The sequence below is a fragment of the Capnocytophaga sp. oral taxon 864 genome (genome assembly GCF_002998835.1).
Lineage (GTDB): Bacteria > Bacteroidota > Bacteroidia > Flavobacteriales > Flavobacteriaceae > Capnocytophaga > Capnocytophaga ochracea.
In genome coordinates this window covers 2,170,001-2,265,000 of the sequence record NZ_CP027232.1, presented here as the reverse complement: position 1 = coordinate 2,265,000, position 95,000 = coordinate 2,170,001, and the positions used below count along the sequence as shown (strand labels likewise).

85 protein-coding genes, 3 tRNA genes, 4 rRNA genes and 1 pseudogene (2 of these 93 running past the window's edge) are annotated in these 95,000 nt (G+C 39.8%); 43 read left to right on the top strand and 50 right to left on the bottom strand.

The window, feature by feature from the left end; all coding sequences use genetic code 11:
• From C3V44_RS10245 to C3V44_RS10220, 6 genes are all read right to left on the bottom strand, one after another.
• Nucleotides 1-182 (bottom strand): 23S ribosomal RNA (locus C3V44_RS10245); it reaches 2,663 nt to the left of the window's first position.
• A 163-nt stretch (nt 183-345) separates the two neighbouring features.
• Nucleotides 346-419: transfer RNA gene (locus C3V44_RS10240), tRNA-Ala, on the bottom strand.
• An 85-nt stretch (nt 420-504) separates the two neighbouring features.
• Nucleotides 505-578, bottom strand: a tRNA-Ile gene (locus tag C3V44_RS10235).
• A gap of 122 nt (nt 579-700) precedes the next feature.
• Nucleotides 701-2,218 (bottom strand): 16S ribosomal RNA (locus C3V44_RS10230).
• Together the 16S and 23S rRNA genes with 2 tRNA genes alongside form the textbook arrangement of a ribosomal RNA operon.
• 310 nt (nt 2,219-2,528) lie before the next feature.
• Complete coding sequence (locus C3V44_RS10225; RefSeq protein ID WP_106096394.1) at nt 2,529-3,275, bottom strand: hypothetical protein; 747 nt, start codon at nt 3,273-3,275, stop codon at nt 2,529-2,531.
• A gap of 11 nt (nt 3,276-3,286) precedes the next feature.
• Nucleotides 3,287-4,009, bottom strand: a complete 723-nt coding sequence (locus tag C3V44_RS10220; protein WP_002673771.1) for a metallophosphoesterase — start codon at nt 4,007-4,009, stop codon at nt 3,287-3,289.
• A gap of 581 nt (nt 4,010-4,590) precedes the next feature.
• Here C3V44_RS10220 and C3V44_RS10210 point away from each other — a divergent pair.
• The 4 genes from C3V44_RS10210 to dusB all read left to right on the top strand — a co-directional run bounded on the left by C3V44_RS10210 (nt 4,591) and on the right by dusB (nt 8,002).
• Nucleotides 4,591-4,995: a DoxX family protein gene (locus tag C3V44_RS10210; RefSeq protein ID WP_002673772.1), complete on the top strand. Its 405-nt coding sequence runs from the start codon at nt 4,591-4,593 to the stop codon at nt 4,993-4,995.
• Between the two features lie 3 nt (nt 4,996-4,998).
• Complete coding sequence (gene hflX, locus C3V44_RS10205) at nt 4,999-6,204, top strand: GTPase HflX (protein WP_106096393.1); 1,206 nt, start codon at nt 4,999-5,001, stop codon at nt 6,202-6,204.
• On the top strand, nt 6,197-6,892 hold the full coding sequence (locus C3V44_RS10200; RefSeq protein WP_106096392.1) for a transporter: 696 nt from the start codon (nt 6,197-6,199) through the stop codon (nt 6,890-6,892). The genes hflX and C3V44_RS10200 overlap by 8 nt, the downstream gene beginning before the upstream one ends.
• 126 nt (nt 6,893-7,018) lie before the next feature.
• Nucleotides 7,019-8,002, top strand: coding sequence for a tRNA dihydrouridine synthase DusB (gene dusB, locus C3V44_RS10195; RefSeq protein WP_106096391.1), 984 nt, complete (start codon nt 7,019-7,021; stop codon nt 8,000-8,002).
• Between the two features lie 4 nt (nt 8,003-8,006).
• Here the strand turns inward: dusB and C3V44_RS10190 are convergent, their stop codons facing one another.
• From C3V44_RS10190 to C3V44_RS10150, 9 genes are all read right to left on the bottom strand, one after another.
• Nucleotides 8,007-9,149, bottom strand: coding sequence for a DUF2062 domain-containing protein (locus C3V44_RS10190; RefSeq protein ID WP_174683116.1), 1,143 nt, complete (start codon nt 9,147-9,149; stop codon nt 8,007-8,009).
• Nucleotides 9,136-9,489: a toxin gene (locus tag C3V44_RS10185; RefSeq protein WP_106096390.1), complete on the bottom strand. Its 354-nt coding sequence runs from the start codon at nt 9,487-9,489 to the stop codon at nt 9,136-9,138. The genes C3V44_RS10190 and C3V44_RS10185 overlap by 14 nt, the downstream gene beginning before the upstream one ends.
• Entirely contained in the window at nt 9,479-9,712 is a 234-nt protein-coding gene (locus C3V44_RS10180) for a hypothetical protein (protein ID WP_106096389.1), read from the bottom strand. The genes C3V44_RS10185 and C3V44_RS10180 overlap by 11 nt, the downstream gene beginning before the upstream one ends.
• Before the next feature lie 10 nt (nt 9,713-9,722).
• The gene (locus C3V44_RS10175) at nt 9,723-10,208 is read right to left on the bottom strand and encodes a hypothetical protein (RefSeq protein WP_106096388.1); all 486 of its coding nucleotides are present in this window, start codon (nt 10,206-10,208) and stop codon (nt 9,723-9,725) included.
• 75 nt (nt 10,209-10,283) lie between these two features.
• A complete protein-coding gene (rseP, locus tag C3V44_RS10170; protein WP_106096387.1) occupies nt 10,284-11,615 on the bottom strand; it encodes an RIP metalloprotease RseP in 1,332 nt (443 codons plus the stop codon).
• Between the two features lie 57 nt (nt 11,616-11,672).
• Nucleotides 11,673-12,047: a four helix bundle protein gene (locus C3V44_RS10165; protein WP_106096386.1), complete on the bottom strand. Its 375-nt coding sequence runs from the start codon at nt 12,045-12,047 to the stop codon at nt 11,673-11,675.
• A gap of 59 nt (nt 12,048-12,106) precedes the next feature.
• Nucleotides 12,107-13,162 (bottom strand): 23S rRNA (adenine(2503)-C(2))-methyltransferase RlmN, encoded by a 1,056-nt coding sequence (rlmN, locus tag C3V44_RS10160; RefSeq protein WP_106096385.1) that lies wholly within the window; start codon nt 13,160-13,162, stop codon nt 12,107-12,109.
• A 115-nt stretch (nt 13,163-13,277) separates the two neighbouring features.
• Complete coding sequence (locus tag C3V44_RS10155) at nt 13,278-13,883, bottom strand: nitroreductase family protein (RefSeq protein WP_106096658.1); 606 nt, start codon at nt 13,881-13,883, stop codon at nt 13,278-13,280.
• A 255-nt stretch (nt 13,884-14,138) separates the two neighbouring features.
• Nucleotides 14,139-15,596: an MFS transporter gene (locus C3V44_RS10150; protein ID WP_002673787.1), complete on the bottom strand. Its 1,458-nt coding sequence runs from the start codon at nt 15,594-15,596 to the stop codon at nt 14,139-14,141.
• A 991-nt stretch (nt 15,597-16,587) separates the two neighbouring features.
• Between C3V44_RS10150 and C3V44_RS10145 the strand changes: the two genes are divergently transcribed.
• The 3 genes from C3V44_RS10145 (at nt 16,588) to C3V44_RS10135 (ending at nt 18,238) form a co-directional block, all read left to right on the top strand.
• The gene (locus C3V44_RS10145) at nt 16,588-17,019 is read left to right on the top strand and encodes a 2TM domain-containing protein (RefSeq protein WP_106096384.1); all 432 of its coding nucleotides are present in this window, start codon (nt 16,588-16,590) and stop codon (nt 17,017-17,019) included.
• Between the two features lie 27 nt (nt 17,020-17,046).
• Nucleotides 17,047-17,541, top strand: a complete 495-nt coding sequence (locus C3V44_RS10140) for a dihydrofolate reductase (protein ID WP_002673802.1) — start codon at nt 17,047-17,049, stop codon at nt 17,539-17,541.
• Between the two features lie 130 nt (nt 17,542-17,671).
• Entirely contained in the window at nt 17,672-18,238 is a 567-nt protein-coding gene (locus C3V44_RS10135) for a 1-acyl-sn-glycerol-3-phosphate acyltransferase (RefSeq protein WP_002673804.1), read from the top strand.
• Between the two features lie 67 nt (nt 18,239-18,305).
• Here the strand turns inward: C3V44_RS10135 and obgE are convergent, their stop codons facing one another.
• The 6 genes from obgE to C3V44_RS10105 form a co-directional block, all read right to left on the bottom strand.
• Nucleotides 18,306-19,304, bottom strand: coding sequence for a GTPase ObgE (gene obgE, locus C3V44_RS10130; RefSeq protein WP_106096383.1), 999 nt, complete (start codon nt 19,302-19,304; stop codon nt 18,306-18,308).
• 6 nt (nt 19,305-19,310) lie between these two features.
• A complete protein-coding gene (locus C3V44_RS10125; protein ID WP_009418920.1) occupies nt 19,311-20,435 on the bottom strand; it encodes an adenylate kinase in 1,125 nt (374 codons plus the stop codon).
• A gap of 244 nt (nt 20,436-20,679) precedes the next feature.
• The gene (locus C3V44_RS10120; RefSeq protein WP_106096382.1) at nt 20,680-21,534 is read right to left on the bottom strand and encodes a ChaN family lipoprotein; all 855 of its coding nucleotides are present in this window, start codon (nt 21,532-21,534) and stop codon (nt 20,680-20,682) included.
• Nucleotides 21,535-21,537: 3 nt separating this feature from the next.
• A complete protein-coding gene (locus C3V44_RS10115) occupies nt 21,538-22,221 on the bottom strand; it encodes a metal-dependent hydrolase (protein ID WP_002673809.1) in 684 nt (227 codons plus the stop codon).
• A 76-nt stretch (nt 22,222-22,297) separates the two neighbouring features.
• Nucleotides 22,298-23,326 carry a 1,4-dihydroxy-2-naphthoate octaprenyltransferase gene (menA, locus tag C3V44_RS10110; protein WP_106096381.1) on the bottom strand — a complete coding sequence of 343 codons (1,029 nt, stop codon included), beginning with the start codon at nt 23,324-23,326 and terminating at the stop codon, nt 22,298-22,300.
• A 437-nt stretch (nt 23,327-23,763) separates the two neighbouring features.
• Nucleotides 23,764-25,560, bottom strand: coding sequence for a chloride channel protein (locus C3V44_RS10105; protein WP_106096380.1), 1,797 nt, complete (start codon nt 25,558-25,560; stop codon nt 23,764-23,766).
• Nucleotides 25,561-25,950: 390 nt separating this feature from the next.
• Between C3V44_RS10105 and accD the strand changes: the two genes are divergently transcribed.
• The 9 genes from accD to cls all read left to right on the top strand — a co-directional run bounded on the left by accD (nt 25,951) and on the right by cls (nt 33,661).
• Nucleotides 25,951-26,808 (top strand): acetyl-CoA carboxylase, carboxyltransferase subunit beta, encoded by an 858-nt coding sequence (gene accD / locus C3V44_RS10100; RefSeq protein WP_009410329.1) that lies wholly within the window; start codon nt 25,951-25,953, stop codon nt 26,806-26,808.
• Between the two features lie 190 nt (nt 26,809-26,998).
• Nucleotides 26,999-28,027: a diphosphomevalonate/mevalonate 3,5-bisphosphate decarboxylase family protein gene (locus tag C3V44_RS10095; RefSeq protein ID WP_106096379.1), complete on the top strand. Its 1,029-nt coding sequence runs from the start codon at nt 26,999-27,001 to the stop codon at nt 28,025-28,027.
• A 97-nt stretch (nt 28,028-28,124) separates the two neighbouring features.
• Entirely contained in the window at nt 28,125-28,925 is an 801-nt protein-coding gene (locus C3V44_RS10090; protein WP_106096378.1) for an SDR family oxidoreductase, read from the top strand.
• 15 nt (nt 28,926-28,940) lie between these two features.
• Nucleotides 28,941-29,594, top strand: a complete 654-nt coding sequence (gene fsa, locus C3V44_RS10085) for a fructose-6-phosphate aldolase (RefSeq protein WP_106096377.1) — start codon at nt 28,941-28,943, stop codon at nt 29,592-29,594.
• A gap of 31 nt (nt 29,595-29,625) precedes the next feature.
• Nucleotides 29,626-30,456 (top strand): 1,4-dihydroxy-2-naphthoyl-CoA synthase, encoded by an 831-nt coding sequence (locus C3V44_RS10080; protein ID WP_106096376.1) that lies wholly within the window; start codon nt 29,626-29,628, stop codon nt 30,454-30,456.
• Between the two features lie 20 nt (nt 30,457-30,476).
• Nucleotides 30,477-30,896 (top strand): phosphoheptose isomerase, encoded by a 420-nt coding sequence (locus C3V44_RS10075; protein WP_106096375.1) that lies wholly within the window; start codon nt 30,477-30,479, stop codon nt 30,894-30,896.
• A gap of 94 nt (nt 30,897-30,990) precedes the next feature.
• The gene (locus C3V44_RS10070; RefSeq protein WP_106096374.1) at nt 30,991-31,353 is read left to right on the top strand and encodes a hypothetical protein; all 363 of its coding nucleotides are present in this window, start codon (nt 30,991-30,993) and stop codon (nt 31,351-31,353) included.
• 86 nt (nt 31,354-31,439) lie between these two features.
• The gene (locus C3V44_RS10065) at nt 31,440-32,213 is read left to right on the top strand and encodes a (Fe-S)-binding protein (RefSeq protein WP_106096373.1); all 774 of its coding nucleotides are present in this window, start codon (nt 31,440-31,442) and stop codon (nt 32,211-32,213) included.
• Nucleotides 32,210-33,661 carry a cardiolipin synthase gene (gene cls / locus C3V44_RS10060; protein ID WP_106096372.1) on the top strand — a complete coding sequence of 484 codons (1,452 nt, stop codon included), beginning with the start codon at nt 32,210-32,212 and terminating at the stop codon, nt 33,659-33,661. The genes C3V44_RS10065 and cls overlap by 4 nt, the downstream gene beginning before the upstream one ends.
• Before the next feature lie 33 nt (nt 33,662-33,694).
• Here the strand turns inward: cls and C3V44_RS10055 are convergent.
• The 7 genes and pseudogenes from C3V44_RS10055 to ribD form a co-directional block, all read right to left on the bottom strand.
• Nucleotides 33,695-33,765, bottom strand: a tRNA-Gln gene (locus C3V44_RS10055).
• A 263-nt stretch (nt 33,766-34,028) separates the two neighbouring features.
• Nucleotides 34,029-34,517, bottom strand: coding sequence for a coiled-coil domain-containing protein (locus tag C3V44_RS10050; protein ID WP_106096371.1), 489 nt, complete (start codon nt 34,515-34,517; stop codon nt 34,029-34,031).
• A 57-nt stretch (nt 34,518-34,574) separates the two neighbouring features.
• Entirely contained in the window at nt 34,575-36,218 is a 1,644-nt protein-coding gene (locus C3V44_RS10045) for an Ig-like domain-containing protein (protein ID WP_106096370.1), read from the bottom strand.
• A 404-nt stretch (nt 36,219-36,622) separates the two neighbouring features.
• Complete coding sequence (locus C3V44_RS10040) at nt 36,623-36,883, bottom strand: hypothetical protein (RefSeq protein ID WP_106096369.1); 261 nt, start codon at nt 36,881-36,883, stop codon at nt 36,623-36,625.
• Between the two features lie 48 nt (nt 36,884-36,931).
• The gene (locus C3V44_RS10035) at nt 36,932-38,068 is read right to left on the bottom strand and encodes a carboxypeptidase-like regulatory domain-containing protein (protein WP_106096368.1); all 1,137 of its coding nucleotides are present in this window, start codon (nt 38,066-38,068) and stop codon (nt 36,932-36,934) included.
• A 396-nt stretch (nt 38,069-38,464) separates the two neighbouring features.
• A complete protein-coding gene (locus C3V44_RS10030) occupies nt 38,465-39,379 on the bottom strand; it encodes a hypothetical protein (RefSeq protein WP_106096367.1) in 915 nt (304 codons plus the stop codon).
• 392 nt (nt 39,380-39,771) lie between these two features.
• Nucleotides 39,772-40,766: pseudogene (ribD, locus tag C3V44_RS10025) on the bottom strand (bifunctional diaminohydroxyphosphoribosylaminopyrimidine deaminase/5-amino-6-(5-phosphoribosylamino)uracil reductase RibD).
• Nucleotides 40,767-41,181: 415 nt separating this feature from the next.
• Here ribD and purK point away from each other — a divergent pair.
• The 5 genes from purK to C3V44_RS10000 all read left to right on the top strand — a co-directional run bounded on the left by purK (nt 41,182) and on the right by C3V44_RS10000 (nt 45,368).
• Entirely contained in the window at nt 41,182-42,336 is a 1,155-nt protein-coding gene (gene purK, locus C3V44_RS10020) for a 5-(carboxyamino)imidazole ribonucleotide synthase (RefSeq protein ID WP_106096366.1), read from the top strand.
• Nucleotides 42,337-42,358: 22 nt separating this feature from the next.
• Entirely contained in the window at nt 42,359-43,042 is a 684-nt protein-coding gene (trmB, locus tag C3V44_RS10015; protein ID WP_106096365.1) for a tRNA (guanosine(46)-N7)-methyltransferase TrmB, read from the top strand.
• 103 nt (nt 43,043-43,145) lie between these two features.
• Nucleotides 43,146-44,246, top strand: coding sequence for a glycoside hydrolase family 6 protein (locus C3V44_RS10010; protein WP_106096364.1), 1,101 nt, complete (start codon nt 43,146-43,148; stop codon nt 44,244-44,246).
• Nucleotides 44,247-44,265: 19 nt separating this feature from the next.
• Nucleotides 44,266-45,036 carry an alpha/beta fold hydrolase gene (locus tag C3V44_RS10005; protein ID WP_106096363.1) on the top strand — a complete coding sequence of 257 codons (771 nt, stop codon included), beginning with the start codon at nt 44,266-44,268 and terminating at the stop codon, nt 45,034-45,036.
• On the top strand, nt 45,021-45,368 hold the full coding sequence (locus C3V44_RS10000; RefSeq protein ID WP_002673862.1) for a phage holin family protein: 348 nt from the start codon (nt 45,021-45,023) through the stop codon (nt 45,366-45,368). Before C3V44_RS10005 ends, C3V44_RS10000 begins: the two co-directional genes overlap by 16 nt.
• A gap of 55 nt (nt 45,369-45,423) precedes the next feature.
• On the opposite strand, the gene C3V44_RS09995 is transcribed toward C3V44_RS10000, so the two are convergent.
• Nucleotides 45,424-46,845: an ATP-dependent RecD-like DNA helicase gene (locus tag C3V44_RS09995; protein WP_106096362.1), complete on the bottom strand. Its 1,422-nt coding sequence runs from the start codon at nt 46,843-46,845 to the stop codon at nt 45,424-45,426.
• Nucleotides 46,846-46,971: 126 nt separating this feature from the next.
• Between C3V44_RS09995 and C3V44_RS09990 the strand changes: the two genes are divergently transcribed.
• From C3V44_RS09990 to C3V44_RS09975, 4 genes are all read left to right on the top strand, one after another.
• Nucleotides 46,972-47,634, top strand: a complete 663-nt coding sequence (locus tag C3V44_RS09990; RefSeq protein WP_002673865.1) for a hypothetical protein — start codon at nt 46,972-46,974, stop codon at nt 47,632-47,634.
• Complete coding sequence (locus tag C3V44_RS09985; protein ID WP_009410305.1) at nt 47,609-48,451, top strand: DUF3822 family protein; 843 nt, start codon at nt 47,609-47,611, stop codon at nt 48,449-48,451. Before C3V44_RS09990 ends, C3V44_RS09985 begins: the two co-directional genes overlap by 26 nt.
• A 9-nt stretch (nt 48,452-48,460) precedes the next feature.
• On the top strand, nt 48,461-49,168 hold the full coding sequence (locus tag C3V44_RS09980; RefSeq protein ID WP_106096361.1) for a beta-carotene 15,15'-monooxygenase: 708 nt from the start codon (nt 48,461-48,463) through the stop codon (nt 49,166-49,168).
• A gap of 81 nt (nt 49,169-49,249) precedes the next feature.
• Nucleotides 49,250-49,963: a DUF4197 domain-containing protein gene (locus C3V44_RS09975; RefSeq protein ID WP_002673868.1), complete on the top strand. Its 714-nt coding sequence runs from the start codon at nt 49,250-49,252 to the stop codon at nt 49,961-49,963.
• Between the two features lie 411 nt (nt 49,964-50,374).
• On the opposite strand, the gene C3V44_RS09970 is transcribed toward C3V44_RS09975, so the two are convergent.
• The gene (locus tag C3V44_RS09970) at nt 50,375-51,220 is read right to left on the bottom strand and encodes a CPBP family intramembrane glutamic endopeptidase (protein WP_106096360.1); all 846 of its coding nucleotides are present in this window, start codon (nt 51,218-51,220) and stop codon (nt 50,375-50,377) included.
• Nucleotides 51,221-51,548: 328 nt separating this feature from the next.
• On the opposite strand from C3V44_RS09970, the gene C3V44_RS09965 reads away from it, so the two are divergent.
• Nucleotides 51,549-52,865, top strand: coding sequence for a DUF389 domain-containing protein (locus tag C3V44_RS09965; RefSeq protein ID WP_106096359.1), 1,317 nt, complete (start codon nt 51,549-51,551; stop codon nt 52,863-52,865).
• A 513-nt stretch (nt 52,866-53,378) separates the two neighbouring features.
• On the opposite strand, the gene C3V44_RS09960 is transcribed toward C3V44_RS09965, so the two are convergent.
• Nucleotides 53,379-54,833: a RagB/SusD family nutrient uptake outer membrane protein gene (locus C3V44_RS09960; RefSeq protein ID WP_106096358.1), complete on the bottom strand. Its 1,455-nt coding sequence runs from the start codon at nt 54,831-54,833 to the stop codon at nt 53,379-53,381.
• Between the two features lie 13 nt (nt 54,834-54,846).
• Nucleotides 54,847-58,128, bottom strand: a complete 3,282-nt coding sequence (locus tag C3V44_RS09955; protein WP_106096357.1) for a SusC/RagA family TonB-linked outer membrane protein — start codon at nt 58,126-58,128, stop codon at nt 54,847-54,849.
• Between the two features lie 1,776 nt (nt 58,129-59,904).
• Between C3V44_RS09955 and C3V44_RS09945 the strand changes: the two genes are divergently transcribed.
• Genes C3V44_RS09945 through C3V44_RS09905 form a run of 9 tightly spaced genes read left to right on the top strand, consistent with a single transcriptional unit; the run spans nt 59,905 to nt 65,391 of the window.
• Complete coding sequence (locus tag C3V44_RS09945; RefSeq protein WP_009419675.1) at nt 59,905-60,153, top strand: phosphopantetheine-binding protein; 249 nt, start codon at nt 59,905-59,907, stop codon at nt 60,151-60,153.
• Nucleotides 60,143-61,042, top strand: a complete 900-nt coding sequence (locus C3V44_RS09940) for a lipid A biosynthesis acyltransferase (RefSeq protein ID WP_106096356.1) — start codon at nt 60,143-60,145, stop codon at nt 61,040-61,042. Before C3V44_RS09945 ends, C3V44_RS09940 begins: the two co-directional genes overlap by 11 nt.
• The gene (locus C3V44_RS09935) at nt 61,039-61,968 is read left to right on the top strand and encodes a hypothetical protein (RefSeq protein WP_106096355.1); all 930 of its coding nucleotides are present in this window, start codon (nt 61,039-61,041) and stop codon (nt 61,966-61,968) included. The genes C3V44_RS09940 and C3V44_RS09935 overlap by 4 nt, the downstream gene beginning before the upstream one ends.
• Entirely contained in the window at nt 61,949-62,668 is a 720-nt protein-coding gene (locus C3V44_RS09930; protein ID WP_106096354.1) for an HNH endonuclease, read from the top strand. The genes C3V44_RS09935 and C3V44_RS09930 overlap by 20 nt, the downstream gene beginning before the upstream one ends.
• A gap of 42 nt (nt 62,669-62,710) precedes the next feature.
• Nucleotides 62,711-62,944, top strand: a complete 234-nt coding sequence (locus C3V44_RS09925) for a hypothetical protein (protein ID WP_009414400.1) — start codon at nt 62,711-62,713, stop codon at nt 62,942-62,944.
• Between the two features lie 36 nt (nt 62,945-62,980).
• A complete protein-coding gene (locus tag C3V44_RS09920) occupies nt 62,981-64,108 on the top strand; it encodes a beta-ketoacyl-ACP synthase III (protein ID WP_106096353.1) in 1,128 nt (375 codons plus the stop codon).
• A gap of 2 nt (nt 64,109-64,110) precedes the next feature.
• Nucleotides 64,111-64,545 (top strand): hypothetical protein, encoded by a 435-nt coding sequence (locus C3V44_RS09915; protein ID WP_106096352.1) that lies wholly within the window; start codon nt 64,111-64,113, stop codon nt 64,543-64,545.
• Nucleotides 64,546-64,561: 16 nt separating this feature from the next.
• Nucleotides 64,562-64,999, top strand: coding sequence for an acyl carrier protein (locus tag C3V44_RS09910; protein ID WP_106096351.1), 438 nt, complete (start codon nt 64,562-64,564; stop codon nt 64,997-64,999).
• Nucleotides 64,996-65,391, top strand: a complete 396-nt coding sequence (locus tag C3V44_RS09905) for a hypothetical protein (protein ID WP_106096350.1) — start codon at nt 64,996-64,998, stop codon at nt 65,389-65,391. The genes C3V44_RS09910 and C3V44_RS09905 overlap by 4 nt, the downstream gene beginning before the upstream one ends.
• An 88-nt stretch (nt 65,392-65,479) precedes the next feature.
• Here C3V44_RS09905 and C3V44_RS09900 read toward each other — a convergent pair whose 3' ends face one another.
• The 4 genes from C3V44_RS09900 to C3V44_RS09885 are packed head-to-tail and all read right to left on the bottom strand — an operon-like array spanning nt 65,480 to nt 67,793.
• Nucleotides 65,480-65,869: a hypothetical protein gene (locus C3V44_RS09900; RefSeq protein WP_106096349.1), complete on the bottom strand. Its 390-nt coding sequence runs from the start codon at nt 65,867-65,869 to the stop codon at nt 65,480-65,482.
• 55 nt (nt 65,870-65,924) lie between these two features.
• On the bottom strand, nt 65,925-66,383 hold the full coding sequence (locus tag C3V44_RS09895; RefSeq protein WP_106096348.1) for a hypothetical protein: 459 nt from the start codon (nt 66,381-66,383) through the stop codon (nt 65,925-65,927).
• A 42-nt stretch (nt 66,384-66,425) separates the two neighbouring features.
• Complete coding sequence (locus tag C3V44_RS09890; protein WP_106096347.1) at nt 66,426-66,905, bottom strand: hypothetical protein; 480 nt, start codon at nt 66,903-66,905, stop codon at nt 66,426-66,428.
• Between the two features lie 18 nt (nt 66,906-66,923).
• Nucleotides 66,924-67,793, bottom strand: coding sequence for a GyrI-like domain-containing protein (locus C3V44_RS09885; protein ID WP_009410285.1), 870 nt, complete (start codon nt 67,791-67,793; stop codon nt 66,924-66,926).
• Between the two features lie 686 nt (nt 67,794-68,479).
• Between C3V44_RS09885 and C3V44_RS09875 the strand changes: the two genes are divergently transcribed.
• Both C3V44_RS09875 and C3V44_RS09870 read left to right on the top strand, forming a co-directional pair.
• The gene (locus C3V44_RS09875; protein WP_106096345.1) at nt 68,480-71,485 is read left to right on the top strand and encodes a tetratricopeptide repeat protein; all 3,006 of its coding nucleotides are present in this window, start codon (nt 68,480-68,482) and stop codon (nt 71,483-71,485) included.
• 98 nt (nt 71,486-71,583) lie between these two features.
• Nucleotides 71,584-73,338: a TonB-dependent receptor gene (locus tag C3V44_RS09870; RefSeq protein ID WP_106096344.1), complete on the top strand. Its 1,755-nt coding sequence runs from the start codon at nt 71,584-71,586 to the stop codon at nt 73,336-73,338.
• A gap of 114 nt (nt 73,339-73,452) precedes the next feature.
• Here the strand turns inward: C3V44_RS09870 and C3V44_RS09865 are convergent, their stop codons facing one another.
• From C3V44_RS09865 to pheS, 4 genes are all read right to left on the bottom strand, one after another.
• Nucleotides 73,453-74,511, bottom strand: coding sequence for an RluA family pseudouridine synthase (locus tag C3V44_RS09865; protein WP_016479913.1), 1,059 nt, complete (start codon nt 74,509-74,511; stop codon nt 73,453-73,455).
• Between the two features lie 174 nt (nt 74,512-74,685).
• On the bottom strand, nt 74,686-75,297 hold the full coding sequence (locus C3V44_RS09860) for a PASTA domain-containing protein (RefSeq protein WP_106096343.1): 612 nt from the start codon (nt 75,295-75,297) through the stop codon (nt 74,686-74,688).
• 62 nt (nt 75,298-75,359) lie between these two features.
• Nucleotides 75,360-76,271, bottom strand: coding sequence for an ABC transporter ATP-binding protein (locus tag C3V44_RS09855; protein WP_106096342.1), 912 nt, complete (start codon nt 76,269-76,271; stop codon nt 75,360-75,362).
• A 297-nt stretch (nt 76,272-76,568) separates the two neighbouring features.
• Complete coding sequence (pheS, locus tag C3V44_RS09850; protein ID WP_002673912.1) at nt 76,569-77,591, bottom strand: phenylalanine--tRNA ligase subunit alpha; 1,023 nt, start codon at nt 77,589-77,591, stop codon at nt 76,569-76,571.
• A 738-nt stretch (nt 77,592-78,329) separates the two neighbouring features.
• On the opposite strand from pheS, the gene C3V44_RS09840 reads away from it, so the two are divergent.
• A complete protein-coding gene (locus C3V44_RS09840; protein WP_106096340.1) occupies nt 78,330-80,813 on the top strand; it encodes a zinc-dependent metalloprotease in 2,484 nt (827 codons plus the stop codon).
• A gap of 47 nt (nt 80,814-80,860) precedes the next feature.
• Nucleotides 80,861-82,015: a Bcr/CflA family multidrug efflux MFS transporter gene (locus C3V44_RS09835; RefSeq protein WP_254425484.1), complete on the top strand. Its 1,155-nt coding sequence runs from the start codon at nt 80,861-80,863 to the stop codon at nt 82,013-82,015.
• A gap of 107 nt (nt 82,016-82,122) precedes the next feature.
• Here C3V44_RS09835 and C3V44_RS09830 read toward each other — a convergent pair whose 3' ends face one another.
• From C3V44_RS09830 to C3V44_RS09815, 4 genes are read right to left on the bottom strand one after another with little or no spacing between them, the layout of a single operon-like run.
• Complete coding sequence (locus C3V44_RS09830) at nt 82,123-82,635, bottom strand: zeta toxin family protein (protein ID WP_106096338.1); 513 nt, start codon at nt 82,633-82,635, stop codon at nt 82,123-82,125.
• Nucleotides 82,636-82,648: 13 nt separating this feature from the next.
• On the bottom strand, nt 82,649-83,440 hold the full coding sequence (locus C3V44_RS09825) for a glycoside hydrolase family 16 protein (protein ID WP_106096337.1): 792 nt from the start codon (nt 83,438-83,440) through the stop codon (nt 82,649-82,651).
• Between the two features lie 5 nt (nt 83,441-83,445).
• A complete protein-coding gene (aat, locus tag C3V44_RS09820) occupies nt 83,446-84,114 on the bottom strand; it encodes a leucyl/phenylalanyl-tRNA--protein transferase (protein ID WP_106096336.1) in 669 nt (222 codons plus the stop codon).
• 3 nt (nt 84,115-84,117) lie between these two features.
• Nucleotides 84,118-84,639 (bottom strand): DUF3127 domain-containing protein, encoded by a 522-nt coding sequence (locus C3V44_RS09815; protein WP_106096335.1) that lies wholly within the window; start codon nt 84,637-84,639, stop codon nt 84,118-84,120.
• A 1,063-nt stretch (nt 84,640-85,702) separates the two neighbouring features.
• On the opposite strand from C3V44_RS09815, the gene C3V44_RS12430 reads away from it, so the two are divergent.
• The 3 genes from C3V44_RS12430 (at nt 85,703) to C3V44_RS12420 (ending at nt 86,793) form a co-directional block, all read left to right on the top strand.
• The gene (locus tag C3V44_RS12430; RefSeq protein WP_254425434.1) at nt 85,703-86,035 is read left to right on the top strand and encodes a DUF3784 domain-containing protein; all 333 of its coding nucleotides are present in this window, start codon (nt 85,703-85,705) and stop codon (nt 86,033-86,035) included.
• 32 nt (nt 86,036-86,067) lie between these two features.
• Nucleotides 86,068-86,397 carry a hypothetical protein gene (locus tag C3V44_RS12425; RefSeq protein WP_002673985.1) on the top strand — a complete coding sequence of 110 codons (330 nt, stop codon included), beginning with the start codon at nt 86,068-86,070 and terminating at the stop codon, nt 86,395-86,397.
• 69 nt (nt 86,398-86,466) lie between these two features.
• Complete coding sequence (locus C3V44_RS12420) at nt 86,467-86,793, top strand: hypothetical protein (protein WP_106096333.1); 327 nt, start codon at nt 86,467-86,469, stop codon at nt 86,791-86,793.
• 83 nt (nt 86,794-86,876) lie between these two features.
• Here the strand turns inward: C3V44_RS12420 and C3V44_RS09790 are convergent, their stop codons facing one another.
• From C3V44_RS09790 to C3V44_RS09775, 4 genes are all read right to left on the bottom strand, one after another.
• Complete coding sequence (locus C3V44_RS09790) at nt 86,877-87,128, bottom strand: GlsB/YeaQ/YmgE family stress response membrane protein (RefSeq protein WP_106096332.1); 252 nt, start codon at nt 87,126-87,128, stop codon at nt 86,877-86,879.
• A gap of 333 nt (nt 87,129-87,461) precedes the next feature.
• Complete coding sequence (cas9, locus tag C3V44_RS09785; RefSeq protein ID WP_106096331.1) at nt 87,462-91,742, bottom strand: type II CRISPR RNA-guided endonuclease Cas9; 4,281 nt, start codon at nt 91,740-91,742, stop codon at nt 87,462-87,464.
• A 181-nt stretch (nt 91,743-91,923) separates the two neighbouring features.
• Nucleotides 91,924-92,376 carry a D-aminoacyl-tRNA deacylase gene (dtd, locus tag C3V44_RS09780; RefSeq protein WP_053581847.1) on the bottom strand — a complete coding sequence of 151 codons (453 nt, stop codon included), beginning with the start codon at nt 92,374-92,376 and terminating at the stop codon, nt 91,924-91,926.
• A gap of 519 nt (nt 92,377-92,895) precedes the next feature.
• A complete protein-coding gene (locus C3V44_RS09775; protein ID WP_254425433.1) occupies nt 92,896-93,792 on the bottom strand; it encodes a YafY family protein in 897 nt (298 codons plus the stop codon).
• A 272-nt stretch (nt 93,793-94,064) separates the two neighbouring features.
• Between C3V44_RS09775 and C3V44_RS09770 the strand changes: the two genes are divergently transcribed.
• Complete coding sequence (locus tag C3V44_RS09770; RefSeq protein ID WP_106095782.1) at nt 94,065-94,496, top strand: septal ring lytic transglycosylase RlpA family protein; 432 nt, start codon at nt 94,065-94,067, stop codon at nt 94,494-94,496.
• A gap of 84 nt (nt 94,497-94,580) precedes the next feature.
• On the opposite strand, the gene rrf is transcribed toward C3V44_RS09770, so the two are convergent.
• Nucleotides 94,581-94,691 (bottom strand): 5S ribosomal RNA (gene rrf / locus C3V44_RS09765).
• A gap of 226 nt (nt 94,692-94,917) precedes the next feature.
• Nucleotides 94,918-95,000 (bottom strand): 23S ribosomal RNA (locus C3V44_RS09760); it runs 2,762 nt beyond the window's last position.

Here is a 95,000-nt window from a genome sequence, read left to right as displayed (position 1 = left end):
TCAGTTCAGCGGGTTTGCTCACCTTTACGGTGTAGTACATCTTCAATGTACTGGGTTGCCCCATTCGGATATTTGCGTATCATATCGTATGTGCCAATACACGCAACTTTTCGCAGCTTATCACGTCCTTCTTCGCCTCTGAGAGCCTAGGCATCCCCCATACGCCCTTACATAACTTTTCGCGCTTGTAGTCCTAGTCAATTGACAATTAACAATTGATAATTGACAATTATCTAGGTACCTCTCGTTCTCTTTGATTCTTTTTAATATTTTTCGTTAGATTATCAATAATCTATTATTGATCTCTTATGCTCTTTATCCCAATATGTCAATGTACGTTTGTTGTGGAGAATAAGGGATTCGAACCCTTGACCCCCTGCGTGCAAGGCAGGTGCTCTAGCCAGCTGAGCTAATTCCCCGTGCTTAATGACGAGTTACGAATTACGAATTACGTTTCACGATATTCGCCTCTCTTCAGCTCCTAGAATTTCCTTCTTTAGCTTGTAGTCCCAGGCAGACTCGAACTGCCGACCTCTACATTATCAGTGTAGCGCTCTAACCAGCTGAGCTATGAGACTTTGTTCTTTTAGGTAAGAGGTTTTCTTCTCTTTGTCAATTACTCTGTACCTTATTTTTTTGTTGTCAGCAAGATTTAAAGAATCTGTTGATTCCTTATGCGTCAATTTTCGGTTTTCTCTAGAAAGGAGGTGTTCCAGCCGCACCTTCCGGTACGGCTACCTTGTTACGACTTAGCCCCAGTCACTAGTTTTACCCTAAACAGCTCCTTGCGGTAACCGTCTTCAGGTACTCCCAGCTTCCATGGCTTGACGGGCGGTGTGTACAAGGCCCGGGAACGTATTCACCGGATCATGGCTGATATCCGATTACTAGCGATTCCAGCTTCACGGAGTCGAGTTGCAGACTCCGATCCGAACTGTGACCGTCTTTATAGATTCGCGCCTGCTCACGCAGTGGCTGCTCTCTGTAACGGCCATTGTAGCACGTGTGTAGCCCAAGATGTAAGGGCCGTGATGATTTGACGTCATCCCCACCTTCCTCTCGGTTTGCACCGGCAGTCCCATTAGAGGGCTCGACCTTACTCGTTAGCAACTAATGGCAGGGGTTGCGCTCGTTATAGGACTTAACCTGACACCTCACGGCACGAGCTGACGACAACCATGCAGCACCTTGAAAACTGTCCGAAGAAAAGGGTATCTCTACCCCTGTCAGTCCCCATTTAAACCTTGGTAAGGTTCCTCGCGTATCATCGAATTAAACCACATGCTCCACCGCTTGTGCGGGCCCCCGTCAATTCCTTTGAGTTTCATTCTTGCGAACGTACTCCCCAGGTGGGATACTTATCACTTTCGCTTAGCCACTCAAACTCGCGTCCAAACAGCTAGTATCCATCGTTTACAGCGTGGACTACCAGGGTATCTAATCCTGTTCGCTCCCCACGCTTTCGTCCATCAGCGTCAATCAATTGTTAGTAATATGCCTTCGCTATCGGTGTTCTGTGTAATATCTAAGCATTTCACCGCTACACTACACATTCCAACTACTTCACAACCATTCAAGACCAACAGTTTCAAAGGCAGTTGCTCAGTTGAGCTGAGCGCTTTCACCTCTGACTTACCAGCCCGCCTACAGACCCTTTAAACCCAATGATTCCGGATAACGCTCGCATCCTCCGTATTACCGCGGCTGCTGGCACGGAGTTAGCCGATGCTTATTCGTAAGGTACCGTCATCAAACTACACGTAGCCCTTATTCTTCCCTTACAAAAGCAGTTTACAATCCATAAGACCTTCATCCTGCACGCGGCATGGCTGGATCAGTCTTCCGACCATTGTCCAATATTCCTCACTGCTGCCTCCCGTAGGAGTCTGGTCCGTATCTCAGTACCAGTGTGGGGGACATCCCTCTCAGAACCCCTATCTATCATCGCCTTGGGGAGCCGTTACCTCTCCAACTAACTAATAGAACGCATACTCATCTTTCACCACCTAAGCTTTAATAGTATCACGATGCCGTATTACTATACTATGGGGTATTAATCCAAATTTCTTCGGGCTATCCCCCAGTGAAAGGCAGATTGTATACGCGTTACGCACCCGTACGCCGGTCTCAGTTACCCGAAAGTAACCTCCCCCTCGACTTGCATGTGTTAGGCCTGCCGCTAGCGTTCATCCTGAGCCAGGATCAAACTCTTCATCGTTAAATTCTTTTATATCTTCTAACCGATCTTCAAGTTATTGACTTCAGGTTTCACTCAATCCTTTAAATCTTCTTTGTGCTGTACAACATTATGTCAAGGTACGTGTTGTTTCTTTCCACTCCAGAGGCACTACTCTCCTCTTTTGCGGGTGCAAAGGTATAACCTTTTTCCTAACCTCCAAAATTTTTATACACTTTTTTTTGAAGATTTTTTTAATAATTTGATAAGTGGTTGATTACTAACTTTATAAATTTTCAATATTTCTTTATTTGCCCTATAAAACTCACCGTTTTTTTCATCGTTATAGCAATTATTGTGGTTGATATTTTCCTTTTTTGTATTGCATCTGTATTACTTCTTCTTTACTATCAACCACCCTTTCAGCGCAAAATCCTTCCGCATCACGCTCTATTTTTATATGCTTAGTAACACGTGCCTCCTCTATGGTATAGAAACCTCGCACCTTATGCTCTGAAATATGCAATTTGCTACTCACCTCTTTTTTTTCTCCCTCACAAGGAGTTTTTGCAGTTCCTCCCCCCGAAATATCAGCCGTATAAGAAAATATATCAGTGCTTAAAACTTTTTGCAACTTCTTCCCTTTACTAATAAAATAGGTGAGCACCTCCGAGCCCTTAGGCTTATTTCTATCAGCATTCGAGAAAAACACCCTCACCTGATAAGCAATCGCTTTCTTCCCCAACAGTGGCGTCTGAGAAGCCACTTCCAAACCCTGTAAGCGCCCTCTATCACTGTCTTCCCATTCACCTTCACCTATGTAGTAGTTATCTATCATCTGTTTCTGAAGATTGTACAAAACAACATAAGCATCATAAAGCATCTTGTCCTTACTTCTTTTCTTTAAAGGAAAAACCACGAGCTTATGTATCGTATCTTCTTTTAGCCCTCGCTCCGTATAAAGTGCCCAATACACCTGACGTCTGTCTAGCTTAAATTTCGCCTCAATAGCTTTAAAAATAGCACTTTCATTTTGCAATTGTTCTTGTGCTACACCACACATCGGCAGTAATAACAGTAGGTATATAAACTTCTTCATTTTTTAATATTTTATTGATTGCGTCCTTGTTCTTCTGGATACAGTTTATAAACAGGCTCACTCTGCCAATATTCCTTCGTCTCAATATCCATAACCGTAAGGCGTCCTTTGAAGCCCGCCCCTGTATCTACATTTGCCACCCCGTTGAAAATAAGAGGTTTATCAGTACCCAAGCGCGTGGTAGGTGTATGTCCTATATAAATTTCATTATAGAGTTTCAAACGGTTAGGATAGTACTTATCCGTTTTAGGAAGACTAACGCTACAAGCAAGTTCCCAAAGCGTTCTATCCCAATAGTACATCTGTTCGAAATGCTCGTGAGCAATCCCCCGCAAATTAGTAAATCCCGCGTGAAGAAAAAGCCTATTTTTGCTATCCAAGTAGTAATTTTCAAGCGAGTTTATAAAATCAATATGAGCCTTTTTGCGCTCTGCCGAAACATTCCGATAAGCCTTTTCAGTAGCTTTTCCTCCGTGCAAACGCCAAAGAGTATCCATCTCTTTCCCTAAAAGAAACTCACGGCAAAGCGCATCGTGATTCCCTCTGAGGAACAAACAACGCTGTTTCTTTTGGTATCCGATGAGAAAATCCATCACCTCGGGAGTCTCACTCCAGCCATCAGCGTAATCACCAAGGAAAATAAGGTAGTCATCAGCTTGTATATCAGCCCTTTCAAGCACCTGCACCAAAGCGCGTAAAGCACCGTGTATATCGCCTATAACAAGAGTTCGCATAGTGTTTAATTTTGCTATTATTCGTCTGTGAAAAGTTCGGCAAAAGTAGTAATTTTTTTTCAATTATCAGACAATCTCTAATTTTCCACCTGCCCGTCGCGCTATAACCTCACATTACCTCCGTCATTCGTCGCCACATTCCCCTTTTTTCGTCGCTTTCTACTCGTCACTACACCCCCTCTCCTTGGGAGAAGTCTCCGAATAGGAGAGTATGTGAACGGGGTGAGGATTCTCTTTCTTTCGCCTCGAAACCCCGTTTTCAACATTTTTTGCCTTGTTATATTATGCTATTAATCAACTACTTACATACCCTTTCTATACCAATCGTCCAAGATTCGTATAAGCTTCCTATAAGCTCTCTATAAGCTAACCCCACCCTCCTCACAGCCTTTTCTCACCAAAATTCCTCTCAACTCTCTTCTGAAATCTTCCGTTTCCTTCCGAACCTCTCAATCTTCCTCTATTTTCTAATTCTCTCATTTTCTAATTTGCTAATTTTCTCTGCCTGTCGTGCTACGACTTGCTAATTTGCTAATTATTCTCTATCTTTGCCCCCGTAAACTTAAAAACCCTTTTATAAAATGAAAAACAAAGATTTTGGACTCCTCGTCCTCCGCCTCACCATAGGCTTGCTTATGCTTCCTCACGGCATCAACAAATTATTACACGCCGATGCCTTTGGATATGTTCAAAGTACCTTAGTAGCCAAAGGTCTTCCCACCTTCATTGCCTATGGGGTATATCTTAGCGAAATCATCGCTCCTATAATGATTGTATTAGGCTTCCGAACCCGTTTAGCCGCTCTTATAATGGTACTCGGCGGAATTAGTACGCTCTTTTTGGCGTATGGAGGTCAAATTACCGCAGTTACGGCTCACGGTGGTTGGGCTCCTGAACTCCCTGGACTATTCCTTTTCGGTGCTTTAGCTTTGTTCTTTACCGGAAGTGGCAAACACGCTATTTCCACTCGCCACAAATGGGATTAACGAATGTTAGAACAAATCAATCTTACCTACGAGAAAGTAGTACTTGTAGGGATTATCAATCAAATACAAACCGAAGAAAAATCTAAGGAATATTTAGACGAACTCGAATTTCTTACTTACACAGCTGGGGGTGAAGTGCTCAAACGCTTCACCCAAAAGCTTGATGTGCCTAACCCTAAGACCTTCATCGGCACCGGTAAGATGGAGGAAGTACAGCAATTTGTTGAAGAAAATGAGGTAGGTACTGTCATCTTCGACGATGAACTCACCCCTGCTCAACAGAAGAATATCGAGCGTATTCTCAAAGCAAAGATATTAGACCGCACAGGGCTCATTCTCGACATCTTTGCTCAGCGTGCACAAACCAGCTATTCGCGCACACAAGTCGAATTGGCACAATACGAATACCTCTTACCGCGCCTTACGGGATTATGGACGCACCTCGAACGTCAGCGAGGCGGTATCGGTATGCGTGGTCCTGGTGAAACCGAAATCGAAACCGACCGCCGTATCGTGCGCGACCGTATTGCCCTGCTCAAAAAGAAACTCACCGCTATCGATAAGCAAATGGCAACTCAACGCAGTAATCGCGGAGCATTAGTGCGTGTGGCGCTCATCGGCTATACCAATGTAGGCAAATCAACTCTAATGAACGTAATAAGCAAAAGCGAAGTTTTTGCCGAAAACAAGCTCTTTGCCACCCTCGATACCACCGTGCGCAAGGTTGTGATTGAGAACCTACCGTTCTTGCTCAGCGATACCGTAGGGTTCATTCGCAAACTACCTACCCAGCTCATCGAGTCGTTTAAAAGTACCCTCGACGAGGTACGTGAAGCCGATTTGCTCTTGCACATAGTCGATATTTCGCACCCCAACTTCGAGGAGCATATCCAATCAGTAAACCAAATATTAGCCGAAATTCACAGCGCCGATAAGCCCACCATTATGGTATTCAACAAGATTGATGCGTATACCAATGAAGAAATAGCCGAAGACGATTTGGCTACCGAGCGCACTAAAAAACACTTCACTCTTGATGAATGGAAACAAACTTGGATGCAACGAATGGGGCGCGATGTACTCTTCATTTCGGCACTCAATAAAAATAATCTCGAAGAATTCCGTGAGGTGGTGTACGAAAAGGTAAAGGAGATACACATCACTCGCTTTCCTTTTAATAATTTTTTATACGAAAAGATAGATGAATAAACTCAATTTACTATTGGCTACGATAGCCTTATGTTGCACCTCTTTGGCAGTTGCTCAAAACGATGAAAACCTCAACACCGATCGCCCCGACCAAAGTGAAGGGGTATACACCCTGCCCAAAGGTCAGTTTCAAATAGAAAATGGTTTAGTTTTCAGCAAAGAAGAAAGCAGTGATAACCTAATGTTACGCTACGGACTCATCACAAACACCGAACTCCGCTTAGAAGCCGATTTCGACCTCCGTACCCCCGATTTTAGCAGTACTACTTTCAGCATAAAACAGCGTTTATACGAATCGGAACAGCGCTATATCCCCTCAGTGGGACTCATCGGTTATGGACAATACAGCAAAACAGACGCTAAGACTTATACTTTCGACGCTTGTTTAGCTTTCGAAAGCTCTCTTACCGACCAGCTTTCATTAGCTTATGGTGCTCGTAGCTCTGAACAATTTAAGAATTTAGATGTTACTGCTCAGGTCAATTATGCTCCCAACAACAAGCTATGGAGCTTTGTTGAGTATTACGCTTCCTATAATGGAATGCGTGCTCCTGAGCACAATATCAATGCAGGAATTGCCTATCTCCTAAAACCTAATTTTCAAATAGACCTCAGCGGAGGGCGTACCCTTTGGCAACCAGAACCTCAATATTTTGTAGGGGTGGGAATAGGATATTTATTCATTTAACAATATGCAAAGTTTCGCCCAAAGTATCGCTTTTGCATCTCTAATTCCCCCGCAGAGAGGGCAAGAAGATGTTTCTTCATTATTGATCACTAACCATTAATCATTAACAATTAATCATTAAAAAAATTGCTTAAAATAGGAAACATAGATTTAGGAGATTTCCCTTTATTGCTTGCACCTATGGAAGATGTAAGCGATCCTCCCTTTCGTCGCCTCTGTAAAATGCACGGAGCTGATATGCTTTACAGTGAGTTTATCTCCTCCGAAGGACTCATACGCGACGCCATTAAAAGCCGTCAAAAGTTAGATATTTTCGATTACGAACGCCCCGTAGGCATACAAATTTTTGGAGGTGATGAAGAAGCAATGGCGCTCTCAGCTAAAATCGTTGCCACTGTAAACCCCGATTTAGTAGACATCAACTTTGGTTGTCCTGTAAAGAAGGTTGTAAGCAAAGGTGCAGGAGCGGGGGTATTGAAAGATATCGATTTGATGGTGCGCCTTACCAAAGCAGTCGTAAACAGTACCCATTTACCTGTAACCGTAAAAACGCGTTTAGGCTGGGACGAGCAAAGTATCAATATAGAAGAAGTAGCTGAACGTCTGCAAGATGTAGGTATCAGCGCACTTACCATTCACGCCCGTACCCGTAGCCAGATGTACAAAGGTCACTCCGATTGGAGCTACATTGCCAAAGTGAAGAACAATCCTCGTATTCATATTCCTATTTTTGGTAACGGCGATATCGATAGTCCTGAAAAAGCCTCAGAATACCGCAATACTTACGGTGTTGACGGTATAATGATAGGTCGTGCAGCCATTGGTTATCCGTGGATATTTAATGAAATAAAGCATTATTTTGCAACGGGAAAGCTTCTCCCCTCCCCTACTATATCCGATCGTGTAGAAGCTGCTAAAAACCATCTGTTATGGTCGGTAGAATGGAAAGGCGAACGACAAGGAGTGTTGGAAATGCGCAGGCATTATGCTAATTATTTCAAGGGAATTCCTAATTTTAAAGAACATCGCCAGCGATTAGTAACGTTAGATTCCTCAGAAGAAATAATAAGAGAACTCGAAGTAGTGAGAGAATTAAAAAGGGAAGTCTAATAATCTAAGCTTTTTTACTTTTTATTTTTAGTAAACCATAGGTGAGCATTCCTAAAACAAATGAAGCAGTAATTGCCAAAGTAAAACTCCCTACTAAGTATTGCAATAAATTGTTTTTGATGTATTCCATTGCGGTGAGGTCGCCTTGCGGAAGAATCGTGCCCCCCACAAAAAAAGTACCTATTTTAAGAGAAGTGAAAATAAGCACCGGTATCATTGGGGGAATACTCACATTCGAGCAAATAAAAGCCAAAGTTTTGTTCAAATTGAAGAATACCGCCAAAGTAATAGTAAGTATGGTTTGAAATCCCCAAAAAGGCGCAATGCCAAAGAATACACCTAATGCTACCGAACCTGCCTTCACACTATCGCTACTGTCGCTCTCTAATATATCTTCTTTAATAAAACGTTTGAGACTCTTCTTCTTAGCATCTCTAAAGAAATTACGCGGTTTGATATAGAAAAGCGCAATGAGTACTAACACGCTGTTCAGCACACTGATACGCATAAAATCCCTAAACGGACGAAAATGCGAAACTCGTTCTTCAGGGTCGTACAACACTTGTATAGGTACATTCTTCAGTTGTACCCCATTCCAACTACTGCGCACTAATATCTCTATCTCAAACTCAAACTTTTCGGTGTAATATTTCTTAGGAATGTACTGCAAAGGATATAACCTATATCCTGATTGCGTATCAGGGAGATCGACGCCCGTTTCGAGGTGAAACCAGAAGTTAGAAAATTTATGTCCGAAACTACTTTTCTTAGGCACCCCGTCTTGGGTCATATTCCTATTACCTACCAATAGAGTAGGTTCGCTTTCCCCTTCGATAGTAGCTATAAATACAGGTATATCTTCAGGGTAATGTTGTCCGTCGGAGTCGATGGTAAGGGCATAGTCGTAGCCTAAATTGCGAGCTTTGTCAAAGCCTATGCGCAAGGCATTGCCTTTGCCTTTGTTCTTAGGAAGATGAATAATAGTGAGCTGGGGGTAACGCGCGAGTATATCGGGAGTAGCATCTGTTGCACCATCATTCACTATGATAATGTGAGAGGTATAGCGCAGCACCCCATCAATCACACGAGCGAGGGTTTTAGCATTGTTATAAGTAGGAATTAAAACGCAAATTTTATTCTTCTCCACGATATTCTTCAACTAATTTTTTAACAATATCCAAATCAACTGTATCATATTCTGATTTGTCGTAAATAGAAATGAATGCCACCGACATAGTTTCTTGATGGTCTATTTCTACTAATATTTCGTGAGTAATTACTCTTGCTCCACCACTTTTCCCTTTGTTTTTACTGCTTATGTTTAGTCGTATTTTTCTCAATCCTTCTCCTAATGATACTCCTATATTAGGATTTGTTTCAATTTCTTCTTTTAATGCCTCAAAATCCTTTTTTAAACTTTTGTATTTTTTACATAAAGTCTTTAATTCCTTTGCAAAAGAAGGTATATATCCAAATTTATATTTCATTGAGTAAATCGTCTAAATTACCTAATTTTACTTTGCCTTCTCTTGCTTCTTTTAGCTCATTCAAAGCATTAAAGAGTTTTTTCTTAAACTTTTTCTGTTGAGGATTTAAAGTTTCTTCACTCCCTTTAATATCAGTAACTTCTATAAAATCAAGAGATTTTATAAAATTTAGAAAAGCATCTACTTTAGATGGTTGTGCATTGATATTTATAGTAAGTTCCATATTTATGAGTTTATTGCAAATTTAACTTCTTTTTCTCTTCATCGTTAAACACTTTCGACTTCTTTACAAAACCAGCTATATACTTTTGTAGTTCACGGGTTTGCTGAGCGTAGTGTGCGAGTATAAAATCCTTATCGTCAGTGATGTCGTTGCGATAGGGTACTACTTTGGGCAAGTGTTCTTGCACACTGAGGCGTATCAGGTGAAGTTCAGCGTTTTGAGGTTGCTGTTTGAGGGCGTTTTCTAAGAGCGGTTTGCCCTCTTTGAGCAGAGCAATACGGTTACCTCCAAATTTTGCTAATATCATCTTACTCGCGCCTTTATAAGCACTTAGCACCACATCAGTAGTAGGAGTATTAGCTATCAGCTCTGCAAAAGCTACAGCGTTTTCTTTGCTATCGGAAGCCGTAGTATAGGCAACGCGTACTTTCTCAAGGCTCTGCGCTTGCAGTGCTCCAAAACTCAAGAATAATATGATGAAGTAGATGTGTTTCATTTAGCCTATAAGTTTTTCAACTTTGCCAAAGGTGCGAGCCACACGGGCAGAAAACTTTGGCAAAGTCTTACCTAATTACTTGTTAAATATCGCTCTATACAGGTCGCTACCATTGGCATATAGTAAAAGGGCTATTAAAATAACAAATCCTACCATTTGAGCGTGTTCTAATACTTTTTCACTCGGTTTTCTACCCGTTACCATTTCGTAGAGGAGGAATACCACGTGTCCCCCGTCTAAGGCTGGGATAGGTAAAATATTCATAAAGGCTAAGGCAATAGATAGGAAAGCAGTGATATGCCAAAAAGCGAGCCAATTCCAAGACGATGGAAAGAGCTTTCCTATAGAACCAAAGCCTCCTACTTCACTCGCTCCCTTCTTAGTAAAGATAAATTTAAACTGAGCTACATAGTCGTGTAGCACATTGTAACCATATGCAATTCCGTGACTGAGGGCTTCTCCTAAACTGTAAGTCTTATGGGTAAATTGTACCTCCCCTTCGGTTTGCATACCGCTGATACCTATTTTTTTATTACTGTCGGGGAGGACGCTGAGGGTCATTGGCTTTCCGTTGCGCTCAATAGCAAAAGTGAGAGGAGTGTTCTCAGGAGCCATTGCAAGGGCAGGTGTTACATCGGAGAAATAGTAAATAGGTTCTCCATTGATGCTTAACAGCTTATCGCCCTTTTGTAAACCTACTTTCTGAGCAGGCATTCCCACTATTACCGTATCGATAATGGGTTTTACTTTTACACTAAAAGGAGTTGTTTCTCCTCGTAAATAGAGCATCTTCCCAATAGAATCGGGGAGAGATAGAGTACGCACAGTTCCGTCTTGTCCTTTTACGGTAAGCTCACTGGTATTGCGCAACAAGATATATTTACTTACATCGGCTACGCTTTCTAAGGGTTTGCCATTGATAGCGGTTACAATATCGCCGTTTTGGAACCCATAAGCACGCATTGTGCGGGTTACTGCAAAACCTTCCTTAATACCTTCGGGTTTGAGCTGGTCTTGCCCCCAAGTGAAGAGTATCATCGCGTAAATAATGAAACCTAAGAGCAGGTTTACCGTTACACCACCTACCATAATGATAAGGCGTTGCCACGCAGGTTTAGAACGGAACTCCCACGGCTGTGGAGGTTGCGCCATTTGCTCCTTGTCCATACTCTCATCAATCATACCGGCAATCTTCACGTAGCCACCCAACGGTAGCCACCCGATGCCATATACTGTTTCGCCTATCTTCTTCTTAAAAAGGGCAAACTTCACATCGAAGAAAAGAAAAAACTTTTCTACTCTTGTTTTAAAGAGTTTAGCAGGTATAAAATGTCCTAACTCGTGTAGGACTACTAAAATTGAAAGACTCAGAATCAGCTGAGCCGCTTTTATTAAAAATACTTCCATTCTTTTTTAGGCCATAGGCATTAGGCCTTAGGCCACAGGGGGGGTAGGATAATATAACTATTGCGTATTACTTATTGTCAAACTTTTTTGTAAAGAAGTAAGCATTTTTCCTACTTCTTTTATTAAACCAAAAGCTCTTTCAATATCTGAATTGTTTAGATAATTAATTTTTACACAAAGCAATAATTGTGTTTCCAATTCAGCATTAGAACCTTTAGCAATAGACAGAAAATGAGTGTATTCTTTAATTGAATATCTCCCTCTTCCTTCAGCAATATTACTTGGAATAGAGATAACAGCACGTCTCATTTGGTCACTTAAAGCAAATTGTTCTTCTTTAGGTAGTTTCTTAACTAAGTTATAAACTTCAACTACAAGATCCATTGCTTTTTGCCAAACAATTAAATCTTTAAAGTCTTTAATATCATTCATAGGTCAGACCATAGGTATTAGCCCTCAAGCCACAGTTTTTAAGATAATGTTCCTAAGGCCTAAGGCCTATTGCCTAAGGCCTTTTTATTTGCTAATTGTCCACAGGCGGCATCAATGTCTTTACCACGGGAGTGGCGAACGGTAACGGTGATACCTGCCTCTTCAAGCATTGTTTGGTAAAGTTCAAGCGCTTTAGGGTCGGCTTGTTGAAATGCTCCATCGTCAATAGGGTTATACTCAATGAGGTTTACCTTAGAAGGGGCAAACTTACAAAACTTTATCAGTGCTTCTACGTCCTTTTTCTGGTCGTTGATACCCTTCCACACCACATATTCGTAGGTGATGCGATTTTTGGTTTTTTGATACCAATACGCTAAGGCTTCGCGTAGTTCTTCCAGTGGAAATTGTTCATTGAAAGGCATAATGCCCGTGCGCACACTACTGATAGCCGAGTGCAAAGATACAGCTAATTTGAATTTTACCTCATCATCAGCCATTTTTTTTATCAATTTGGGGATACCCGAAGTGGATAGCGTAATGCGTTTAGGCGACATTCCTAAGCCCTCAGGCGAAGTAATCTTGTCGATTGCCTTCAATACATTATTATAGTTCATCAGTGGTTCGCCCATTCCCATAAATACTATGTTAGAGAGCGGACGACCAAAGAAAGCGCGACTTTGCTCATCGATTACCTTTACTTGGTCGAATATCTCATCGGGGAGGAGATTGCGCATACGTTTTAAGCGAGCAGTGGCACAAAACGAACAGTTGAGACTACACCCCACCTGACTGGATACGCAAGCGGTGGTGCGAGTATCGGTAGGAATTAGCACCGACTCTACTAATAACCCGTCGTGCAAACGCACAGCGTTTTTAATCGTACCATCGTTACTGCGCTGCATCACATCTACTTTGATATGGTTGATGTTAAAATGTTCGCTGAGCATCTCGCGTGTAGCTTTGGGTAGGGAGGTCATCTCCTCGAAAGTATGTACGCCTTTCTGCCACAACCATTCGTATACTTGGTTGCCACGAAAAGGTTTATCGCCATTGCTCTCGAAGAAAGCGCGAAGTTCGTCTTTGGTCAGTGCGCGTATGTCGCGTTTTTGTTGCATATAATCTTGTTAAGAATGAGGCTTTGCCTCAGAAATCTTACAAATCAATTCAAATCAAAAAAAGAAGTATGGCTAAAGTTGTTGGCTTCAACTTTGGCAAAGTTTACGACTCTAATTATAATTTAAAATCCTTTACTACTTCTTCTAACGGCAAGCGCGATTTTGGGCGCAAGTGCAACTGATTGCTGTCCTCAGGGTCGCGGTAGCCTATCGCTACAGCGAAGAGCGTAGTGTATTGAGGTTCATTCAGAAGCTTGTCGTATTCGGTATTAATGATGCCTTCCATAGGGGTACTATCAATGCCCATAGAAGCACAAGCACTGAGAAAAAAGCCTAATGCGATGTACACTTGGTTGTTTATCCACGCATAGAGTCCTACATCACCTTTGGGTTTCTGCATTTTCTGATAAAACCCAAGTCGTCCCATTTCAGTAGCTGCTTTAACGAGCTTTTCTTCAAATGATGGCAAAGCGCTATTCGCCATAAACACCACTAAATGACTGGATTTTCTAACGCGTTCTTCGTTGGTAAGCGATACTTTAGCGAATGCTTCCTTAGTAGCCTCATCGCTTATGAAAACAAATTGCCAAGGCTGTGAATTGATAGACGAAGGAGCGAGGCGTAATATCTCTTTGAGTTTGGCGATATCCTCATCGCTCACACGCTGAGAGCTGTAATGTTTAGTAGTATAGCGGGTTTGTGCTAATTTTAAAAAATCCATAGTGTTTTGTTTTTTAAGTTTAACTTTTAATTTCAAGGTGCAAAGGTACGGCGTAATTAGCAATTTAACAAATAAGGAAAAAGGTAAAAGGTGTGGCAGGTGAAATATAGCTAAAAATCAATAGGTTATTCGAAGGTCATTTGAATCTAAGGCTACGGTAAGACGAAAAAAAAGTCCGCTCTCGATGGCTTTCTCAGAGAGGTAAAGGCAACGAGAGCGGAGTTTAACGTAAGAGTAAGAAAAAAGTTAGATTTATTAAATTGATTCTTTTCTTACCATTATTTTGTTATAGGCATATAGTGATAGGGCAGCAAAGACCCCTATTCCACAAATAAGATACCACATTTTGTTGGGGTTATAAGTATTCCAAAGCAAATCGGTGATTTGAGACTGACTGAGACCTAACTTCTGACTTGCCAAATCGAAATATTCCTTTTTAGTGAGGTTTTCGGGCATTGCAATGGCTTTATTTGTGAGTTCGGTTTTTAGTAAAGTATATTTATCAGACCATTTTTCGTATAAATCACCAGAAATAAGTCCTGCAATATAATTACCTACCGCCACAGGCAAAAAATAAGTGCCTTGATAGAGGGCTTCCTTCCCCTTAGGGGTGATTTGAGCGATAAAAGCTGAAAGCGTAGGGCTAGCAGCCATTTCGCCTATGGAGAAAATCATAGTGCCTATAATGGTAAACCACACATTATTGAACATAAAAGTGAGCGTTACCCCTATGGTTCCGATAATCGTACCGCGAATCATTGCGCTTACGTGAGTCATTTTGGTTACGAAATAGGATACAACTACCTGAAAGAAGATAATCATAAACGAATCGATATTGATGAACCATTCGGCTTTTACTTGTCCTTTTTCGGTGAGAATAGTGCCTAAGAAAGGCAAATGATGGTTAATCCAAGCACTTACTTTGGAGGAATCTACCCAATCTTCGATAAAATTAGGCAGGGTGTAGAACAGCTGGTTGAACATCGTCCAAAAGCCGACCATCAGTATGAGCAATATGGTAAGGCGACGGTCTTTGAGTGCCTCTATAATGTGCATTATGGATTCTTTGATTTCGGTGAGGATAGGTTTACTATCGCGTTGTGCCATTTTAGGTTCTTTGAAAAAGAATAAAACTACCAGCAGGTTGATAACCATTACCACCGCAGCTTGCAGGAAGATAATGCGCCAACCGAGGGTAGTGCGTAGGTAAGACGACATTGCAGGACCTAAGAAGCCTCCGACGTTCACCATCATATAGAAGATACCGAAGCCCATTGTACTGGTGCTTTCATCGGTATTGCGGGCAACGGTACCGTTGATAACGGGTTTGAAGAAGCCCCCTCCAACGGCAGCAAAGAGGAACATCATATACATCGACCAATAGGTGTTTACTTCACCCATTAGATAATAGCCTATCGCCATTATAGTACAAGAAATGACTAAAGAGAGTTTGTAGCCTATACGGTCGGCTATCACGCCAAAGACGAGAGGCAAAAAGTACTGTATAGCGGTTACGTTGCCTATGATACTTCCTTTTTCGGTATGCGAAAGACCTAATCCGCCTTGGTCAGTTGAAGCTACTAAATACAAGGGGAGAAGGGTAAAGATACCGTAGAAGCCCCAACGTTCCATCAGTTGGAGGAAACTTGCTACCCAGAAGTTGGGTGAGAAAGTTTTGAGTGTTTGACCGAAGGATTTTTTATTTTCTGACATAGTTCATTTATTTTTAATATTTGTTTGAAAAGGCTCTGAGAATTTTATTGCAAAAGGAGGTGATGCATATTTAGGTTTGTTTTTAGGAAAAATTGTAATTAACCTCTATAACATATGACAAAACAATTGATTATTAGGGCAATCTGCTTAGACAAAGTTTGAAACTTTGGCTAAGAATAGGGTGCATCACGTTTTACTTTTTGATTCATAGTATATACTGAATTAAAGTGCAAAAGTAAGAGCATTTTTGCACCTATAAAAATAAAAAAGAGGTTTTATACAAAGGGGGTTGGAGATGTTATAAATATAACAATGCTCATAATTAATACTGGAAATGCCAATAATGCCAATAATACCATAATTCAACTTTGGCAAAATGTGTGTCGCAAAAAGTGATACATTTGAGCTATCGGAAGGGAACGGAAAATTTCGGAAGAGAGTTGAGAGAAGTTTTGGTGAGAAAAGGCTGTTAGGAGGGTGGGGTTAGCTTATAGAGAGCTTATAGGAAGCTTATACGAATCTTGGACGATTGGTATAGGAAGGGTGTATAAGCAATTGATTCATAGTATAATACAACAAGGCTAAAAATGGTAAAAAGAGGGTTTCGAGGCGAAAGAAAGAGGAATCCTCACCCCGTCCCTCTCCCAAGGAGAGGGGGAATGTGGCGACGGAAAATCAAAAGAAACCACTTTTTTACACATACCCAGCTATCGCTGGCTACCTTCAAAGGGGGAATATGGCGACGGAAAAGGGGAAGAAATGACGAGTGACGAATGATGAATGACGGAGGTAATGTGAGGTTATAGTAGCGACGGGCAGTCGTAGCACGGCTGGTAAATTAATTAGCAAATTTATGTGAGGTACACAGGCGTTTTATTAATAGCAGATGAACAGAAGAGAAGTGACAAAAATAATATAAATAGTGTATAATTCTTTCGTGGATAGCATATTTTTCTTACTTTTGCACCAAAATCTTAAAAACAGATGTAGAATGACAGACACTCAACTCACTCCCGAACAATATGAACTTTTCAAAAATGCTGAAAAGCGCCTCAAACAGAAACGATTGTTATATCTTCACTTTTTTGTCTTTGTGTTAGGCTCTATCTTTTTTGTAGTAGCCAATAAGGTATTAGACTACGGAGCGACGTATAATTGGTATTTGTGGGCGATACTCTTGTGGCTTTTCATCTGGCTGTGGCACGCTATGAATGTATTTATTTTGCATCGCTTCTTAGGGAAGGAATGGCAAGAAAAGCAACGCGAACAACTGATAGCAGCTCAACAGAAAAAACTCATAAAAATGGAAGCCGCAGTAGAAAAAGAGCTTGCTACACAAAAGGAACAAGCAAAACGTGAATTGGCAGCTGAACAGGCTGAGAAAGATAACGAGCAAACCAATACGTCGTCTACAAACTTTTAACTGTTCACTTTTCACTATTCACTAAATATGATAACTCTTATAGCTGCTGTTGCCGAGAATAATGCTATTGGCAAAGGAGACCAACTGTTATGGCATTTGCCTGAAGATTTTAAGCATTTCAAACGCCTCACGACGGGACACTGCATTATAATGGGACGGAAGACTTTCGAGACTTTCCCGAAGCCTTTGCCTAACCGTACACATATTGTTATTACGCGTCAGAAAGGGTATGCGAAAGAGGGAGCTGTGGTGGTTTCTTCAGTTGAAGAGGCGATAGAAAAGGCTTTGGCAATAGACCCTAACCCTTACGTGATAGGCGGTGGAGAAATCTATGCACAAGCCCTCCTCTTTGCCGATGCGATAGAACTCACTCGGGTACATCACACTTTTGCCGAAGCTGATGTATTCTTTCCTAAGTTTAACCGTGAAGAATGGGAGTTAGTAGCCTCTGAGCGTTTTGAAAAAGACGAACGGCACGCTTATGGGTTTACTTTTGAAAGATACGTTGTAACACGATCGTAGCACGACGGGTAGCCGTAACACGGCGGGCAGTCGTAGTACGACAGGCAATTTTGTAGTGATTATAATATACCCATAGTGGTAGTGAAATAGAAAATATTACGCGTAGAAGCGTGTTACAAATAGAATAAAAATGAAAAAATGGATTGGCTCCTTTGCTCTATGGCTAATGGGGTGGAAGATAGAATTACAAGGTGATTTGAAAACCTTAAACCGCTGTGTGTTAGTAGTAGCACCACACACTACTAATTGGGAGTTTGTTTTGGGTATCTTGGCTTATTGGAAGATGGAAAAACCGATTAAACTCATTATAAAAGACGCACATACTAAAGCGTGGTACGGCTGGTTAGTGCGCAAGTTAGGAGGGATTGGTATCAATCGTTCACAGCGCAATCACTTGATAGAATTTGTTACTGAACTCTTTAAGAAAGAAGACTTTAGCTTGGTAGTAACCCCTGAGGGCACGCGTTCTAAGGTGAACAAGTGGCGTATGGGCTTCTATCATATAGCTCTTTCTGCCCAAGTACCCATAGTTTTAGGTGCTGGTGATTTTAAGAAGAAAATGATATACATCGGGAAGACCATTAGCTTAGAGGACTTACAAACGCTCCCACAAGAGCAAATAATGGAGGAAATACAGAACTTTTATAAGGATATTACTCCTAAATACCCCGAGCAGTGGAACCCTAAAATTTATTGATGTGAAAGCAGTCGTTATAAGGAATTGAATAATATAAAAAGTCAGCTATAAAAGCTGACTTTTTATATTATTGTATCATTTCCCAAAGTTTGTCTTTCAGTTGCTGAATGCCTTTGCCCGACACCGACGAGATAAACAAGAAAGGCGTACCACCTAATCCTGTTGCTACTTCTTGTCGAATGGCTTCGGTGAGCTCGTCGTCTAACATATCCGATTTTGAAATGGCTATGAGGCGGTCTTTGTCTAATAGTTCAGGGTTGTATTCTTTGAGTTCGTTTAACAAGATATGATATTCAGCAATGATATCCTTGCTGTCAGCGGGAATGAGGAATAGCAATACCGAGTTGCGCTCTATATGTCGCAAGAAGTAATGCCCCAAGCCTTTGCCTTCGGCAGCTCCCTCTATAATCCCAGGTATATCGGCTACTACAAACGATTGGTAATCGCGGTTTTGCACAATACCCAAGTTGGGTTTGAGGGTTGTGAATGGATAGTCACCTATTTTTGGCTTAGCAGAAGTAATTACCGATAGCAGTGTAGATTTGCCCGCATTGGGGAAGCCTACAAAACCTACATCGGCTAACACTTTTAACTCTAAAAGTAACTCGCGTTCTTCACCAGGGAGACCTGGTTGGGCGTAGCGCGGGGTTTGGTTAGTAGCTGTGCGGAAATGCCAGTTGCCTAACCCTCCTTTGCCACCGCGCAAAGCGATGATTTCTTGTCCGTCTTCTGTAATTTCAAAGAGTACTTCTCCAGTTTCAGCATCTTTAACAATGGTTCCTAAGGGGACTTCCAAAGTGATATCTTTACCGTCGGCACCAAAACTACGGTTGGCTCCTCCGGCTTCTCCGTGTTCGGCACGGAAGTGCTGCTGAAACTTGAAGTGTATGAGTGTCCAAAGGTGCTTATTGCCACGCAAGATGATATGCCCTCCTCTACCGCCATCGCCCCCATCAGGACCTCCTTTGGGTACGAACTTCTCGCGGTGTAGGTGCATAGAGCCTGCGCCTCCTTTGCCAGAGGCAACGTATATCTTTACGTAGTCGGTGAAATTGCCTTCGGTCATTGGGGATTATTCAGCTTTAATTTTGTCGATGGTCTCAGAAAGGCGGGTAGTAATTTCTTCGATAGTACCTATACCATTAATCGTGTGATATTTACCTTGCGTTTGATAGAAAGTGATAAGAGGAGCTGTTTTTTCGTTATATTCAGTGAAACGGTTGCGTATTTTCTCTTCGTCTTGGTCATCAGTGCGACCGCTTACTTTACCGCGCTCTACCAATCGTTTGATGAGCACCTCGTCATCAGCTTCCAAGGCAAGAGTACCGTGAATGCGCATTCCTTTACTTTCTAAGAAAGCATCAAGAGCTTCGGCTTGTGCAATAGTACGAGGGAACCCATCGAAGATAAAGCCCTCGGCATTAGGGTTCTTTTCAACTTCCTCTTGTAGCATTTGTATAGTAACTTCATCGGGTACGAGGTCACCTTTATCCATATACGATTGAGCGAGTTTGCCGAGTTTGGTTTCGTTCTTGATATTATGACGGAAAATATCACCGGTCGAGATGTGCACTAAGTTGTATTTGTCTTTCAAGAATGCAGCTTGGGTGCCTTTGCCAGCCCCTGGTTTGCCGAAAAGTACTAAATTTGTCATAGTTAATGAAGTGTTTAATTGATATACTTGGGGTAAGTTACGCGCTATCTCGTCAAAATCCAACCCATAGCCCACGATAAAACGGTTAGGAATAGGTTTGCCTACATAGTCTATTTTGAGGTCTTTTTTGTAGGCATCGGGTTTGAAGAAGAGGGTAGCCACGCGGAAAGAGTTCACCTTTTTGTCTTCGAAAATGCGGTAAATTTCTTCTAAAGTGTTGCCAGTGTCGATAATGTCTTCCAAGATTACCACATCACGTCCTTCCACTGGGGTAGAAAGCCCTATGAGTTGGTGTATTTTTCCAGTAGACTGGGTACCTTTATAAGACGCCATTTTTACAAATGATATTTCACATTCGCCTTTGTAGTGCCTTAGGAAGTCGGCTGCAAACATAAAAGAACCGTTGAGTATGGCGATGAAAATAGGGCGTGATTCTTGCAAATCTTGATATACCTCACTTGCCATTCGTTCGGTAATTTGGTTGAGTTCCTCGGCAGATACGTAAGGCTCAAAAGTCTTATCGTGTAATTTTATCAGTTCCATTGTTTAGGTGTTATGTTTAGTCATTAGCTGTTAGAAATGTTTTAGAACTATATTCCAAGTTCATTTTTCATTTCTTTTTTTTCTCTTTTTACTTTTTCAAATGATATCACATCTTCTAGTAGGCGTGTTTTAGGAATGGGGCTTCCCCAATTTGATTGATGTTATCCATTACAGTTGTTGGTTTGTCACTTAAAATAAAGTGCAAAAATAATCAATTTTAATGAATTAGCAAAATCTACTTCCCCTAAAGGGTCTTCGTCATATCTTCATCTACTACCAATATAAAATCAGCTTGACCATAAGCCTCTTTTGCTAATTTCGATAAGTCTACTTGTTCTGTCGTAGCAATAGTAATAACTTTTAGTTTTGGCTCTTCTCGCTTCAAAAACCAGTAAATTCCCTCATAAAAATCGCTGTGATATGTCCCGTTAAAATGCACAAAAACACTATTAGGCTTTCTGTTCTTTACAATAGCATCTGCCATCGTAGCATCTTTTACGGCTTGTGCTTTTATTATATTCTCCTTCCCTTTGTGATTGGGGAGCGACTCTGTCATCTTTTTATACTGTGATAAGTTCTCATCAAACACAATAGGTAGCGGGGCTATCCACCGCTTCTCAGCTTCTGGCAAGGTATCCAATGCTTTTAATCCTTTTTTGTTCACCAATCTCGCATACTTCCTCGGCACATTAGTAGCGATAAAAGGCAACTGGTGTTCCTTCGCAAAATCCACCAAAGGCTTATAGTCGGTTTTGTAGTTCGTCCATAATCGTGCCAAAGTATCCAAAGCCTTTTCTGTAACTCCGTCTTTTAGATATTGGTTTACTACCTCTTGGTCATTGCGTTCTAACATCTCAGCTCCCAATATCAAGTTAACCTGAGGCTGTAATTCTTTCACCAATGCCAACTGCAACCAATGCGCAATCGGATTGTCGTGAAACTCTCCAAAAAGCACCACATCGCTCTCTTTGGCTTTTTTTACAACCTTCTCAAAACTGACTTTCTTTCCATTCTTATCAAATAACTGATATGCCTTCTTGTGTTGTGCATACAAAGATATTGTAAAAAACAAGACTATAATAAACGTCGCTTTTCTCATAATTTATACAAAAATAGATTGTCCTATATCTGTTAATATCAGCTCTTTGCCTTTTGCCTTAAAACTCCTCTTTGCTAAATCCTTATCATCTAACTTAATGAGGTTAAAAGTGTCGTAATGATACCCCAACACCTTGTTGCATTTCACAAAGTCCGAAGCCATAATAGCGTCTTCCACGTCCATTGTAAAGTTACCTCCAATGGGCAATATAGCTAAGTCCAACTTATAACGCACCGGTATGAGTTGCATATCAAAATACAAAGCCGTAGCCCCCGATACGTATACCGTCTTTTCCAAAGTTTTAATCACAAACCCACAAGCGCACCCGCCGGCAGTGCCATTTTCGAAGGTAGAAGAATGCAACGCTGGTACCATCTTCACCGACCCAAATGGGAAACTGTACAACCCTCCCAAGTCCATAGGGTGCGAATTTTCAATTCCCAAATTAAAAAAGTAATTAGAGATTTCAAAATTCGAAATGATTTGCGCTTTCGTGCGCTTAGCTATCTGCTCCACGTCCGATATATGGTCTTGTTGCGCCGAGGTTATCAAGATGTAATCAGCAGGAATCGTATTGATATCTATATGGCTTGCCAAAGGATTATTAGCAATAAAGGGGTCTACAAGCAAATGTGTATCGCCTATTTTGATGCTCACACACGAGTGTCCGTAATAAGTTACCTCCATAGTTATTATGTTTTTTAGTGTATTTATTTAATATATATAACGTCCGTTACTATCTCCTTCTTTCGTTTAACTCTCCTTAAAATATATGTATCAAAATCCCCACAAAAAAGAGTACCGAAAGCAAAAAAGTACTTAGGGCTACTATCTTTAATTCTTTATCAAGCTGTTTGAGTTCCGTATTTCGTTTTACGGTGAGTAAATGTCCTATTAAAGGCAGAAAAGCAACTAAGTACAGAAGCTCCCAGCGCATTTGCAAACGCATCACCGAAAAGCCCAACATTGCCACCATCGCCAATATAACTAAATAATAATGATAATATTTAGCCATCGGAATTCCCATTTTCACTACCAATGTATGTTTGCCCGAACGCTTGTCGTTCTCATAATCGCGCATATTGTTTAGGTTCAGCACTGCTACACTCAGCAAGCCAATAGCAATAGCGGGCAACCATATAACCTTATTCAAGCTCTCTGTGTATAAGAAATAACTGCCTACCACGCTCACTAACCCAAAGAACACAAACACAAATAGGTCACCCCAACCCCGATATCCATAAGCCGATTGCCCCACAGTGTACTTGATAGCCGCTACCACACACAGCACTCCTAAAACAAAAAACACCGAGATATATAACAAATTTTCTCTTCCAAAAGCCGTATAAATAAGCACCATAGCCGAAAATAACGACAGTAAAGCAGTGATAAGTACAACCTTCTTCATCTGCCTACGCGTAACTCTCCCACTCTGCAAAGCTCTTGTAGGACCTATGCGGTGCTCATTGTCCGTGCCCTTTACACCATCGCCATAATCATTGGCAAAGTTCGAAAGTACCTGAAACAAAATAGTGGTAAGCAGTGCCCAACCAAAAATCTCCCACCTAAAAGCGTAAGGGTCTTCGCGAAATGCCAAAGCACTCCCCGTGATAATCCCCGCAACCGATAAGGGTAAGGTGCGCAACCTCGCAGCTTTCAAAAGAGTTATGATATCCATAGAGCCTGCAAAATTACAAATACTAATGACAAATACAATAATATATTCTAATAATTCTTTTTGCTTTATACTTTTCTCTAAAAACGATTTCAATTCCCCTGCTCCAACTTTCAAAGCTCATAGAAATTACTAAAAAAGATATTTATTTCGTTATGAAGATGATTTTTGGAATGTTTTTCTATAAAAACAGTGTTTGTGTAGAAATGTATAGATATAGCTATCGTCCAAGATTCGTCCAAGGTTTGTATAAGGTTTGTATAAGATACCTATAACAAGAACTTTTTTTCTGTTTTGTTTCTCTATATTATAGCCTATCCAAATTTATGCGCCACACTTTGGCAAAGTTTTAAATTTTGCCAAAGTTGATTGTACTGATAACCAACTACTTTTTCAGCATTCGTAGGGGTAAATCTTGTGATAGCAGAGTACGAGAGGCTATTTGTCCCTCCAAAAAACAAGCCTTTTTATTCGCAATCTATTTTTGTTTGACTATAAAAACACTTGTATTAGCTTAATTCTATATCTTGATTTATCTTTTACCTTTTTAGCTCTTACTGCGTAAAATATATCAATTTCCTTCTATAAATGCTCAACAACTTCGATTTGGAGATAAACCCTACGTACTTACCGTCCTTCACTACGGGCAAGTTCCACGCACCAGTATGCTGAAACTTATCCATTACGGTGCTCATCTTGTCCTTGCCCATTTCTATGATGGCAGGTGGTTTTTGCATTAGTTCTACGGCAGGAATCTTGTCGTAATAGTTCGTTTCAAAAATCAAGTGCCGTATGTCGTCAAGCAGTATCACACCTTGTAGCGTACCTTTTTCCCGGTCGAGTACGGGGTAAATATTGCGGTTCGACTCGCGCACAGCATTGTACACCACCTCACGGAGTTTCATATCGGTATATACGGGGGTGAAATTGTGTTCCACCACTTGGTCAAAGTCCATTAGGGTGAGTATCGATTGGTCTTTGTTCTGCGAGATGAGCTCTCCTTTTCTGCCTAATTCCATCGTATAAACAGAATATTTATTAAAGTATTTCGCTACCGAAAACGATACCGCAGCAGTGAGCATCGCCGGTACTAACAGCGAATAGCCTCCCGTTACCTCGGCGATGAGAAAAACAGCCGTAAGGGGTGCGTGCAATACCCCCGTCATCAGGGCAGTCATTCCCACCAAAGTGAAGTTCGGTAACTCTGCTTTATAGCCCAAAATAGGAAACTCGTTAATGATGCGCGCCAAGCAGTTCCCCATCACTCCCCCCATAAACAGCATAGGCGAGAAGATACCTCCTACCCCTCCCGCACCAAAGGTGAGCGAGGTGGCAATAACCTTTGCAAAGGTAAGGGCAGCCAAAAGTAGGATAATCACCCACGCATTCGATAAGTCCCAACCAAAAATATTACTACTCAGTGATAGTTCGGGGTGACCTTCTTTCAGGTGATTGATAATCTCGTGTCCTTCACCGTAAAGCGGTGGCATTATGTAAATAAGCAACCCCAAAAGAGCTCCGCCCACTACTATTTTTAGCCAAGGTGAAGTGAATTTCTTAAAAGCAGCATTTATTTTCTCATAAACATAGGTAAAGTAAGCCGACATCAATCCGCCTACTACTCCCAAGAGAATATAAAAAGGAATGCCTTGCAATGAAAAAGCTCGCGTGATGGTTATGGGTATCAATACTTCACTGCCAAAGAAGAAATAGGAAGTGAATACCCCACAAAGGGAAGCGATAAACAGCGGTATGAGTGACGAGAGCGTCAAATCCAACCCAAAAACCTCAATAGCAAACAGTATCGCTGCAATAGGCACTTTAAAAATAGCTGCTAAAGCCGCCGCACAAGCACACGCCAAAAGCAACATCCGGTTAGATTGATTAATATGAAAAAACCTGCAAATATTAGAACTAATACCTGCCCCCGTTACTACCATCGGACCTTCTAACCCCACCGAACCTCCAAAACCAACGGTAATAGGTGCTGTGAGGATACTGCCATACGCCTGAAAGCGTTTCATTATTCCTTTTTGGTGGGCTACTGCATAAAGAATCGAAGGGATTCCGTGGTTCACATCGTGCCGTATCACGTATTTTTTTACCAAATACACAATGGCAAAGCCTAACATTGGGAGGATAAAGTAAAAACTATAAGTAATAGTTTGAGCGAGCTTGTCGTCTAGCAACCACTGAATAAGATGTGTAAACGAGCGCATTGCCAAGGCAGCCAATCCCGTAGCAATACCTATTATTCCACTGAGAATAAGGATAAAACGCCTATCCGAAATATGCTTTACACGCCATATCAAAAGGCGTTTGAGAAGATGTTGCTGGTGATGGGTCGTCATTATGCTTTTCTTAAAAACGGTGCAAAAATACAAAACAAATCTCAATACACCAATTATTCTTCACCTTACCTTCTCCATAGGTTCAATCATTCTCCGTTCATTTTTCATCTGCCTATGTGGCTCGCACCGTCTTTTGTCCCTCTTTCCTCTACTGATTCTTAATCTATTAGTCAGCGTAGAGCCACTGTAGACCCACTGTAGAGCCACTGTAGAGCCACTGTAGAGCCACTCATCGTTCGCCTTATCTTCGTCTTTCCGTCGCTACATACTTTGCCAAAGTTGAAAATCACTCAAAAAACCTATCTTATCTTCACCATTAATCATTAATTCTTCTTTTTTGCTATTTCAAAAAAACTTTGTACTTTTGCACTTTACTAAAACAGAATAATTATGTCTTGGTTTAAAAGAACAGCAAAAGGAATACAAACCTCTACTGAGGAAAAGAAAGATATCCCCAAAGGATTATGGTTTAAATCACCCAGCGGTAACATCGTCGAACAGGACGAGTTAGCTTCCAACTTCTATGTAAGTCCCGACGACGGGTATCACGTGCGCATAGGTAGTAAAGAGTACTTCCAAATATTGTTTGATAACAACGAATTTCAAGAACTCGATGCCAATATGAGCTCTAAAGACCCTTTAGAATTTGTCGATACAAAACCCTATACCCAACGTTTGGAAGAAGCTACTCAAAAAACAAACTTAAAAGATGCCGTGCGCACTGCCGTAGGAAGCTCTAAAGGTAAGTCTATTGTAATAGGCTGTATGGATTTCGCTTTCATCGGTGGTTCTATGGGAAGTGTGGTAGGTGAGAAGATTTGTCGCGCGATTGATTATGCTATCAAACACCGATTGCCTTTCTTGATGATTTCTAAATCAGGAGGCGCACGTATGATGGAAGCCGCTCTTTCACTAATGCAAATGGCTAAAACGTCTATTAAACTCGCTCAGTTAGACGAAGCCAAACTACCTTACATCTCGCTTTGTACCGACCCTACAACGGGAGGTATTACTGCATCGTTTGCGATGCTGGGCGACATCAATATAGCCGAACCAGGGGCTCTTATTGGTTTTGCAGGACCTCGTGTAGTGAAAGACACAACAGGGCAAGACCTCCCCGAAGATTTCCAAACAGCAGAGTTCTTACTCGAACACGGCTTTTTGGATTTTATCGTAAACCGCAAAGAGCTCAAAGACAAAGTGAATTTGTACATCGATTTGGTGATGAACCGCGCCGTGAGAGCTTAAATAGTTGATAAGGCTGTCCGAAAAGTCTTAAAATCGCATTTGTGTCGCTACACTTTGCCAAAGTTTCAGATTTTGGCAAAGTTGATTCTCTTGATAATCGATTTCTTTTATTTACATCGTAGGGGCGATTGGCAAATCGCCCTCACAAAACAAAACTTTTCGGATAGGCTCGATTCCCTAAAACCTAAATATGATTTCTTTCAAAGCACCGAGTAACATAGCCTTAGTAAAGTATTGGGGCAAGAAGGGAGAACAACTCCCTGCGAACCCTTCTATCAGCTTTACACTCACGCATTGTTATACCGAAACTTCTATTGAATATGAACGTAGGAGTGAATCTTCTATTGCCTCAGGCGAACCCTTTTCATTCGATTTTAGCTTTGAAGGACAACCCAAACCTTCTTTTCACCCTAAAATCCATACTTTCTTCGAGCGGATTGTAGCTTACTTGCCTTTCTTAAAAGACTATCATTTTAGCATTGCCTCACATAATTCTTTCCCTCATAGCAGTGGTATTGCGTCTTCTGCAAGTGCAATGGCTGCTCTCTCGGTATGCTTAATGCAGATTTCTAAAGAGTTAGGAGAAACTTATGCAGAAGAAGCTTTTTGGCAAAAAGCCTCTTTCTTGGCGCGCTTGGGTTCGGGTAGTGCCTGCCGAAGTGTGCAAGGCAGTATAGTAGTATGGGGCGAACACCCTGCCATTATAGGAAGTTCCGATGAATATGGTATACCCTATCCCCTACCCGTTCACGAAGTTTTTCAAAATTATCAAGATACTATTTTGCTCATCGATAGAGGTCAGAAGCAAGTCAGCAGTACCGTAGGTCATAACCTAATGCACGGTCACCCTTTTGCTGAGGCGCGTTTTGCACAAGCCAATGAGAACATCAATAAACTTGTCAGAAGTTTTGCTTCCGGTGATGTAGAGCGTTTCATAGAAGTAGTGGAAAGTGAAGCTCTCACTCTGCACGCAATGATGCAAACCAGTATTCCATACTTTATTCTGATGCGCCCCAATACGTTAGAAGTGATTCAGCGCATATGGCAATACCGTAAAGAAACGAATATCCCGCTTTGTTTTACGCTCGATGCAGGGGCTAATGTACATTTGTTATACCCTAAAACTTCTACTACGGAAGTAAAATGGTTTATAGAAGAGGAATTAGCTCAATTTTGTGAAGGACGACAATATATTCACGACGAAGTAGCTACTATTTAGCCCGATTTCTTCTCCGTTGGTTTTAGCCTTTTTTTGATAATTCACTTATTTGCTAATTGGCAAATTATTCCTACCTTTGCACAAATTTCTTAAACGAATGAACAAAACTGTTCTCATCACTGGTGCTACATCGGGCATAGGCAAAGAAACCGCCTTGCTACTTGCCTCCAAAGGCTTTTTGGTCTACGGAACAGCGCGCAATGTAGAAGGCAAAAACTTGCCTTTTCGTCTCTTGCCAATGGACGTGCGAAACGAAGCCTCTATCAAAGAAGCGGTACAGCAAATCCTCACCGAAGTAGGTCGCATCGATATACTCATCAATAATGCAGGTGTAGGTATTACGGGTGCCGTAGAAGAACTCCCCACCGAGCAGTTGCACAACGTTTTCGCTACCAATCTCTATGGTGCTATAACTGTGATACAGCAAGTCCTCCCAGCAATGCGCTCTCAGGGAAGCGGACGTATCATCAATATTGCCTCTATTGCAGGCTATATGGGCTTGCCTTTTCGTGGGGCTTATTCAGCCAGCAAAGGTGCTCTCCTCCTGATGAGTGAAGCTCTTCGTATGGAAGTTAAGTCTTTTGGTATAGAAGTCTGTACCATTTCCCCAGGCGATTATGCTACCGATATTGCCTCTCGCCGTTACCACACCCCTGTAAACGAAGGTTCTCCTTATGCCGAAGTCTATGAAAAACAACTCCGTCTAATGAACAAGCACGTCGATAGTGGTGGCGACCCCAAAGAAATGGCAGACAAAATACTGAAAGTTATCAATGCCAAACACCCAAAAGTGCATTATAAACAAGGCAGTTTCTTACAGAAGTTCTCCATTGTCCTCAAACGACTCTTGCCGAGCAAATCGTACGAGAAAATGCTAATGAAACACTATCAATTATAAATTATTAATAACATTATGAAATTTTTTATCGATACAGCGAATTTATCGCAAATTCAAGAAGCCCAAGATTTGGGCGTGTTAGACGGCGTAACCACTAATCCGTCGTTAATGGCAAAAGAAGGTATCACCGGCAAAGCCGCGATACTAAAACATTATACTGATATCTGCACTATCGTAGAAGGCGATGTTTCTGCCGAAGTAATCGCCACCGACTATGAAGGCATTGTGCGCGAAGGCGAAGAACTCGCTGCCCTTCACCCTCAAATCGTGGTAAAAGTACCGATGATAAAAGACGGTATCAAAGCCATTAAATATTTCACCGATAAGGGTATCCGTACCAACTGTACGCTGGTATTCTCGGCAGGTCAGGCGCTTTTGGCAGCCAAAGCAGGGGCTACTTACGTGTCGCCTTTCATCGGTAGACTCGACGATATCTCAACCGACGGTCTTTCGCTCATCGAGGACATACGCCTCATTTACGACAACTACAATTTCGAGACTCAAATCCTTGCTGCTTCTGTGCGTCATACAATGCACATCCTCGAATGTGCCAAAATAGGTGCCGATGTCATTACTGCACCGCTCAACGCCATCTTAGGGCTTCTCAAACACCCCCTTACCGACAGCGGTTTAGCTCAATTCTTATCCGATGCAAAGAAATTGGGATAATTTAGTCATCAGCACTAACATCTAATAACAAATGAACTGGATAACTGTAAAAGAATACGAAGATATTACGTATAAAAAATGTGACGGTGTAGCGCGTATCGCTTTCAATCGCCCCGAAGTGCGCAACGCTTTTCGCCCTAAAACTACTTCCGAACTCCTCGATGCCTTCAAAGATGCTTATGAAGATATCAACATAGGAGCCGTATTGCTCTCTGCCGAAGGACCTTCGCCTAAAGACGGCGTATGGAGTTTTTGTAGTGGTGGCGACCAAAAAGCACGTGGTCATCAGGGATATGTGGGTGACGATGGTTACCACCGCCTCAACATCCTCGAAGTGCAACGCCTTATTCGCTTTATGCCCAAAGTGGTGATTGCAGTAGTCCCTGGTTGGGCAGTGGGAGGCGGACACTCATTGCACGTGGTATGCGATCTTACCCTTGCCAGCAAAGAACACGCTATTTTCAAACAAACCGACGCCGATGTAACGAGTTTTGATGCTGGTTATGGGTCAGCTTATCTCGCCAAAATGGTCGGACAGAAGAAAGCCCGCGAAATCTTCTTCTTAGGGCGCAACTATTCTGCTCAAGAGGCTTTCGAGATGGGAATGGTAAACGCCGTAGTCCCTCACAGTGAGTTAGAAGCTACCGCTTTTGAGTGGGCGCAAGAGATAATGACTAAATCGCCTACCTCTATCAAAATGCTGAAATTCGCTATGAACCTCACCGATGATGGTATGGTAGGGCAACAAGTATTCGCTGGTGAAGCCACCCGTTTAGCGTATATGACCGATGAAGCCAAAGAAGGACGCGATGCTTTCCTCGAAAAACGCAAACCTAACTTCGAAAAGAAATGGATTCCTTAAGAATTTGCTAATTCAATATTATGACTGAAAAATTTACCTTAAAAGAAGATGCTCAAGGCAATAAAAATCCTATATTGCCAGAGGGAGTGAAAAACTACCTCATCGACATTGATGGTACGGTAGGCGAGGATATCCCCAATGAAGAACCCGAGCGAATGGCTACTGCTGAGGTATTTCTCGATGCTCTAGCACAAGTAAACAAATGGTATGACGAAGGTCACGTGATTTACTTTTTCACCTCACGCACCGAAGCACACCGCAAAGTTACTGAGCAATGGCTCAAAAAGCACGGCTTTAAGTATCACGGCATCATCTTTGGCAAACCTCGCGGAGGCAACTATCATTGGATAGACAATCACATCGTAAAAGCTACCCGCTATAAGGGCAAATTCACCGATTTTGTCCTCAAAGAAGAAACCGTAGAAGTGTTTAACGATTAGTGCGAGCCGTCTTTCACTGGCACGAGCTTGTAGCTCGTGCCTATTCTGTCCGACTTGTCTGACTTGTCCTATAAATCTCTAATAACACCACAAAATGAAAGAAACTGTTAAAAACAAGATTAAAAAATGGTTACTTGAGATTGATCGTCAAGAAACCTTACCTAATGATATTGTTGCACTGAATTTCAACATCTCCGAACCTTACGAATTGGAGCTTATAGGCTCTTCTTCGTATGATGATGAAGACCCCGATTGGGCTTGTGAAGACGATTTTGTACCCGAAGACTGCTTTTTACCTTTAGATGAAATCCCTGAAGAAGTACATTGGGAACAAGCCCTCTCAATGATTACCGAAATCCTTAAAGAAATAGTAGCCGAAAACAGTATCAAACTTTTTAACGTAGTACAACATATAGCCGTAGGTTTTGTAGATGGCGATTTAGAAATCGTAAAATAAACTACAGCATTTCGCTGGCGCGAGCTTGTAGCTCGTGCCAAATTACCAAATTACAGCCCGTGCGGCTCGCACCAAATTAGATTATTATGATCCCAACAATGGCAGAACTCTCAGCCCGCGGCGAAACCCCCGAAGTACTCTTCTGGGTAGGCTGTGCTGGTAGTTTTGACGACCGCGCCAAGCGCATTATCAAAGCCTTTGCTCATCTCTTGCAAAAAGCAGGGGTGCGCTTTGCCGTACTCGGCACCGAAGAGAGCTGTACCGGCGACCCTGCCAAGCGTGCAGGTAACGAATTTCTCTTCCAAATGCAGGCAATGATGAATATCAAAGTGCTGAACAGCTACCATATTACTAAGATAGTAACCGCTTGTCCACATTGTTTCAACACTCTTAAAAACGAATATCCTGCCTTAGGCGGACACTATGAAGTCCTCCATCATACCGAATTGCTCAAAGCTTTGGTGCAGGAAGGCCGACTTACTATTGAGGACGGTGCTTTTAAAGGGAAACGCATTGTCTTTCACGACCCTTGTTATCTGGGCAGAGCCAACAAGGTGTACAATGCCCCGCGTGAACTCTTACAAAAACTTGATGCTGATTTGGTAGAGATGAAGAGTTGCAAGGCACGTGCTCTTTGTTGTGGAGCAGGAGGCGCTCAGATGTTCAAAGAAGCTGAAAAAGGCGATAAGGATATCAATGTTTTGCGCACTGAACAAGCCCTTGAAGTGCACCCCAATATCATCGCTACCGCTTGTCCGTTTTGTAATACTATGATGACTGATGGTATAAAGACAAAAAACAAAGAAACACAAGTAAAAGTATACGACATCGCAGAATTACTTGACAATAGTGAAAAATGAAGTTCCTTCTGCTCTATGAAATCCTCTACGTCCTACTGATAATCGTTATTTGTTTGCGCATCGTGTGGGACACCCGTTCGGTGAGTAAAGCCTTAGCGTACTTGCTCTTGGTTATTTTTGTGCCTATATTGGGAGCTATCTTTTACTTCTCTTTTGGTATCAACTATCGCAAGCATAAAATATACCACAAAAAGCTCACTATCGACCAATCCTTTCGTCAGCGATTAGAACATATCTATCCGCAGATACGTGCCCATCTAAACTCGCTTGATACTGCCTTCATCACTCCCTATGAAAAGAGTTTACGTTTCCTCTCGAACATAGAAGAACGCCTCTCTATTATCCCTAACGAAGAGGTGAAGGTGATATGCAACGGCGAAAACCTCTTCCCTGAACTACTCGATACCCTACGCGCAGCAAAGCACCATATTCATATAGAGTATTACATCTACGAGAATGACCACATAGGCAATGCCATTAAAAATATCCTTATTGAGAAAGTGCGGGCAGGGGTAGAAGTGCGCTTTATTTATGATGATTTCGGAAGTCAAGGCATTCGCAAGAATATAGTAAAAGAACTCTTAGCTAATGGCGTGCCTGCTTTCCCTTTTTACAAAATCAACTTTGTAAAACTCGCTAACCGTATGAACTACCGCAACCACCGCAAGATAGTGGTGGTGGACGGTTATACCGCTTTCGTAGGAGGCATCAACATCAGTGATAAGTACAACAACGATGAGCCTAATGCTCTCTATTGGCGGGATACTCACCTAAAAGTACGAGGTTACTCAGCTCACGTATTACAAGCGGTATTCTTACAAGATTGGAATTTTTGCAGTGAGGAAAACGTAGCTATCGATGCGCCTTACTTCCCCATAGTCACACAGCCCTACCCTACCGATTATTTTACACAAATTGTCTCTAGCGGTGCAGATTCTGACCTATCTAACATTCTCTTCGCTACCGTACAACTCATCTACGCTGCCAAGCGTGAAATCCTGATTACCACTCCTTATTTTATTCCCGACACTTCACTGCAAGAAGCCCTCATCATTGCGGCACTTAGCGGGGTAGAAGTGAAATTACTTGTACCAAAAGAAGGGGATTCGGTGTTTGTACATACGGCTAGCGAGTCGTTTTTTGAAGATTTGCTAAAAGCAGGGGTAGAAATCTACCGATACGAAAAGGGCTTTGTACACGCCAAGACTTTTGTGATAGACGGCGAAGTAGCCTCAGTAGGGACAGCTAACCTCGATGCACGCAGTTTTGACCTTAATTTTGAGGTGAATGCCTTAGTGTACAACAAAGAAGTTGCAGGTGATTTGCGCAGGATTTTCTATAAGGATTTGGAAGACGCAAGTTTGTTAAGGTTAGAAGCGTGGGAAAAGCGGAGTAAGTTCAAACAGCTTATAGAACGTATCGTGCGGTTGTTTTCACCCTTCTTGTAAGACAAAAAAGGCTTCCTTATAGGAAGCCTTTCGTTGGTCTACTAGGACTCGAACCTAGAATAACAGAACCAAAATCTGCTGTGTTACCATTACACCATAGACCAATCACATTTCATTTTTGCGGTGCAAAGGTACTGCTATTTTTCTAATCTGCAAATTTTTTAATAGTTTTTTTACGAAAAATATATTAGAAACAAATAAAATACTTTATAATTAAGCAGTTAATCACAGTTCTTTCCTAATAGTATTCTATTTTTTAACAAGTAAAAGCACTGAAACTTTTCCTTTCTTATCCCCTCATCTCAGTAACACTCACTAAAAAGCCTCATTGCTGTGCAATGAGGCTTTTTTATAATATTTATCATTATTACCTATTAAAATAAAGTGTTAATATCAGAATTACTAATGAAGTAAAGAATCCTATAAGCCATTGTATAAAGATACGATTCATCTTAGCAAAACCGTCTTTCATTTCATTTTGTAAATCTGCTCTTAATGCTACAATCTCAGTACGCAATTCGGCGATATCTTGTTTGTATTCAGAGCGTAGCTCTGCAATATCTTGTTTAAATTCTGAGCGCAACTCAGCAATATCTTGCTTGAGTTCTGAGCGCAACTCTGTTATTTCAGTATGTAACTCTGCAACATCTTGCTTGAGCTCTGAACGCAATTCGGCTATATCCATTCTTATTTCTGCTATTTCTTTATGAAATTCTGTTTTAGTTACTAAGTTATCAATATTTGCCTTTACGCGTTCATCAGTAAATTTAGAAAGATAACTGGCTAATGCTGCAGCTCCTTCCTTACCTATTTTTTCACTTACAGTATCGTATAATTGTATGAGTTCAGTTGTCATAATTCTGTGTGTATTATTTTCGGACAAAGATAATAATTTTTATCTACATAGCAAATGCTAATTATCAATTCGCCACGTTTCTTCTACTTCCCAGTTGGCGCGAAGCTCTATGAGTTGCGGGAAATACCAGACTCGCTCAGGCTGTCGTTGTTCAAGGAAACTACCTGTGTCCCACTCTCGGTTAGCATTCTTGTCCTCTATCAGCCGTAAGCGGAACTTACTGGGGTTTACGTTCTCGAACACATATTGCTCTTGTGGTTTTTCAACATAAAGCTCTCTCACTACTTCGGTAGCTTTTTCGTTGGTGAGTTGCAAAATAACAGGGTATTGCAGGGTCTTCTCATCGGTGTTGAGGTGTAGCTTAAAAATGGCTACTTCTTCGAGTTTTTTGGTATGTAGGTTTACTTTTAGCGTATCGTTCGTATGTCCAAAAAAGTCGGTGAGCGCATTAGGAAGTGCTTCTATGCGGTAGGTCTCGTCGTTCTTTTTATCGAATAGCACATAGTATTCTAAGCGATTAGGCGCTAATTGTGTTTTAAACGGAACAGCTACTGCCGTAGAATCTTTGCCTGCAAACACTTTTAGCTTAGTGCTATCGGTCTTTACTATGGGGATATTACTCCTAAAACCAAAGTCTTTGTACATCGGCAAATCACCTGAAAAAAGGTTCTCTATCTGCAAACTGTCGTTTTTCATTTCCTTTATACGGACTTTAAATGTATCAATTTTTTTCTGTTTTGCTACTGTAAATACCAAAGAATCCTTCTGTTTAGGGCTATACCATAGGTTGAGCGTATCTTTCTTAGGGTCTTTGGAGACGATATACTTAAAATCTTTACTCACCGGTGATATGGGCTTGATGTTCACACTATCGGTTTTACCTTCGAAGCCAAACTGTATGTGGTTGCCCGCCACTTGTGTAGGGCGGTGTGCTTTATAAGGAGGTACTTCTTTGAACAAGCGCAATTTGGGGTAGAAACCTTGTGGATTCCCCTTTAAATAGGCGACGGTGATAGGTTCTTCCATAAAGGCAATTTTGTCGTCTTTGGGATTGAACAGATAGTTCGCACTCTTCTCTTTCAGTGCAATGAGCTTGTATTTGCCTTCTTTAAGGTATTCGAGCACAAAGCTATCGAGACTATCGAGCGTATTGGTGACGTAAGTAGGTTGCGTTTTATACACGAGCGAATCGTTATACTGCTCGTTATAGGGGTAGAGCATCACCGTTACAAAGTTATCGGGTTTAGGGGCAATAGCATCGGCAATATCACCTTCATACCAGAGCGAGTCGAGCGCATCGCCAGTGGAAAACACGTATTTAAAATCAGGCAAAGGATTGCCTTCGTTGTAATCCTGAATACTATTACCGAAGTTCAACACGTAGGTAGTATTGGGTTTTAGGGTATCGATAATGTTTATTTCCAACCATTTCGAAGCTGAAGTAGGCGAAATAATAGGGAAGGTTTTCATCGGAGGGGAGATGATAAGCTGTTTGCGCACATCTTTGGTAACCACAAACTCATCGAACTGCAAACGTATTTTCTTGCCGTGGAACTTCATTGCTCCCGACCTTGGCACCGACTGCAAAAGGACAGGTGCAGTAGTATCTTTGGGACCTCCTGTGGGCGAACCACGACGGGCGCACTGCCACAGCAGTAAGGCGATGAATATAGTGAGCAGTATGGGGAATCTATGTTTCATATAATGAGTTACAAGGTAATTTTTTGCAAAAGTAGTAAATAATTAGTGAATTGGCAAATTCAGCAAATAGTGCACTGACAAATCTATTCATTAATAAAAATGTTAATACTTGTTAAATGCTTGTGTTTTTTTTAGTTATAAGAGCTGAGTATCTTAAAACTTTTTAAAAACTATAAATATATAATAGTCAATACATTGCCTTTATTTTTATATTTTACTTTTTAGCTACTTTAACCGAAGGTAAGACGAACCTAAGGCGAATCTAAACCGAAGCTAAGGCGAAGGAAAGGCGTTAGAAAACTGAATATCAGATGGGTAAAAAAGGATGATTTTTTTTTGAACAAAATGCAGGTAAAAGTGTTTTTTTAACAAAAAAACCACAAAGTATTCCATCTGCAAATTGTCTATTCTGTTAAAGTGTTGCTTTGTATCCAAAGGCTATCTATAGCTATTTTGCCAAAAGCCGACTTATCATCTGCTAAGCTACTATATTGTTCAAATGACACCTCAGGGGTAGTGAGTAGGCGTTTTTTGGTCTGTATAGCCTTAAAATACTCCGTTTTACGCTGTTGCCATAGAGCCCAAAAAAGCGATTTATAACCGTAAATACTCGTAAGAATTTTATTTGTTTCCTTGTTAACTACGGGAAAATAAGCATAAAACAACGCAGGATAATGCCTATATTTCTCGGTAGTAGGTAGTAGGTATTATGGTTATTGGTTTATAAAATCTTGTTCTTCTTTGGTAAGTAAAAACTTGGCTTCACCTTGTTTGTGAGGGGTAACGTATTCAAAGAAAGGTTTTCCTACGTCTATTCTATCATTCTTTTTTATTTGTCCTTTTGTTACTCCTGTACGCAAGAAAGATTGCTCTATTTGATAGGTATATACTTTACTTAGAATTTCAACAGTCGCTTTTGCTCCCACAGAAAAAGAACTTAAAAGCAATTTATTTTTATAAGGGGTAAAAGTAATTTCCCAAGTAGCCTGTTCTGTAGTTGATGTGTAAGGTATTTTTGATTTTCTTGATAATCCTGAGTTGGTAGAGGGCTTTTGACTGAAAATAATTTTCCTAATAGCATTAGTACTATTATCAAAATAAATAACAGAATTAATGAGAATTAGGTCTAGTTTTGTAAAATCAGCATCAAAAGTTACAATAGTATTTTCTTTGTTCTTTTCTACTTTTTTAATGTTGATACTTTTAGCATTATATAAAAACACCAAATACGGGTTTAAGTGAAGGTACATTATAAGAGTTTTTTGCTCTAAAGTTAATTCATTAGATACATCTTCCTCACTGCTCATTATTTTAGCATAATCAGTATTCTTGAGCTGTATCTGTAAGAATTTGCTTAAAGGTTCTTTAAAATGAAAAATATAATTCTTAGTCCACCAGTCTAACTGTATTTGATACAAGCGGATAATATGACCATCTTTAAGCGTTTTCTCTCTATATGTAGTCTCCAATATCTTAGTTTTGGTGTCATATAATTTAAAGTAATTATTTATCACATATTTGATTTTCTTCTTCAAATCAAAATTATACAGTACTACTTCGTCAAGTTGTATTTCCTGAGGATTGAGATAGACAGTTGCTTTAGTAAAGGTTTTATCTGTAAAAATCTTTTTGGTAGCATAGCCTATATGGCTTAAGGTAAGCGTATCATTTTCTACGGTAATTTTTGCCTTACCTTCCTCGTTAGTAATAGTGCCGTTAAGCGTGTTGGTATAATACACTTCGGCATTAGCAATAGTTTGTTTAGTAGTGGCATCAAGTAGAATAAGCTCAGCTACTTGGGCAGGTAAGGTAGTAGCTGTGAATAATAGGATAAGGAATAGTGTTTTCATTTTATTATATTTTTGCGCCAAAGATAGTAATAATTAGTAAATAATATACCCTTACACGACAAGCTTTTGCTAAATATCCCTATACCCTAAAAACTATGGTCTATGCTTTATTGAACTTGTCCAATGCAAATCCCTTTCCCTCTACTGTACCTTTGCTCCCGAAAAACAAATGGTATAAAGTTACGAACTCACCAAGCAAAAAGATTTTCCCGAGTTTCTCAAAACCCAAAATCATAAACTGTCTACCGTACTACTGTTGCCCGTACGGCTCGCACTTGCCTGTGTGGCTCACACTGCCTATCGTGTTGCGATCTACGGCTTAAATAAGAAAAAAGCTCCTATAATAGGAGCTTTTTCTGAAAGAACTTTCAAACACAAATACAATGTAAAATCTAACTAATATGTGAATTCTATTGTTTTTACTTCTTTACCGTTTTCCTTTACAGTAGCTTTAAGAGGATATTCAGTTTTAAAGTAACTATAAGTGGTTTCTTGCTCGTAACTACGTCCTGTTGCACCAGAATCCTTTACCGTTTTCTTGGTAATGTTATTTCTAGCGTATTGTTCATCTAAGAATACTTCGGGGTGAGTAGCTCTATAAGACAAATGCAAAAACCAAGGATTGGTTCTACCATCATACTGGTAGGTTGTTACCGAAGTTTTATTACCTGCCGTGTGAGTGTGTTCTCTTACTGTTCCGTTGTAGTTCAACACATAAGTATCTGTAGCAGTAGTGGTAGCGGTACTCTTCACTCCACTCGTTTCAGTGTATTCGCTTGTTACAGCCTTTATCTCATCGCGTACTTCACGATTGTAGTCTACCACTGTATACTTAGTTACATTAGCCGATAACTTTTCACTTTTAGTATGTTTTTTTAACCTGCCACCATCATACTCATACTCATCTACGGTTGGTAAACTCTCTTTGCCTACCACAGTAGTTGTTTTCTTAAGCAAGCGTCCTCTTTCACTGCTATACTTATCATACACAACTTCCTCTTTTTTCACATTGCCTTCTGTATAAACCGTTTTGATAGGAAAAGTACCGTCATACGAAGTCTCGTACACTTTTTCCACAGTTCTGCCGGTGCCATCTGTCACTTTTATTGTGTGTTTGCGTACCAATCCTAATACATTTTGTACATACTCAAAAAGTTGCTCAGTAGTTTGTGTTTGGGTACCTTGTGCAGGTAGGGTCGTCTCCACTATCTTATCTGCAAAATAGATAGGATCTGAAGGTGGTAAATCGTCGCCTTTATCACAAGCTGTGAATAAGCCAACTGTCGAAAGTAATAAAATAACTCTTTTCATTGTATATAATTATTTTGAAGATTATCTATGTTTGTAATGCTCGTACTTTCTAGAATCCGTGCGAGTCTTTCCAAGCCAAAGACTTATACGCTATTTTTAATATGTGTGCCGTGTTACACTCCTTATAAAATAACTATTGTGCTAAAACACTGCAAGACACACTTGTTTACATCATATTTATACTAATTCTACTATCAAAAATCTTGCCATAAAGCACTTTTCCTCCTAAAAACAACCTCTTTTTAACATTTATTCGGTATACCCCAAGCCTTCTTTCACCGTTTTTTAGTAACTCCGGCAATTTCTACCTCTTTTTACCTTTTACTCACATACCCAACTGTAAGCCCTCACTAACTTTACCTTTCCTTTTACGCCTGTGCGGCTCGCACTTTTTACCTGAAAATAGGCGCTTTCACCCCTTCTCCAAAGCAAATATCCCCCGTAAATACAACCGCTTCGTCCCATAAACCTTCGTCGATAAACTGTTGTAATGTATAAGCCCCTCCTTCCACAATCATACTTTGTAAATTCATTTCATACAGTTTAGCACAAATTTGTTCCAAAGGTTTATGCTTAAAATCTATCGTAAAAAATCAGTGTGTATCATTTCCGGAACAGACGTCTCTTCAGTAAAAAACAAAGTAGTTGTACGGTCGTTCCATACCGCAAATTCCTTCGGACTACGTAACTTCGGGTCAATTATTATCCTCACAGGGTTGCGCCCATACCAGCTACGGCTGTCCAACGAAGGATTATCCGCCAATACCGTTCCTACTCCCACCACAATACCCTGTTCCTCAGTGCGCATTTGGTGTGCTGTCTGGCGCGCATAAACGTCGCTAATCCAGCGCGGAGCAACCTCCTCTTTATGCAGGGGAGCTATAAACCCATCGTGCGTTTCAGCCCATTTCAGGATAATATAAGGGCGATGTTTTTCGTGAAAAGTAAAAAACCGCTTGTTCAGTTCCCTACATTCAGCCTCACACACCCCCACTGTCACCTCACACCCTGCATTGCGCAGTTTTTCAATCCCTTTGCCGTGCACTTTCGCAAAAGGGTCGGTAGTGCCAATCACCACCCGCCCTATCTTGTGAGCAATGATAAGGTCAGCACACGGAGGCGTTTTCCCAAAATGGCAACAAGGCTCTAAACTCACGTAAATCGTACTTTTCGGTAGCAGACTCTTATCCTTCACCGAGGTAATCGCCCGCACCTCAGCGTGTGCCTCACCCGCTTTCTGGTGCCACCCCTCCCCTATGATATGCCCTTCGTATACGATAACACTACCTACCATAGGGTTCGGATAGGTACTTCCTAAGCCATTATAAGCCAACTGAATGCACCTACGCATATACCACTCATCAATAGTTAATTCTGAGGTTGTCATAAGAAAAAAAATAACTTTTGGTGCAAAGATAATAAAATAACCGCTAAGTATAAAAACGACAAAATGTTTTATACAATTTTAACAATTCATAACCCATTGAAAATAAACTATCTATATAGCATTTCTATATCTATCTTCCAAGATTCGTATAAGCTTCCTATAAGCTTTCTATAAGCTAAGTACACTTTTTCCATAGTTTCCTTTCATCTCGGTATTTTCCGATATTATTCTAATTCCTTTTGATATCTTCCGAAAACCCCAATAAGTTACCCCTCTGGCATTATTTAGTTTTTGGGTACTTCTGGCATTATTGGCATTATTGGCATTCTTCGCTTTTTTTGGTATTAAAAATTAATTTCGTACCTTTGCCTCCTCATTAACCATTAACCTCTAACCACTAATCATTAAAAGCAATATGCCTCATTATTTCTCTTCCGATTTTACACTCGGAATCCTTGGCGGAGGTCAGTTAGGCAAGATGCTCCTTACCGAAACCCGCAAGTTCGATATCACCACCAAGGTGCTCGACCCCTCCCCCGATGCTCCTTGTCGCATTGCCTGCAATACCTTTGTGCAAGGCAACCTTACCGACTTTAATACCGTGTATAACTTTGGTAAAGACGTAGAAGTACTCACCATCGAAATCGAAAACGTAAACGTAGAAGCCTTAGAGAAACTACAAACCGAAGGGGTAAAAGTATATCCCAGCCCTCAAACTATCAAGAATATCCAAAATAAAGCCACTCAAAAACAGTTTTATGCCACTCACGGTATCCCTACCGCTCCTTTTCAAGTCTTTCAAAATACCGAAAGTCTGAAAAAGGCAATCAATGAGCTACAGCTCACTTTACCTTTCGTGTGGAAGTCAGCACGCTTCGGGTACGACGGTAATGGCGTGAAAATCGTCCGCCAGCTCACCGACTTAAATCTTTTACCTAACGACCAGTGCATTGCCGAAAGCTTAGTGCCTTTCAAAAAGGAATTGGCAGTAATCGTAGCTCGTAATGCAAAGGGTCAGGTGTGCACCTACCCTGTGGTAGAAATGGAGTTCCACTCCGAAGCCAATCAGGTGGAGTATGTGCTCTGTCCTGCGCGTATTGAAGAGGCTGTCGCTCAAAAAGCACGTACTATTGCAATACAAGTAGCCCAAGCTTTTGAAGTAGTAGGACTCTTAGCCGTCGAGCTCTTTCAAACAGAAAACGATGAGATTTTGGTAAACGAAGTCGCTCCTCGCCCACATAACTCAGGGCATTACAGTATCGAGGCAGCTTATACCAATCAGTTTGAGCAACACCTGCGTGCTATCTTAAACCTGCCCTTAGGAAGTACCGAAAGTAAGGTCGCAGGCGTAATGGTGAATCTTGTAGGAGCAGAAGGCTATCAAGGAAAGGTAGTGTATGAAAACATCGAACAGATAATGGCAATGGAAGGCGTAACCCCCTATATCTACGGCAAAAAAGAAACACGTCCTTTTAGGAAAATGGGACACGTAACCATTGTAAACCCTAATATCAACAAAGCACGCCAAATAGCCGAACAAGTAAAGAACACCATACGCGTAATCGCCTAACTTTTCACTATTCACTCAATCTATGGGAAGCAAAAACAAACTCAAACGCTTTGAAGAAAATAAAACCTTTGCCAATGTAATCCAACCTTCACGCGAAGAGCTCCTTAACGGTGCTTTTGCCTATAAAGGTCGGTGGAACGAACTCTTTTTTAAGAACAATCACCCTATTGTCTTAGAATTGGGTTGTGGTAAAGGCGAATACTCAGTGGGCTTAGCCAAACGCTACCCTCAGAAGAATTTTATAGGTATCGATATCAAAGGAGCACGCTTTTGGCGAGGTGCTAAAACTGCTACTGACGAAAATATTACTAATGTAGCCTTCTTGCGCACCCAAATAGAACTCATCGAATGTTGTTTTGCCCCTGAGGAAGTAAGCGAAATATGGATTACCTTCCCCGACCCTCAAATCAAATACAAGCGCACCAAGCACCGCCTTACAAACGCCGATTTTCTAACGCGGTATCAGCATATTCTTGCACCTGAGGGTTATATCCACCTAAAAACCGATAGTGAGTTTATGCACGGCTATACGCTAGGATTGTTACACGGAGCAGGGCATAAAGTACTCTATGCCAATCACAACATCTATAATAGCGACGGTGTACCCGAAGAAGTAACCGAAATTAAAACCTTTTATGAGCAGTTCTATTTGGAGCAAAACAAACCTATTACCTACATTCGCTTTCAGATAAGAGCCCTACATTAATTCCCCCCTTTGTAGGAAGCCAGCGAAAGCTCACAGCTGAGTATGTGACGAACCTCAACCGAAGAATCATCAAATAACCATTAATCATTGATTATATTATCCAATGAAAAAGAATATTATTTTAACGTACATTTATCTCACCTTTGCGATATGCTTCGCAATCATTTCTTGTGATAAGCATAATAATACTGAGGAGATTCCGCAAAAAGAAAATCCTAAAAAAGAAGAACCTAAAAAAGGAGACAGTTCTTTATTAGCTTATTCCAAGCCTTTCTATCTCTTTACAGAAACTAAGGCTTATGAAATGACTAAGCAAGAAAAAGACCCTTACTTAAAGAAACTCTATTACCAAATAGCTGCTACTCCCACAGCTGAATGGTTCGAAGGCGTAAAAGCCTTCGACGATACTACCTTAAAACGCCTCATCGAAGGCGCAAAGGCACAACAAAAAACACCTATCATCACACTCTACGGCATTCCTTATAGAGATTGTGGTTCGTATTCAACTGGAGGTCATAAAACGGCTGCTTCTTATAAAGCGTGGATAAATCGCACCAGTGCTATTATTGGCAAAACCCCTATAATAGTGATTGTAGAACCCGATGCCCATAACTTTTGTTTAAAGAAAGGCTGGAAATACAACGATGCAAAATACAAAGAACGCGCTGAACTCCTCACTTATGTAGGAAAAACTTTTGCTGATAACAACCCAAATGCGTTGCTGTATTTGCATATTGGCGGAACAGAACTCAAACAAGAAGAAGCTGCCCAAGCGGTAATAGATGGCGGTATCCGGTATATGCGTGGCTTTGTTACCAACGTCGCCGACCATAGAGGGACTCCTCGGGCTGAAAAGTGGAGCGAAGAGTTTGTACAAACGCTCCAAAAGAAAAACTTAGGCACAAAATACTACGTGATAGACACCTCCCGCAATGGTATCGATAGCCCTAAACAAACCAATAAGGCTTATTATTACAGTTGTAACAATTTTAACGCCGCTTTAGGAGTACGCCCTACCACCAAAACCTCTGCTCCTCACGCCGACGCTTATTTGTGGATTAAACATCCTGGCTTATCCGATGGTACTTGTGCCAATGGCGATCCTGAAGCAGGCTCTTGGTATCCCGCAGTAGCAAAATCATTAGTGCAAAAAGCTATTGAAAAAGGAATTATAGAAGAATGGAAAGTCCCTAACAACTTTTAAATTATCTTACTAAATAACTATGTTACATTCTCAAATTATAGGCGAAGGTACTCCCTTCATTATCCTGCACGGCTTTTTGGGTATGTCAGATAACTGGCGTACTTTGGGGCTCAAATATGCCGAAGCGGGCTTTCAAGTGCATTTAGTAGACCAACGCAATCACGGTCGTAGTTTTCACAGCCCCGATTTCAGCTATCCTCTAATGGCACAAGATTTGCTTGTATATGCTAATGCTCACGGATTAAAAGTCTTTCACCTGATGGGGCATTCTATGGGAGGCAAAACAGCAATGCTTTTCGCTACCGAACACCCCGATAGAGTGCTTTCTCTCATCGTTGCTGATATGTCGCCTAAATACTTTCCTGAGCATCACGGAGCTTGTTTACAAGGTTTAGCGTCCTTAAATTTCGATGTGATACATTCACGTGCCGAAGCCGATAAAGCTCTTTCGGCTTATGTAAGCGATATAGGAGTGCGACAGTTCTTACTGAAAAACCTTTATTGGGAAACCAAAGACCGATTGGGCTTGCGCCTGAATCTCCCTGCTTTAATTGAGAATGAAAGCGAGATAGGTGCTGAACTCCCCGATAGTAACGTGTTCGAAGGTAAAACACTCTTCTTAAAAGGAGAGTATTCTGAGTATGTGATGCCCGAAGACGAAGCCCTTATTCGCACTCACTTCCCGCACGCTATTATCGATACAGTGAGCAAGGCAGGACACTGGTTACACGCTCAAAACCCTACTGAATTTTACAATAAAACCATACATTTTCTATGCGATACTTTATAAGCCTATTCATCTCCGCAACCCTTGTTTTTGTATTGGGCTACCTAAATGTAGGTGCTCATATCGAGAACTTCTTTACAGCCCTCGTGGTAGCCTTTGTGCTCTCACTTCTCAATGGTATTGTACGCCCTATATTAGAGTTCATTGCCTTCCCTATTACCTTTATGACTTTTGGGCTCTTTTTATTTATCATCAACACTGTAATTGTGCTCCTGGCAAGCAAATTAGTAGGTGGCTTTGTAGTACACGGCTTCTGGGGCGGACTGATGTTCAGCACTTGCCTTTCGTTAGCTCAGGCATTAGCTCTCGCTCCTTTTGGAAGAGTAAGAAACTAATTATTGCCAAAGTTGAAGTCACTCAAAAAACTCATCTTTCTTCAACTCTTAATTCTTAACTAAAATCCTCGTCTTTAAACCCTACCAAGTACACCCTTTCTTTAGCACGAGTGATAGCCGTATAAAGCCATCGCAAGTAACCTTCATCTATGATATCATCAGGTAAGTAAGGTTTTTCCACAAACACGGCGTCCCATTGCCCCCCTTGACTCTTATGGCAAGTTATCGCATACGAAAACTTCACCTGCAAAGCATTGAAATAAGGGTTTTCTTTCACTTTCTGATATCTTTTATAAGCCGTAGGTTCATCAGCGTAATCAGTGAGTACTTCTTCATAAAGCTGATTGCTTTGAGCCGGTGATAAGACAGGAGCTTCACTGTTTAAGGTGTCTAATAATATAACCGTATCAAACGGAGGCACTTCGGGATAATCAATAAGCTGAGCCGATACCTCAGCAAAGCGGAAACCATAGGCTTCTGTAAAGTCATAAAGTTGTAATACCTCTATAGTATCACCATTGGCAATAAAACTTACTTGCGAATTATCCTTACACCAAAAGTAATTATTCTTAACCACCATTAGCAAGTCTCCGGCAGCTATTTCGTCTTCAACGTCTAAAATTACCCTGCGTATTTGGTTGTTCCAAGCCACCGCGCGCTTGTTGGAGCGCACTATCACCGTAGTTTCTTCTGAACCATAATCGTCATACGCCTCACTGATAGCGTCTTGTATTTCAGCTCCGTCAGTAAGTCGTATTATATCAGGGTGATGATTTATCTTAAAAGCGAACTGTTTTTCAGCAAGTGAAGAAAAGATATGTTTGCGCAAACGAGTAGCATTGCGCAATATGCCCGACTTCCGTCGCTGGCGTACCACCTCAGTAAGCGTAACCGTGAGTACTTCTTTTTGAAACTGATATTCTAAATAAGGAATATTGAGTGCAGGACTTTCGAGGGTATTAACAGGAGGCAATTGCGCAGTATCGCCTATAAGTAATAGTTTGCAGTTTTTCCCAGAATACACAAAGCGCATTAAGTCGTTTAATAATGAAGGGCGCTCAAAGAGTTGATAGTCGTTATCAGCAATCATCGAAGCCTCATCTACTATAAATAAAGTATTTTGGAGCTTATTGGCACGCAGTTTGAAGGATACATCAGTACCATCAGCTTTGGAGTAATAAATATATTTGTGAATAGTGAAAGCCTGTCTTTGGGTGAAATAGGTCATCACTTTGGCTGCTCTACCGGTAGGTGCTAATAACACCGATTGGTGGTTTATGAGCGGTAAAGTACGGATAAGACAGTTGGTGATAGAAGTTTTTCCGGTTCCAGCAAAACCTTTTAGTAAAAAAAGTTTATCAGAAGCATCTGCTGAGAACAGATATTCTGTAATCTTTTGTAAAGCAATATCTTGCGAAGGAGTAGGCTCGTGTTTAAAGGCACTAATAAGGGCACTAAAAAAGGCTTTTTCGTTCATAATAAAAACAGTTCTGAGAGCAAAATTATAAAAAAAAGTTAAAATAATTTTTCTGTTTCAAAAAAAGATTGTAGTTTTGCGCAATACCAGTCAAGAAAGTTATTATTAATTTATAGAATTAAAACGATGAAAAAAATTGTAACTATTGCATTTTGGGCATTAGGTTTAGTATTTTGCTACCTAATTTACAGGTCTATCACAGGCCCTATTGAGTTCAAAAAAATTAAGGAGGAACGCTACACCGAGGTAATTAAGAAACTGAAAGATATCCGTGCAGCGCAAGATGCTTATTTGAGACTCAACGGCAAATATGCCGATAATTTTGATGAGCTTACTAAGTTTATCGAAACTGCACAATTTACTATTACTTCACAACGCGACACAAGCTGGAATGCTTTCGATGAGACTTTTAAAATTACGGTAATGCGCCAAGGTGTAGTTATTGATACTTTGGGGCACGTATCAGTAAAAGATTCATTGTTTAAAAACGATAATCGTTATTTGCATTTGCGCGATTTACCTCCTATCAAAGGTAAAATTCCTGGTCAGTTTATAATGAAAACAGGAGAAATTACCGACAAAAACAATGTAAAATCTTCCGTTTTTGAAGCGTATGTGCCTAAGAGAGTGGTGCTACAAGGTCTTGATGAAGACTTAGTAGAAAAAGAAATTGCAAAAACATCGGTAGAAGATGTAAGAGGTCCTAATATTAAAGTAGGTTCACTCGAAGAGCTTACTGTAAACGGTAACTGGCCAACTTCTTATGACGCAAAAATTGCAAAGCAATAATCAGTTTAAAACGTACTTTAAGGAATTGTCCATTCAAATAAACTTGGATGGACTTTCTTTTTGTGTGTTTAACCCTGTGCTCCTGTGTGTAGAGGCTATTTATAATTTTCCTATCAACTTCAGCTATAAGAGCAAAGAAGATATCGATAGGCAAATCTATTTTGTGATACAAAGTGAAGACGACCTCCGCCAAGATTTCGATACTATTAAGGTTTTACACAATACCCCTTCCTTTGCTTTTATCCCACAGTCTCTTTACGGCGGAAAAGACGAAATGCTGGAATACCTCAAATACAGTATAGATGTATCGGAGGCGGAACCCTATACCGTGGAAATTGATAGAATCATATCTATTGAAACGGTGAATGCTTATTTGCCCAATACAATAGTAAATAATTCACTACTTTCTTATTACGGTAGGTTCGACTACCAACACTTTGCTACCTCACTACTACGTATGTTCCTCAAACACTACTCTTCGCACGCTTTCGAAGTGATGTATATCTATGCCGAAGTAGGCTCTTTTTACTTTGTAGTGTTTAGAGGTAAAAAACTGTATTACTTCAATAGGTTCAGTTATGAAACTATTGAAGACTTCTTGTATTACATTCTTTTCTCTATTGAGCAATTGGACATTGATACTGAGCAAGTGCCTCTTTATATCACAGGGGAAGTAGAACCTACAGCACTGTTTTATAATAAGGTAAGGCGTTATGTGAGGTATATTTACCTCCTGAAATACCATAAGGAACATTTTGCTGCAGGAATGGACGAAGAGCTCATTCGTCGGAATTTTGTGCTCACCCAATCTTTTTAACCTATTGCTATGAAATTTTTGAACATATTGCGCAATACTTTTAAACTATACCAAAGTACTTTCGGAGTGCACCTTTTGGGCTCTCTTATTTTATTTACAGTAGTGTTTTTAGTTTACGCTTCTCTTATTACTACTATCTTCGGAATGCCTTTAGAGGATATCATAGCTCTGCAAAGCAACCCCGAAAAGCTCATCGCTTTAGTCAGTAGCCGGAGTTTTGTTATTAAATTTTGGTTCTTCTCGTTACTTGTAGATGGCATCATTACCCCTTTTACAGCAGGTATTTACAAGAACTACGCGACGGTAATCCAAGGGGAACGCGCTACTTTGAGCAACCTATTCACTTATTATCGCGCTCCTGAAACAAGTGCTATTTTAAGCCACGTTATTCTGCAAATGTGCCTTAAAACTTTTATATTAGTAGGCTTTTCTGCCGTAGGAACGTACTCGTTAGGACTTGCCTTTAACACTATCATCTCGTTAGTATTTGTGCTCACTATCCCGATTATTATTTTGAAAAACAAACCTCTTTTCAAGGCTATGGGAGAGAGTTATAGAAGAATAATGCTCGCACCTTTCACTGCCCTTATCATTACCTTTTTGGGTTGTGTTTTTGTGTTAGCAGGCTTTCTTTCTTTTGGTATAGGTATTGTAATTACCTTCCCGATACTTTTTGGAAGCATTTTCAGTATATATCTTTCAATAAATAAAAGGTAAATAGTAATTTTCTGCTACAATTTAGGCTACTTTTACAGATGAAATAAGAAAAAGACAGTTAAAAATTAATAAAACAAATATATGAAAAAAGTAATGCTTTTGGGGCTCTTAACAATGGGCTCTTTTACTCTGAACAGTTGCGACGAATTGCAACAAGTTATGGGCAACACTACCCAAGGCGGTAGCGGATTTAATGTAGCCAGCGGACTCAAACAAGCCCTTGAAATGGGGGTAAGTAGTGGGGTGGATTTACTGAGCAAAGACGGTGGTTATTTTAAAGACCAAGCGGTGCGCATTCTCTTACCCGAAGAACTCCAGAAGGTAGATAAAACTTTGCGTTCGGTGGGGTTAGGTTCTTTGGCTGACCAAGGGCTAAAAGTACTAAACGAAGCAGCTGAAAATGCTGTAAGCCAGGCGAAGCCTATCTTTTTATCGGCGATACGAAATATGACCTTCACCGATGCGATGAACATCTTAAAAGGTGACAATACCGCAGCGACTACCTACCTAAAAAACAGCACTTATAGTTCTTTGGAGACTGCTTTTGCTCCCAAAGTGCAAGCCTCACTTAGTGAAGTAGGTGCCGATAAGGTATGGGAGAACATTATCAATAAGTATAACCAAATACCTTTGGTAAAGCCCGTTGAACCGAACCTTACTAAATACGTTACCCAACAGGCTATCAATGGGTTATTTGTGAAGGTGGGCGATAAGGAGAAGGAAATACGCACGAACATAGCGGCGCGCACTACCCCTCTACTAAAATCGGTGTTTGCGATGCAGGATAATAAATAATAGCAAATCCCTTTCTCACAGAGAAAGGGATTTTTCGTTGTTTAACTATTAACGTAGCACGTGCGAGCTGTACGGACTGTTAAATTCGTGAGTTCAATATAAGAAAAGTGTAGCTTACGCTACAGAAATTTTACAAATCTTAAAAAAAATCAAACAAATAGGTAGCAAGCTACCTTTAGACACATACTCTGCTATGCCAGCTCGCAGACTACACACACATTACACGAATTGCTCAGCTAAAGCTGAGGAATTTTCACGGAATAGTAACAGAAAGACAATTGTAAATTAATGTTGCATATATCGAGCTGACGTTAAATTAGCAAATTGCGAGCCACACAGGCAGTTGTAGCACGACAGGCAATAATAATAATCCCTGTGTAGTATATAAGTACCGCACGGAGAGTTTTATTCCTACTGTTTCTCTTTGGCAATCCTGATTTTGCGTAACCATAAACCGACACCAAGATACAACAGACAAGGAATAATCCCTGAAACGGGTGAAATGAGTATATCTTTACCCGTCTCAATGAAAATATGCTTGTCGTACATCAAGCTGTAGATGGTAGTATCCTCAATAGCGTGCATCCACACCCCAGGCCAGATAGAGCCCGTAAGGCGGAAAATCTCGGTATACATTACCGTCCACAAGGTGCAGCTCACTAATGCCAACACGCAAAAGGTTACTTTGTCGTAAGGGAATAAAGCAAATAGGCGTTCGGGTTTTATGAAGTAGAAAAAGTAAGGCCAATGCCACGAACACCACACTACCCCCACAATGAGGTAGAGCCATATATCTTTCAGCTTCAAACTGAGCAAACGAGCGGTGAGGTACCCCCGCCACGACGATTCTTCAAAGAAATTCTTTACAAATTCCGCTAATACAAAAATACCAAAACCCGCGAAGTAGTTTGTCCAATGGATTTGCACTTTCAGCCACCCAAAAAGTTCTCCAATAAGCAGGATAAGGGCAATCACCGTAGGATAAATAAGCGTAGCCACCCCATACCACCGCAGGTTTTTCTTGATAAATGGGCGCAGTCCTGCATCGCGCCAACCATCGCCCATAAAGGCGCGCAACACGAGCCAAGTCAGCACTGGGGCAGCTATAAAAATACCCATTCCTTTAGTACCATTGCTGGTATTGCTGAAATCGCCTGCTGTTTCCCCCGTAAGGGAATCTACCCATACGCCTACCCAGCCACAACTGAGGGCAACGAGAATAAAAATGCATACATTTATCTTCTTGTTCTTTGTCATAATAGAAGAAGTTTTGAAAGTACAAAGATAAGAAAAAATAGCAAATTAGTAAATTTACAAATGTGCTAATTAATATGTTAGCCTTCAGTGGCTCTACAGTGGGTCTACAGTGGGTCTACAGTGGGTCTACACCGAACAATAATAGGTATTAAACTGAATAGCAGACGAATACATTTGCTACTTCATTTAATATCTTATAGCTTTGCACCACTAATCGACAAATTGACATATTGGTTAATTGATAAATTATACTTATCTTTGCACTTCACATAAAAAGCATTAGTAGTTTGTACTAATGACTAAAAACTAACATCTAATATCTTACATTATGAGTTTTTTAAAAAAACTTTTCAATTTACATCAGGGGGAAGAGAAAAAGGAAAAAGTAATTGAAGATATCCTTAGCAATATCTCTTTTCGTGGCGCTAATCTATGGATTTTGGCTTGTGCTATCCTCATTGCTTCTATTGGGTTAAACGTGAATTCTACTGCTGTAATCATTGGAGCGATGCTTATTTCTCCTTTGATGGGACCTATCGTGGGGGCAGGATTTGCATTGGCTACTTATGATTTCGACCTGTTGAAGAAAACTGGCAAGAGTTTGCTCATCGCTACTGTGGTGAGTCTTATAGTATCGTTTATCTACTTCTATATCAGTCCGTTTAAAGATGTACAGTCAGAGCTTTTGGCGCGTACTTCGCCTACCATTTACGATGTGCTTATCGCCTTTGTAGGTGGGTTGGTAGGAGCTATCTCCCTCACCCGTCAAGACAGAGGGAACCCTATACCAGGGGTGGCAATTGCTACCGCTTTGATGCCACCGCTTTGTACAGCTGGATTTGGCTTGGCTACGGGCAATATTAGTTTTTTTTTAGGAGCTTTCTATCTATATAGCATCAACTGTTTCTTCATTGGGATTGCTACTTTCCTCATCATCAAATACCTGAAATACACTCCTAAAAACACGGGTAACGAAGCGCTCAACAAGCGTTTGCGCGTTGTTATCACCACATTGGTAATCCTCATTGTTACCCCTAGTTTGTATTTGGCATATAGCCTTTTGAAAGAGAAGGAATTCCACGAGAATGTATCTCATTATATCACTGCCGAGTTTGAAAACAGCGGTTATACCATTATTTACAAGAAAATACACTACAATGCCTCGCCTAAAACCATTGAATTGGCTTTTTTAGACAAGAAATTTACTGATGAAGAAGTAAAAACACTACAAAGCAACCTCAAAAACTTCAAATTAGTCAATACCGAACTCATCATTAGGCAAAAAGAGTCGGATATTGACAAAGAGATGCTATCGGAAATCAACAAAAACAAGGCGTCGCTCTCTAATAAAGACATAAAGATAAATCAGCTAAAAGAAGAGTTGGCGCAATACAAATATACTGACCCGACTTTTGCCAAAGAAATAAAAGTATTGTTCCCTAATATTGAGAGTTTTTATTTTGGGAAACTGACAGATTTTTCGGGAAAAGGCAACTCTTCTCTCACTACGGTGATGCTCTACACACCTAAAAAAGAAACTGTGAAAGGCAAAGAGGTCGCCAAAGAAGTGGATCGCCAAAAGTTGCAACAATGGCTCGCTGAGAAGTTTGGCGATAAGAAAGTGATTTGCAGATTAGCAGATTAGGGAATTAGAAAATTAGCATATTAGAAAATGAAATCCCCGTGGTGTAAGCTGTACGAACGTTAAATTAACGTGAGTCCGACGTAAGAAAGGTGTAGCTTACGCTACAGAAATCTTATAAATCTTTAAAATCAAACAAATAGGTAGCAAGTTGCCTTTAGACACATACTCTGCTATGCCAGCTCGCAGACTACACACAGATTACACCGATAGTCTTTCAATTGACAATTGATAATTGATAATTGATAATTGACAAATGTGATGGGTACGAATTAGTAGCTTTGCTATTGGATTTACACAGATTGTAATACAAACATAGGCGTGACTTTGGTAGTTTTAAAAACTTTTAGATGGCTTTTGGTAAAGCAGTGACTAACTAATTTCTTTAACGCAATAGACTGGGATAAAGTAATGATGCTTTATAGCCAGCGCTGAATAAGTAGTATAAATTATAACAACATTTCCTGCAATGCCTTCGGCATTGCAGGAAACTGCTTTCTTTGTAGAAAAAGAAAATTACTTTGTTATAAAAGGATTATTGTTTATCTCATTCTGAGGTATAGGGAATGTCAATTCTGGTGAGTCATAATTAAAAGTTTCATTAGCTCTTTCAAAATGATTTGCCCCTCTGGTTACACTTCTTTTATTGCGTTTAAGTGAAAGATAGGATTTCCCTTCCCCCCATAACTCAATACGAGTATTGAGATAGATATCATCTAACAATTGTGAATTTGTTAAGGTATCTACATAGGCAATATCAGTAGCTGCGGTAGCTTCAGGATAACGTAAAGTTAAAAGTTTTTTATAAATAGTTTTTGCTTCGCTATCGCGGTTTAGCTTTGTTAAGGCTTCAGCTGCCAATAAGTAAAACTCATCTACACGCATAAAGATATAATCAGTAAGAACGTCTCTTTGTCCTGCTACTTTTCTTTCAGGAGCAAAAAACTTACCTGTAGGACGATTCTTTTCATCAAATTGTTTTTTACGAATATCATTGGGTCTTATCTGTGACAATAGATTACTGTCTATTCCTTTGATACTTCCTACTGCCATATAGCTATAAGTAAACAAGTCCATATGCCCCCACCAAGAAATTAAGTCTAAGCCATTTTCAGCAATGATATCAAAGCCCCACAGCCAACTTGCTGTATTGAGATCATTAAAACCACCCCCTTTTTTAGTAGTTTCATCATAAACAGTTTGTTCACGAGTGGTAAGCGGGTAGCCACTATTATTTACAATATCTAAAGCTAAATCGGCTACTTTTTGAGTTTCACCCATTGCTCCATATACATAAGCTAATAATCCTTCGGCTACATACTTATCTACCATACCTTTGTTAGCACGGGTAAAACCTTCTAAGTTAGCAACCGCAAATTCTAAATCTTGTACCATCAGCGCATATATTTCTGATTGTTTAGCTTTCCCTTTGGCTACGATATCCGCTTTGGTATACAGAGGAATAGAATTGGTATCAGAATCGGGCTCATACTTAGTGGTAAAAAGTTGCATTAAGTAAAAATAAGCATAAGCTCGCATAGCACGTACTTGTGCTAAAATATATTTCTCTTCATCATTTTGAGGAGAAGAAAGTTGTGCTATACTTTTATTGGCTTCATATATCATTCTGTAATAATAACGCCAAGGCTCATACAAGAAGAAACTAGTGTAATCATTAGAATTTTTTAAATTAGCAGTTCTTTGATACCAGCCATATTTAGGCTGAATCATTGCCATATCACCTGAAAGCATATCCATACAGATATCATAACTTTTTTGACCATAGTCATCTTGTTGATCGGTTCCTCCTGTTCCCGTTTTTATCATCATCAAGTACATACCATTAAGCCTTGTTTGAGCAGGGGCATCAGGGAGTGTTTCGGTAGGACTGGTATTTAAAAAGTCCTTTTGGCAGGCAGTAAACATAAGTACTACCAAACATAATATACTGAGTGTTATATTTTTTTTCATAGTAAACTAAAATTTAAAAAGTTGCTCTTACGCCTAAAGTAAAAGTTGATAAAGGAGAATAACGATAGACACTTGAAGTTCCTGTTTCAGAAGTAGTGGGATTAAAGCCTTTACGAGTTGTTTTAATCCACAGATTATCTCCTGTGAGAGTAAAGGTTAATCCTTCAAAGCCTATCCCGTTACAAACATCTTTAGGTAAATCATATCCTAAAGTAACATTATTGAGCACTAAATAATCAGATTTAGTTAAAAAGCGTGTAGAACGGCTATTGAAATTAGAATCATTACCATATTGAGCAGAAAGACGCGGAACATCGGTTATATCTCCCGGTTTTTTCCAACGGTTTTCAATATCTTTATGCCAATTATTGGTTCCTATTTGTCCATTATGCATTAAATTAGCATAAGCAGCATCGTAAGCATATCCTCCTAAGCTGTATAAAAACTGTGTACTTAGTGAAATCCCCTTGTAGCCAGCCCTTAGTGTAACAGCTCCCCGTACATCAGGGATAGCTGATTTTCCCACAAATTTTTGAGTAGCCTTAGTATAGTCTTCAGTAATTGTTTCGTACACTGGAGTATCAGGATTTGCCTGTTGGAACTCATATAAAGATAAAATTTGTTCACCATCATCATATTTTTTATTATTATTTTTATCTTGATAGTGCATAGTCCATTGTCCTGCTCCTGTTTGGCTATTAACTCCCCTCCATTCACGCAAATAGTAATCAAACAATGAGTGATCTTTGGCTCTGGCATAATTGGTAGATGTAAGGTCAATTACTTTGGGAGCATTAGTAGAATAATCAAAAGGCATACGAGTGAGTTTGTTTTTGAGTATTTCGCCATTTACTCCTACATCTAAACGGAAATCACCTTTGTTTACAAGATGAGCCATTACATTAAACTCAAAACCTTGATTGATAAGTAATCCATCATTTACTTTATTGATACCATTACCTGTAGAAGGAGCTAAACGACTATCGAAAATAAGGTCAGAAGTAGTTCGATGATAATAATCTACTTGTACATCAATTGCTCTTGATTTTAATAAAGTAAATTCTGTTCCTACTTGAAATATTTTTGTTTTTTCCCAAGTAAGGTCAGGATAGCCTATTTTGTTAAATACAGCTGCAGGCAACCCCATAAAGTTACCTAAGTCGTATACATCATAACCTGGATAATATCCTGTATTAAGTTCTTCTGCTCTTTCTCCAGAGACTACCGATTGGTCACCTACCGTACCGTAACTTGTTTTGAGCTTGAGATAAGGTAGCCATTGTTTATTTTTCAAAAAGTTTTCTTTACTGGCTACCCAGCCTAAACCAGCAGACAGGAAAGTACCCCATTTGTTATTTAAGAAACGTGAGGAACCATCACGACGGGCAGAGGTAGAAAGCAGGTATTTACCATCATAATCATACAAAAACTGACCAAAATAACTTTCTAACCGATAATTATAGACATAAGAACCCAACCCTGTCATTTTGGTAGCATTATTCAATTCTGAACCATTGGGGTCTATTAAGCCACTTTTAGACGCTTCTAATGTTTTATAGTCATATGTTGTGCTCTCGTGAGCTACAAAAGCTTGTACATTATGGTTTCCAAACTGTTCCGTATAACGTAACAATTGTAGAAAAGTGTAGTTTAAAAAGTCTCTTCTTTCTTTATATAAAGCTCCGTAAGTTGATTTAGCTGAACCATAATAAGGATTGGTATAGTTATCATAGCTATTATTGTAATATTGCCCTCCTAAGCGAGTTTCGAAGCTCAAGCCTTTTACAATATCTGCTCTTAGGAAAAAGTTTGCATTCAATTCATTACGAGTTCTATTTCTTTTATCATAAGTAGCTTGCCCGATAGCATTGGTAAGAGCTCCAAATCCTCTACCATTCTCACTATCACCAAAATCATACTGATAGCCTCCATAGTATGGATTTTTTATTTTATTGCCATTAGCATCACGCAAAAACAACGGATAAATAGGAGGAATATTATCAGTAAACCAAAAAATACTATTGGAGTCTTCTGTTTGACCATTCGCTTTGGTTTGTGTATGAGAATAACCTAAGTTAAAATCACCTTTTAACCAAGGTTTTGCTTGATAAGAAACATTTAAACGTCCTGTATAACGTTCAAAACCGGAGTTTACTATATAACCATCGTCTTTAAGATAGCCAATACCCGCATAATAGGTAGTCTTACCGCTACCTCCACTCATATTTACATTGTATTCAGAACGAACAGAAGTTTGATAAGCATAATCTGTCCAATTTTCAGGGTCATAACGGCGTGTTACTCCCTCGCGTATCTTTCCTGTGTTAGGATCTATTAAGTTTGAACCTGTAGTATTCCATATGTTATAATCAGGGCTAATACCTATTCCTCCAAAAAGATTTTTATTGGCATAATCTTCAGGGCTGGCGTATTTAGCAGCGAATCCTGTAGGGTTTTTTGCTTGTGTAAGAGCACCTCTGTAGAGTAATGATTCCCAACTTATTTCCATATAGCGTTCAGGGCTATTGATAGTTTCGTAACGAGGTAATAAACGCATATTGAAACCTATTTTTGATTCTATTTGGATTCGAGATTTTTCTACACGTCCTTTTTTAGTGGTGATAAGTACCACCCCATTAGCTCCACGTGAACCATATACCGAAGTAGAAGTAGCATCTTTGAGTATTACCATACTCTCAATATCATCAGGATTAATAGAGGATATATATCCATCAAAAGGCACCCCATCTAACACATATAGAGGGTCGCGGTTACCGTTTACCGAACCGAACCCACGAACACGAATAGTAGCCACAGTACCGGGTTGTCCTGAGGAGTTAATCACGCGTACACCTGCTGCCTCACCTGTCAAGGCTTGTGAAACGTTAGAAACGCTTTTTTTCTTTAAAGCTTCTTTATCAATAGATGAAGCAGAACCTACGTATTGGTCTTTCTTTACGGATACGTAGCCTACTACTTCTACCTCGTCAATCACTTGGGCTTCTTCTTGCATTACTACATCAATGCGACCTGAAGGGCCTACTTTGTGATTTTGGGTTTTCATTCCTAAGAATGAGAACTCTAAGGTCTTACCTGGAGCAACCTTGATGCTATAACGACCATTAAAGTCGGTTTGAACACCGTGTTGTTCTCCTTTTACTACTACAGCTACGCCCATCATTTCAGTTCCACTAGCATCGCGTACTGTTCCTGTCACTTCTCGTTCCTGCGCCCACGAGAAGCCTTGCACTATTAGTATTAAAAATAGTGCGAAAGATACTTTGTTTAATCTCATCTTCTATAACATTATTTTATAAACTGGTGCAAAGGTAGAAAAGTTTTCTGTTAAGTTCCAAATTTATCCTTAACAAATTTACTCATTTTGCTTGTAAAAAATAGATGAGAAAAAAATCATAAAAACGCGATTTCTTTGCGTTTTTTGCAATAAAATAGGCATTTCTTTGATGAAAACGCAAAGAAATGCCTATTATGCACTGTTTTTATGCAAAATTATTTTAGTAAAAAAACAGTGTTTTTGTTACAAAATAACCAATAGAATGTTACAAATATCACAATGAGAAAATGAGGTGCGATCCGCACAGGCAGGGGAAAAAATGAGAGAATGAGAGAATGAGAAAATGAGAGAATGAGAAAATGAGAGAATGAGAAAATGAGAGAATGAGAAATGAGAGAATGAGAGAATGAGAAAATGAGAGAATGAGAAAATGAGAGAATGAGAAAATGAGAGAATGAGAGAATGAGAGAATGAGAGAATGAGAGAATGAGAGAATGAGAGAATGAGAGAATGAGAGAATGAGAGAATGAGAGAATGAGAGAATGAGAGAATGAGAAAATGAGAGAATGAGAAAATGAGAGAATGAGAAAATGAGAGAATGAGAAAATGAGAGAATGAGAAAATGAGAGAATGAGAAAATGAGAAAATGAGAAAATGAGAGAATGAGAGAATGAGAAAATGAGAGAATGAGAGAATGAGAAAATGAGAGAATGAGAAAATGAGAGAATGAGAAAATGAGAGAATGAGAAAATGAGAGAATGAGAAAATGAGAGAATGAGAAAATGAGAGAATGAGAAAATGAGAGAATGAGAGAATGAGAGAATGAGAGAATGAGAGAATGAGAGAATGAGAGAATGAGAGAATGAGAGAATAAGAGAATGAGAAAATGAGAGAATGAGAAAATGAGAGAATGAGAAAATGAGAGAATGAGAAAATGAGAAAATGAGAGAATGAGAGAATGAGAAAATGAGAGAATGAGAAAATGAGAGAATGAGAAAATGAGAGAATGAGAAAATGAGAGAATGAGAAAATGAGAAAATGAGAGAATGAGAAAATGAGAAAATGAGAAAATGAGAAAATGAGAGAATGAGAAAATGAGAGAATGAGAAAATGAGAAAATGAGAAAATGAGAGAATGAGAAAATGAGAGAATGAGGAAATGTGGAGGATTGAGGAGTTCGAAAGATAACGGAGGAGAATAGAAGGGGATTGAGAAGAGTTTTGATGAAAAAAGGGTATTAGGTGGGTGGGGTTAGCTTATAGAGAGCTTATAGGATGCTTATACGAATCTTGGACGATTGGTATAGGAAGGGTATATAAGTTGTTGATTCATACTATAATACAACAAGACTAAAAATGTTAAAAAAGGGGTTTCGAGGCGAAAGAAAGAAGAAGAGGTAATAGGCCTTAGGCCATAGGCACTAGGGGGAGTATGACGGAAAAAAGAAGTAATGACAAATGAACGAGAGGCGAATGACGAGGGGCGAGTGACGAAAAAAGGGGAGAGAAATTAGAGAATTAGCAAATTGGGAAATTAGTAAATTAGTATGGGTTGTTGGAGAAAAATGGATAGGCTGGGGAGAAGTTCTGGAAGAGAGGGGCTGGGGGTTTAAATTTTGGCAAAGTGTGTGACGCAAAAGTGACTTTTCAGAGGGTTGTTCGATTATAACTATGTAGTTTTGGGCTTTTTGCAAGATGATGTTTGTTAGGAAAATTGGTTATTGACAAAATATTCGTATCTTTGCCCCTTATAAAGTATTAGCTAATAAAAAGAAGAATGAACAGACAGGAGATTATAGACCTTACTACTCGTATTTTTGTTGAGGAATTTGAAGTAGAAGCCAGTGTGATTGCCCCTGAGGCAAACTTCCGCGAATCGTTAGGATTAGATAGCCTTGATTATGTGGATTTGGTGGTGCTGATTGAACAAGAATTTGGTGTAAAATTGGTAGAAGCCGATTTTAAGCCTATCGTAACCTTCAACGACTTTTATACTACCCTAGAAAATAAAGTGAATGCACGCTAACGAACAAGCCAAAACGAAATGGCAGGGCAAATCTAAGGGTACTGTATTAGGCTATCGTATCTTTGTGTGGCTGATGAAACACTTGGGTATTTATGCTGCTTATACCTTGCTCATCTTTGTAGCGTTCTATTACTTTTTGTTTGAGTGGCGCTCCAATGGCTATATGTATTACTATTTCCGTCACCGCTTGGGGTATTCGCCTCTGAGAGCGGTAGTGAACTTGTACTTAAATTATTTTACTTTCGGGCAAACTATTATTGATAAGATTGCTATCTTGGCAGGCTTGGAAGAGAAATTTACTTATGAGTTTGATGGAGTAGAAAGCTTACATAAACTATTAGACGAACAACAGAGCGGGATACTTATTTCCGCACACATAGGCAACTTTGAAATTGCTGAACCTTTTTTCAGGAAAATAGATATTGATTTGAAAATAAGCACCGTAACTACTGATATGGAACACTCGGTAATCAAGGAGTATTTGGAGTCGATTTCTAAAAATAAGCCCTCGAATCAGTTTATCTATGTGAAGGAAGATATGTCGCATATCTTCAAAATCAACGATGCTATTGGCGACAACAAGATAGTGTGTTTCACGGGAGACCGATATTTTGAGGGCGTGCGTTCGCTCAAAGGAACGCTGTTGGGCGCAGAAGCTACCTTCCCCGCAGGTCCTTTCTTTATAGCCTCGCGCTTGAAAGTGCCGGTGCTTTTCGTTTATGTGATGAAGGAAAGTAGGTTACATTACCACCTCTACGCCCAAGTAGCTGAGGTGAAAAGTCGCGATGCCCAAGCATTGCTCGATGCCTATACCGAAAATATGGAGCAGATGCTACGAAAGTACCCACTACAATGGTTTAACTATTTTAACTTTTGGGATGAACAATGAAACGCATATTGGTAGTATATTACACCCAATCGGGGCAACTCAAAGAGATTATCGATAGTGTACTATCCCCACTCACGGAGGTAACTATCGACTTTTTGCCTATTGATACGGCAGAACCTTTTCCTTTTCCGTGGACAGGCGAGGCGTTTTTTGGAGCTTTCCCAGAGTCGTATTTGCAAATTCCTCTGCCCTTAAAGCCTTTTCAGCTGGCACATACCGATTATGATTTGGTGATATTAGGCTACCAAGTGTGGTATTTGTCGCCTTCTATTCCGTTTAATTCCTTTTTGCAGAGTGAAGCAGGTAAGCAACTGTTACAAGGCAAACCTGTAATTACTGTGTCGGGCACACGCAATATGTGGGTGATGGCGCACCAGAAAGTAAAAAAACTCTTAACCGAGTGTGGAGCGCAGTTAGTGGGCAATATTGCCCTTACCGACCGTCATCATAACCATATCAGCGTAATTACCATTGTACAGTGGCTCTTTTCGGGCGATAAGAACAAACGCTATCTCGGTGTGTTCCCCAAAGCAGGTGTTGCTGATAAAGATGTACAAGGTGCGAGTGTATACGGCTCTCTCATTGCCCCTCACCTGCAAACCGGTGATTACACAGGATTGCAACAAGAAATAGTAGCCCACGGAGGTGTGCATTACAAGCGTTTTCTCCTTTCAGCAGAGAAGAAAGGCAACCGTCTTTTCGGCATTTGGGCAAAGATGATTTACGGGAGTAAGAAGCGTAAATTCCTGCTGAAATGCTTCCGTATCTATCTGTATATCGCTATTTGGGTGCTGATGCCCATAGTATGGTTGCTGTATTGGCTCACCTATCCATTGTTCTTTTGGAAAGTAGAGAGGGACAAGAAAAAATTTACAATTGATAATTTACAATTGATAATTAAAGAATATGGAATATATAGAATTTGAAAATGAGTTTAAAGCCTTTATGAAAAAAGAAGGTTTAAAAGCTCATTATATTAGTTGGTTGCGTTTTATAGCCAAAGAGGGAATTAGAATCGGAAGAGATATGGATGATAATGATACTATTATAAATCATCTTGAAAAGAATAAATCGAAGAGAAGTATATATCTAAATGAAAACAATAATGATTATTCTGATTTTAAAGCTGCTCTCAATAAGTACAGAAAGTTTATTGCTACGAAATCTGATTTAATTGCTACGAAATCTGATTTAATTGATGATATAGAAGCAATTATAAAAGATGAAATTATTCCTAAAACAGAGAAAAAGCGGTTAATATCTGCAAGAATAGGTCAAGGGAATTATAGGGAAGAATTAATAAATCTTTGGAAGAAATGTGCTGTTTCTAAATGTGAAATGACAGATGTATTAATAGCATCACACATAAAACCTTGGAGAAAATCTACTAATAAAGAAAGATTAGACCGTTATAATGGACTCTTGCTATTACCTAACTATGATAAATTATTTGATAAAGGGCTTATTTCTTTTGAAGATAATGGCAAAATAATTATTTCTCCTCTTATAAAAGAAGAAGAGTATAAAGTTTTAGGTATTAGTCCTAATGATGAACTCTTTAAGGTTTATGATGAAAACAAACCTTACTTAGAAGAACATAGAAGAATAGTATTTCATCAGGAGTAATATAGTCTATTTTTGATAAACATATACAAAGAAAATAATAAAATGGAACAACAAAATATTTCTGAAAATAAGAATCTGCAATTCGGACCGCACAAAGACCTATTAACAGTCGATATGCTACTGAACGGTTACGAGAGTTACGGTATTGGATGGCTACAACAAACAATGGACGGGCTCTTGGCGGCGAGACGTTCAAAAGAATTTATGAATTCTTTAACAACAGAACAAGCAAAAGATTATATGGAACAACAAGCAAAGAGGTCTGGAACTTTGTAGTAGTTGTTTTCAATAACAACCTATTACCTGAATAATATGAACGTTTATATAACAAAAGCAAGTAAATATTTACCTAACAATCCCATTGGCAATGAGCAAATGGAGACTTTCTTAGGTCTCATAAACCAGAATGCCTCTAAAGCACGACGCCTCGTGCTCCGCAATAATGGTATTCTCAGCCGTTACTATGCTCTCGATGAGCAAGGTAACCCTACACATAACAATGCCCAGCTTACGGCTTTGGCAGTACAAAACCTATTGGACGGCGAAGTGCCTTGGGATACTATCGAGGTGCTCTCTTGTGGTACCTCTACCCCCGATGTGCTCTTGCCCTCGCACACTTCTATGGTGCACGGACTCTTGGGCGGACACTCAGTAGAACTGAATGCCTCTTCAGGGGTGTGTAACTCAGGAATGAATGCCCTTAAATTTGGGTACTTATCAGTAAAGGCAGGTAATAGTGTCAATGCAGTATGCACAGGCTCTGAACGTGTATCAGCTTGGTTGCGTGCCGATAAATACGAAAACGAAGTACAACTCTTAGCCGAATTGGAAGCACACCCTGCTATCGCCTTTAAAAAAGATTTCTTGCGCTTTATGCTCTCCGATGGGGCAGGGGCTTTTCTGTTAGAAAACGAACCGCGTGAAGGTGCTTTGCAAATAGAGTGGATGGACGCTTATTCGTATGCTCACGAGCTCGAAGCGTGTATGTATGCCGGTGGCGACAAGCTCCCCGATGGTAGCCTCAAGGCTTGGAGTGAATACCCTGCCGAAGCGTGGCTCAATGAATCTATTTTTGCTATCAAGCAAGATGTGAAGCTACTCAATGAGAATATTTTACTAAAAGGCGCTGAAAGTATGCGCGCTACCTTAGATAAACACCAACTATCGGCAGATGATATTACCTATTTCTTGCCTCATATCTCGTCTTGTTATTTCAAAGAACGCTTGTATGAAGCCCTCAAAACAGTAGGTATCGACCTTCCGTTAGAACGTTGGTTTATCAACCTCCCCGAAGTAGGCAATGTAGGTTCTGCTTCTGCTTATTTGATGTTAGAAGCCTTGATGCACTCAGGCAAACTCAAAACGGGCGATACTGTGTTGCTATCAGTGCCCGAGAGCGGTAGATTCTCCTATTCTTATGCTTTTTTAAAGATTGTTTAACTATGGTTTTACCAATTACAGATAAAAATAAAATTCTTACTCTTATACCCCAGCGCACTCCCATTGTAATGGTAGATGCTCTTTGGGAGTATACCCCCAGCGAGGGTGTGGCAGGGCTCACCATTGTCCCCAGCAACCTCTTTGTACAGCAAGGGATATTCTTAGAAAGTGGACTTATAGAGCACATCGCCCAAAGTATTGCCTTGCACAAAGGTTATTACTACTATCTCAACGGAAAACCTGCTCCTATGGGGTATATAGGAGCGATTAAAAACATAGAAATACAATCGCTACCCAAAGTAGGCGATACGCTCAAAACACACATCACTATCCAGCAAGAGTTTATGGACGTTACCCTCGTAACAATGCAAACCTTTGTAGGTGATACCCTCATCGCCCAAGGCGAAATGAAGACCGTACTTGCCCCTAATCCCTGAACCCTGACACCTGAATATGAACATATCAATCCACAAATACCTCCCCCACCGTCCGCCGATGCAAATGGTAGATACCATTACCGACATCAGTAATAAACACGTAGTTACTGAGTTTGAGGTGAAGCCTACTTGCATATTTGTGGAAGAGGGGAAGTTTGCCGAAGTAGGACTCATTGAGAATATGGCGCAAACCTGTTCGGCAATTGTGGGGCAGTTTCTCTTTGGTATAGAAGACACATCGAACTATGTGATAGGTTACATCAGTGCAATTAAGAAATTGGAACTCTTCGCCTTGCCTAAGGTACAAGAGGTGGTGCGCACCGAAGCCGAATTGCTTTCTCGTTTCGATACCGATGAGTATTACATCTGCTCGATGCGCTGTAATGCCTTTGTAGGAGATATTCTTATGGCAACTGCTGAAATGAACTTAGTAATTAAAAACCTAACGGAATGAAAGAAACCGAACTACCTCAGGAAAAAGGTGCCTTACAGGACTTTACAGAACTGTGCTATGTAACCGATGACGAAGGTAACTACACCACTCTATCCAGTTGGGGCTGGGAGGTGAAGAGCATTGCCTTAGAAGCCTCGCTCAGCCGTTTGCAAGAGCAGATTGACGAAGCAAAAGCCGATGTGCTTGCAGGACACAAAAGCCCCATAGTGTATTATATGCTCCTCAACCGTATGGATTGGGCTGTCCTCACCGATGCTATGCACCGCTGGCAATGGGTTATCAAGCGTCACGCCAAACCTTCGGTATTCAAAAAACTATCTTCTAAAACGCTACAAAAATATGCTGAGGTGTTCGGCATCACTGTGGAAGAACTGTGCGAGTTAAACAAATAAAAGTCCTTTACTCATTTAGAGTAAAGGACTTTGTTCTATTACTTTTCATACTGTAATAGACTGTGTGGCTTACGCTATTTCAAGTAATTTATTGTTTGGTATAGCTTCCTTCAACACGACCATTATGAGTTACTCTTATCTTGTTACCTCCTTCTTTTTCGAATACAAAAACTTGTTCAGAGGAACCGATTTTATAGCTAACCTTATAAGTATTATTTGTTTTCAGGTCTTTTATATTAGTAACCGGCAGATTCTTTTCCTTAAAACAGTTCGTATTACCTAAGGTTATTTGGCAAAAGTCATCGGTTTTAAAGGCATAACCGAACTGCTTGTTATTGGTCGTCCAAGAGCCTTGAATCCACTTTGGAGGCATAAATCTTGCTGTAGAGATGTCCCCTTCTTCTGTACCATTGGCGTTGTCTTTTCCGCAAGCAACCATTCCTACAAAGGCTACTAATAATAGAATTGCTTTTCTCATTTTATATTGCTTTTTTAAATTATTATTGGTGCAAATATACAACTACTTTTTTTGATTACAAAATTTTTGCTAACTTCTCTTCCATATAAATAGCTACTTCCTCCGTCGATAGTTTTCGCAACTGCTCAGGTTGGTAAGTCTTATACTGGGGTGTGACCAATAAAGGCTCTGACAGCAGGCTACGCTTTTGCTTATTCTTCTTCAAATAACTCTTCAATCCCGATAAAGAAGGAAAGATTTTGTATTGTTTTCTGCCTCTATTATCTTCTATTTCGTAAATACCACAGGCTTGCTTCCATATTACCTCAGCAACACGCAAATATAAGGTAGCAATAGCAAGAGTTTTAAAAGGGAAGAGAGCACGGAACTTCCCCTTATCATCTACATCAGCACAGATACATCTGCCACAAGTACTACAAATATACTGCCTGTGGTGTAGCAAGCACTCTTTGGGGTTTAACAAAGGCGTGATACGACTATCTATCGCATAACACTCAGGACAAGCTTCTTTCATTGTGCTATTATTTTAAAATCTGATATAAACTGCTTATATAGCTCACGCCATTTCAAGTAATTGACTAATTTCCTCAGCGTGTGTACGACAGTAGTACATCACAAAAGCAATGTAAGGCACAAAGAGAACGATGCTCCACAGTAAACCCTGTGCAAACGCTTTGTAATCACCAATGCGATAGAGCACATAGCCCGCCCAAATCAGGTTGAGTGTCATTGTAATATGTGACATTTGAGCAAAGATGTTAGCACCACTCCACGTAAAAGTAAAGAGCCCCATCGTACCAAAATAGTACATTGGCAGGAAGGCAAGCGGAAGCCAAACAGTCTTTTTAGTCACCGAAAAGACGATAAGGCAACCTAAATACACCAAGCTACTAGGAGAACAAGCGTTGTAAGCCAACCATTGCACAAAGTTTACTTTCAGAGTAAAAAAGAAGTAACCACTCCCTGAAAGCGTAAGCAATAATAAGACAATCGCCAAAGCGATACCTGTGATTTTTTCTGTTTTTGTAAGATTCATAATGTTAGAATTTAGAAGTTAGGAAATTGCCCGTGCAGTTTGCACTGGGATATATATCTCAGTTTTCAGTTTTTCTTCGGGGGTACGACGGCAGTCGTTGAGGTATTTCTCGAACATAGGTTCATCGCGCACTTCGTATTCACTATCTACCACCCAGCGCATAGCAGCATCGTAGACGGCTGAGAGCTGAGTATAACTACCTTGATAGAAAAAGATTGCATATTTGCCTCCTGCTAAGGTTTTGCAACTCACTTCACCTGAGGGTTTAGCCGGCTTGTGAATAGCCAAACTCACCTCGGAACGTTGCAAAGAGGCTTCGGTAATTTTAGGGTCGTCATACGAAACGCATATCGACTCAATGCCTTTGGTAAAGAGTTTTTGCGATTTTACAACGCCCCATAATTGTTCGTAAGCTTTGTTGTAGTTAAGTGTACCATATTCTCCTGTAAGAGCTACGTAAATAAGACTTTTGGGCTCAAGCTCTACTATCTTTGGAGCTTTAAGCACTACTTCTGGATTGTTTATTTCTTTCTTCATAATATAAATATCTCTGTTTGTTCTATACTGAGTGGGGGTAATACCATATTGATTTTTAAACGCTTTGGAAAGAGAGGCGGGCGTTTCATACCCTATATTAAAAGCTATTTCTTCTACCGAAAGCGTTGAATAGCGTAACAGCTGAGCTGCCGTTTCTATGCGCAAACGAGCAATAAAGGCAATGGGCGATTCTCCTTTAAGCGCTTTAAAGATGCGACAAAAATGAAAATCAGATAAGTTAGCCACATTGGCGAGTGTTTTTATCTTTATAGAAGTATCAAGATGACCATTGATATATTCCGCCACTTTGTTGATACGCTGAGTGTAATCGTTATGAGTAATGGATTTCATACAGATTTATTTTGAATTTCTGGGGCAAAGATACGGCACTTCCCCAAAGTAGTCTTTTCCTATCTTGCTAATTTTACCCTGTAAGTTCATCTTTCCGTCGACACATTCCCCTTTTTCCGTCGCTACATTCCCCTTTTTTCGCCACTCGCTCCTCGTCATTCGCCTCTCGTTCATTCGTCATCACTTCTTTTTTCCGTCACACTCCCCCTAGTGTCTATGGCCTAAGGCCTATCACCTATTCCTCTTTCTTTCGCCTCGAAACCCCATTTTTAACATTTTTAGCCTTGTTGTATCACAATATGAATCAATAACTTATATACCCTTTCTATACCAATCGTCCAAGATTCGTATAAGCTTCCTATAAGCTCTCTATAAGCTACCCCCACCCTTCTCATAGCCTTTTTTCACCAAAACCTCTCCCTTCCCTCTTCTGAACTTCTCCGTTTCCTTCCGAATCTCCATAACAGCCCTAACACATCGCTTTTTCATCTCAAACTTTGGCAAAGTTTAAAACTTTGCCAAAGTTGAATAAACTAACAATCCCTATTTCCTCATTTCCCCATTTTCTCATTTCCCAATCTCCCCTTCACACAAATATTTCTCCTCTTTTTATTCGTATTTCATAATTATTTCTTATCTTTGCCCCATCTATTCCTCATATCCTAACATCTAATTATTAAAACATTATGAAAAAAACACTTTTTTCAGTGCTCTCACTGATGGCGTTTAGCCCTCTGTTATGGGCACAAGAAACTGAAATGATTACCCATCCACAAAGCCAATACCAAAAGGCAGTGGAACTCTACAATCGCAAGCTCTATCAGCCTGCACAGAACTTGTTCCGAAAAGAACAAACCTCCAATCCCGATAGAGCTATCCAAACCCAAAGTGAATACTACGTAGCCACTATTGCCGCTATCCTCAATCAAGACGGAGCCGATGCGCTGGTGAATAACTTTATCGTCAATCACCCCGACTCTCCTCTGAGCTCCGAAGCCTATTTGCAAATGGCTAATATCTATTATCAGCAGGGCAACTACGAAGATGCGCTCGCTTGGTACGAGGCTATCGACGACCAAAGCATAAGCAGTAGCGATAAAGCTAAATACAACTTCCAAAAAGGTTTTTGCCTCTTCCAAACCGGCAAACAAGCCGAATCCAAACCTTATTTCGAGTCGGTACAAAACACCAAAGAATACGGTGCCAATGCCAAGTATTACTTAGGATATATCGCCTATGATAAAGACGATTATTCTAAGGCTGAAAGCTACTTCCGCGAGGTACAAGAAGAAGATGCTTCACTCACCAAAAACGTGTCTTACTTCCAAGCCAATATGTACTTCAAACAAGCTCTTTATCAAGAAGCTATCACCGAAGGACAGAAACAGCTCGCTAAAACCAAAAATGCTCAAGAAGTATCTGAGCTCAATAAGATTATAGGCGAAAGCTACTTCAACCTCAAAAAATACAAAGAAGCAATCCCTTACTTACAAAACTATAAAGGTAAAAAAGGTAGGTTCTCCAATACCGATTATTACTATATCGGATACGCTTATTACAAAAATAACGATTATAAAGCGGCTATCGAGCAGTTTAACAAAATCGTAGGCGGAAACGATAGCGTCGCTCAAAATGCGTATTATCATTTAGCCGAATGCTATTTGAAAACCAACCAAAAACAAGAGGCTCTCAACGCTTTTCGCAATGCCTCTCAAATGGATTTCGATAAGCAAATTAAAAAAGATGCTCATCTGAACTACGCCCGCCTCAGTTATGAAATCGGTAACCCTTACGAGAGTGTCCCCAATGTGCTACAAGCATACGCTTCGGCTTATCCTAACGACCATAAGGACGAAATACAGTCTCTCTTAGTCGACTCTTATATTTCATCTGGTAACTATCAAGCCGCTATCAGTCTGCTCGAAAAGTCTAACGACCCTAAGGACAAAGAAACCTATAAAAAAGTGGCCTTCTATCGCGGGTTAGAGCTTTTTAATGAATTGCAATACAACGAGGCGTTAAAATATTTGCAGAAAGCCATCGGTGGTAATTCTGCACTTGCAGCTCGCGCTACCTATTGGGCTGGTGAAACTGCTTATCAGCTGAAAGATTACAAAGGTGCCGAATCCTATTTTACTCAGTTTCTCCATAATTCATCAGCTCCTAAAACCGAAGAGTATGCCAAAGGCTTCTACGGTTTAGCTTATGCTAATTTCAATCAAAAAAACTATGCAGGTGCTATCGCTAATTTCGAGAAGTACCTCAAACAAAACCCTAAGAACAGTAGTTGGAAGCACGACGCTATACTCCGTCTCGCCGATTCTTACTTCGTAACAGGTAAATACTGGCCTGCAATGGAAGGGTATAACAAACTCATCGAAGCTAAATCAGCCGACCAAGATTATGCCGCCTACCAAAAGGCTATTAGTTATGGGTTCGTAGACCGCCTCAATAGCAAAATTGAAGACTTAGAGCGTTTCGTTAAGAACTACAAAAGCTCTAATCTGCGCCCTAATGCTTTGTTTGAATTAGGGAATGCTTATGTAACCAAAGGAAATACTCAAAAGGGATTACAGTACTATCAGCAACTCGCCAAAGAGTATAAAGGCAATGTACTCGTACCTCGTGCAATGCTCCGCGAAGGTTTAGTGTATTATAATAGGAACGAAAACCAAAAAGCCTTAACGCTTTTCCAAACTATCGCGAAAGACTATCCTAATACCAACGAAGCCTCACAAGCGGTAGCTTCCGCAAAACTCATCTATGTAGATATGGGTAACGTAAACGAATACGCATCGTGGGCTAAAGGTTTGGGATATGTAGAGGTAACCGACCTCGAACTCGAAGGAGCTACTTATGAAGCTGCCGAACGACAATATATGCAAAACAATACCAAAGAGGCTATTTCAGGTTTTGAAAAATACCTTAAAGAGTTCCCTAATGGTATGCGTCGCACCAATGCCGAGTTTTACTTAGCACAAATGTATTTCAATAGTGGACAAAAGTCTAAAGCGCTTACGCATTACGAAAATGTAACCAAAAGCGGTTCTAATGAATACGGCGAGCAATCGCTTACTCGTGTGTGTCAAATCCTTCTTGAAGCAGGTAGCTACCTAAAAGCTAAACCTTATCTCGAAGACCTCGAACGAACCGCTACTATCGCACAGAACAAAACTTATGCACAAAGCAACCTAATGCGCGTGTGCTATAACGAAAAACTGTACGATAAAGCTATTGAATATGCCAATAAGGTATTAGAAGAAAAATCTATCGATACACGTATCAAGAACGATGCTTATATAGTGTTGGCTCGTGCTTATAGTCAAGCAGGAAATGAAACCCAAGCTCGCAAATATTACCAAGAGGTACAGAAAACCGCTACGGGTAGCCTCGCTGCCGAAGCCTTGTATTACGATGCTTATTTTAAGAATAAAGACGGTAACTACAAAGCCTCTAATGACGTAGTTCAAAAGATTGCTAAAGACTATGGCGGACACAAAGAGTTCGCTGCTAAGAGCCTTATCGTAATGGCTAAAAACTTCTACGGACTCAAAGACGCTTATCAAGCCTCTTACGTCTTAGAAAGTGTAATTAAAAACTTTAAAGAGTTTCCTGAAATAGTAGCCGAAGCCAAAAAAGAACTCGCAGTAGTAAAAGCCGAAGCCGCTAAAAGTAATTCATCAGTAAAATAATGGTTAATTAAATTATATAAGCGTCTCTACAATTCCCCCCTTTGAGGGGGGCTAGGGGGATGTTTTAGTACAACACCTAAACCCTAATTTCTAAACAAATGAACAAACACATCACATATATTCTAACAATGCTTTTGTTCTCTGCCTCAACAATGGCAGTCGCTCAAAGCCGTAAAGACAGCCTCTCTACCAAAGTAGTAGATGTGGTAAAATCATATGCTCCTACAATCGCCGACGCCTACAAAAAGCGTGAAGATGCAAACGTAAAAGATTCGCTTACCGTTAAGAAAAAGCAAATCAACTATACCATCTATTCGGTACCGGTAGCCTCTACTTTTGTTCCCGAAAAAGGCAAAGCAGCTTCGGTGAAACCAAAAGTAATTCGCGAAGACTATTTAGATTCTTATCTCGGTGGTGGTTTCGGTATGCTCAATACCTTTTATGCCGATGCCAATATCACTCTCCCAGTAACTGATAACAGTAACGCTTCTTTCTTACTGAATCACATCTCAGCCAACGATGATATGGACGAGGTATACACCGATACCAATTATGCGCTCTCATCGGCTGAGTTGCGTTATGATTTTCAGAACCAAGATGTACTCTGGGGGCTCAATGCCGATATAGGTCGCCGTTTGCACAACTGGTATGGTATCCGTCCCGCTTCTTATACAAGACAACAGTTGATTGGAAAAGTAGATGATGTACACCAAACCTATTTCGATTATGGCGTAGGAGGTTACCTCCAATGGTCTAATCCTTACTTTAAAGGACTTGATTTCAGCGTACGTGGGCTCTACGACCATTTCGATAGTAAAGAATTGAATGTAAAAGCACAACCCACCTTCGAAATTCCTCTTACCGATGACCAAAAAGTTCGTACCAATGTAATTCTCGATTATTACAATGGTAGTTTTACCCGTCAAAATAACTTAGTAAACGAGCTTAACAATCGTTGGATGCTCTTTGGGGTAAATCCTTCTTATCATCTATCTATTGAGAATTTGGACTTAAAATTAGGCGTTGCTTTGATGTATGTAGATGCAAACCAGTCCGATGAAAGCAAGTTTAAAGCTTATCCCGATGTAGAGGCTTCTTATCCGCTAACTGCCGATGCTATTTTGCACGCAGGTATACGCGGTATTATGCAACAAAACACAGTAGAGAAACTCACCAAAGAGAATCCTTTTCTCTCACCTATGCAAGAAATTAAGCCTACCAATGTGCAAGCCGATGCTTTTGTAGCCCTTAAAGGAAAAGTAACTTCCGATTTGCTTTATCGCATACAAGGAAGCTATCGCCAATACAAAGAGATGCCTCTGTTTACTACCAATTCCGAGACCCCTACTATCGCCACCGAAATATTGCCTTATCAATATAACAACTCTTTTAAGTTAGTGTACGACGAAGTAAACGATATGGAGCTTTTAGCTTCTATCGGAGGAAATATAAAAGATGTTTTCTCTTTTACCTTTGAAGGAAGATATAATAACTATAACGCCCGTGTACAGAAAAATAAAACTGCTTGGAACTTGCCCAGCACACGAGTGTCTCTCTTCACCGATTTTAGAATATTACCCAATCTATTTGCTGGATTCGACTTCTTTTATGTAGGAAAACGTTATGACCTCGATTACGTAACTGTTGCAAATCCTATTCCTGATAAGCTCTCTTTGGAAGGTTATTTTGATATCAATTTCCACGCCGATTACACTTTCAACAAACATTGGCAAGTATTCTTAAAAGCCAACAACCTCACCAGTGAGCACTATAAAAAATGGTTGTATTATCCTTCACAAGGCGTACAAGCCTTTGCAGGAGTACGTTATCTGTTTAGCCTAAGTAACAAGTAACATTTATATACTAACAAAACAAACAGCGGTATGAATAGACCATTCATACCGCTGTTTGTTTATTATATCCTCAATTTTTATGTCTTTTATACTTTAATCTCTCTTATTATTCCCTTAATCACTTACCACTGACTTCTTATAATTCCTCCATTTCTCTATACATTGTTGCATATCATTAGGAAGTTCACTATCAAAGCTAAGATACTTGTGAGTAATCGGGTGTTCAAAACCTAAGGTCTTAGCGTGCAAGGCTTGGCGAGGTAATACCGCAAAGCAATTCTCTACAAACTGCTTGTATTTGGCAAAAGTTGTTCCTTTCAGAATCTTGTCGCCCCCATAACGTTCATCGTTGAAAAGGGTATGTCCTATGTGTTTTAAATGCACCCTTATTTGGTGCGTACGCCCTGTTTCTAACTTGCAAGAAATGAGTGTTACATAACCAAAACGCTCTAACACCTTGTAATGGGTTACTGCCTCTTTACCGTGAGAACCATCGGGGAAGACGTCCATTTGCAGGCGGTCTTTTAAGTGTCGCCCAATATGACCACACACCGTTCCTTCGTCTTCTTCTATATTACCCCATACAAGGGCTATATATTCGCGCTGAGTAGTTTTATTAAAAAACTGTTGAGTAAGGTGTAACATCGCCTCTTCGGTTTTAGCCACTACTAAAAGTCCACTAGTATCCTTATCGATACGATGTACCAACCCAGGACGATTGCTACTGTTGTTAGGCAAGTTCTCAAAATGATATACCAATGCGTTGATGAGCGTTCCGCTATAGTTGCCGTGACCAGGGTGTACCACTATACCCGCAGGTTTGTTTACCACCAAAAGGCTATCGTCTTCGTATACTATGTTTAAAGGAATATTCTCGGGCACCAATAAATCCTCGTGAGGAGGGTGAGGAAAAAGTACCTTTACTTCGTCGTTAGCTTTCACACGATGATTAGACTTTACAGGCTCACCATTCACAAAAATATTACCCTGCTTGGCTGCTTGTTGCACCTTGTTACGGGTGGCATTCTCTACAAAGTTCATCAAGAATTTATCCACGCGCAAAGGTTCTTGTCCTTTGCCCGCCGTAAAGGAGTAATGCTCGTAAAGAGAAGGAGCTCCCTCTCCGTCTGGTTCCAAATCGTCTAAATCTTCTATCTCGTCTATATCACGCATTACCTTACATTTGCGCCACAAACTTTGCCAAAGTTTCTAATAGCGTGCGTGCTACGCCCCTTACCAAAGTTTAAATTTATAATAGCCTGCATTGCTCACACTTGCCCGTGCGACTCACACTTGCTAGTGTGGCTCACACCGCCCGTCGTGCTACGACTGCCTGTGCGGCTCACTCTAGTCCCCCATCAGTTCTTCAATAGGTATTTCGGTAGGGATAGTATCGCGAGCCTCTAAGCCGTTGCCACACACAAGGTCTATACGTGAGGTTTTAATAAGCTTATCGCCAGGTTGTACGGTTTTACCGTCGTGTTGCATTTCCAATACCATATCTTTCCCAATATTGTTCACATAAGTAACCCTCCCGATGGCAAGCCCTACCGATTGCAAGGTAGCTACTGCATTCCGGCGCGTTACTTGTATCACCTTAGGCACTGTTACTTTATGATAGCCCGACGGATTGATGTTAAGGTATATTTTGCGGTTCTTCTTTACTCTCTCGGTAGCCTCAGGCGTCTGACTGATTACCGATAGAGGAGGGTATTTAGGGTCGTATTCAGTAGAATCCAACACCTCATAACGCAATTGTTGCTTATCTAATATCACCCCTACTTCGGTAAGTGTTTTCTTGCTCAAATTAGGTACTGTAATGTACTCTCCGTGCGCCGTATAGATGCGCAAGAGTTGCAATACACACCAAACTAATATAATACACGCCACTATGGCAAAAGCAAATTGCCAAGCTAGTTTCTTTCCTGAGTTTTTTAAGAATTCTTTAATCTTTTCCATACTTTGCAAGTATTGTTATGGTGCAAAGGTACAAATATTTTTGAAAAGGACAATACAGCCCCCTACAATATCCTCAACCACACCTTCTCCCCTTTCTCTATGGGGGTATCGTTGTAGAAGTACACTTCCCCTTCTACCGAAGTAGCTTCTATAAGGTATTGTGCTCCTTGAAAATAACAGTATTGTACGGTAGCTTCCCAATCAGAGGTTGCAGTAATGGTAATCTGTTGGGGTTTGAAGAGTTTACCGTTATGCCAACTCACTTCACCAAACAGAGAAGCGGTGTAATAATCGGTATTTTGGAAATAAACCGAAAGCGTATTGTTAAAAAACAATAGCTTCCCGTCTCGCATTATAAGGGTTTTATCGGAGTAAGAAAGTGCGTCTTTACCGTCGTGAGTAGCCACTATACAGCTAATGTTTTGCTCTTTCAAATAGGTGAAGAGAGTGCGTTGTAGTTCGTTCTTTCTAAAATTATCCACCTGACTAAAAGGTTCGTCAAGCAATAACAATTGAGGTTCTTGTGCCAATGCCATTGCCAATGCCACACGCTGTTTCTCACCACCGCTGAGATTCAGTGCTTTTAGGGGCGCAAAACGTTCCATTCCCACCAAGGTGAGCAACTCCATTACGCGCTCTTTTTTATAGGTTAAATCAAGGTTAGAGATAAACTTCCCTACATTTTCAGCTACTGTGTGATAAGGACCTAACCCAAAGTCCTGTGCGAGGTATTTCATCGTTTTAAACCCAGGCACTAACTGCCAAGAAGGACCCCTTACGCGCTCGTTGTGGAAGTGTATAGTACCTTCTTGCACATCAATAAGACCATAAATAGCTTTCAGCAAGGTGCTCTTGCCACAACCACTTTCTCCCATCAGCGAAAGGTGCTCACCTTGCGCCAGCTCAAAAGAAATGTCTTGCAGTATAGGGTCTTGCCCTTCATAAGCAAAGAATATATTTTTAAGGTTTAGCATTGTTTATTTATATGTAAATATTCGCGCTTTGCAAATTATGCAATTCGTATATTGCTTCCCACACTTCGGCAAAGTTTCCCTGTGCCCTAAGGACTCACACCTCCCCATTTCCTCTTTTTCCCATTTTCTCATTTTTCTCATTCCCTCATTTCCTAATTAATCCGCCTCCACATATCCAGCTGAGAGCCCTCGCTAGCTTTGGCTCGGCCTTTTTACCTTTTACCTTTTATCTTTTACCTTCTATCCGCCCGTGCGGCTCGCACCTTTTACCTTTTACCTTTTATCTTTTATCCGCACTTAGAGCGCACTTTTAAACTGTTCCAAGAAACGCATATCGTTCTCATAGAACATACGTATATCCCCTATTTGGTACAAAAGCATCGCAATGCGTTCAACTCCCATACCGAAGGCAAAACCACTGTATACCTCACTATCAAAACCACAGTTTTTAAGTACGTTAGGGTCAGTCATACCACAACCCATAATTTCCAACCAACCAGTACCTTTGGTAATGCGGTAATCCACCTCGTTATTGAGTCCCCAATAGATGTCTACCTCAGCACTCGGCTCGGTAAAAGGAAAGTACGACGGACGCAAACGTATACGCGACTTGCCGAACATCTCCTTAGTAAAGTACAACAAAGTTTGTTTCAGGTCAGCAAACGATACGTTTTTATCTATATATAAGCCTTCTACTTGGTGGAACAAACAGTGTGAACGTGCCGAAATAGCTTCGTTGCGGAATACTCTACCCGGCGAAATCGTCCGTATAGGTGGCTGATGTCCCTCCATATAGCGTATTTGCACCGAGCTGGTATGGGTGCGTAGGAGAATATCCGGATTAGTTTGTATAAAAAACGTGTCCTGCATATCACGAGCAGGGTGATATTCAGGAAGGTTGAGGGCAGTAAAGTTATGCCAGTCGTCTTCTATCTCAGGTCCGTCCGATACGTTAAAACCTATATTAGCAAAGATATTCACAATTTCGTTTTTAACTATCGAAATAGGGTGGCGCGCCCCGATAGGCGAAGGGGTCGCAGGACGACTCAAATCGCCGTATATACCTTTGCTTTCACTGTGTTCTTCCAAACGCTCGCGCCATTCTTGTACTTTGGCTTCTACTTTTTGTTTGAGCTCATTCACCACCTGCCCAAAAGTCTTTTTCTCCTCCTTAGGCACCTCTTTAAAAGCGGTAAAAAAGTCGTTAAGCACCCCCTTTTTACCGAGGTACTGAATGCGGAATTGTTCAAGTTCTTCCTTAGTTTTCGCGCTAAAATCTTCTATCTTAGCAATATGCTCTTTTATTTTATCAATAATCATACAGTAATACGATTTCTCTTTTGTTTTTCCCAAGACGCAAAAGTATAAATAATTTTCCATTTAGCAAATTTACCAATCTACTAATTTTTTAATTTGCTAATTCTCTCATCTGCCAATTCTCTCATTTTCTAATTTGCTAATTCTCTAATTCCCCTTTTTCGTCGCCACATTCCCCCTTTTTCGTCACTCGCTCCTCGTCATTCGTCTCTCGTTCATTCGTCATTACTTCCCTTTTCCGTCATACTCCCCCCTAGCACCTATGGCCTAAGGCCTAATGCCTTTTCTCTTTCTTTCGTCTCGAAACCCTGTTTTTACCGTTTTTTGCATCGTTGTATTATATTATGAGTCAATCACTTATATACCCTTTCTATACCAATCGTCCAAGATTCGTATAAGCTTCCTATAAGCTCTCTATAAGCTAACCCCACCCTTCTAATAGCACTTTCTCACCAAAATTTCTCTCGACCCTCTTCCGTTCTTCTCCGTTATCTTCCGAATAGTCCTAACAACCCCAACACATCGCTTTTTCATCTCAAACTTTGGCAAAGTTAATCTCCTTTGGTACAAGCTTGTAGCTCGTACCCCATTTTCTCATTCTCTCATTTCCTAATTCTCTCATTTCCTAATTTCCTAATTCTCTCATTTGCTAATTTCCTAATTATTTTCTACTTTTGCACCCCAAAATCAAATACTCTCAGATCAGACGTATCTAACAAGTCTAATCCCTGACACCTAATAATGAAAAAACACTTACTTATACTTTTCCTATCATTTACAACAATGATTTTCGCGCAGAAAATACCTGCTGTGAAAGATACCATTACTAAAGATACTACTAAAACCAAAACAACTGAAAAACCCGAAAAAACTCCTGAGCAAAAGCGCGCCGAAGAGTACGCTAAACTCATCAAAAAAAAGGGTATTGAGCGCAACGGACTCTTTACGATTCGCAAAATTGAAGAGAAATGGTACTTTGAAGTCCCCGATTCCCTCCTCAATCGCTATTTGCTATGCGTAACGCGACTCAAAGCGGCTCCTCATAACTTCGGACTCTATGCAGGCGAAAAAGTGAATGAACAAACCGTCTATTTCGAGCAGAAAGGCGATAAAACACTCCTCTTGCGCTCATTTCTAAATCTGCAAGAAGCCGATACCGACGATAATATCTCGGTGGCAGTAGCCAATTCGAGTGCAAATCCTGTGGTGGCATCGTTCACCGTTATCGGGCGCAACCCCAAAACCAAAGCACAGCTCATCGACATCACCGATTTCTTCAAGCAAGACAACAGCGTTACCTCTTTTTCATCGAATACAAAAACCCAAATGAAAATAGGCGCTATCGCTACCGATCGTTCTTTTGTAGACGATATACGTCCTTATCCTATCAACGTAGAGGTCAATACTCTCAAAACGTTCAACGCTTCACCCAGTACCATTCCGTCGGCAAACAAGGTAGGGGCTATTACCTTAGAACTGAATATCTCTATGGTGCTTTTACCCAAAACACCTATGCAAAAACGCCTCTTCGACCCTCGTGTGGGCTTTTTCGCTACCCGATACATCAAGTTCAGCGACCAGCAACAGCGCACCGAAACTGAATATTATATCCACCGTTTCCGCTTAGAACCTCGCAAAGAAGATATCAAAAAATACCTCAGCGGTCAGTTAGTACGCCCCAAAAAGCAAATTGTGTTCTATATCGACCCTGCTACGCCTAAACAATGGCAAAAATACCTCATTTTAGGCGTAAACGATTGGAATGTTGCTTTCGAACAAGCGGGATTCAAAGAGGCTATTGTCGCAAAACCTTGGCCTAACGACCCTTCAATGAGCTTAGAAGATGCGCGCTTCAACGTAATTCGCTACCTCCCTTCCGAAAAAAGTAACGCCTACGGTCCTAACATCGCCGACCCTCGCAGTGGTGAAATTATAGAATGCCACGTGGGCTGGTATCACAACGTGATGAAACTCCTCAATCAGTGGTATATGATTCAGGCAGGCGCTGTCGATAAACGCGCTCGTACTATGGAGTTCAACGAGGAACTAATGGGCGACCTCGTGCGCTTTGTCTCCTCTCACGAAATAGGGCACTGCTTAGGTTTGCGCCACAATATGGGTGCCAGCAGTCAAACGCCTGTCGAAAAACTCCGCGACAAAAAATGGGTAGAAGCCAATGGGCATACCGCTTCTATTATGGACTATGCGCGTTTTAACTATGTGGCACAGCCCGAAGACAACATCAGCAGCAAAGGACTCTATCCGCGCATAGGTATCTACGACAAATGGGCAATCGAATGGGGATATCGCTATTATGGCAACAAATATAAAGACGAGTATGCTGAACAAGAATCTCTTGCCGAAATGGTTACCCAAAAACTCAAAGCCAATCCGCGATTGTGGTTCGGAGGGGAAGGCAAAGATGAAGACCCTCGTGCCCAAACTGAAGACCTTTCGGACAACGTGATGAAAGCCAATACTTACGGATTGAAAAACCTCCGCTATATCGTGCAACATCTCCCCGAATGGACAAAGCAAAATAACGATAAATACGAACATCTCAACGAAATGCAAACCGCTGCCTATATGCAGTATTTCCGCTATTTAAAACACGTGCTCAAACACATTGGCAATAGATATGTGGGCATCATCGGTGAGAAAGAAGTCTATAAAGAAGTACCCAAAGAGAAGGTAAAAGAAGCTATTAACTATTTAGATAAAGAACTTTTTGAAGCGCCTTTGTGGTTATATCCTCAGGAAATAGTAGAAAAAACAGGAGCAACCCCCGATAAGAACATCATCAGTATGCAAAACCTTACCCTGAGTGTGCTTTTAGGAGAGCAAACCCTCTACAACCTTTATAACCAATCGCTCACCTCCAAAAATCCTTATCCGCTAAACGAATATCTGCAAGATGTATTCAAAGCGGTATGGAAACCCCTCAACCACCCCGATGCGCGTCAAAACACTTATCGCCGTGGGATAGAACGCTTGTACCTCTCTCAAATCGATAGGCTCATCAATGCACCTGCCGACGCTAAAAACAGCAAAGCTGCGAGCATACAGCAAGTATCCGATGTGCGACTCTTTGCCTTACAGCATTTGGATATGATTGAGGCTTTCGCCAAACAAGCTCTCGCCAAAGAACCTGCTTCATCTATTAACCATCTACACTACCAAGAAATTGTAAAGGAAATAGAACGTATTAAAGACCCTAAAAAATAGTGTTAGAACTCAAAGACTCAAAACCCGACCTACTGTTTATCCTCATTATGGGACTCTTATCGATGCTCACCCCGCTGGCTATCGATATGTATCTCCCTGCTTTTGTGAAGATTGCTAACGATTTGAATGTATCCGAAGAGATGATATCTCAAACCTTAGCACTCTTTACCCTTGGTTTTGCTTTTGGGCAACTCTTCTGGGGACCTCTTTCCGATAGTTATGGGCGCAAACCTATCATTCTCATTGGGATTATCACCTCAGCATTGGTATCGTTAGTGATTACGCAAATTCACCATATCCATCATTTTTATATACTGCGCTTTGTGCAAGGCTTTTTTGGAGCATCGCCGGCGGTAGTAACGGGTGCCCTCTTGCGCGACCTTTTCGCCAAGAACGAGTTCGCCCGCCAAATGTCGATGATTATGATTGTCACGATGATTGCCCCGCTCATCGCCCCCGTATTGGGCGGTCACCTCACCGACTGGTTTCATTGGCATATCATCTTCTACGTGCTGATGGTTTTAGGACTCTTGGCGGCGCTCTTAGTGAGTTATAAAATCCCTGAAACGCTTCCTAAGTTCAAGCGTGTTCCTTTGAAAATAGGCAACACCTTGCGTATTTATGGAAAGCTCCTCAGCAACAAAAAGGTATTGGGGTATATTTTCTGCAATTCGCTTTCCTATTCAGGAATGTTTTGCTTTATCACCACGGGCTCTATTGTGTACACCAAACTCTTTGGGGTAGCCCCTCAACACTTTGGGTATTTTTTCCTTCTCAATGTAATTGTAATGATGACAGCAACCTCACTCAATGGCAAATTCGTCACCAAAATAGGCGTAGAAAAATCCTTGCGGTTGGGGCTAACTATCCAACTCATTGCAGGAGCGTGGCTGGTGATATGCGGTATTTTCCATTTGGGATTATGGGCTACGGTAGCAGGCGTTTCAATGTTTGTAGGTTTAGTATCAGTAGTGTCCAGCAGTGCCAATGCCGCCATTTTGGATATGTACCCCGAAGTAGCAGGTACCGCCAATTCACTCACAGGAATGTTGCGTTTTGGCATCGGTTCAGTAGTAGGGGCAGTGCTCTCGCTTTTCGCCATCACCTCCGAGCGCCCAATGGTATTTGCAATGGCAATATGCATAGGAGTAGGCGCCCTCAGCTACTTGCTGTTAGTCGCCCGTCGCACCATTAGCAAATAACTATACCGTTTCTCTGCCTCTCTAAGTCTCTCCAAAACAAAAATCTCACTACTGCGCTTGCTTCCATAAAATAATTCACCATTGACAACTAACATATAATATAAATATCATAGCTCAATATTTACCTTATATGTTTCATCAATCAGTATAAAATTAGTGTTGTGTTTCTTTGCAAAAGCTAAAAACTGTGCATTATCATCTAAAACACTTTCCATTGTACACCAATCATCATCTAAACGGTTTTCTATGACTTTTGCATATTTCTTTATATCATCAAAGTGGGTTTTAATATAGTTTTCACTCATTACAAGACAATAACATTTAATATCCTCGAGATATTTTTTTGTAAAATCTTTCTCCCAGTCAAAAGGAATATATGTTCCTTCAATGATAAGATTTTGTTTGTTTTCTATGGCTGTCTTAATCATTTCACGAATAATAGGCCACATATAATCTGTAAGTGCTTTATCATTTTCTAAGGTAAGTTTAGTATAACCACTGCGAATTAATCCCATTTTTAAGTGATCTATTGATAGATATGGGTATTTATATTTTTCTAATAGCTTTTGAGCTAAAAAAGTCTTACCTGTGTGTGAAGCTCCAGTAATTAAAACAATCATTTTTATACCTCGTTTACCTCTGATAAAACCGCACCCAATCAATATACATTCTCACGGGTTTATCAAACGGCTTTACTTCGCCTACCCATTCACCTCCCAGTTGCATATCAATAATCAAAAAGAAAGGCAAATCAAACGGGAATTGCTTTTCACTCTCCTTACCAGGCATACGCGAGTAGACAAATGAAGGCAGTCCGTTTACGTAAAACCGTATCACATCTCCTTCAAAATCGACTGCATAAGTGTTGTAGTCATCAGGATTAATAGGGAAAGAAGTAGAGTTTTTTGGTCCTGCTTTCTTTTTATGTGTAAATGGCGAATGCACAGTGTGATACACAAAAGGGTCGTAATTTAAGCGTTCTATAAGGTCTATCTCTCCTCCTTCTTCAGGCCATTTAGTGTCTTTGGTAACCAACCATATAGCAGGCCACGCTCCTTGCGTACCTTCTAACTTACAACGCACTTCTATCTTCCCTTTTTGGAAAAACTTCTTTTCTTTAGTCCAAACACCCGCAGTAAGGTAAGGCGAAGGGTCTTTTTTTAAATCTTTATTAGTCACCCCTAAAAGAATCATCTTACCGTCCTTTATCTCAAACAAACTCGGGTCTTTGCTCATTGTGTTGCAACAGTTGTCTCCCCAACGGTTCATTTTTGTCCACACTCCTGTCGAGAAAATATCATTTCTGTCGAAATTATCTTCCCATACCAATTTCCAAGGTTTCTCATTAACCTCCTCTTTTTTAGAACAACCCCAGCTCATAAGAGCCAACGTAAATAGTAATAATGTAAAAGGTCTCATATTCATACAGTTTAAGTTATTATTTTTCGATTTTCTCTTTCTTCATATGCCTTACCTAAAAGCGTTAAAAACTCTTTGCGAGGTATTTCCTCTGCTCCCAAACGCTCTAAATACTCGCTGTATATTTGGCAATCTATCAATGCTATATCGGGGTGTGCTTGCAGGTAGGTGATAAAGCCGTATTCTGAGGCATTATTACGCTTGCTAAACATACTCTCCCCACAAAAGATTTTGCCCATTTTTAGCCCGTATAAACCTCCTATGAGCACATCTCCTTCCCACACCTCTACCGAGTGCGCTATCCCTCTTTTATGCAAGCCTGTATAGGCTTCTATCAGTTCAGGGTGAATCCACGTGCCGTCTTGGTCTTTACGCGGAACAGTAGCACACTGTCGCATCACCTCAGTAAAACAATGGTTATAAGTAACGCGATAAGGTGCTTCGCGTAACATCTTACGCATATGCTTGCTGATATGCAATTTCTCCCGAAAGAGTACAAAGCGAGGGTCAGGACACCACCAAACTACCGGCTCTCCTTCGTTATACCACGGAAAAATACCCTCCGAATACGCCTCAATAAGCCGTTTAGGGGTAAGACTCCCTCCTAAAGCAACAATTCCTTCCTCCGAAGCCGTATCGGGGGAAGGAAAAGATGTTTTATCGTTCGTTAAGTATATCATTCTTTAGAATGGTAAATCGTCTTCCTCAGTAGGGGCAGAAGCTCCCTGTGCAGGGTCTGGTGCACTAAAAGCCTGTTGAGGGGCTTGTGGCGGATACTGAGGGGGCGTTTGTTGGTATTGTGGTGGGGCTTGCTGATATTGCGATGGCGCTTGCTGATATTGTGGTTGTGCATATCCTTGTGGCGGATAAGCTGGTTGCCCCTGTGGTGGATATTGCCCTTGCGGAGGGGGATAGGCTCCTTGTGCCACCTCAGCATTTTCAATACGCCATCCTTGTAAGTTCACAATATATTTAGTTTCTCCTTGTGGGTTTACCCATTCACGACCGCGAATATTGAAACTGATGCGTACCAATTGCCCTACCTGAAAGTTGTCGAGAAGTACACATTTTTCTTGTACAAAGTCAAAAGGGATATACTGGGGGTATTGTTCCTCAGTAGAAATCACCACATCACGGCGTTGAAAGCCGTTTTGTCCTACGGTTTGTGTAGGGCTAATCTTTATAATTCGTCCTTGAATTTCCATATTGGTATTCCTTTTTATTGCTTATTCTGATAATATTTACAAGGGCAAAGATACTATTTTTTTAGTTATCGGCAATACTTATACCCTAAAATATTACAAAACATTTTACTTTTTGCCCAAAAACATTCTATTTACAAGTCTTTGTATAATCATCTACCAACTGTATCATTCCTTCTTTCGTTTTGGTGTTGTATTTAGTAACATCTAACGAAGGACAATTGATATATTTATATTTAGCCAATATTTTTTTGTATTTTATTCGCATTCTTCGAACCGCAAAAATAATGAATTTTGTAATATATACAAGATACATAAAAGAAAACCCTATCATTCCCCCCTTCACCCATCTGTTTTCTCTCGCTATATCCCCTCTTTCCCGTCACTCGCCCCCTCGTCATTCGCCGTTCGTCTCTCGTCATTTTTTCCCTTTTCCGTCTCCACATTCCTCCTTTGAAGGTAGCCAGCGACAGCTGGGTATGTGCACCGCGAGAGATTTTCATCACATTTTCTTCGTCATTCGTCTCTCGTCATTCGTCATTTCATTATTTTTTTCGTCACACTTCCCCCTATTGCCTATGGCCTAAGGCCTATTGCCTTTTCTCTTTCTTTCGCCTCGAAACCCCGTTTTTAACATTTTTAGCGTTGTTGTATTATAGTATGAATCAACTACTTATATACCCTTTCTATACCAATCGTCCAAGATTCGTATAAGCTTCCTATAAGCTCTCTATAAGCTACCCCCACCCTTCTCACAGCCTTTTTTCATCAAAAAACCTCCCAGTCTTTTTGTGATTTCTTCCGTTTCCTTCCGAATTCTCCAGCCCCTCCTCTAACCTATCCGACCCGTCTGAAAAGTCCGCCCCGCCCATTCCCCTTGGTGGTATTATTGATATTTCTGGCATTATTGACATTTACTCCATTTGCTAATCTCTTAATTCTCTAATTCCCTCATTTTCTCATTCCCTCATTTTCTAATTATTTATTGTAACTTTGCCAAAAGTTTAAACGGATTTTGTTATGTTTATCTTTGTCTCGTATTATTAACGTATAAAACTAAACTTTTATGGATACCATAAATTGTATTTTAGGAGTGTTTTACATAACAATGGGATTTCTAATCTCAAAATTTCCTAACTTATTATCAGGCTATAACACATTGTCTGATGAAGAGAAAGAATCTTTAAAAAATACAGGGTATACGCTGTATCTGCGTAATGTCTTTATTATTTGTGGATTAGCTTCTATTTTTTTAACTTTTTTGTCTCGTTCCGTTGTCTGGGACATTGGTGTTTCCATATTACCAGGCTTACTTATTCCCATTTTATCCGTACTACGATTTAATCCTATAAAAAAACAAGCTTCTTCTAAAAAGATTTTTACATTGTTCTTTTCTTAATCGGGGCTGTGTGTATTTTTCTTTATTATGGAATGAGAGAAAGTGATATTGAGGTTAGCAAAGAAAGAATTGAGAATTCAGGTCTTTATCATTTTAATATTAAAATGAAAGATATTGATTCAATAACTCTTGTTAACGAATTACCTAAATTTGTTTTGAGAACTAACGGTTTTGATGTAGGAATCATCAAAAAGGGATTTTTTAAAACCGAAAAAGGAGATGTATATAAACTTTCTTTACGTGTTAATACAAAACCTTACATTAAGATTTATCACTCTAAAAATCAAATACTTCTTTTGAATTATGGCGATTCTATACAAACTTTACAATTATTCAATAATATCAAAACACATATGAAATGAACCCAAATTTTATAATTTCGCCTAAACACTAACTCTTATTACAGACATTCACTAGTAGCTTTTTCTTGTATATCTTGTAGCAAGAATGATGACCCAGCAGACAATGACCTTTTTGTAGGAACCTACAAAGGTAAAATCTCTTACTCCGATAGTCAACAGAAAAAATCCGCTGATAATGGAGCCGTAACAGTTATTAAAACAGGAAATGACTATTATTTCCGTTTTTCAGACGGTATTCCTGACCTTAAAGGTGTTAGCTTCAAAAAAGAAGGAGATAACACTTTAGTAAACATCGACTTGAAAGATGGTGTGAAAATCATTAGAATCAACGCCTCTTCATTGAACATTTTGTATACTACAGATGGAAAAACCTGGATTGCTAACGCAAGTAGGTAATTCTAAAAAAGAAGTACTAAAAAACCCCGAAAATATATATTTTCGGGGTTTTTTCATTTTTAATATGTGCTCTTCCTTCCTTATTACTTCTTTTTAAATATCAAATTTATCAAGAATAAAATAACAATAGCTCCAATAGCTCCTGTCAAGATAGCACCAATCCATCCTCCTCCAAGTGAGACGTGAAACACATCTCCTAAAAGCCAATATCCCACGATACTTCCAAGAATACCAATAATGATATTGCCTATAAGACCTAATCCACTACCTTTGTAGATAGTTCCTCCTAACCATCCAGCGATGGCTCCAATAATAAGTGTTACAATAATATCCATAATTTTTAATATTAAATTAGGGTACAAAGGTAAGAATTATCATCTAAAAAAACAAATAAAAATCATAAAAGGGAGAGGATTCGCTCGCTTTACTTGGCGTTATTGTTCAGATTATTTACTTATACATTTTGTGAATTGCTTTCAAATTTTGTAGTTTTGCGATTGATAACAACCTTAGCTCAGTGATTGAAAGCCGTATCGCCGTTGTGAATTGCTTTCAAATTTTGTAGTTTTGCGATTGATAACAACTTAATGACTCATATAACTTCAAATGGGCAGGATTGCCTAGTATAACATAGTTTAAAGGGTGTTTATTGGTTTTTAAAAAGAGTTTTAATATTCACCTATGCTTACAATATCGCCTAAGTGATTAATACGGACTTTTACGATATCTTTTAACCCTGACAAGCCTTCTCTCTTCCAAGTTGTATTTTTTAGAACATTATCTGTCTCTACATTAGTTTCTAGGTGATGTCTAAAAAAATAATCTTTAGTAGCTATTTTTTGTACTCTAAACAAATTGGGGCTTATCAATTTTTTGTTCTTAGGATCTAACAAGTCTATTTCAGCGGGATTAAAACCTGTTGTTGCATTAGGAAATACGAACATTTCATTCTGTTTCATAGTGAACAGAAATTGCCAACCTTCTGCTTGTTTATAGGTTTTATCAATAATAGGAAGCCCTTGCTGAGCTCGTACGACAGCGTCAAAGAAGGAAACTATTTGTTCCCGCAAATTACCTTCTTTATCCCGATAAATAGCCACGTGGTGGTTATTGCCTGTACTTACATAATCTACAGGAATTTCATTTCCTTCTTTATTCAATGTAGTTTTTCCTAAATGGTCTTTCCCTATGTGCAAAGGTTGAGCGTTGCTCACGCCACTTATAGTAACGCGTTTGATCGCAATTCCTTTTTCTTTATTGAGCCAAATAGGGTTCTTTTCTAAGTCTACAAAGGCTTTCTTAGGATCATTATCGTAGTCTTGGAGTCGCTTGATAAGAATACGTTTTACTCCTTGGTCAATTACTTTTTCAATAGATTTCAAATCTTTGAAATTGTCAGGAGAAATATCTTTCCGAATAGAAAAATCTTCTTCCAAGTAGGTGAGATTTACTTTTTCTGGCAAAGTTTTAGTTTTTGCTTCATCTAAATAAATAGGTTTTTTAGATAGTGCGTTCTTACCTGTAAAGGCTTTTTTAGGGTCGTTGTCATTAGCTTGCAATCTTTTTAACAATGCTTCGCGATAAACAGGATTAGAGACTTTTGCGATAGTTTCTTTATCAAACTTTACACCTATTTTTTCTTCTTTATTGACATAATATTGGTATTTGCCATATATAGTTTCTTTGTGTAGCTGACCTCGTGAAGTGAGTGTGATTTGTTGTTTATCAGTACCAGCAGGTTTATTTACATTTTTGGTAACTACTTTATTCTTTGCTTTGTGCGAAATGAATATTTCTTCGAGATGTTTTTTGGTTACTTGTCTAAAGTTAGGTATAGGTTCTATAAAAACTCTTTTTTCATTACCATTTTCATCATGTATTTTAATGGTTTCTTTTCTTTCTATACCTAAAATATCAGTATATAGTTTATTGTTTTCATCTTTTCGAGCATTTAGATGATTGAGATATTGTATATAGGAAGGTTTAGTAAAGGCGACAGTAAGGGCATCCATTGCGTGGTGGCGATGGTCGTTACGCTTTGTCCAATCTTTTATTACTTCTACTTTTCTACCATCTCGACGTTCTATTATTTCAGTAAGTCCTAACGACTGATATTTAGGCATATTTAGCTCTTTCATCACATCTACCAAGCCCCAGTCTTCGCGCAATCTATCGGTGATACTTCCTGAGGTAGAAAGTACATTTTTAGTTACTTGGAAAAGTATTTCTTTAGCTTTTTTAGCTATGTACTGAGTATCTCTCAGGTCTCTATTGATAAAGTCATCACCTATTTCAGAGGCTTTTTTGAGCAAATTCTTGTATTTAGCAGGAGAAATGCTTTTTGTTTTATAAGCATTCTCTACTCTGGTGAGATATTGATTGAGTTCTTCTTCACTATTTAAAGAAGTAATATAATCAAAAGCAGTATATTCTCCTTTGTCACTATTTATTCTATGGAAAGTCAATGTTTTATTAGAAAAACTATCATCGAACACTCGTGCCTTAGGAACAATGTGTTCTATCTCAATATTTTTACTAAACAACATATCTTGAGCTATAGGGGCATTAGTATATAGTTCTTTATAGCCATTGTGTTCCAATTCTTGATACAAGCGATAACGAATAATATCGGATTTGGTAGGATTCTTGATGCCAAACTGTTTCTGAAGTATTTCGCTAATTTTTTGATGTTCTGATTTAGCTTTATTGATGTTTTGGCTCATTTCATACCTTTTTTGGGCATTTTTCTTCAATTCACGAGCTAATTCAATGCGAATTTCATCGAAATGGAAGTGTTTTGTAATTTTCCCTTCAGCATCTCGTTCACTGTTTTTCTCAATCAAAGCGTTCACTACATTGATCATCTGATTGAGAATCTTCTCAACTACAGGATTTCTCAAAGCGTTCTTTTTAAGTAGTGGAATAATATTTTTCAGTTCACGAGCCTCTAATTCTTCTGTGGTTAAAGATAGTTTAGAGTGCTTATAACCTGCCATTTCACAAGCTGTGCTATACTGATTTTCTTTTATATTAAGGTATATCTTGCGGATAGCTTTAGTAGATAGGCTACCGTAGTCATCTTGCAAGGCTACATTGGCGAGTATTCTAGCGTGTTCTCTCTTAAAAGCGTATTTCTTTTCTAAGATTCGGTAAAGAGTTTCGTTACCAGAGGTAGAATCATCACTTTCATAGGAATAAAGCAAATGCCACAACTGATAGGAATCCTGCTTTTCAAACTCTTTTACAGGCAAAAGAGGGTCAAAATAAAGGATTTTAGTACATATTCCTAATGCTTGGAAGATATCCTTTACCTTTTCTCTGATTTCGGAAGCTGAAAGAGGAGATTCGTCTAAAGACCAATCGTCTTTTGCAGATTTTATCTGTAAAATATCTTTCACATCGTGAGCTTCCATTTCGACAATCTTTAAATAGGCTTCATAGAGTGCTTTTTGAGTGCGATTTCCTTCTAATTGATTGTAGTTGATTTCCCATTCTTGAGGAGAATAGCCTAATAATTTCAGTACTTTATCCGATTTTAGGTTTCCTTTTAAGTTAAGTTCCTCAAAAAGAAGTTGTTTGCATTCCATATCCAAACTAAAAATCGTTTGAGAAGATTCATTGAGCAAATCTAACTGAGTAGTCTTAGCAGAGATTTTCTTTTTCCTGATACCTTTTCTTTTGCAGATAACGTTATTGAGTATTTGCCAAATCTTAAATTCTTGAAACAAAGGAGAGGATTTAGGGACAACACGAGCTCCTATGCTTTTAGTTATAGTTTTTCCGTCTTTTTCTATCTCAATTTCTTTGCTCTCAAACTCACAAAATGATATCAATCCTTTTTGAGATTTAGGTTTACGTTGATAAAAAATTACCACATCACGGATTTGCTTTTTAAGTTCCTCAGTCAATTCTTTGTGAAATGAAGCTTGAGTTTCCCAAATGCGTTCAAACTCATCTAAGTAATCCTGACGGTAAAACACTTTATTTTTAAGGCTATTATGTCTATTTTCCTGAAGCTGTGCATACAAGTATTGCCCTACTGTTTGACGATTGAAATAGAGTTCTTTACTTCTATCGGAAATAGCGCCTAAATAGCCACTTGCATTGTTCAAATTGTTGTTGATTTCGGTTAAGACATAAGCTACTTCTTCTTTTGAAAGTTGTTTAGATATAGCCTCCGCACGCCACTGATAGGCTTGCAAACGAACAGATTCTTTAGAACCTTTGTTCTCAGCTGTGTCAAAATGATATCTTTTAGAAAAAGCTTTTGAAGTAGCATCCTTACCTTTCCCTTGCAATTCTTTATAAAAAATATCTGTTAGGATATCAGGGTAAAACTGTTTTTGAAAATTCCAAACGAGGTCAAATTCTTTTTGTAAATCTGAACGATAAAAGTCTGGGAGGAGTCTTTTATTTTGTTGAAGTAATTGTAGCGATAACTGTCCTGGAGTTAGGTTTTCATCATAAAGGCGCTTTGCTATAGCCATTCCATCTATTGCTTGTCCTTCATCTTCAGTTTTTGCTTTTCTGCTACTTTTATAGCCTCGTTTTTTATTAATAGCCAGTAGTATCCTAGCAAACTCTTCTTTCTCGACACGTTCGGTAACAGCTTTAGCTCTCAATTGCCAAGTAGAATGTGTGGTATTTTTGCCATTTTCAGCTAAAATAGAGGAGGAAGTAATTAGGTTCGCTTTCTGCAATAAATCTATGAGATATTTTCGCCTTTGTTGATAGCGATCAAGATTTAGTCTTGCTCCGTGTTTAAGGGTTCTATTGGCATTAGTAGTTATTGATTTTCCTTTTTCAAAGTCGGATTGTTCATCTGTGGTTAAAGACACAATACGCACTCCTAATTCCTTAATCTCTGATTTTTCTTTGTTTTCATCTTCTACAATATGAGCAAAACCTATTGAAGTGGTGCCCAAATCTAATCCTAATATATGTTTCATTGGTATAATGTTTTTAGAAAGGACAAATGTAATAAATATTTTTATATAAAAATATTTGCACATTAAAAATATTATACCTACTTTTGTCGCACAATTTAAAAGCAATTCACAATAAGGATTTTTTTCCGTTGTGAAAACATTTAAAGGAGCCCTATCATTATATTAGTGATAGGGTTCTTTTTTATTCCCTATTTTTTGTATCTATAAGAATAGTTACAGGACCGTCATTACACAAGGCTACTTGCATCATTGCCCCAAACTGTCCTGTGGGCACTCGCTTGCCTAACAAACTTTCCACTTGCTTTATAAACGTCTCATAGATAGGAATTGCAACTTCTGGACGTGCTGCCTTTATATAGCTGGGGCGATTACCTTTTTTAGTAGAAGCGTGCAAGGTGAATTGCGACACGATAAGCACTTCTCCTCCTACATCTTTTACCGAAAGATTCATCACCCCATTTTCATCGTCAAAAACGCGTAAATTCACCATTTTAGCCGATAACCACGCTATATCCTCATTGGTATCGCTATCTTCTATACCTACCAATACTAATAAACCTTTATTGATAGAAGCTACTGTTTGCTTATCTATATCCACCGATGCGTGAGTTACACGCTGAATAACTACTCTCATAAAATATCTTTTTTTATTACTCTCCAAGCCCTTCTGAGTTTCTCTATCAGATTTGTTAATATGCTGTTTTTTCCTCATCAGCAGAAGCATTCCACTTACATTTTCCTTCTTACCTTGCCAAAAAATTCATCATTACATCTTCTTTCCTTCTCCTTAGCTTCACTTTAAATTCGTCTTAGGTTCGTCTTTTCTTTGTTCATTCTTCGTCTTAAGTTCGTCTTTCCTTCGTTCATTGTTCGTCTTTCCTTCGAATAAACCTCAATTTCCAAATACCTCTCCTACCCTACAATTTTTTTACTATTCATTGTCCATTCAAAAAACTTTTAACTCTTAATTAATTAATTATACACCTTTCCCATAATAATCGTACAAGATTCTCCTGCCAATTCTCCTCACCTTTTGCTAATTATCACCTACCCGTGTGCCTCGCATTGCCTATCGTGCTACGACATTCTGAGACATAATCTCTCACCTACCTACCTCCAAGCATTCACTAACATCTTTTACATCGAAATCACACTATTCTTTGCAAATTAACACATTATCCGATAGTACTTTCACTCTATCACCATACGATTGTATCTCCCTAACAAAGTCTGGTGCAATTTTTAAGCGCAGTTTGAGTACAATTTCATTGTCAGTTTCTCTCACTACCTCTTGCGAAGAATGCAGAGGCATCGCTTTGAGGTATTCCGCCGGATTAGGCATAAAAACTGAATCATTGGGCAATTTTTTAAAGGTAAGCACCACCTCTTCTGCTTGTGCGTGCTCACTATCTACCCACGCCCCAAAACTATCGTCGAAAAAGTGCTCTACGCCCTCCGGTACAGTGTGCTGATATTTAATATCTTTGCTGTCATCTAAACGGGTAATCCTATCCAAGCCAAACACCCGTAGCGCTTTCTTCTCCACATCCCACGCCAACACATACCAACGCCTTTGCGCCTCTTTTAGCAAATAAGGCTCTATCGTACGCACCACCGGTTGTTGGTTTTTATCCCAAAACTTATAATAGTGCAACTTTAGCTGACGATGTTCTTTAATAGCCCTAAGCAAGGGTGAGAGATACTTCGTTCCCGCAGGCAATCGCCTATCAAACTGAATAACTTTAGAAAGATTACCGTAATTTTGCAAAGCTCTGAACACATCAAATGCCTCGAAGAGATTTTGGGTATAGGGGTCATTATCTTCTGTGATTTCGTATGCTTTAAGAGATTTGTTAAACTTAATAATTATATGGTAAACTTCTTTAATAATTTGAATATCACGTTGTAAAGTACGTTTAGCAAGAGGTTGCCCCTCTGTATTCTCTATACTTCTCTCCCAAGCATTCTCTAATTCTTCACTAGTACAGGGTTTGATACGCAATCGTTCAACAATAAAACGATGCCTTGAAAACATTTTCGATAAACTCATTTTCAATATTTTTTCAACAAAAGTATAAAGTTTTTTCAAAACGACAAGTTGTTGCGTCCTATTATTATATTTTTGCTCCCAAGATAAAAAAACAAAGCAAAAGGACGCACATATCATTTTATTTTGTATATTTGCTGGCAGAAACTCATAAAACATATTTTATAGTAAAAACCAGATAAACACAAAATAAACATATTAGTAGCGTTTCGCTTTTATTTTCTAGCTCGAAATACGACCAATAGAAAAGAAACATAAACTAAAAAAGAAAATATATGAAGAGTAACTTTTTGAAAATAGCAATATGCCTTATAGGACTATTAGCTTTACAGGCTTGTAGCACTGTAGATAGCCATAGATATCCTCACGGGAAAAAAGCAGCTACAAAAACTGCGAATATAAAAACAGGCATATATAAGACGAATGTAACAGCTACCTATTATCACGATAAGTTCAATGGAAGAAAAACTGCTAGTGGGGCTGTATTTAGCAATAGTAAGCTCACCACGGCACACCCCTCGTTGCCTTTTGGTACTCAACTAAAGGTTACCAATCGGATAAATGGCAAATCAGTAGTTGTTACTGTTACTGATAGAGGCCCCTTTACCAAAGGGAGAGAACTCGACCTCTCTAAACGCGCCTTTATGGAAATCACTGACAATAAAAACAAAGGATTGATACAGGTAGATATAGAGATTGTAGAATAAGGAGTTTTACTCCTTATTTTTTTGCATTATTAGAAATAAGCAAATAAAAAAAAGAGCAATTCTGATAAAGAATTGCTCTTTATAAGAAGGCGGCGACATACTCTCCCACAACAAGTGTAGTACCATCTGCGCTAAAAGGTTTAACTGCTCTGTTCGGAATGGTAAGAGGTGAGACCTTTGACTATAACCACCTTAAATCGTTTTAGGTAAGAGGTAAGAGGTAAAAGATAAGAGCTTTTTTTAAACTACTTTTTGTATCTTAACTTAAATACCTATTCCTAATTATATTTTTAACATATAGGGATAAAAAACATATTTTTAACTAACAACTTCTTAAGAGATTGATAATTGATAAAACATAAGTAGTATTACACTTTCTTATCTCTTATCTCTTAACTCTTATCTATAAAAAAGAATACTGCGCGAAAAGTCTACGGGTGATTAGTATTACTCGGCTATGATGTTACCACCTTTACACCTGTAACCTATCAACGTGGTCATCTC

What these genes read in the sequence shown, in the direction of transcription:
- C3V44_RS10225 (WP_106096394.1), bottom strand. Translation starts at nt 3,275, where the DNA reads ATGAAGAAGTTTATATACCTACTGTTATTACTGCCGATGTGTGGTGTA.
- C3V44_RS10220 (WP_002673771.1), bottom strand. Translation starts at nt 4,009, where the DNA reads ATGCGAACTCTTGTTATAGGCGATATACACGGTGCTTTACGCGCTTTG.
- C3V44_RS10210 (WP_002673772.1), top strand. Translation starts at nt 4,591, where the DNA reads ATGAAAAACAAAGATTTTGGACTCCTCGTCCTCCGCCTCACCATAGGC.
- hflX (WP_106096393.1), top strand. Translation starts at nt 4,999, where the DNA reads ATGTTAGAACAAATCAATCTTACCTACGAGAAAGTAGTACTTGTAGGG.
- C3V44_RS10200 (WP_106096392.1), top strand. Translation starts at nt 6,197, where the DNA reads ATGAATAAACTCAATTTACTATTGGCTACGATAGCCTTATGTTGCACC.
- C3V44_RS10185 (WP_106096390.1), bottom strand. Translation starts at nt 9,489, where the DNA reads ATGAAATATAAATTTGGATATATACCTTCTTTTGCAAAGGAATTAAAG.
- C3V44_RS10180 (WP_106096389.1), bottom strand. Translation starts at nt 9,712, where the DNA reads ATGGAACTTACTATAAATATCAATGCACAACCATCTAAAGTAGATGCT.
- C3V44_RS10175 (WP_106096388.1), bottom strand. Translation starts at nt 10,208, where the DNA reads ATGAAACACATCTACTTCATCATATTATTCTTGAGTTTTGGAGCACTG.
- rseP (WP_106096387.1), bottom strand. Translation starts at nt 11,615, where the DNA reads ATGGAAGTATTTTTAATAAAAGCGGCTCAGCTGATTCTGAGTCTTTCA.
- C3V44_RS10165 (WP_106096386.1), bottom strand. Translation starts at nt 12,047, where the DNA reads ATGAATGATATTAAAGACTTTAAAGATTTAATTGTTTGGCAAAAAGCA.
- rlmN (WP_106096385.1), bottom strand. Translation starts at nt 13,162, where the DNA reads ATGCAACAAAAACGCGACATACGCGCACTGACCAAAGACGAACTTCGC.
- C3V44_RS10155 (WP_106096658.1), bottom strand. Translation starts at nt 13,883, where the DNA reads ATGGATTTTTTAAAATTAGCACAAACCCGCTATACTACTAAACATTAC.
- C3V44_RS10150 (WP_002673787.1), bottom strand. Translation starts at nt 15,596, where the DNA reads ATGTCAGAAAATAAAAAATCCTTCGGTCAAACACTCAAAACTTTCTCA.
- C3V44_RS10145 (WP_106096384.1), top strand. Translation starts at nt 16,588, where the DNA reads ATGACAGACACTCAACTCACTCCCGAACAATATGAACTTTTCAAAAAT.
- C3V44_RS10140 (WP_002673802.1), top strand. Translation starts at nt 17,047, where the DNA reads ATGATAACTCTTATAGCTGCTGTTGCCGAGAATAATGCTATTGGCAAA.
- C3V44_RS10135 (WP_002673804.1), top strand. Translation starts at nt 17,672, where the DNA reads ATGAAAAAATGGATTGGCTCCTTTGCTCTATGGCTAATGGGGTGGAAG.
- obgE (WP_106096383.1), bottom strand. Translation starts at nt 19,304, where the DNA reads ATGACCGAAGGCAATTTCACCGACTACGTAAAGATATACGTTGCCTCT.
- C3V44_RS10125 (WP_009418920.1), bottom strand. Translation starts at nt 20,435, where the DNA reads ATGGAACTGATAAAATTACACGATAAGACTTTTGAGCCTTACGTATCT.
- C3V44_RS10120 (WP_106096382.1), bottom strand. Translation starts at nt 21,534, where the DNA reads ATGAGAAAAGCGACGTTTATTATAGTCTTGTTTTTTACAATATCTTTG.
- C3V44_RS10115 (WP_002673809.1), bottom strand. Translation starts at nt 22,221, where the DNA reads ATGGAGGTAACTTATTACGGACACTCGTGTGTGAGCATCAAAATAGGC.
- C3V44_RS10105 (WP_106096380.1), bottom strand. Translation starts at nt 25,560, where the DNA reads ATGACGACCCATCACCAGCAACATCTTCTCAAACGCCTTTTGATATGG.
- accD (WP_009410329.1), top strand. Translation starts at nt 25,951, where the DNA reads ATGTCTTGGTTTAAAAGAACAGCAAAAGGAATACAAACCTCTACTGAG.
- C3V44_RS10095 (WP_106096379.1), top strand. Translation starts at nt 26,999, where the DNA reads ATGATTTCTTTCAAAGCACCGAGTAACATAGCCTTAGTAAAGTATTGG.
- C3V44_RS10090 (WP_106096378.1), top strand. Translation starts at nt 28,125, where the DNA reads ATGAACAAAACTGTTCTCATCACTGGTGCTACATCGGGCATAGGCAAA.
- fsa (WP_106096377.1), top strand. Translation starts at nt 28,941, where the DNA reads ATGAAATTTTTTATCGATACAGCGAATTTATCGCAAATTCAAGAAGCC.
- C3V44_RS10080 (WP_106096376.1), top strand. Translation starts at nt 29,626, where the DNA reads ATGAACTGGATAACTGTAAAAGAATACGAAGATATTACGTATAAAAAA.
- C3V44_RS10075 (WP_106096375.1), top strand. Translation starts at nt 30,477, where the DNA reads ATGACTGAAAAATTTACCTTAAAAGAAGATGCTCAAGGCAATAAAAAT.
- C3V44_RS10070 (WP_106096374.1), top strand. Translation starts at nt 30,991, where the DNA reads ATGAAAGAAACTGTTAAAAACAAGATTAAAAAATGGTTACTTGAGATT.
- C3V44_RS10065 (WP_106096373.1), top strand. Translation starts at nt 31,440, where the DNA reads ATGATCCCAACAATGGCAGAACTCTCAGCCCGCGGCGAAACCCCCGAA.
- cls (WP_106096372.1), top strand. Translation starts at nt 32,210, where the DNA reads ATGAAGTTCCTTCTGCTCTATGAAATCCTCTACGTCCTACTGATAATC.
- C3V44_RS10050 (WP_106096371.1), bottom strand. Translation starts at nt 34,517, where the DNA reads ATGACAACTGAACTCATACAATTATACGATACTGTAAGTGAAAAAATA.
- C3V44_RS10045 (WP_106096370.1), bottom strand. Translation starts at nt 36,218, where the DNA reads ATGAAACATAGATTCCCCATACTGCTCACTATATTCATCGCCTTACTG.
- C3V44_RS10035 (WP_106096368.1), bottom strand. Translation starts at nt 38,068, where the DNA reads ATGAAAACACTATTCCTTATCCTATTATTCACAGCTACTACCTTACCT.
- C3V44_RS10030 (WP_106096367.1), bottom strand. Translation starts at nt 39,379, where the DNA reads ATGAAAAGAGTTATTTTATTACTTTCGACAGTTGGCTTATTCACAGCT.
- purK (WP_106096366.1), top strand. Translation starts at nt 41,182, where the DNA reads ATGCCTCATTATTTCTCTTCCGATTTTACACTCGGAATCCTTGGCGGA.
- trmB (WP_106096365.1), top strand. Translation starts at nt 42,359, where the DNA reads ATGGGAAGCAAAAACAAACTCAAACGCTTTGAAGAAAATAAAACCTTT.
- C3V44_RS10010 (WP_106096364.1), top strand. Translation starts at nt 43,146, where the DNA reads ATGAAAAAGAATATTATTTTAACGTACATTTATCTCACCTTTGCGATA.
- C3V44_RS10005 (WP_106096363.1), top strand. Translation starts at nt 44,266, where the DNA reads ATGTTACATTCTCAAATTATAGGCGAAGGTACTCCCTTCATTATCCTG.
- C3V44_RS10000 (WP_002673862.1), top strand. Translation starts at nt 45,021, where the DNA reads ATGCGATACTTTATAAGCCTATTCATCTCCGCAACCCTTGTTTTTGTA.
- C3V44_RS09995 (WP_106096362.1), bottom strand. Translation starts at nt 46,845, where the DNA reads ATGAACGAAAAAGCCTTTTTTAGTGCCCTTATTAGTGCCTTTAAACAC.
- C3V44_RS09990 (WP_002673865.1), top strand. Translation starts at nt 46,972, where the DNA reads ATGAAAAAAATTGTAACTATTGCATTTTGGGCATTAGGTTTAGTATTT.
- C3V44_RS09985 (WP_009410305.1), top strand. Translation starts at nt 47,609, where the DNA reads ATGACGCAAAAATTGCAAAGCAATAATCAGTTTAAAACGTACTTTAAG.
- C3V44_RS09980 (WP_106096361.1), top strand. Translation starts at nt 48,461, where the DNA reads ATGAAATTTTTGAACATATTGCGCAATACTTTTAAACTATACCAAAGT.
- C3V44_RS09975 (WP_002673868.1), top strand. Translation starts at nt 49,250, where the DNA reads ATGAAAAAAGTAATGCTTTTGGGGCTCTTAACAATGGGCTCTTTTACT.
- C3V44_RS09970 (WP_106096360.1), bottom strand. Translation starts at nt 51,220, where the DNA reads ATGACAAAGAACAAGAAGATAAATGTATGCATTTTTATTCTCGTTGCC.
- C3V44_RS09965 (WP_106096359.1), top strand. Translation starts at nt 51,549, where the DNA reads ATGAGTTTTTTAAAAAAACTTTTCAATTTACATCAGGGGGAAGAGAAA.
- C3V44_RS09960 (WP_106096358.1), bottom strand. Translation starts at nt 54,833, where the DNA reads ATGAAAAAAAATATAACACTCAGTATATTATGTTTGGTAGTACTTATG.
- C3V44_RS09955 (WP_106096357.1), bottom strand. Translation starts at nt 58,128, where the DNA reads ATGAGATTAAACAAAGTATCTTTCGCACTATTTTTAATACTAATAGTG.
- C3V44_RS09945 (WP_009419675.1), top strand. Translation starts at nt 59,905, where the DNA reads ATGAACAGACAGGAGATTATAGACCTTACTACTCGTATTTTTGTTGAG.
- C3V44_RS09940 (WP_106096356.1), top strand. Translation starts at nt 60,143, where the DNA reads ATGCACGCTAACGAACAAGCCAAAACGAAATGGCAGGGCAAATCTAAG.
- C3V44_RS09935 (WP_106096355.1), top strand. Translation starts at nt 61,039, where the DNA reads ATGAAACGCATATTGGTAGTATATTACACCCAATCGGGGCAACTCAAA.
- C3V44_RS09930 (WP_106096354.1), top strand. Translation starts at nt 61,949, where the DNA reads ATGGAATATATAGAATTTGAAAATGAGTTTAAAGCCTTTATGAAAAAA.
- C3V44_RS09925 (WP_009414400.1), top strand. Translation starts at nt 62,711, where the DNA reads ATGGAACAACAAAATATTTCTGAAAATAAGAATCTGCAATTCGGACCG.
- C3V44_RS09920 (WP_106096353.1), top strand. Translation starts at nt 62,981, where the DNA reads ATGAACGTTTATATAACAAAAGCAAGTAAATATTTACCTAACAATCCC.
- C3V44_RS09915 (WP_106096352.1), top strand. Translation starts at nt 64,111, where the DNA reads ATGGTTTTACCAATTACAGATAAAAATAAAATTCTTACTCTTATACCC.
- C3V44_RS09910 (WP_106096351.1), top strand. Translation starts at nt 64,562, where the DNA reads ATGAACATATCAATCCACAAATACCTCCCCCACCGTCCGCCGATGCAA.
- C3V44_RS09905 (WP_106096350.1), top strand. Translation starts at nt 64,996, where the DNA reads ATGAAAGAAACCGAACTACCTCAGGAAAAAGGTGCCTTACAGGACTTT.
- C3V44_RS09900 (WP_106096349.1), bottom strand. Translation starts at nt 65,869, where the DNA reads ATGAGAAAAGCAATTCTATTATTAGTAGCCTTTGTAGGAATGGTTGCT.
- C3V44_RS09895 (WP_106096348.1), bottom strand. Translation starts at nt 66,383, where the DNA reads ATGAAAGAAGCTTGTCCTGAGTGTTATGCGATAGATAGTCGTATCACG.
- C3V44_RS09890 (WP_106096347.1), bottom strand. Translation starts at nt 66,905, where the DNA reads ATGAATCTTACAAAAACAGAAAAAATCACAGGTATCGCTTTGGCGATT.
- C3V44_RS09885 (WP_009410285.1), bottom strand. Translation starts at nt 67,793, where the DNA reads ATGAAATCCATTACTCATAACGATTACACTCAGCGTATCAACAAAGTG.
- C3V44_RS09875 (WP_106096345.1), top strand. Translation starts at nt 68,480, where the DNA reads ATGAAAAAAACACTTTTTTCAGTGCTCTCACTGATGGCGTTTAGCCCT.
- C3V44_RS09870 (WP_106096344.1), top strand. Translation starts at nt 71,584, where the DNA reads ATGAACAAACACATCACATATATTCTAACAATGCTTTTGTTCTCTGCC.
- C3V44_RS09865 (WP_016479913.1), bottom strand. Translation starts at nt 74,511, where the DNA reads ATGCGTGATATAGACGAGATAGAAGATTTAGACGATTTGGAACCAGAC.
- C3V44_RS09860 (WP_106096343.1), bottom strand. Translation starts at nt 75,297, where the DNA reads ATGGAAAAGATTAAAGAATTCTTAAAAAACTCAGGAAAGAAACTAGCT.
- C3V44_RS09855 (WP_106096342.1), bottom strand. Translation starts at nt 76,271, where the DNA reads ATGCTAAACCTTAAAAATATATTCTTTGCTTATGAAGGGCAAGACCCT.
- pheS (WP_002673912.1), bottom strand. Translation starts at nt 77,591, where the DNA reads ATGATTATTGATAAAATAAAAGAGCATATTGCTAAGATAGAAGATTTT.
- C3V44_RS09840 (WP_106096340.1), top strand. Translation starts at nt 78,330, where the DNA reads ATGAAAAAACACTTACTTATACTTTTCCTATCATTTACAACAATGATT.
- C3V44_RS09835 (WP_254425484.1), top strand. Translation starts at nt 80,861, where the DNA reads ATGGGACTCTTATCGATGCTCACCCCGCTGGCTATCGATATGTATCTC.
- C3V44_RS09830 (WP_106096338.1), bottom strand. Translation starts at nt 82,635, where the DNA reads ATGATTGTTTTAATTACTGGAGCTTCACACACAGGTAAGACTTTTTTA.
- C3V44_RS09825 (WP_106096337.1), bottom strand. Translation starts at nt 83,440, where the DNA reads ATGAATATGAGACCTTTTACATTATTACTATTTACGTTGGCTCTTATG.
- aat (WP_106096336.1), bottom strand. Translation starts at nt 84,114, where the DNA reads ATGATATACTTAACGAACGATAAAACATCTTTTCCTTCCCCCGATACG.
- C3V44_RS09815 (WP_106096335.1), bottom strand. Translation starts at nt 84,639, where the DNA reads ATGGAAATTCAAGGACGAATTATAAAGATTAGCCCTACACAAACCGTA.
- C3V44_RS12430 (WP_254425434.1), top strand. Translation starts at nt 85,703, where the DNA reads ATGGATACCATAAATTGTATTTTAGGAGTGTTTTACATAACAATGGGA.
- C3V44_RS12425 (WP_002673985.1), top strand. Translation starts at nt 86,068, where the DNA reads ATGAGAGAAAGTGATATTGAGGTTAGCAAAGAAAGAATTGAGAATTCA.
- C3V44_RS09790 (WP_106096332.1), bottom strand. Translation starts at nt 87,128, where the DNA reads ATGGATATTATTGTAACACTTATTATTGGAGCCATCGCTGGATGGTTA.
- cas9 (WP_106096331.1), bottom strand. Translation starts at nt 91,742, where the DNA reads ATGAAACATATATTAGGATTAGATTTGGGCACCACTTCAATAGGTTTT.
- dtd (WP_053581847.1), bottom strand. Translation starts at nt 92,376, where the DNA reads ATGAGAGTAGTTATTCAGCGTGTAACTCACGCATCGGTGGATATAGAT.
- C3V44_RS09775 (WP_254425433.1), bottom strand. Translation starts at nt 93,792, where the DNA reads ATGAGTTTATCGAAAATGTTTTCAAGGCATCGTTTTATTGTTGAACGA.
- C3V44_RS09770 (WP_106095782.1), top strand. Translation starts at nt 94,065, where the DNA reads ATGAAGAGTAACTTTTTGAAAATAGCAATATGCCTTATAGGACTATTA.